Annotated in this window: 98 protein-coding genes, 2 tRNA genes and 1 rRNA gene (1 of these 101 cut by a window edge); 45 read left to right on the top strand and 56 right to left on the bottom strand. The window is 66.9% G+C overall.

The genetic code is table 11. From position 1 onward, the window contains the following. Positions 1–23 precede the first annotated feature (23 nt). Positions 24–145, top strand: a 5S ribosomal RNA gene (gene rrf, locus AC6I6X_RS21660). Positions 146–431: 286 nt separating this feature from the next. After that, a tRNA-Cys gene (locus tag AC6I6X_RS21655) sits at positions 432–507 on the top strand. A 104-nt stretch (positions 508–611) separates the two neighbouring features. Here AC6I6X_RS21655 and AC6I6X_RS21650 read toward each other — a convergent pair. The 6 genes from AC6I6X_RS21650 to AC6I6X_RS21625 all read right to left on the bottom strand — a co-directional run bounded on the left by AC6I6X_RS21650 (position 612) and on the right by AC6I6X_RS21625 (position 3,943). Then, positions 612–875, bottom strand: a complete 264-nt coding sequence (locus AC6I6X_RS21650) for a DUF8150 family protein (protein ID WP_497932647.1) — start codon at positions 873–875, stop codon at positions 612–614. Next, positions 853–1,455: a hypothetical protein gene (locus AC6I6X_RS21645; RefSeq protein WP_497932646.1), complete on the bottom strand. Its 603-nt coding sequence runs from the start codon at positions 1,453–1,455 to the stop codon at positions 853–855. The genes AC6I6X_RS21650 and AC6I6X_RS21645 overlap by 23 nt, the downstream gene beginning before the upstream one ends. 148 nt (positions 1,456–1,603) lie before the next feature. After that, on the bottom strand, positions 1,604–2,404 hold the full coding sequence (locus AC6I6X_RS21640; protein WP_497932645.1) for an SWIM zinc finger family protein: 801 nt from the start codon (positions 2,402–2,404) through the stop codon (positions 1,604–1,606). A gap of 464 nt (positions 2,405–2,868) precedes the next feature. Then, positions 2,869–2,942: transfer RNA gene (locus AC6I6X_RS21635), tRNA-Lys, on the bottom strand. Between the two features lie 106 nt (positions 2,943–3,048). After that, complete coding sequence (locus AC6I6X_RS21630; protein WP_497932644.1) at positions 3,049–3,744, bottom strand: DUF7119 family protein; 696 nt, start codon at positions 3,742–3,744, stop codon at positions 3,049–3,051. A 58-nt stretch (positions 3,745–3,802) separates the two neighbouring features. Beyond that, positions 3,803–3,943 (bottom strand): DUF8595 family protein, encoded by a 141-nt coding sequence (locus tag AC6I6X_RS21625; RefSeq protein ID WP_497932643.1) that lies wholly within the window; start codon positions 3,941–3,943, stop codon positions 3,803–3,805. 404 nt (positions 3,944–4,347) lie between these two features. Between AC6I6X_RS21625 and AC6I6X_RS21620 the strand changes: the two genes are divergently transcribed. The 10 genes from AC6I6X_RS21620 to AC6I6X_RS21575 all read left to right on the top strand — a co-directional run bounded on the left by AC6I6X_RS21620 (position 4,348) and on the right by AC6I6X_RS21575 (position 11,018). Beyond that, positions 4,348–4,842 carry a DUF892 family protein gene (locus AC6I6X_RS21620; RefSeq protein ID WP_497932642.1) on the top strand — a complete coding sequence of 165 codons (495 nt, stop codon included), beginning with the start codon at positions 4,348–4,350 and terminating at the stop codon, positions 4,840–4,842. Beyond that, positions 4,839–4,964 carry a hypothetical protein gene (locus AC6I6X_RS21615; RefSeq protein ID WP_497932641.1) on the top strand — a complete coding sequence of 42 codons (126 nt, stop codon included), beginning with the start codon at positions 4,839–4,841 and terminating at the stop codon, positions 4,962–4,964. Before AC6I6X_RS21620 ends, AC6I6X_RS21615 begins: the two co-directional genes overlap by 4 nt. Positions 4,965–5,153: 189 nt before the next feature. Next, positions 5,154–6,614 (top strand): sodium-dependent transporter, encoded by a 1,461-nt coding sequence (locus tag AC6I6X_RS21610; RefSeq protein WP_497932640.1) that lies wholly within the window; start codon positions 5,154–5,156, stop codon positions 6,612–6,614. Further along, on the top strand, positions 6,614–6,934 hold the full coding sequence (locus AC6I6X_RS21605; RefSeq protein ID WP_497932639.1) for a DUF8026 family protein: 321 nt from the start codon (positions 6,614–6,616) through the stop codon (positions 6,932–6,934). Before AC6I6X_RS21610 ends, AC6I6X_RS21605 begins: the two co-directional genes overlap by 1 nt. A 45-nt stretch (positions 6,935–6,979) precedes the next feature. Continuing rightward, entirely contained in the window at positions 6,980–7,459 is a 480-nt protein-coding gene (rimI, locus tag AC6I6X_RS21600) for a ribosomal protein S18-alanine N-acetyltransferase (RefSeq protein WP_497932638.1), read from the top strand. Positions 7,460–7,653: 194 nt separating this feature from the next. Next, positions 7,654–8,082 carry a DUF5810 domain-containing protein gene (locus AC6I6X_RS21595; protein WP_497932637.1) on the top strand — a complete coding sequence of 143 codons (429 nt, stop codon included), beginning with the start codon at positions 7,654–7,656 and terminating at the stop codon, positions 8,080–8,082. 25 nt (positions 8,083–8,107) lie between these two features. Continuing rightward, entirely contained in the window at positions 8,108–8,527 is a 420-nt protein-coding gene (locus AC6I6X_RS21590) for a DUF5809 family protein (protein ID WP_497932636.1), read from the top strand. Positions 8,528–8,590: 63 nt separating this feature from the next. After that, the gene (locus AC6I6X_RS21585; protein WP_497932635.1) at positions 8,591–9,847 is read left to right on the top strand and encodes a cation:proton antiporter; all 1,257 of its coding nucleotides are present in this window, start codon (positions 8,591–8,593) and stop codon (positions 9,845–9,847) included. A 104-nt stretch (positions 9,848–9,951) separates the two neighbouring features. Beyond that, on the top strand, positions 9,952–10,563 hold the full coding sequence (locus tag AC6I6X_RS21580) for an NUDIX hydrolase (RefSeq protein ID WP_497932634.1): 612 nt from the start codon (positions 9,952–9,954) through the stop codon (positions 10,561–10,563). An 86-nt stretch (positions 10,564–10,649) separates the two neighbouring features. Beyond that, complete coding sequence (locus AC6I6X_RS21575) at positions 10,650–11,018, top strand: rhodanese-like domain-containing protein (RefSeq protein WP_497932633.1); 369 nt, start codon at positions 10,650–10,652, stop codon at positions 11,016–11,018. 129 nt (positions 11,019–11,147) lie between these two features. On the opposite strand, the gene yciH is transcribed toward AC6I6X_RS21575, so the two are convergent. The 6 genes from yciH to AC6I6X_RS21545 form a co-directional block, all read right to left on the bottom strand. Further along, complete coding sequence (yciH, locus tag AC6I6X_RS21570) at positions 11,148–11,441, bottom strand: stress response translation initiation inhibitor YciH (RefSeq protein ID WP_098725285.1); 294 nt, start codon at positions 11,439–11,441, stop codon at positions 11,148–11,150. A gap of 95 nt (positions 11,442–11,536) precedes the next feature. Further along, positions 11,537–13,792 (bottom strand): transglutaminase TgpA family protein, encoded by a 2,256-nt coding sequence (locus tag AC6I6X_RS21565; RefSeq protein ID WP_497932632.1) that lies wholly within the window; start codon positions 13,790–13,792, stop codon positions 11,537–11,539. Next, positions 13,789–14,859: a DUF58 domain-containing protein gene (locus tag AC6I6X_RS21560; RefSeq protein WP_497932631.1), complete on the bottom strand. Its 1,071-nt coding sequence runs from the start codon at positions 14,857–14,859 to the stop codon at positions 13,789–13,791. The genes AC6I6X_RS21565 and AC6I6X_RS21560 overlap by 4 nt, the downstream gene beginning before the upstream one ends. After that, entirely contained in the window at positions 14,856–15,836 is a 981-nt protein-coding gene (locus tag AC6I6X_RS21555; RefSeq protein WP_497932630.1) for an AAA family ATPase, read from the bottom strand. The genes AC6I6X_RS21560 and AC6I6X_RS21555 overlap by 4 nt, the downstream gene beginning before the upstream one ends. A gap of 195 nt (positions 15,837–16,031) precedes the next feature. Then, positions 16,032–16,226: a cold-shock protein gene (locus AC6I6X_RS21550; RefSeq protein WP_250140794.1), complete on the bottom strand. Its 195-nt coding sequence runs from the start codon at positions 16,224–16,226 to the stop codon at positions 16,032–16,034. Between the two features lie 125 nt (positions 16,227–16,351). Then, positions 16,352–16,594: a DUF7573 domain-containing protein gene (locus AC6I6X_RS21545; RefSeq protein ID WP_497932629.1), complete on the bottom strand. Its 243-nt coding sequence runs from the start codon at positions 16,592–16,594 to the stop codon at positions 16,352–16,354. Positions 16,595–16,806: 212 nt separating this feature from the next. On the opposite strand from AC6I6X_RS21545, the gene AC6I6X_RS21540 reads away from it, so the two are divergent. Further along, on the top strand, positions 16,807–17,001 hold the full coding sequence (locus tag AC6I6X_RS21540; protein WP_497932627.1) for a DUF8024 family protein: 195 nt from the start codon (positions 16,807–16,809) through the stop codon (positions 16,999–17,001). 26 nt (positions 17,002–17,027) lie between these two features. Here the strand turns inward: AC6I6X_RS21540 and AC6I6X_RS21535 are convergent, their stop codons facing one another. The 5 genes from AC6I6X_RS21535 to AC6I6X_RS21515 all read right to left on the bottom strand — a co-directional run bounded on the left by AC6I6X_RS21535 (position 17,028) and on the right by AC6I6X_RS21515 (position 23,280). Continuing rightward, positions 17,028–18,095: a 5,10-methylenetetrahydromethanopterin reductase gene (locus tag AC6I6X_RS21535; protein ID WP_497932626.1), complete on the bottom strand. Its 1,068-nt coding sequence runs from the start codon at positions 18,093–18,095 to the stop codon at positions 17,028–17,030. Then, entirely contained in the window at positions 18,092–18,862 is a 771-nt protein-coding gene (locus tag AC6I6X_RS21530; protein WP_497932625.1) for a coenzyme F420-0:L-glutamate ligase, read from the bottom strand. Before AC6I6X_RS21530 ends, AC6I6X_RS21535 begins: the two co-directional genes overlap by 4 nt. Before the next feature lie 62 nt (positions 18,863–18,924). Then, positions 18,925–20,625, bottom strand: a complete 1,701-nt coding sequence (locus AC6I6X_RS21525; protein ID WP_497932624.1) for a hydantoinase B/oxoprolinase family protein — start codon at positions 20,623–20,625, stop codon at positions 18,925–18,927. Further along, complete coding sequence (locus AC6I6X_RS21520; protein WP_497932623.1) at positions 20,622–22,655, bottom strand: hydantoinase/oxoprolinase family protein; 2,034 nt, start codon at positions 22,653–22,655, stop codon at positions 20,622–20,624. Before AC6I6X_RS21520 ends, AC6I6X_RS21525 begins: the two co-directional genes overlap by 4 nt. 61 nt (positions 22,656–22,716) lie before the next feature. Then, a complete protein-coding gene (locus AC6I6X_RS21515) occupies positions 22,717–23,280 on the bottom strand; it encodes a metallophosphoesterase family protein (RefSeq protein WP_497932622.1) in 564 nt (187 codons plus the stop codon). A 61-nt stretch (positions 23,281–23,341) separates the two neighbouring features. Here AC6I6X_RS21515 and AC6I6X_RS21510 point away from each other — a divergent pair, with 61 nt between their 5' ends. Beyond that, positions 23,342–24,721, top strand: coding sequence for an eIF2B alpha/beta/delta subunit family protein (locus AC6I6X_RS21510; protein WP_497932621.1), 1,380 nt, complete (start codon positions 23,342–23,344; stop codon positions 24,719–24,721). A gap of 133 nt (positions 24,722–24,854) precedes the next feature. Continuing rightward, positions 24,855–25,784, top strand: a complete 930-nt coding sequence (gene ddh / locus AC6I6X_RS21505) for a D-2-hydroxyacid dehydrogenase (RefSeq protein ID WP_497932620.1) — start codon at positions 24,855–24,857, stop codon at positions 25,782–25,784. Between the two features lie 265 nt (positions 25,785–26,049). Here the strand turns inward: ddh and engB are convergent, their stop codons facing one another. Next, positions 26,050–26,667: a GTP-binding protein EngB gene (engB, locus tag AC6I6X_RS21500; RefSeq protein ID WP_497932619.1), complete on the bottom strand. Its 618-nt coding sequence runs from the start codon at positions 26,665–26,667 to the stop codon at positions 26,050–26,052. A 190-nt stretch (positions 26,668–26,857) separates the two neighbouring features. Next, complete coding sequence (locus AC6I6X_RS21495; RefSeq protein ID WP_497932618.1) at positions 26,858–27,328, bottom strand: DUF7994 family protein; 471 nt, start codon at positions 27,326–27,328, stop codon at positions 26,858–26,860. Positions 27,329–27,465: 137 nt separating this feature from the next. Between AC6I6X_RS21495 and AC6I6X_RS21490 the strand changes: the two genes are divergently transcribed. Further along, positions 27,466–28,758, top strand: a complete 1,293-nt coding sequence (locus AC6I6X_RS21490) for a TIGR00341 family protein (protein WP_497932617.1) — start codon at positions 27,466–27,468, stop codon at positions 28,756–28,758. Between the two features lie 14 nt (positions 28,759–28,772). Here the strand turns inward: AC6I6X_RS21490 and AC6I6X_RS21485 are convergent, their stop codons facing one another. Both AC6I6X_RS21485 and AC6I6X_RS21480 read right to left on the bottom strand, forming a co-directional pair. Then, positions 28,773–29,081: a hypothetical protein gene (locus AC6I6X_RS21485; RefSeq protein WP_497932616.1), complete on the bottom strand. Its 309-nt coding sequence runs from the start codon at positions 29,079–29,081 to the stop codon at positions 28,773–28,775. A gap of 52 nt (positions 29,082–29,133) precedes the next feature. After that, the gene (locus tag AC6I6X_RS21480) at positions 29,134–30,117 is read right to left on the bottom strand and encodes an NOG1 family protein (protein WP_497932615.1); all 984 of its coding nucleotides are present in this window, start codon (positions 30,115–30,117) and stop codon (positions 29,134–29,136) included. Positions 30,118–30,287: 170 nt separating this feature from the next. Between AC6I6X_RS21480 and AC6I6X_RS21475 the strand changes: the two genes are divergently transcribed. After that, positions 30,288–30,689 (top strand): DUF5518 domain-containing protein, encoded by a 402-nt coding sequence (locus AC6I6X_RS21475; RefSeq protein ID WP_497932614.1) that lies wholly within the window; start codon positions 30,288–30,290, stop codon positions 30,687–30,689. A gap of 106 nt (positions 30,690–30,795) precedes the next feature. Here AC6I6X_RS21475 and AC6I6X_RS21470 read toward each other — a convergent pair whose 3' ends face one another. The 14 genes from AC6I6X_RS21470 to AC6I6X_RS21405 form a co-directional block, all read right to left on the bottom strand. Continuing rightward, on the bottom strand, positions 30,796–31,143 hold the full coding sequence (locus AC6I6X_RS21470; protein WP_497932613.1) for a four-helix bundle copper-binding protein: 348 nt from the start codon (positions 31,141–31,143) through the stop codon (positions 30,796–30,798). A 92-nt stretch (positions 31,144–31,235) separates the two neighbouring features. Then, the gene (locus AC6I6X_RS21465) at positions 31,236–32,387 is read right to left on the bottom strand and encodes an AAA family ATPase (RefSeq protein ID WP_497932612.1); all 1,152 of its coding nucleotides are present in this window, start codon (positions 32,385–32,387) and stop codon (positions 31,236–31,238) included. 115 nt (positions 32,388–32,502) lie between these two features. Further along, positions 32,503–33,939, bottom strand: a complete 1,437-nt coding sequence (locus AC6I6X_RS21460; protein WP_497932611.1) for a DUF7519 family protein — start codon at positions 33,937–33,939, stop codon at positions 32,503–32,505. After that, positions 33,939–35,378, bottom strand: a complete 1,440-nt coding sequence (locus AC6I6X_RS21455; protein WP_497932610.1) for a DUF58 domain-containing protein — start codon at positions 35,376–35,378, stop codon at positions 33,939–33,941. The genes AC6I6X_RS21460 and AC6I6X_RS21455 overlap by 1 nt, the downstream gene beginning before the upstream one ends. Further along, on the bottom strand, positions 35,371–36,225 hold the full coding sequence (locus tag AC6I6X_RS21450) for a DUF7269 family protein (protein ID WP_497932609.1): 855 nt from the start codon (positions 36,223–36,225) through the stop codon (positions 35,371–35,373). Before AC6I6X_RS21450 ends, AC6I6X_RS21455 begins: the two co-directional genes overlap by 8 nt. Then, entirely contained in the window at positions 36,222–38,423 is a 2,202-nt protein-coding gene (locus AC6I6X_RS21445; protein ID WP_497932608.1) for a DUF4129 domain-containing protein, read from the bottom strand. The genes AC6I6X_RS21450 and AC6I6X_RS21445 overlap by 4 nt, the downstream gene beginning before the upstream one ends. A gap of 201 nt (positions 38,424–38,624) precedes the next feature. Beyond that, positions 38,625–38,909 (bottom strand): phosphoribosyl-ATP diphosphatase, encoded by a 285-nt coding sequence (hisE, locus tag AC6I6X_RS21440; RefSeq protein ID WP_497932607.1) that lies wholly within the window; start codon positions 38,907–38,909, stop codon positions 38,625–38,627. Beyond that, positions 38,910–39,377, bottom strand: coding sequence for a bifunctional nuclease family protein (locus AC6I6X_RS21435; protein WP_497932606.1), 468 nt, complete (start codon positions 39,375–39,377; stop codon positions 38,910–38,912). It abuts the gene before it with no gap. Positions 39,378–39,516: 139 nt separating this feature from the next. Next, on the bottom strand, positions 39,517–40,134 hold the full coding sequence (gene pdxT / locus AC6I6X_RS21430; RefSeq protein ID WP_497932605.1) for a pyridoxal 5'-phosphate synthase glutaminase subunit PdxT: 618 nt from the start codon (positions 40,132–40,134) through the stop codon (positions 39,517–39,519). 73 nt (positions 40,135–40,207) lie between these two features. Continuing rightward, positions 40,208–41,248: an SDR family oxidoreductase gene (locus AC6I6X_RS21425; protein ID WP_497932604.1), complete on the bottom strand. Its 1,041-nt coding sequence runs from the start codon at positions 41,246–41,248 to the stop codon at positions 40,208–40,210. A 2-nt stretch (positions 41,249–41,250) separates the two neighbouring features. Beyond that, positions 41,251–42,759, bottom strand: coding sequence for a vitamin K epoxide reductase family protein (locus AC6I6X_RS21420; protein WP_497932603.1), 1,509 nt, complete (start codon positions 42,757–42,759; stop codon positions 41,251–41,253). After that, positions 42,756–44,696: a glycoside hydrolase family 15 protein gene (locus AC6I6X_RS21415; protein ID WP_497932602.1), complete on the bottom strand. Its 1,941-nt coding sequence runs from the start codon at positions 44,694–44,696 to the stop codon at positions 42,756–42,758. Before AC6I6X_RS21415 ends, AC6I6X_RS21420 begins: the two co-directional genes overlap by 4 nt. 76 nt (positions 44,697–44,772) lie before the next feature. Beyond that, on the bottom strand, positions 44,773–45,156 hold the full coding sequence (locus AC6I6X_RS21410) for an SPW repeat domain-containing protein (protein WP_497932601.1): 384 nt from the start codon (positions 45,154–45,156) through the stop codon (positions 44,773–44,775). A 72-nt stretch (positions 45,157–45,228) separates the two neighbouring features. Next, complete coding sequence (locus tag AC6I6X_RS21405; protein WP_497932600.1) at positions 45,229–45,582, bottom strand: four-helix bundle copper-binding protein; 354 nt, start codon at positions 45,580–45,582, stop codon at positions 45,229–45,231. Between the two features lie 295 nt (positions 45,583–45,877). Between AC6I6X_RS21405 and AC6I6X_RS21400 the strand changes: the two genes are divergently transcribed. Both AC6I6X_RS21400 and AC6I6X_RS21395 read left to right on the top strand, forming a co-directional pair. Further along, on the top strand, positions 45,878–46,189 hold the full coding sequence (locus AC6I6X_RS21400) for a hypothetical protein (protein ID WP_497932599.1): 312 nt from the start codon (positions 45,878–45,880) through the stop codon (positions 46,187–46,189). Next, positions 46,186–46,767 carry a winged helix-turn-helix domain-containing protein gene (locus AC6I6X_RS21395; protein ID WP_497932598.1) on the top strand — a complete coding sequence of 194 codons (582 nt, stop codon included), beginning with the start codon at positions 46,186–46,188 and terminating at the stop codon, positions 46,765–46,767. Before AC6I6X_RS21400 ends, AC6I6X_RS21395 begins: the two co-directional genes overlap by 4 nt. Positions 46,768–46,840: 73 nt before the next feature. On the opposite strand, the gene AC6I6X_RS21390 is transcribed toward AC6I6X_RS21395, so the two are convergent. Beyond that, positions 46,841–47,002 carry a preprotein translocase subunit Sec61beta gene (locus AC6I6X_RS21390; protein ID WP_497932597.1) on the bottom strand — a complete coding sequence of 54 codons (162 nt, stop codon included), beginning with the start codon at positions 47,000–47,002 and terminating at the stop codon, positions 46,841–46,843. Between the two features lie 192 nt (positions 47,003–47,194). Between AC6I6X_RS21390 and AC6I6X_RS21385 the strand changes: the two genes are divergently transcribed. Then, positions 47,195–48,109, top strand: a complete 915-nt coding sequence (locus tag AC6I6X_RS21385; protein ID WP_497932596.1) for a formyltransferase family protein — start codon at positions 47,195–47,197, stop codon at positions 48,107–48,109. A gap of 299 nt (positions 48,110–48,408) precedes the next feature. Continuing rightward, the gene (locus tag AC6I6X_RS21380; RefSeq protein ID WP_497932595.1) at positions 48,409–49,425 is read left to right on the top strand and encodes a CARDB domain-containing protein; all 1,017 of its coding nucleotides are present in this window, start codon (positions 48,409–48,411) and stop codon (positions 49,423–49,425) included. Positions 49,426–49,568: 143 nt separating this feature from the next. Here AC6I6X_RS21380 and AC6I6X_RS21375 read toward each other — a convergent pair whose 3' ends face one another. After that, entirely contained in the window at positions 49,569–50,213 is a 645-nt protein-coding gene (locus AC6I6X_RS21375) for a universal stress protein (RefSeq protein WP_497932594.1), read from the bottom strand. Between the two features lie 208 nt (positions 50,214–50,421). On the opposite strand from AC6I6X_RS21375, the gene AC6I6X_RS21370 reads away from it, so the two are divergent. Both AC6I6X_RS21370 and AC6I6X_RS21365 read left to right on the top strand, forming a co-directional pair. Next, on the top strand, positions 50,422–50,691 hold the full coding sequence (locus AC6I6X_RS21370; RefSeq protein ID WP_497932593.1) for a thioredoxin family protein: 270 nt from the start codon (positions 50,422–50,424) through the stop codon (positions 50,689–50,691). A 213-nt stretch (positions 50,692–50,904) separates the two neighbouring features. Next, positions 50,905–51,072 carry a DUF7556 family protein gene (locus tag AC6I6X_RS21365; RefSeq protein ID WP_497932592.1) on the top strand — a complete coding sequence of 56 codons (168 nt, stop codon included), beginning with the start codon at positions 50,905–50,907 and terminating at the stop codon, positions 51,070–51,072. Positions 51,073–51,243: 171 nt separating this feature from the next. Here AC6I6X_RS21365 and npdG read toward each other — a convergent pair whose 3' ends face one another. The 3 genes from npdG to AC6I6X_RS21350 all read right to left on the bottom strand — a co-directional run bounded on the left by npdG (position 51,244) and on the right by AC6I6X_RS21350 (position 53,627). After that, positions 51,244–51,912, bottom strand: coding sequence for an NADPH-dependent F420 reductase (gene npdG, locus AC6I6X_RS21360; RefSeq protein ID WP_497932591.1), 669 nt, complete (start codon positions 51,910–51,912; stop codon positions 51,244–51,246). Positions 51,913–52,010: 98 nt separating this feature from the next. Further along, positions 52,011–52,997 carry a hypothetical protein gene (locus AC6I6X_RS21355; RefSeq protein ID WP_497932590.1) on the bottom strand — a complete coding sequence of 329 codons (987 nt, stop codon included), beginning with the start codon at positions 52,995–52,997 and terminating at the stop codon, positions 52,011–52,013. 372 nt (positions 52,998–53,369) lie between these two features. Next, the gene (locus tag AC6I6X_RS21350; protein ID WP_497932589.1) at positions 53,370–53,627 is read right to left on the bottom strand and encodes a hypothetical protein; all 258 of its coding nucleotides are present in this window, start codon (positions 53,625–53,627) and stop codon (positions 53,370–53,372) included. Between the two features lie 229 nt (positions 53,628–53,856). Here AC6I6X_RS21350 and AC6I6X_RS21345 point away from each other — a divergent pair, with 229 nt between their 5' ends. Next, positions 53,857–54,696 carry a glycerophosphodiester phosphodiesterase gene (locus AC6I6X_RS21345; protein ID WP_497932588.1) on the top strand — a complete coding sequence of 280 codons (840 nt, stop codon included), beginning with the start codon at positions 53,857–53,859 and terminating at the stop codon, positions 54,694–54,696. 230 nt (positions 54,697–54,926) lie between these two features. Here the strand turns inward: AC6I6X_RS21345 and AC6I6X_RS21340 are convergent, their stop codons facing one another. Next, complete coding sequence (locus tag AC6I6X_RS21340; protein WP_497932587.1) at positions 54,927–56,495, bottom strand: FAD-dependent oxidoreductase; 1,569 nt, start codon at positions 56,493–56,495, stop codon at positions 54,927–54,929. A 124-nt stretch (positions 56,496–56,619) separates the two neighbouring features. After that, positions 56,620–56,904, bottom strand: a complete 285-nt coding sequence (locus AC6I6X_RS21335; protein WP_497932586.1) for a hypothetical protein — start codon at positions 56,902–56,904, stop codon at positions 56,620–56,622. A gap of 129 nt (positions 56,905–57,033) precedes the next feature. On the opposite strand from AC6I6X_RS21335, the gene AC6I6X_RS21330 reads away from it, so the two are divergent. After that, positions 57,034–57,423: a hypothetical protein gene (locus AC6I6X_RS21330; RefSeq protein WP_497932584.1), complete on the top strand. Its 390-nt coding sequence runs from the start codon at positions 57,034–57,036 to the stop codon at positions 57,421–57,423. A gap of 23 nt (positions 57,424–57,446) precedes the next feature. On the opposite strand, the gene AC6I6X_RS21325 is transcribed toward AC6I6X_RS21330, so the two are convergent. Beyond that, positions 57,447–58,322 carry a TIGR01548 family HAD-type hydrolase gene (locus tag AC6I6X_RS21325; RefSeq protein WP_497932583.1) on the bottom strand — a complete coding sequence of 292 codons (876 nt, stop codon included), beginning with the start codon at positions 58,320–58,322 and terminating at the stop codon, positions 57,447–57,449. A 233-nt stretch (positions 58,323–58,555) separates the two neighbouring features. On the opposite strand from AC6I6X_RS21325, the gene AC6I6X_RS21320 reads away from it, so the two are divergent. Next, complete coding sequence (locus AC6I6X_RS21320) at positions 58,556–60,157, top strand: multicopper oxidase family protein (protein ID WP_497932582.1); 1,602 nt, start codon at positions 58,556–58,558, stop codon at positions 60,155–60,157. A 14-nt stretch (positions 60,158–60,171) separates the two neighbouring features. Here AC6I6X_RS21320 and AC6I6X_RS21315 read toward each other — a convergent pair whose 3' ends face one another. After that, positions 60,172–60,732: a DUF3267 domain-containing protein gene (locus AC6I6X_RS21315; RefSeq protein WP_497932581.1), complete on the bottom strand. Its 561-nt coding sequence runs from the start codon at positions 60,730–60,732 to the stop codon at positions 60,172–60,174. Between the two features lie 77 nt (positions 60,733–60,809). Beyond that, positions 60,810–61,229, bottom strand: coding sequence for a UPF0146 family protein (locus tag AC6I6X_RS21310; RefSeq protein ID WP_497932580.1), 420 nt, complete (start codon positions 61,227–61,229; stop codon positions 60,810–60,812). A 39-nt stretch (positions 61,230–61,268) separates the two neighbouring features. Between AC6I6X_RS21310 and AC6I6X_RS21305 the strand changes: the two genes are divergently transcribed. Next, complete coding sequence (locus AC6I6X_RS21305) at positions 61,269–61,790, top strand: archaemetzincin family Zn-dependent metalloprotease (protein WP_497932579.1); 522 nt, start codon at positions 61,269–61,271, stop codon at positions 61,788–61,790. 63 nt (positions 61,791–61,853) lie between these two features. On the opposite strand, the gene AC6I6X_RS21300 is transcribed toward AC6I6X_RS21305, so the two are convergent. From AC6I6X_RS21300 to AC6I6X_RS21280, 5 genes are all read right to left on the bottom strand, one after another. Beyond that, positions 61,854–63,668: a ribosome biogenesis/translation initiation ATPase RLI gene (locus AC6I6X_RS21300; RefSeq protein ID WP_497932578.1), complete on the bottom strand. Its 1,815-nt coding sequence runs from the start codon at positions 63,666–63,668 to the stop codon at positions 61,854–61,856. A 1-nt stretch (position 63,669) separates the two neighbouring features. Next, positions 63,670–63,987: an EMC6-like membrane protein gene (locus tag AC6I6X_RS21295; RefSeq protein WP_497932575.1), complete on the bottom strand. Its 318-nt coding sequence runs from the start codon at positions 63,985–63,987 to the stop codon at positions 63,670–63,672. Between the two features lie 277 nt (positions 63,988–64,264). Next, complete coding sequence (locus AC6I6X_RS21290; protein WP_497932574.1) at positions 64,265–66,850, bottom strand: vWA domain-containing protein; 2,586 nt, start codon at positions 66,848–66,850, stop codon at positions 64,265–64,267. Positions 66,851–67,183: 333 nt separating this feature from the next. Further along, entirely contained in the window at positions 67,184–68,086 is a 903-nt protein-coding gene (locus AC6I6X_RS21285) for a hypothetical protein (protein ID WP_497932573.1), read from the bottom strand. Positions 68,087–68,089: 3 nt separating this feature from the next. Continuing rightward, positions 68,090–68,677 carry a DUF7344 domain-containing protein gene (locus AC6I6X_RS21280; RefSeq protein ID WP_497932572.1) on the bottom strand — a complete coding sequence of 196 codons (588 nt, stop codon included), beginning with the start codon at positions 68,675–68,677 and terminating at the stop codon, positions 68,090–68,092. Between the two features lie 273 nt (positions 68,678–68,950). Here AC6I6X_RS21280 and AC6I6X_RS21275 point away from each other — a divergent pair, with 273 nt between their 5' ends. The 7 genes from AC6I6X_RS21275 to AC6I6X_RS21245 all read left to right on the top strand — a co-directional run bounded on the left by AC6I6X_RS21275 (position 68,951) and on the right by AC6I6X_RS21245 (position 76,110). Beyond that, on the top strand, positions 68,951–69,529 hold the full coding sequence (locus tag AC6I6X_RS21275; protein ID WP_497932571.1) for a hypothetical protein: 579 nt from the start codon (positions 68,951–68,953) through the stop codon (positions 69,527–69,529). 134 nt (positions 69,530–69,663) lie between these two features. Next, positions 69,664–70,794: a CARDB domain-containing protein gene (locus tag AC6I6X_RS21270; protein ID WP_497932570.1), complete on the top strand. Its 1,131-nt coding sequence runs from the start codon at positions 69,664–69,666 to the stop codon at positions 70,792–70,794. A 63-nt stretch (positions 70,795–70,857) separates the two neighbouring features. Next, positions 70,858–72,033 (top strand): signal peptidase I, encoded by a 1,176-nt coding sequence (locus AC6I6X_RS21265; RefSeq protein WP_497932569.1) that lies wholly within the window; start codon positions 70,858–70,860, stop codon positions 72,031–72,033. 195 nt (positions 72,034–72,228) lie between these two features. Continuing rightward, positions 72,229–73,416, top strand: coding sequence for a DUF5305 domain-containing protein (locus AC6I6X_RS21260; protein ID WP_497932568.1), 1,188 nt, complete (start codon positions 72,229–72,231; stop codon positions 73,414–73,416). Between the two features lie 105 nt (positions 73,417–73,521). Then, the gene (locus AC6I6X_RS21255; RefSeq protein ID WP_497932567.1) at positions 73,522–75,180 is read left to right on the top strand and encodes a long-chain-fatty-acid--CoA ligase; all 1,659 of its coding nucleotides are present in this window, start codon (positions 73,522–73,524) and stop codon (positions 75,178–75,180) included. A gap of 183 nt (positions 75,181–75,363) precedes the next feature. Continuing rightward, positions 75,364–75,657, top strand: a complete 294-nt coding sequence (locus tag AC6I6X_RS21250; protein ID WP_250140728.1) for a MarR family transcriptional regulator — start codon at positions 75,364–75,366, stop codon at positions 75,655–75,657. 48 nt (positions 75,658–75,705) lie between these two features. After that, positions 75,706–76,110 carry a hypothetical protein gene (locus AC6I6X_RS21245; protein WP_497932566.1) on the top strand — a complete coding sequence of 135 codons (405 nt, stop codon included), beginning with the start codon at positions 75,706–75,708 and terminating at the stop codon, positions 76,108–76,110. A 76-nt stretch (positions 76,111–76,186) separates the two neighbouring features. Here AC6I6X_RS21245 and AC6I6X_RS21240 read toward each other — a convergent pair whose 3' ends face one another. Beyond that, a complete protein-coding gene (locus AC6I6X_RS21240; RefSeq protein WP_497932565.1) occupies positions 76,187–77,107 on the bottom strand; it encodes an NAD+ synthase in 921 nt (306 codons plus the stop codon). A 173-nt stretch (positions 77,108–77,280) separates the two neighbouring features. Then, positions 77,281–77,889, bottom strand: a complete 609-nt coding sequence (locus AC6I6X_RS21235) for a hypothetical protein (RefSeq protein ID WP_497932564.1) — start codon at positions 77,887–77,889, stop codon at positions 77,281–77,283. Between the two features lie 166 nt (positions 77,890–78,055). Here AC6I6X_RS21235 and AC6I6X_RS21230 point away from each other — a divergent pair, with 166 nt between their 5' ends. From AC6I6X_RS21230 to AC6I6X_RS21215, 4 genes are all read left to right on the top strand, one after another. Further along, on the top strand, positions 78,056–78,781 hold the full coding sequence (locus AC6I6X_RS21230) for a bacteriorhodopsin (protein WP_497932563.1): 726 nt from the start codon (positions 78,056–78,058) through the stop codon (positions 78,779–78,781). A 222-nt stretch (positions 78,782–79,003) separates the two neighbouring features. Next, the gene (locus tag AC6I6X_RS21225; protein ID WP_497932562.1) at positions 79,004–79,879 is read left to right on the top strand and encodes a bacteriorhodopsin; all 876 of its coding nucleotides are present in this window, start codon (positions 79,004–79,006) and stop codon (positions 79,877–79,879) included. Between the two features lie 164 nt (positions 79,880–80,043). After that, positions 80,044–80,826: a lycopene cyclase domain-containing protein gene (locus tag AC6I6X_RS21220; protein WP_497932561.1), complete on the top strand. Its 783-nt coding sequence runs from the start codon at positions 80,044–80,046 to the stop codon at positions 80,824–80,826. After that, positions 80,816–81,880, top strand: coding sequence for a Brp/Blh family beta-carotene 15,15'-dioxygenase (locus AC6I6X_RS21215; RefSeq protein ID WP_497932560.1), 1,065 nt, complete (start codon positions 80,816–80,818; stop codon positions 81,878–81,880). The genes AC6I6X_RS21220 and AC6I6X_RS21215 overlap by 11 nt, the downstream gene beginning before the upstream one ends. A 37-nt stretch (positions 81,881–81,917) precedes the next feature. Here AC6I6X_RS21215 and AC6I6X_RS21210 read toward each other — a convergent pair whose 3' ends face one another. Further along, positions 81,918–83,798, bottom strand: coding sequence for a PINc/VapC family ATPase (locus AC6I6X_RS21210; protein WP_497932559.1), 1,881 nt, complete (start codon positions 83,796–83,798; stop codon positions 81,918–81,920). Between the two features lie 153 nt (positions 83,799–83,951). Here AC6I6X_RS21210 and AC6I6X_RS21205 point away from each other — a divergent pair, with 153 nt between their 5' ends. Both AC6I6X_RS21205 and AC6I6X_RS21200 read left to right on the top strand, forming a co-directional pair. Then, complete coding sequence (locus AC6I6X_RS21205; protein ID WP_497932558.1) at positions 83,952–85,601, top strand: protoglobin domain-containing protein; 1,650 nt, start codon at positions 83,952–83,954, stop codon at positions 85,599–85,601. A gap of 89 nt (positions 85,602–85,690) precedes the next feature. Next, positions 85,691–86,785: a M20 family metallopeptidase gene (locus tag AC6I6X_RS21200; protein WP_497932557.1), complete on the top strand. Its 1,095-nt coding sequence runs from the start codon at positions 85,691–85,693 to the stop codon at positions 86,783–86,785. 7 nt (positions 86,786–86,792) lie between these two features. On the opposite strand, the gene AC6I6X_RS21195 is transcribed toward AC6I6X_RS21200, so the two are convergent. Together AC6I6X_RS21195 and AC6I6X_RS21190 are read right to left on the bottom strand one after the other, a co-directional pair. Next, positions 86,793–87,077: a zinc ribbon domain-containing protein gene (locus tag AC6I6X_RS21195; RefSeq protein WP_497932556.1), complete on the bottom strand. Its 285-nt coding sequence runs from the start codon at positions 87,075–87,077 to the stop codon at positions 86,793–86,795. A gap of 60 nt (positions 87,078–87,137) precedes the next feature. Further along, the gene (locus AC6I6X_RS21190) at positions 87,138–87,494 is read right to left on the bottom strand and encodes a hypothetical protein (RefSeq protein ID WP_497932554.1); all 357 of its coding nucleotides are present in this window, start codon (positions 87,492–87,494) and stop codon (positions 87,138–87,140) included. A gap of 220 nt (positions 87,495–87,714) precedes the next feature. On the opposite strand from AC6I6X_RS21190, the gene AC6I6X_RS21185 reads away from it, so the two are divergent. Next, positions 87,715–89,286 (top strand): carboxypeptidase M32, encoded by a 1,572-nt coding sequence (locus tag AC6I6X_RS21185; RefSeq protein ID WP_497932553.1) that lies wholly within the window; start codon positions 87,715–87,717, stop codon positions 89,284–89,286. Positions 89,287–89,373: 87 nt separating this feature from the next. Beyond that, a complete protein-coding gene (locus AC6I6X_RS21180) occupies positions 89,374–90,900 on the top strand; it encodes a carboxypeptidase M32 (protein WP_497932552.1) in 1,527 nt (508 codons plus the stop codon). On the opposite strand, the gene AC6I6X_RS21175 is transcribed toward AC6I6X_RS21180, so the two are convergent. Next, positions 90,901–92,049, bottom strand: coding sequence for a site-2 protease family protein (locus AC6I6X_RS21175; protein ID WP_497932551.1), 1,149 nt, complete (start codon positions 92,047–92,049; stop codon positions 90,901–90,903). 118 nt (positions 92,050–92,167) lie between these two features. Here AC6I6X_RS21175 and AC6I6X_RS21170 point away from each other — a divergent pair, with 118 nt between their 5' ends. From AC6I6X_RS21170 to AC6I6X_RS21160, 3 genes are all read left to right on the top strand, one after another. Next, a complete protein-coding gene (locus AC6I6X_RS21170; RefSeq protein WP_497932550.1) occupies positions 92,168–92,914 on the top strand; it encodes an SDR family oxidoreductase in 747 nt (248 codons plus the stop codon). A 139-nt stretch (positions 92,915–93,053) separates the two neighbouring features. After that, positions 93,054–93,683: a hypothetical protein gene (locus tag AC6I6X_RS21165; protein ID WP_497932549.1), complete on the top strand. Its 630-nt coding sequence runs from the start codon at positions 93,054–93,056 to the stop codon at positions 93,681–93,683. 62 nt (positions 93,684–93,745) lie between these two features. Beyond that, positions 93,746–94,615 carry the 5' portion of an ABC transporter substrate-binding protein gene (locus AC6I6X_RS21160; protein ID WP_497932548.1) on the top strand. 120 nt of this gene lie beyond the right edge of the window, so 870 of the gene's 990 nt are visible here — the first part of the coding sequence; the start codon lies at positions 93,746–93,748; its stop codon lies off the right edge, out of view.

The following is a 94,615-nucleotide window of genomic DNA, read 5'->3' as shown; positions in this document are numbered from 1 at the left end:
GGTTCGATTCCGTGAGTCGGCGTTAAGGCGGCCACAGCGGCGGGGTTCCTCCCGTACCCATCCCGAACACGGAAGATAAGCCCGCCTGCGTTTCGGTGAGTACTGGAGTGGGAGACCCTCTGGGAAATTCGATTCGCCGCCACCACTCATACGTTACTCTGAGCCTCGCACAGCGACAGCTGTGTGGGGCTTTTTGCATGTCCAGCGTACCGAAACCGGCGTGCCGACGATTCAACTCCGCGAGTCGGTACCAGGTAGCTACAGCAGCGGCAGTCTCTCGAATTCGATCGCTTCCGATCGAACGGCGCCGTTCTCTCCGGTCCGTCTCGCTATCGTAGGGCGGAGTGGCTCGCCGCCGGCGATCGGATCACACAGCTACCCTCGCGCCGTACCGCTATGCTTAAACGAACGCAGTGACAACGTTGTACTGCGCCAAGGTGGCAGAGTCCGGCCGAACGCAGCGGCCTGCAGAGCCGCCCATCGCCGGTTCAAATCCGGCCCTTGGCTTTCACACGGTATCTTAAAGCCCAGGACGACTACGTCTTGGAAACTCCTCTTATTTCGAGACGCTGTGTATGGTTTCTGAGATGAATTTCCTGCGAGGAGATCGTCTATTTCGAATTGGCGTCGGACTCGTTGCTCGCGTCGAGGATTTCCGCCGCTACGTCTTTCACGTGCTGTTGGTGAGAAGCCGAGGTTCGTACGCTCTGAGCTGCATCGAGTTGGTCGTTGACGACGGCGTTCTGCTGTGGTCCCCACGTTTCGGGAGGCTCAGACTTGATGTATTCGACCCAGCGCTTGATGCCTTCGATGCGCCGCTCGCGGTCGCGGCCGTGCTTCGCGTCGAGGTCCTCACGCGCGTTTGAGTCGCTCATACTCGTCTTCGACGCCGAGTCGCGTTACCCACTCTTCGAGGCGGGGCATACTAAGACTTTCCTCGAAGAGTGTGTAGAGGTGGACCGCATCCTCGACGTCCTTCTGTGCACCGAGGTAGAGTTTGTACGCGATCTGGAGCTCTAACGGGCCTATCGGAACCGTCTCCCCACCGATTCGGGCCGTGATAGCGTTTTCGAGGGACGCGCAGTCGAACTCGTCGCGTGCGAACTTGACTTCGAGGTGCGGCGTGACCTGATCCGACGGCGCGACCCAGATGTTATCCCCGTTGTCGAGCATCTCGTACATCGATGTGAGTGGCATTGCCGGTCCCCAGAACCCTTTTTTGTCGAGCGTTTCTGCGAGTTCGGTTGCAGTCTCCTCGTCGATCTGTTCGATGAGGACATCGACGTCTTCGGTAGAGCGCGCCCGACCAGCGAGTATGGAGACGTACCCCGCGATGTAGACGTGCTTAATGTCAAATTGACAGATGATCTTGGAGAACCTGATCGCCAGCTCGTCGAGTTGGTTCGGTTCACGTTCGACGACGAGTGTTCCGTTTCGTAGCTCGATACCGCCCATAGAGGTTCGTTTGCGGGTGGGCGCATAAATCGTCGGGAGTCGATGGTCAACTCCCAAATCCGACTTCGATTCCAGTAGTTGGTGTCCTGCTCTAGGGATCGTTCGATACAGAGTGACCGAATCTTTTCTCGGGTGAGGGGCTTGACCGTCATCGTCGCTCTTTGAGATCGTCGATCGCTCGGTAGAACTGCTCGGTGTTAGCTGGATGCTCCGATGTCGCTCGGTTTTCTAGCACACCGATGTACTTCTCGAACTCGTCCTGGTCAGGATCGGCCGCAAGCACGCACTCGACGTATCCGTTGAGGGCGGACTGCAAGGTTTTGGCGTAGTGGCCGTACGCGGCGTCGATGCGGTCTTCGTTATCGTCGACGCCCTCGAACAGCGCGCGATAGACGGTCGCAGCTTCTAGGTAGCGCTCGTGCTCGTGGTACTGCTCAGCCAACTCAAAGAGATGCGAGAAGTCGACGGCGTCGGTGACGACCGGATGGGCCTGTGTCTGCTGGTCGAACAGTTGCTCGATTTCGTCGCGATACTCTTCGATAGATTTGCCGGTGTCACCAAAGCGCGCGAGGAACTGATCACGGAGATCCGGATGTTCGGCGAGTACGTCGCGTAGGAATACTCGGAGATCGTCGGTCGAGACGTTTTGGAGTACTGACTCCACACGTTCGCTCTCGTCTCGGGGTGTGTCGGCGGCGACGTCCAATAACACCGCGATAACGTGTTTGCATTCGCCAGCGCCATCGTAGGGACACGTACACCGGGCGTAAATGGTCTTTTCTCCCCGTTCGACGGTTACGTCGTATTGAGACGATCCCTGCACGACGGCGGTGACCACCTCGTCGAATCGTTCGATTCGCCGGATGTGTCCCTCGTCGCGGTACTTCTGCCCCCGGTCGAACACGGGATCAGCACACCGATTTCGGATAGTCTTTTCGTCGATGTTCATTCGTCGAGGAGTATTATGGACCTGAGGTCGTTTTGTTCCCTCGTCGTGTGGATGGCCTCCACCACCGTCAACCGCCGTCCCCGTATCAGTAGTGCCGCGCTCTTGGATTGACCCGTATCTGGGCTTGAGGTACGGCTACCCCCGAAATTAATTTCATCTCAACCCTTATACTATATAAAACACTGTCTTAACTCGGATCCTTGGCTTTTTCGAGTGGCAATTCGCCGTGAGTCGATGCGACGCCCAGAAATGCTCGCTACGCTGTGCCTTTCTGGTCTCCTTCAGATCGCTCGTGGCCGTTTTGACACTCACGAGTTCGTTCGCGGCAAAAGCGGGCCGGGCGCGATTTGAACACACGGTCGATCGCTTCCTCGCTCACTCCCTTCGCGAGACTGCGCTCTCCCTGCGGTCAAATCCCGACGTTCCGTTGCCTGTCGCTCACGGACTTGTTCGCGACAGGAAAGCGGGCCGGGCGCGATTTGAACACGCGACCGTCTGGTTAAAAGCCAGACGCTCTGCCAGACTGAGCTACCGGCCCTGCGATTCGTACTATCGGTGAGTAGGGGTTAAACGTTTCTTTCTCCGTTGCCCGCGAGTGTCCGTGACAGCGACGGATGTCGGTACGTGCCGTGCCCCTGGGAGGCTCACTGGAAGTACTCGTCGAGCGCCTCTGTGACGATCTCGCCGGGTTCGACGCCGTCGATCGAGGCGCGCCGCCGGAGATCGCGGTAGCGCTCCGGCGAGAGCGTGACCTCGAGTCGCCCGAGTTGCACGCCGTGGTCGGCGAGTGCTCGCCCGATCGGCGTCCCGTCGTTGACGGCGCTGGCGACGCTCCGGACGTCCCGGACCGTGAGGTCGCCGTCGAGGGCCGCCCAGGCGAGCAGGAGGCGCGCTTCGCCGCCCACGCGGGCGATGTGTTTGGCGGCGGTCGGCGCGATCTGGCCGAGTGCGACCTGTTTCCGGACCGATCGCGGCAGGTCGTGGACCCGGGCCCACTTGCGGATGAACGAAACGGAGGCGTCTCCGCCGGCGCGTTCGGCGGCGGCCTTGTAGGAACCCTCGCCACGGACGAGTGCGGCCGAGGCGGCGGCCCCGCGGAGCATGTAGAGGTGATCGTCGGCGGTATCGTCGGCGGCGAACTGGCGGACGGTCTCGGCGGCGTCCGCGACGCTGTCGGGATCGGTGGGATCGAACTGGACGGCCTCCCGGGCGTGCGGACCGGTGACCGATTCGTCGCCCCGGATGACGGGTGCGCCGACCGGTGATTCGCGGTCCGTCGGGATCGATCGATCGGGTTCGTCGCGGTCGGTAGATCGATCACCGGAGCGGTTGTCGGTCATGGTCGTTCAGTACGTGTCTCGGAGGCAAAAGAGTCGCTCTCGTGGCGAATATCTCGGCTCACTCGTCGCGCTGTTCGGCGAGATGCTCCCAGATCTCCGTGCAACCGGCCCCTTCCTCGACGTCGTCGAGGTGGGCGTCGTCGCGCTCGGTCTCGTCCTGTCCGGCGGCCAGCGGCTCGCATTCGGCTGCGTCAGTCATCGGTCGCTGTTCGGTCGGCGAGCGCATAAGTGACGCTTCGCCCGCAAGGGATACCCCTGCTCGGTCGTAGGGGTGAGTGATGCCGCTATCTCGGACGGCCGGGGATGCCGAGGTTCCAGCAGAACGGCCCCGTGCGGGTCAGCCGTAGTTCGGACCTCAGGGACGGTGTGAGACGGACGATCGGCCCGGCAAAAACGGCCGGTAAGTGGGGCGACCGAACGCCCGCTCCCGGCCGTCGTCGTGTCGGCGTTCGTAGAGACGGAGGCGAAATTGGCCCCCTTGCGCCGGCGATTGCGCCACGCTGTGGCTCCGGCGCGCTCGGATCGGATCGCGTGCGGCGTGACCTGCCGTCGCAGGCTCGCGACTTTTTCTGGCGACGCGTGAACGAGGCTCGTGGTCACAACATGAGCATGGATACGATCCAGGACCTGTTCGAGCACGGCCTCGAGGACCTCTATCACGCCGAGCACCAGCTCCTCGACGCGCTCGAGGACCTCGAGTCGAACACCGAACGAGACGAGATCGCCGCTGCGTTCGCCGAACACCGCGAGGAGACCCAGGGGCACATCGATCGCCTCGAGGAGGTGTTCGAGATGTTCGGCGAGCCACCCGAGAAAGAGGAGTGTGAGGGAATCGAGGGGCTCGTCGAGGAGTACGAGGAGTTCACCGAGGAAGATCCGTCCCAGGAGGTGCTCGACTACCACAACATGGCGGCGGCCGAGAAGACCGAGCACTACGAGATCGCGGCCTACGGCAACCTGATCCCGCTCGCGGACCAGCTCGGAATGGACGAGGCGGCCGACGTCCTTGAAGAGAACCTCCGGGAAGAGCAAGAGGCCCTCGACGAACTGAAGGAGCTCACCGAACAGTTCGAGATGGACGCGATCCCCGCGGAGTGATCCCGGCGGCCGACTCCAGCGACGACGCGGAAGACCCCGATACCCAGTACGGCGGCACCGAAGACCAGGAGCCGACGACGTCGATCGCCGACGGAGACGACGGGAACGCGGACGAGGAGTGAGGCACCGTCGACGACGAGAACGCGCTGAAGCGCGAGCTGTCGATCGACTCCCGGCCGATCGCTTTCGTCCGGCGGTTCGAGCGCCGTCGTCGATTTTGTGGTCGGAAATCGGTCATTACTGCTGTGTTTCATGATGGCAGGTAACACATATATAGGTCCCTGCAGGTGGTGTGGCCGATGTGAGTCGATATGGCTGACGTACCAACGAAAACGGCACGGGCGGAGTGGGGCACCCGGTTCGGGTTCCTGATGGCCATGATCGGTGCGATGGTGGGTGCCGGGAACATCTGGCGGTTCCCGTACGTGATGGGGAACAACGGGGGCGGCGCGTTCGTCCTCGCGTTCCTCACGTTGCTGTTCGTCCTCGCAGTTCCCGGACTGATGGCCGAAGTCGCGCTCGGTCGGTACACGAACAAGGGCGTCATCGGGGCCTTCCGCGACGTCGTCGGTCGCGGCGGCATGGTCGGTCTCGGCGTCGTCGTCTTGCTGGTGAACATCGCACTGATGTCGTACTACTCGCCGGTGATCGCGTGGACCCTGTACTACGCGGTCCACTCGCTGCTGTTCACCTTCACCGCGGCCGGCTTCGAGGCCGAACCGTTCATGAACAGCCTCTTCGGCAACGCGGCGCTGATGATCGGTCTGCACACGATCGTGATGGGGTCGATCGCCGCGGTGCTCGGACTCGGTATTCGCCGCGGCGTCGAACGGATCGTCGTCTACGCCGTGCCGGCGCTCGTATTCGCGCTCCTCGTCATGGTGATCCGCGGCCTGACGTTAGACGGCGCGGCCGACGGCCTCGCCTTCGCGTTCACGATCGACTGGGCGTACCTGACCTACAGCCAGACCTGGATCGCCGCGCTCGGGCAGGCGCTGTTCTCGACCGGTCTCGGTTGGGGGATCGCGCTGACGATCGGCAGCTACCTGCGCGAGTACGACGACGTCCCGCTCGGCGGCGGCGTCTTCACGGCGATCGGCGAGTCGAGCGTCGGTATCCTCGCGGCGCTGGCCATCTTCCCGATCGTCTTCGCCGTCGGCGTCGAACCCGACGCCGGTGCCGGGCTGGCGTTCGTCTCGCTGGTTCAGGTCTTCCCGGAGATTCCGTTCGGCGGCTTCGTCGGCATCCTGTTTTTCGTCGGCTTCTTCCTCGCGACGTTCACCTCGGGCCTGCTGATCACCGAAGTGAGCGTCACGACGATCTCCGAGGAGACGCGGCTCAGTCGGACGCAGACGGTGCTCGGCGTCTGCGGCGGGATCTGGCTGCTCGGCCTTCCGAGCGCGTACTCCGTGGAGGTGCTGGACTACCTCGACTTCGTCTTCGGCAACTGGGGGCTACCGCTGGCGACGCTCATGATTCTCGGCGTCATCGGCTGGGTGATGGGTCCCGAGCGACTCCGCCTGCTCACGGTCAACCGAAACGCCGGCGTCCACGTCGGCCGCTGGTGGAACCCCGTCATCAAGTACGTGATCCCCGCCGTGATGATTTTCATCATGGCCTACTTCGCGTGGGAGAACCGCGGCACCCCCGAACTGTACGGCGGCATCGCGGTGATCGTGCTGTTCCCGATCATCGGCTACGCGATCATGTCCGTCGTCGAGGGCAGACGCGGCCAACCAGAGACCGCGGAAGTCCCCGGAGGTGACGACTGATGGCGGCGCTCTCGGCCGAGGTGATCGGGATGCTCGCGTTCACCCTGCTGGCGTTCTACGGCGTCGCGGGGTGGGCGCTCGTGCGGACCCTGCGCCAGGAAGGCGAGAAGGTCGAAATCCTCGAACACCAGGACCGGATGGACACCTACTCGCCCGAGGCGCTCGCCGAACTCCGCGAGTGGGTCGAGGAGAACCCCGACGATCCGCTGGTCGACGACGCACGCAGTCAGTACAACGAGTGCGTCGAGGTGCTCAGGCAGACCGATCGACACTTCTACGACTGGTCGGACGCCGAAATCGAGCGACTGGAGACGGTCTGAGTCGCGACGCGTAGTTCTTTTATCGCTCGGTGTGTACCTTCGCCCGTGACACTCCCCGCGTCGGGTTCGAACGGGAACGAGGGCCTGTCGATCCGGCCCGCGGAACGCGCAGACCTCCTCGCAGTCGTGCGCATCGAGAACGCCTCGTTCTCCCAACCCTGGCCGTACGACGCGTTCGAACGGTTTCTCGGCGAACCTGGCTTTCTCGTGGCGATCCGCGACGGTCGCGTCGCCGGCTACGTCGTCGCGGACGTGACCGAGAACTTCGGCCGCGACCTGGGCCACGTCAAGGACATCGCCGTCCATCCCGCCCATCGTGGCTCGGGAATCGGCTCGGCGCTCCTCTCGCGATCGATCGGCGTCCTCGCGGCCCAGGGCGCCGGCACGGTCAAACTCGAGGTCCGGGAGTCCAACGAGGGTGCGAAACGCCTCTACCGGGAGTTCGGCTTCGAACCGCTCCGGCGGGTGCCGGGCTACTACGACAACGAGGAGGACGCGATCGTGATGCTCCGGAAACTGGACTGATACGGATTGCTGTACCGATGTACCGGCGCAACCGCGATCCGGGCGGCGGTTGCGCCGGAAATGACTTACAGTAAACCGTATGACGCCCGATCGGCCGTCCCGCATCGATCGGGTTCGTCGATCCAGGTCGGCGGCGATCGATTTCCGCGATTCGGGACGGGGAGGTTTTACAGCGCGCGCACGTACCCGCGGGTATGGGATACGCCTGCCCGGTCTGCGACGCCGAACAGGCCGACGCGGAACACCTCGCGAACCACCTCGCGGTCACCGCCGCGCTCGGCCGGGCGGACCACCGTGACTGGCTCGCGGAACACGCCCCCGACTGGGCCGACCGCGGCCCCGAGGACCTCGGCGCGATCGTCAGCGAGTACGCTCCCGAGATCGAGACGCCCGAATTCGAGTCGGGCCACGGCCACGAGCCGACGTTCGAGGACGAACTCGCCCGGCAGAGCCGTGGCCCCGGACGCGGCGCGCTGACGAGCGAGGCCGAGGGCGTCCTCGAGGAGGCCCGGGAACTGACCCGACGGATGCAGGCGGGGGACGCCGAGTCCGACGACCCCGACGGAACGGACGGCGAACCGGACCCGGAGTCGGAGACCGGAAACGGAAACGAAAACGCGTAACTCCCCGTCGGCCGACCGGTCGCGTATGGACACGGTGGGAACGCTCAGTTTCGAGTCGGCCGCCGAGGCGCGCGATCGGTACGAGTCGATCGGCCCCGCGGCGCAGACGGTCGTTCGCGAGGTCGCGAAGGCCATGGAATTCGATCGCGAGGAGTACGACGAGCGCGTCACCGGCGCGGTCGTCGAGACGGCCCGGGACGCGCTCTTCGCGAGTCTGCTCGAAGTCCGGGTCGGCTCCCGCGAGGAGTACGACGACTGGCGCGAGACGTACGACGGCGAGGTGACCGAGGTCGGTAACGAGAACGTCGATCGCGTCGTCTGGCACGCCGGCCCCGACGGAGCTGCGGTCGCGGCGACGTTCCAGAACGAGACGGACGCGGCGATCGCGACGTTGCGCCGGCAGGCGTTCGGGCGGCTCTATCGCGACCTTTTCGAGGATTCGTGAGGACGTGACCCCTCGGCGGGTGCCGCTCGACGCTATTTATCACTGGCTCCTGTAGGGCCGGCTATGGTCGAAGCCGTCGGCATCGATCTCCTCAACCTCCTCCTGGTGCTGACGCTCGCGTGGCTCTTCGGGCTCGCGGTCGAGCGAGTCGGCTATCCGGCGCTGATGGGCGAACTCCTCGCGGGGATCGTCTTCGGGCCGGCGGTGCTCGGGGTGTTACACGGTGGCGAAGCGATCGACGTGCTCGCGGAACTGGGCGTCTTCTTGCTGATGCTCTACGTCGGCATGGAGGTCGACCTCCACGACCTGTTCGAACTCGGCCCGCAGTCGCTGATGGTGGCGTTCGGCGGTTTCGTCGTCCCCTTCGGACTCGGCTATCTGGTCGGCGGGGTCATCGGGGCGACGACCGGGCAGTCGCTGTTCGTCGGCATCGCGATGGCGGCGACGTCGCTGGCGACGAAATCGCGGATCCTGGTCGACCTGGATATCCTCGATACGCGCATCGCGGGCGTCCTCCTCGGCGGCGCACTCCTGTCGGACGTGGGCGTGATGGTCGTGTTCGCCGGCATCATGAGCTTCATCGAAACGGGTGACGTGACCATCGTGGGCCTCGGACTGGTGGCGGGGAAGGCGTTGCTGTTCTTCGCGGTCGCGCTGGCGATCGGCGATCGTTTCTTGCCGTACCTCTGGGGACGACTCCAGGTGTGGATGGAACGCCACGAGTTCGTCGACAAGACCTCCGCGTTCACGATCGCGCTCGTGGTCGCGCTCGTCTTCGCCTTCTTCGCGGCGCTCGCGGATCTGCACATGATCATCGGCGGGTTCGTCGCCGGGCTGTTCCTGCGACAGGCGGAACTCGAACGGGACATCTACGAGCACATGTACGACGTCATCTACGACCTGGCGATGGGCTTTTTCGCGCCGATCTTCTTCGTCTCCGTCGCCTTCGAACTGACGCTCGACGTGTTCACGCAGCGGCTGGACTTGCTCGTGCTCGTCCTCGTGGTCGCCTTCGTCGGCAAGATCGTCGGCAGCTGGCTGTTCGCCCTCCCGACGAAACTCTCCTCGAAGGAGGGGCTCGTGATCGGCTTCGGGATGAACGGCCGCGGGACCGTCGAGATCGTTATCGTCACGGTCGCGCTGTCGGCCGGCATCATCGGCCAGGAACTGTTCTCGGTGCTCGTCTTCATGGCCATCTTCACCACGACGCTCGTCCCGCCGACCGTCAAGTGGGGCGTCGACTGGCTCCGGCGGGCGGACGAACTGGTCTCGACGGACGGAATCCTCCTCGACACCGACTCGGACCCCGGCGACTCCTGATCGCCGGTCGACCGCGCCACCGATCGCTCGGCGGCCGACGCCGTCGGTCCTCGGGATCGCCCGAAGCGGCACCTATTACAGTCGCGGCCGAGAGACTTCATCCGATGACCGTACCCGACGACTGGGACCTCCGCGAGGAGGTTCTCGAGTACGAGACGCCCTGGTACGACGGGGGGTACGACCTGCTCGAACAGCCCGACGGCACCGAGAAACGCTACTACTGGGCCGACCTCCCGCCCGCGGTGGTCGTGGTGGCCCGGATCGACGCCGACGTGCTGGCCGGGACGATCGGCGACGAGGTAGGAGAGAGAACCGGCGACGAGACCGGGAGCGCGGACGGCGACCGCCTGCTCTTCGTCGAACAGTTCCGGCCGACAATCCGCGAGACCCACCTCGAACTCCCCGCCGGAATCGTCGAGGACGGCGAGTCCTACACGACGGCGGCCGCGCGCGAACTCGAGGAGGAGACCGGCTTTCGCCCCTCGAGCACCGCGCTCCTCCAGGAGTTCGCCGTCGCGACCGGCGTCCTCCGGCACGATCGCGGCGTCGTCTACGCGGAGGGGCTCGAGCCCGGCAAGCGCGAACTCGACACCAACGAGTTCCTCTCGGTGACGACGGTGCCGGTCGCCGACGCGCTCGATCGGGCCCGCGAGCAACCGGCCAACGACTCGACGCTGACGGCGCTGTTGCTGGCCAAAGAGGAGGGCCTGCTCTAACCCGCGCCGGGTCCGATCCGGTCGGCGGCGATCGGCCCCGATATCCACCCGTGGGCTTATTCTTTCGGGGTTCGAACGGGGACCTGATGGATGGCGAAATCTCCCCGTCGGAGGTCAAGGAACTCCTCGAGGACGACGCGGACGTACGGATCGTCGACATCCGCGACGAACGAAGCTTTCGGTACAGCCGCATTCCCGACAGCGAGAACGTCCCGTTCGACGAACTCTCGCGCCGGATCGAGGACCTCGAGGGCGCCGACCACATCGTCACCGTCTGTCCCCACGGCAAGGCGAGCGTCCAGGCGGCCAGGCTGATCGGGTCCTACGAGGGTACCGCCGACGCTCGCGTCGAGAGCATGGAAGGCGGCCTGGAGAAGTACGGCATGCAGTTCGGTCTCGTCGGCGACGAGGACGCCGAGGCCGAGTCGACCCCGGACGCGGAGTCGCCGTTCTAGCGCGGGACTGTCCGGTTCGATCGACGAGCGACCGGCTTCGAGGGCGTCGATCGGCGGAAAAACGGGCGTCGGTCGCGGCGTGATGCGTGGCGGCCGTGGTTCGGAAGTCGTCTCAGATCATCGCGGGCATCAGGCGACGTTGAAGCCGCGGTCCCGAAGGAACTCTTCGATGCGGCCCGTGTGGTTGCCCTGCAGTTCGATGTGGTCGTCCTCGACGGTCCCACCACAGGCGAACTTGGACTTGAGATCCGACGAGAGACTGTCGAGATCGACGTCCTTCGGATCGAATCCTTCGACGATCGTTACCTCTTTCCCGTATCTGCGCTCGTCAATGCGGATGTTGAGCTGTTGTTGGCCCTTGGCCACGTCCTCGCAGACGCAGAGTTCCTCGGGCAGCCCGCACGTCGAGCAGACTTCCGACATTACGTTCGCCCGTACGAAATGAGCATATTAAACACTATCGGGACCCAGGCGCCGTCGCGTGGTTCTTTTTCAGTGTGAGGTGAATGAACCGGTCCTCACCGATCGCCCAGCACCGGGAGTCGATCGCGAACGAGGTCGTCGACGATCGCGATCGCCGCGTCCGCCGTCTCGCGATCGACGCCCTCGCCGTAGGTCGCCCGCTCGTACGCCCCGACGACCCGTTCCGTGCGGGGATCGAGGTCGTCGTACTCGCGCCGGAGCGCAGCCGCGTATTGCCGGCGCGACTCCGATCGGCGACGCGGCCGGTACTGGTGTGCGAGGAGTCGGTCGAGTCGGCGGTACGCGATCCGGGCGTCCTCGTCCGGGTCGTCCCGCCGCCGCTGCCAGATGAGCTGGAGCCCTCGCCGTGCCCGGGTCGTCGCCCTGGTCCGATGAGCGCCGGCTGCCATTCCGACGAGCACGATCATCCCGAGCGCGGCCGTCTCGCGCGTGATCGGGACCGAAACGGTCGCGTCGTCGTCGTCATCTGTTCCGTCGGCCCCGTCGGTGCCGGGGTCATCCGGCGGATCGGTTCCGTTGGTGTCGTTGGGGGTCGTCCCGTTGGTGTCGTTGGGATCGGTCTCGTTCTCGTCGGGCGTCTCGTTCGTGTCGTCCCGGGGGTCGTCGGGGGTCGACTCGTCCTCGTCGTCGTCGATCTGGACGTCCTCGCTGGCGTCGGTGTCGACGTTCTCCTGCCCGTCCTCGCGGGCCTGCTGGAGGCGATCGGTGTGGGCCTCCTCCCGGGCGTCGCCCGGGGTCGGATCGAACGCGACCCAGCCGTGGTCGGGGAAGTAGACCTCGACCCACGCGTGGGCGTCCAGTCCGCGAACGACGTAGGTGTCGTCGTCGACCTGCTGGCCGGTCGTGTAGCCGGTGACGTACCGGGCCGGAATGCCCTCGGTCCGGAGCATCTGGACCATCGTGGTCGCGAAGTAGACGCAGTAGCCCTCGTCCATCTCGAACAGGAACTCGTCGGCGACGTTGCCCTCGGGCCGATCGACCTCGAGTGAGTAGTTCTTCGAGGATCGCAGGTGCGACTCGATCGCGACGGCCTTGTCGTAGGGGGTCTCTGCGTCGCCGGTCACCTCGGCGGTCTGCTGTTCGAACTGGCTCGACGTGCTCTCCGGAAGTTGCAGGTAGTCGGACGCCTGGTCCGGGTAGTCCGTTCCGGCGGTCCGTAGCGTCGCCGGATCGCGCTCGACCGCGGCGCTCTGGACGACGTAGCTGTCGCCCTCGCGCAACTGTTCTTCGGGGCGGGGCTGGCCGTGGACGGAGACCGTCGTGGACCGGGCGATTTCGCCCTCGATCGCGACCGGCTTCGGGGCGGTTGGCATGACGCCGAGGGCCGTCTCGGCGGTGACGCGTTGCGTGACGCTTTCGTACTCGCCGGGCGGCGTCCCGAGGTCCCCGTCGTATCCCCTGTCGTGGCCGGTCCTGACCCACTCGTCGCCGGTGAACCGGTCGTAGACCCCCGTTCGCCAGTAGGACGGCTGTTCGGAGGTGACCGTGAACCGGACCTCCGGCGAGAGTTCCACGTCGCCGCCGATCGCGGACTGTTGGCTGGCGGAGTCGAGCGTTCCCTCGAGCGTGCCGGCACTGCTCTGGCCGCTAAACGCCGGGCTGGTCGCTTCCCCCGGTACGAACGTGACCGTCAGCGAGAGGACGACGATCACCGCGACCAGCACCGCGAACAGGTCCGCCTGGGCGATCGAGCCACCCCGACGTTCGAGTTCGCCGAAACCGATCGCGCCGACGGCCCCGAGGGTCCCGAGCAGGACGACGGGCGTCGCGGCGTCCCCGGTCAGCACCAGAAAGAGCAGGGCGAAGCCGCCGGGGACGACGCTCAGGTCGTACCGGCCCCGGAGCGCGAGGTACCAGGAAAGGAAGACGGGACCCGGCGCGTACACGAGCGCCCAGACGTCGGCGGCGACCATCCGGAGCAGGGGGAGGCCGGTCGCCAGCGCGGCGACGTCGGTGAGCAGTTCGTCTAGCTCCGAAAGCACGGTCCCGATCTCGACGCCGGCCGTCGAGAAGTAGAACCAGAAGCCAACGAGGGCGACGACCGCCGTGGCCCCGATCGCGGTCCGGGGCCGGATCGTTTCGGCGAGGACCGTCGCGGCGACCAGCATCACCACGACGAGCAGGAGGAGCGTCTCGGTGCCGCCCACGACGCGGGTCACGTCCCGCAACACGCTCACGTACGACGCCGTCAGCACCAGGAGACAGCCGAGCGCCAGCACCCGGAACGTTCCGGCGTCGATCGCCCCCTCGGCGTCCAGTTCGATCGTCCGATCGCGGGCGTCGGTACTCATGCGGTCACCCCCGACGAGGAATCGTCGTCCGTGCGTCTCCGGTCCGTCGGTTCGGTTCGCGCTCGTTCGTTCCGGTTCCCGTCCCCGCCGTTACGGCCGCGGAGCCGATCGAACGGAATCGCGTGGTCGTCGACGATGACCCGCGTCCCGTTCGCGTCGGCCTGGACGAGCACGTCGGCGGTCGCACGCGTTCCCTCGTCGAGTTCGCCCGCCTCGACGACGGCGAGTAGGCGGAGGAGGTCGTAGTGGTGCTCCTGTCCCGATCCCGGCGGGTGCGCTTCCGCCGGCAGCGTGACGCCGACGTCGACGCCCGCTTCGAGCAGGTAGGTCGAAACGCTCGCGGCCGCGGTCGCCAGGTCGTCGACCCGCGTCGGGGTACACTCGGCCGCGACGATCGCCGACCCGGCGGCGTCGTTCTCGACGTACTCCGTGACGACCAGTTGGTCGTCGGGGCGCTTGGCCGCCGACTTCCAGTGGACGTCCCGCAGGGAGTCGCCGCGCTGGTACTCCCGCAGGTGGTCGAACTCCTCGCGATCGGGCCGCGTCGCCACGTCGGCGAGCAGGTGCAGGTCTCGACCGGCCCCGCCCCGGAGGTCGCGGATGGGCGGATAGACCAGGACCGACGCCGTCTCCTCGTACTCGAACCGGCGTTCGACGAGGCCGAAGAGGTCGACGATGTAGATCGTCAGGGGCCCGACCCGGTGGTCGCCGCGCTCCTCGAGTCGGACCTCGTAGCTGAACTCGCTCTCCCCGTCGAGGGTCGTCGCCGCGACCGATCCGGTCGCGGTCAGACTGTCGTCGACGGCGTCGCGGACGGTCGCCGACACGGCTCGCTCCGTCTCGATCGTCGTCTCGACCGTCCGGGTTTCGCCGACGAACCCCTCGGCGACGCCGCCCCGCCTGACGCGCGGCCGATCCGCCAGCGCGGTCGTGAGCAGGCCCGCGACCAGCACGACGATCAGCGGCGTGACGACGGCGTTCAGCGCGCGGGGCCCGTACTGCCATCCCATCGCGATCGACCCGACGGTGACGACGACGACCGCCCAGCCACGGCGCGTGAGCCTCATGGGACGGGGACGTGCTCGAGCGCGTCCGCGACGACGCCGGGTCCGTCCCGGTCGCGGCTGTTCGTCTTGATCCGGTGGGCGAGGACGAGCGGTGCCTCGGTCGCGACGTCGTCCGGGATGACGTAGTCTCGCCCGTCGGTGACGGCGCGGGCCTGGGCGGCGCGCAACAGCGAAATCGTCCCGCGGGGACTGACGCCGATGTGGGCGTTCTCGCGGGTGTACCCGACCAGGTCCGTCGCGTACTCCCGGACCGGGTCGTTCACCCGGATCCCCGCGACCGTCTCGCGTGCGCGGACGATCGTCTCGAGGTCGGCCACCGGTTCGAGCGAGTCGATCGGGTGGTGACCGACCGTCCGGCCGAGCATCTCGGCCTCCTCGTCGGGGTCCGGGTAGCCGAGCGTGAGTTTCTTCATGAACCGATCGAGTTCGGCGAAGGGCAGGTCGTAGGTCCGGTTCGGTTCGACGGCGTTCTGGGTCGCGATGACGACGAAGGGGTCGGGTAGCGGTCGGGTGTCGCCGTCGACCGTCACCTGCATCTCCTCCATCGCTTCGAGCAGGGCGGCCTGGGTCTTGGGCGGGGCCCGGTTGATCTCGTCGCCGAGGACGATGTTGGCGAAGACCGGTCCCTCGTTGAACTCGAACTCGCGGGTCTTCTGGTTGAATACGTTGACGCCCGTGACGTCAGTCGGGAGCAGGTCGGGGGTAAACTGGACCCGCTGGAACGTACAGTCGATCGACGTCGCGATCGATCTGGCGAGCATCGTCTTCCCGACGCCGGGGACGTCGTCGAGCAGGACGTGGCCGCGGCCGAGGATGGCGGTGACGACGTGTTCGATCGCCTCGTCGTGGCCGACGATCACGCGGGAGACGTTGGCCTCGATTTCGGTACAGAGATCGGCGACGGTCGATACCGGGAGGGCGTCGTGTTCGGGAGTTGCCATACCGCTCGTGTTCGGAGGTGGCGTGGAATCGGTCATAGCTGAATCAGGCGGGGAACTCGGCGGCGCTGCTGTTGGTACGGAGTGAGCGTTGCCGACCCATATGCTTTGTGTCGTTTCGAGTGACTGTTCGCACGCCTAACGGGTGGTCACGTGACAGCGGTTCCGGCCGACTCGCGAGTGCCGCGGCTCGTCGGTTCGACGATCGGAAAACGATACCCCCTTCGGACCGGCCTAGAGCCGTTCGACGTTCTCCGCGCGCGGCCCCTTCTCGGCCTCGACGATGTCGAACTCCAGTTCCTGACCCTCCTCCAGGTCGGGCCCGCCGACGTCTTCCATGTGGAAGAACACGTCCTCGTCCGCGTCCTCGGTCTCGATGAATCCGTAACCGCCAGTGTCGTTGAAGAATGCGACCGTACCTTTCGCCATTGCAGGCCTATAGAACCACCTCGAAGATATAAATGTTCGGGAGAATACCGTCGATCGGCCCCGAGAAGCGCACCGTTACCGCCAGCAGCCGGCGATTACCGGATCCGAGTGGGAACGCGGGTCGGTCACCAGTCCTTGCACTCGGGGCAGACGAACGCCCCGTCGTCGCGCCAGACCCGATCGGCCGCGCGATCGCAGCGCGCGCAGGTGTACTCGCCCCAGGCGTAGGTCGACAGCGGCGTACCGGCGCGATCGGCAGTCGCGTCGTCGCCGCTCGCGTCCGTGTCGCGGGCCCGATCGTCCGTCTCGTCGGTCTCCGCTTCGGCCCCCGACGAGGTAAACTCCGAGAGCGTCGCGTCGTCGGTCATGCTCGACGGTACGGACAGCGGCGGCTTAGAGGCACCGACCACCGTCGCGGCCCGGTTCGCGCCACGATCGGGTATCGATCGACGCCACAATCCGGTATCGATCACCGCCGAGACGCCCACCACCGATCGCACTGATCGACGAGCGCCCACCGCCGCAGTCGGGGCTGGCACGGACCGGCACGGCCAAGTAGCACCGGTAACAACCCCTGGACATGGACACCGTCACACCGCTGAACGTCATCGTGGACAACATCGTCGAGATGGTCGAACTCTTCAGCGACGTCGCGATGGGCGACGGCCTCGCACCGCTTCTCGTCCTGATGGGAACGCTGCTGATCGTCTTTTCGGTCGCCGTCTTCGGTGCGCTCACGCTGGGCGCCGTCGGCAGTCTCTTCACCTCGAGCTAGTCCGGATCGAACGGTTGCGCCGATTCTCACGCCTGCGTTGCGCTCGCCAGCGCTTCGCTCGCCATTTCGATCGCGTCCTCGAGATCCGGTCCGAGCGGCGAACCGACGACGATGCCGTCGACGTATTCGAGCGCGGCCGCGAACCGATCGGCGACCTGGTCGGTCGTCCCCGCGATGCAGAAGGCGTCGATCATCGACGGCGTCACGCGGCCGAACGCCTCGTTCAGTTCTCCCGCCTCGAGCGCCTCGCTGACCGCGCTCGCGGCCTCGCGATCGATGTCGTGGCGATCGAGCACCGGCTCGGCCGCGCCGCCGACGATGAACGCGACCGGCGGGCGGGCGGCCTCGCGAGCGGCGGCCTCGTCGCCGGCGACGCTCGTGCTCGCGAAGGCGAGCGACTCGAAAGAGTCCTCTCGCGGGTCGCTCCGTTCTCCGCTCGACCGTTCCGAGACGCCTCGCGCCTCGCGTTCGGCAGGTCGCTCCGCCAGCCCCTGCTCGATCTGTCCCGCGGCCCACTCCAGGTCCCGCGGGTGAGCGGCGTTGACCAGCACGCCGTCGGCGTGTTTCGCGCTCATGCGGAGCATATGCGGCCCCTGTGCGCCGACGTATACCGGGATCTCGGTGGGATCGAGGTTGAGCGAGGCGTCCCGCGCCGTGAACGTTCCCTCGTGGGTGACGGTCTCGCCCGCCCAAAGGTCGCGCGCGAGGTCGAACGTCTCGAGGACCCGCCGGAGCGGGCTATCGCGCTCGACCCCGAGGGTCGCGAGCGAGGACCGATCGCCCGCGCCGACGCCGAACACCGCGCGGCCGTCGCTCACCTCGTCGATCGTCGCCGTCTGCGCGGCGAGTTTGACGGGGTGGGTCTCGTAGGGGTTGACGACGCCGGGTCCCAGCCGGATGTCCGCCGTCGCGTCGGCCATCCGCGAGAGGGTGACGAACGGATCGCGGTTGAAGTAGTGACTGCTCGTAAAGGCGACGTCGAACCCCTCGTCCTCGGCCAGCGCCGCGAGCGAGGCGATCCGATCGGGCGGGTGTTCGGGAGTGAGTTCGACGCCCCAGGTCGGACTCTCGTTGCCCGGATGCGACCCGGTCATGGCTCGAACCTCCACTCGCGGAGCGCCTGCCGGACGAGGTCGTCTTCGACGTCCCGGAAGAGTTCGTCGCTCCCGTCGAGGTCGCCGAAGTCCCAGCCCCGGACGGCGACGGCGGGCGTTCCGCCCGCGCCCTCGCCGGTGACGAGGTTCGCCGCCGCCGCGAGTTCGTCGACGACGGACTGGACGGTGACGCCGAGTTCGTGGCCGTCGCGGTCGCGTTCGCCGCGCCAGTCGCGGCTCGCGGGCATCCCCGCCCAGCCGATCGCGACGCCGCGCTGACCGTGGCGGAAGGGCCGCCCGCAGGTGTCCGTGACGATCACCGCGACGTCCTCGTGGCCGCGCGCTTCGAGTCCGGCCCGAATCCGTTCGGCGCTCTCGGCCGGCTTCTTCGGCAGGAGGAGAACGTCGTGGTCGGGCACGTTCGAGCGATCGATCCCCGCGTTGACGGCGATGTGGCCGAAGCGGGTCTCGGTGAGCAGGAAGGGACGGTCGATCAGCACCTCGGTGCTCTCTTCTAAGACCGCCTGGGCGAACCGCGGGTCCTTCTCCTCGCCGGCCACGTCCTCGATCCGGCGAGCGATCTCCTTCGCGCGCGAACTGACGGGGTAGTCCTCGAGGTCCGCCGTCCGCCCCTCGGCCTTCGAGACGATCGTGCTCGCGACGGTGAGCACGTCGCCGGGGTCGAGGGTGACCCGATCGGCGACGAGGTCGGCGATGTCGTCGCCGGGACGGATCTCGGGCAGGTCCGTCACTGGCTCCAGTTCCATACCGGAAGGAGGGAAAGCGGCGTGAAAAACGCACCGTCACCGGACAATCGAGCCAGCGACGGTCACGGCTGGTCGTCCCGTTCGGTCACCGTGCCGGCCTCGCGATCGGCCTCGATCGCCGCCGGAGCGCGATCGTCGGGATCGCCGTGTCCGCCCCCGCCGGGCGTTCGGACCGTCACCGTCGTCCCCGCCTCGACGTCGACGGTCGTCTTCGCGGGGACCCGCTCGCCGTCGATCAGGTTCTCGCCGGTCGCGCCGTCTGCGCCGCCGGCGACGCCCTTCGGGGCGTGGCGACGGCGCTCCGTGAGCAGCGAGACGGTCGCGTCGGTCTCGACGGTGACCGATCGCTCCAGCCCCAGGCCGCCGCGGAACTCGCCCGCCCCGCCGCTGTTCGGCCGGAAGGCGTAGCGCTCGACGCGGAGGGGGTACTCGGTTTCGATCGACTCGACGGGGGTGTTGAGCGTGTTCGTCATGCCGACCTGGACGCCGTCCATCCCGTCCCGATCGGCCCGGGCGCCGAACCCGCCGCCGATCGTCTCGTAGTAGGTGAACGACCCGTCCCGCGCGCCGATGGTCAGGTTGTTCATCGTCCCCTGGCCCTGTGCCGGGACGCGATCCGGCGCGGCCTCGGCGAGGGCGGTAAAGACCACGTCCGTGACGCGCTGGCTGGTCTCGACGTTGCCGCCGACGACGGCCGCGGGCGGGTCGGGATTCAGGAGCGACCCCTCGGGCGCGTGGACGCTCACGGGATCGTAACAGCCCTGGTTCGGCGGGATCTCGGGGTCCGTGAGACAGCGCACGACGAAGTAGACCGCGCTCTTGGCCACGGCCAGCGGCGCGTTGAGGTTGCCCACGACCTGGTCGTCGGTGCCGGAAAAGTCGACCGCGATCCGCGCGCCGTCGATCGTCACCGCGACCGAAATCTCGACGTCCTCCTCCGTGACGCCGTCGCCCTCGAGGACGTCGACCGCCTCGTAGGTGCCGTCCGGGAGCGCACCGATCTCGGCCTCGATCCGCTCGCGGGAGTAGTCGATCACGGCGTCGAAGCCCGAGAGCGCGGTCTCGCGGCCGTGTTCGTCGAACAGCGCGGCGAGTCGGGCCTCGGCGCGCTCGTTCGCCGCCCGCTGTGCGCGGAGGTCGGCGCGGCGCTCGCGCGGGTTCCGGACGTTCGCCAGCACGAGCGATCGGACGTCGTCCCGGACCGCGCCGTCCTCGACGAGTCGGATCGGCGGCAGTCGCAGTCCCTCCTGGTAGATCTCCCGTGCGCCGGCCGGCATGCTCCCCGGGGCCATCCCCCCGACGTCGGCGTGATGGGCGCGGGAGACGGCGTAGCCGACGATCTCACGGTCGGCGACGTCGTCGCTTCCGTTGCCACGGTTCCGGCCGTCGGTTCCGTCGCCGCGGTCGCGTCCGGGCGCGATCGGCGAGACCATCGTCACGTCCGGCAGGTGGGTCCCGCCCGTGAAGGGGTCGTTGAGCACGAAGACGTCCCCCGGTTTCGGATCGCGCTCCCGCACGGCGTCGACGGCGGCGGGCATCGCGCCGAGGTGGACCGGGATGTGTTCGGCCTGGGCGATCAGCCGGCCCCTCGAATCGAACAGCGCGGTCGAGCAATCCCGGCGCTCCTTGATGTTCGGCGAGTACGCGCCGCGGATCAGGGTCTGGCCCATCTCCTCGGCGACGCTCTCTAGCTGGTTGCGGAGCACTTCCAGCGTTACCGGGTCGATTCGCGAGTCGGACCCGTCGGTCGACGGCCCGCTCATCGCTTCCCCTCCGCTCGTGACATCGCGAGCGTTCCGTCCGCGAGAATCTCGCCGTCCCAGGTCGGCGGGACCACGGTCGTGCTCTCCGGCTGTTCGAGAATCGCCGGTCCGGACAGCGTCGTGCCCGCTTCGAGCCGATCGCGATCGTAGACCGCCGTCTCCTGCGGTCCGGTGCCGGGAAAGTGCGCGACGCGACTCCCGAGGCGCGCGTCGCCCGCGCCGTCGTGGCGGACGATCGGCTCGGTACCGGGGACGGTCGCCGTCGCGCGCAGGGTGACAACCTCGATCGCCTCGTCCATCGCGTAGCCATAGGCCCGCTCGTGGGCGTCGTGGAACCGATCCGCGATCGCCGCCCGATCGACCCCATCCTCGACCGGAACGGTGAGTTCGAAGCTCTGTCCGGCGTACCGGCAGTCGGCCGCGCGCTCGACCCGCGCCCGATCGAGAGCGGAGGCGTCCGCGAGCACGTCGGCGACGAGGTCGTCGGAGACCGACTCGAGGCGGTCCACGTCCGCGGTTTCGAGGGCCTCGCCGACGGTTCGGGCGGCGTCGTGGCTCTCGTCGGCCGCGAGCAACCCGAACGCGGAGAGGACGCCGCCGGGCCGCGGGACGACGACCCGATCGACCTCGAGTGCCGCCGCGAGTGCGGCGGCGTGCATCGGTCCTGCGCCGCCGAAGGCCACGAGCGCGAACGCCCGCGGGTCGTGGCCCCGTTCGACGGTGACCGATCGGATCGTCCGGGTCATCGTCGCGTTGGCCACCCGGTAGACGCCGCGGGCCGCCTCGAGCGCACCGTCGAGGCCGGCCTCGTCGGCCAGCCGATCGAGCGCGTCGTGGGCCGCCGCGACGTCGAGGGTCAGTTCGCCGCCCAGCGCGGTCTCGGGGCCGATGAATCCCAGCACGACGGTGGCGTCCGTGACGGTGGGTTCGGTCCCGCCGCGGCCGTAACAGGCCGGTCCGGGGTCCGCACCCGCCGATCGCGGGCCGACCCGGAGCGCGCCGCCGGCGTCGATCCACGCGATCGAGCCGCCGCCCGCGCCGACGGTGTTGACGTCGACCATCGGCGTCCGGATCGGCAGCCCGTCGATCTCGGCGTCGGTCGTCCGTTCGGCCCGCCCGCCCCGGACGAGGCTCACGTCGCTCGACGTGCCGCCCATGTCGAAGGTGACCAGGCCGTCGACGTCGGGGTCGTCGACGGTCGCCGCGGCGCCGACGACGCCAGCCGCGGGACCGGACAGCACCGTCGTGACGGCGTGCTCGCGCACCGTCTCGGCGTCGGCGATGCCGCCGTTCGCCTGCATGATCCGCGGTGCCGGAATCCCCGCGTCCGCGGCCTCGTCGACCAGTCGCCCGACGTAGCGATCGATCGTCGGTCGGACGTAGGCGTCGACGGCCGTCGTCGACGTGCGCTCGAACTCGCGAAACTCCGCGAGCACCTCGTGCGAGACCGAGACGGGACCGTCGAGTTCGTCGCGGAGCGTCTCGGCGACGATCGCCTCGTTCGCGGGATCGGCGTAGGCGTGGAGCAGGCAAACGGCGACGGCCTCGACGTCGCGCTCGCGCAGGGTCGCCGCGAGGTCCCGTACCGCCTCCGGATCGACCGGCCGCTCGACGCCGGCGGTCGTCGTCCGTTCGTCTATCTCGAACCGCCGTTCGCGAGGGATCAGCGGGTCGGGCCGTTCGGCGTCCAGGTCGTAGAGGGACGGCCGGTCCTGGCGGGCGATCGCGAGGACGTCCCGGAATCCCTCGGTGGTGACGAGCGCCGTCCTCGCGCCGTCGCGCTCGAGCAGGGCGTTGACCGAGACGGTCGTCGCGTGGGCGAAGTCGTCGATCGCGGCCGGTTCGATGCCGGCGCGGTCACAGGCCTTCTCGATCCCGTCGAGCACCCCGACGTGCTGGTCGCCAGTGGTCGGCACCTTCGCGGTGTGAAGCCGATCGTCGACCGAGAGGGCCACGTCGGTGAACGTCCCCCCGACGTCGACGCCGATCCGGACCGCGTCGCCTGCCGTTTCGCGCTGGTCACTGGTCATCGATGTCCTCCCATTCGTTTCGGATCTTCGTCGCGGACTCGTGTTGTATCTTCGTCGGCATTCACGTCGCCTCGTTTCGCTCGGTCCGCCGATCGACGTCGAGACGTCCCCCGTCGACGGTCACGACGAGCATCGTCGCCCGATCGGCCGGACTCGCACCGGTCGCACTGCCCGGGTTGAGCACGCGAACGGCGTCGCCGGACGCAGTCCGACTGTCCGTCGAGCGTCCCTCGTCGCCGTCGACCGTCGTGTCGACCACCTCGTGAGTGTGACCGGCGACGGCGACTGGCGTGGTAGACGGCCCCGTCTCCGCGCGGGCCGTGTCGATCACCCGATCGCGCCACCCGGCCGGCGAGCCAGTGCCGTGGGTGACGACGAACGTCACGCCGTCGACGTCGACTGTCACCGTGTTCGGGAGGTCGAGCGTCGCGGGGTCCGTGTTCCCGCGGACGGCCGTCAGGTTGCCCTCCGCGAGGTCGACGACCCGATCGTAGCTCTCGGTCGAGTCGAAATCCCCCGCGTGGATCGTGTGATCGGCGCGGCGAATCTCGTCGGCGACCCAGTCCGGGATCGCCGGTGCCCGCGTCGGTACGTGGGTGTCGGCGAGGATAGCGATGCGAGCCATGTGCGGGCGTTTGACGCCCAGTCCCGAAAGCGATTCCCTCTCCGCACCCGTGGCCACGCGTATGAGCGATCCAGCGGGAACGGACGCCGGCGACGGAGCGGACGGGAACGCCGACGACGCGACCCACGTCGTCACCGCGTTCCTCCGGCACCGCGGAGCGGTCCTCCTCCTGCGCCGCAGCGACGCCGTCGGCACCTACCGGGGCCAGTGGGGCGGCGTCTCCGGCTTCGCGGAGGGCGACCCCGACGAACAGGTTCGCGTCGAGATCCGCGAGGAGACGGGGCTCGGCCCGGACGCGGTCTCGCTCGTCCGATCGGGTCGGCCCGTCGAGTTCGAAGATTCGGACCTCGGGCGGACGTGGGTGGTCCACCCGTACCTGTTCGATTCCGGGCGACGAGAGATCGAGTCGAGCGAGGAACACGATGCGTACGAGTGGGTCTCGCCGACAGCGATGATCGATCCCGCCGCCGACCGCGAGACGGTGCCGAAACTGTGGACGGCCTACGAGCGGGTGGCACCGACGGTCCGGTCGGTCGCTGCCGACGACCAACACGGCGCCGCGTTCCTCTCGATCCGGGCGCTCGAGGTGCTTCGCGATCGGGCAGGGCTGCTCGTCGACGAGCGATCGGAGTTCGGGGCGGACCCCGAGGGCGAGTGGGCCGAACTCGCCGAACTCGCCCGGCGACTGCTCGAAGCCCGGCCGTCGATGGCCGTACTCAGGAATCGGGTGAACCGGGCGATGGCCGAGTCGGGGGACGATGCCGAGTCGTCGGGCGCGCCCGCCGTGCTCGACGTGACGCTCGCGGGGATCGATCGCGCCCTCGCGGCCGACGACGACGCGGCGGCGACGGCGGCCGATCGCATCGAGGGATCGGTCGCGACCCTCTCGCGATCCGGGACGGTCCTCGACGCGCTCCGGGACGGCGCCCCGTCACGGGTGTTCGTCGCCGAATCCCGTCCCGCGGGAGAGGGCGTCGACGTGGCCGAGGCGCTCGCCGACGACTGTCCCGTTACCCTCCACACTGACGCGGCCGTCGCTCACGTCATCGACCGCGAGGAGCCCGATCGGGTCGTCGTCGGCGCGGACGCGATCCTCCCCGACGGCTCCGTGGTGAACAAGACCGGGACCCGGACGCTCGCGATCGCGGCCGATCGGGCGGGGATCCCGGTCTCCGTCGTCGCCGCCACGGACAAGGTCTCGACCCGCGAGGAGGTGAACCTGGAGTCGGGCGATCGATCGGCGGTGTACGACGGCCCGGCCGCGATCGACGTCCTGAACCCGACGTTCGACGTGACGCCGGCCGACTGCGTGACCGAGTTCGTGACCGAACGCGGGGTCCTCGATCCCGGCGAGGTCGGGGCGATCGCCGAGGAGTTGCGCGAACTCGAGACGTGGCAGTCGGACGGTGAAGCGACAGACGCAAACCCCTCCACGCGCTAACGTCTGGCGGCGGCAGTGACGAGGAGTTACCCCCACCGAGCCCCGTGTGACGAGGGTTTTTCCCGAGCCGCCATCCTCAATCCGAAGTCCGTTCGTGCAAACCTTGAATTTACCCTCGTCCGTACCGGCCGGTATGCAGATCGACCTCGATCGACTGGGCGTCCACGACTCCGTCGACGCAGTGTTCCCACCCGCCGAACTGGCCGACTTCCTCGCCGATCTCCCGTTCGACGTCGGCGTCGTCGGCGACGACGACATCGACGCCTGCGACGCGATCGTCACGCTCGAACACCGGGACGCGTTCCTGGATCTCGACTGGGTTCACTCGATCCAGGCGGGCGTCGATCGGTTCCCGGAAGACGAGTTCGAGGCCGACGACGTGGTGCTCACCAACAGCACGGGGATCCACGATCGGACGATCGGCGAAACGGTCGCGGGTTACCTGCTGGCCTTCGCCCGCCGACTCCACGATCACGTCGCCGACCAGGGGGACCGCCGGTGGGAGCGACCCGCGTGGGACGAGGCGTTCACCCTCCCCGGAACGACCGCCTGCGTCGTCGGAACGGGCACCCTCGGAGGCGGCGTCGCGGACGTGCTCGGCGCGCTCGGCGTCCGAATCACGGGGGTTCGCCGCTCGGCCGAACCCGTGCCGGGGTTCGAGGAGGTCTACGCGACCGACGACCTGCACGAGGCGATCGCAGACGCCGATTTCGTGATCGTCACCGTCCCGCTGACCGACGAAACCTACCACCTCTTCGGGGCCGAGGAGTTCGCGACGATGCGCGAGGACGCCTACTTCGTCAACGTCGCTCGCGGGTCGGTCGTCGACGAACCGGCGCTGATCGACGCGCTCGAAGACGACGCCCTCGCCGGGGCCGCGCTGGACGTCTTCGAGACCGAACCGCTCCCCGAGGACTCCCCGCTGTGGGGGATGGACGAGGTAATCGTCACGCCCCACTGTGCGGCCTACACGCGGGACTACTTCCGCGACGTCGGCGAGATCGTCCGCGAGAACGTCGATCGATTCGACAGCGGCGACGAACTCCGGAATCGGGTCGTCTGAACCCACCGAAATACACAGCCGATCGGCCGGGAGCGCGGCCCGAACGATCGTGAGGGACGCGCGATCCGGGGAAGGGCAGGCCGAACACGGGAGATCCTCCCGCGAGCGCCGCGACTGCGGCGCGAGCGGGCCGACGACTGATGTGGAGGCCCCGGAGGGCCGGAACGGAGGGAGGAGTGCTTTTGATCAACCTTTTGCCGAGCGTCGGGGCGACTGCGCCGGCTATCCGGCGCAGTCGCCTCAGAGCGCAGAGCAAAAGGTTGGTTTAGAAGAACTTGAACAGATCGTCCCGCTGCTGTTCGTGCAGGTGTTCCCGGACGGCCTCGTTCAGCGGCTCGATCCGGCCGTTCTTGGCGGTGATCGGTGCGATCGTCTCCTGCCACTGTTTCCACGGCGGGTAGAGGCCGAGCCGATCGCAGAGGTCGTTCAGCCGCTCGTCCCTGTCGTCGACCTTGTCCATCTTGTTGACCGCGACGACGACCGGGATATCGAAATCCCGCAGGAAGTGAAACATCTCGACGTCGTACGGAATTTCGTCGGGGCCGGAGTGGCGATCGATGATGTCGATTACGCTCTTCCCGTCGACGACGAGGATTCCCACGAGGATGTTCTCGGCGTACTCCTCGAGGTAGCGGACGATGTTCGTCTTGATCTCCTCGCGGTAGTCCTCGTCGACGCCGCTCATGAACCCGAAGCCGGGGAGGTCGGTGATGACGAAGTCCTCCGGGGCCCAGTCGTAGTGGTTCGGTTTGCGGGTGACGCCCGGCTTCCCGCCGGTGTCGAAGCTGTGGCCCGTGAGTTCGCGCATGAGCGTGGACTTGCCGACGTTCGAGCGGCCGACGAGGACCACCTCGGCGTCGCGATCGGGGCGGGTGTCGAACATACGTCTGGATAGGTACGAGGCGGGTTATAAGCACCGTGACGCGACGAGACCGGTACGGATCGCTGTACCGGGGCACCCGCAGACGGGTCGCGGTTGCGCCGGAACCCACGGACAGCCGTCCGTAGGGACGGGCCGGTCTGCACCGTCGTTGGTTCGGGACCCCGATCGCGAGCGATCGGTGCCGAGAGGGTCAGACGAGGGCGGCGACGAGGACGCCGACCCCGATCGACGCGGCCGCGAGGAGGACGACGCCGACGAGGCGGTGCAGTGAGGGGGACCGATCGGGATCGACGGGGCGGTCGTCGCGGGCGGTCTGGAGACCGAGCCAGGCGAGCGACGCACCGCCGACGGCCATGGTGGCGGCGAGGAACTGAGAACTCGTCGTGCCGGCGGTGGCGGCGGTCCGGAACCCGAGCACGGCGACGGCGCTCGCGACCGTCACGTGGGCGGCCCCGAGCAGGACGTGCCGGGGGACGGACACCGGTCCGATCGGTACCTCGTCCGCGAGTCCGCTGGCGATCGACAGGACGGCGCCGAGGAACAGTCCCGAACAGAGGACGAGGACGATCGGATCGGCGAGAGCGGTGAGTCCGAAGGCGGCGAGGAACGCGGTGACGAGGGCGAGCAGGAACGTACCGAACCACGGGGCGGGACGGTTCATCGTGGCGCGTGGTATCACGACTCGATCAAAGAAGCTACCGTCGATTCGCCGGACGTGATCACGGATGGCCCTCCGGATCGGCTCGTTGCGTGGGAAAGTACCCCAAGTTAAAGCCCCGGGATGCGTCAGTGTCGCACGTGCGGCTCGTACAGTTGACGATTCCAACGGGAAAGCGCCAGACGATCCTCGACACGCTCGACGATCGGGGGATCGATTACGTCGTCACTGACGAGGAGAGCAGCCGGGAATACACGGCAGTAGCCTACTTTCCCTTGCCGTCGGCGGCCGTCGAACCCATCCTCGACGAGATTCACGAGGCCGGGATCGACGAGGACGCGTACACGGTCGTCGTCGACGCGGAGACGGTCGTCTCCCGCCGGTTTTCCGAATTGAAAGCGGAGTACGAGGACGGCGACGTCGAATCCGAACGGATCTCCCGGCAGGAGTTGCAGGCCGAGGCGGACGGACTGACGCCGACGTTCGAGATTTACGCGACGATGACGATCATCAGTGCGGTCGTGGCGACGGCGGGACTCCTCCTCGACTCGCCCGCGGTCGTCGTCGGGTCGATGGTGATCGCACCGCTGATCGGGCCGGCGCTGGGTGCGAGCGTCGGTTCGGTGATCGACGACGAGGAACTGTTCGTCGAGAGCGTCACCTACCAGATCGTCGGGATCGTGCTCGCGATCGCGGCGGCGGCGGTCTTCGCCTGGATCGTCAAGATGACGAACGTCGTCCCGCCCGGACTCGACATCACGGCCGTCGACGAGATCTCCGAGCGGCTCGCGCCGGACCTGCTGTCGCTCGTGATCGCGCTCGGGGCCGGCGTCGCGGGGATCGTGAGTATCGCGACGAGCATCTCCGTCGCGCTCGTCGGCGTGATGATCGCGGCGGCGCTGATTCCGCCCGCTGCCGCGGCGGGGGTCGCCATCGCGTGGGGCCAGCCCTCGGCCGCGATCGGATCGACGGTGCTCGTGCTGGTCAACGCCCTCTCCGTGAACCTCGCCGGCCTCCTGACGCTGTGGTACGTCGGCTACCGGCCGGACAACCTGTTCGCGCTCAGCGAGACCGAATCGCGCGTCCGCAGACGGATCGTCGGACTCGCGGTAATCGTGCTCGTCTTCGCGGTGTTTCTCGGGGCGATCACCTACACCTCCTGGGAGGCCGGGAACTTCGAACAGAACGCCCGCGAAGAGGTCGAACTAACCCTCGAAGAGGCGGAGTACGAGCAGTTCCAGTTGCTCGACCTCGAGGTCGTCATGGACGACGACTATCCGTTCCGCGGGCCACAGCGGGTCGTCGTCACAATCGGCGGCCCGCCGGGTGCGTCGGCACCGGACCTCGCCGACACGATCCACGAGCGGGTCAATCGCCACGCCGACGACCCGGTCGACGTCCAGGTCCGGTACGTCCAGGTCGTCGAGCGGTGATCGGTCAGAATCGCTTACCGGTCCCGGATCCGATCGAGCACCGGGACGCGGCTCGATTCGTGGTTCGACTCGCCGTCCGCCGGCGCGTCCTCGCTCGCTCCGCCGTCGCCGCCGAGTCGCCGGCGAATCCACGTTCGCGGCCCGCCGATCCGGTTGATGAGGTAGGTCGGGAAGTAGAGCGTGGCGACGCCGAGCGCGAGGAAACCGATCCCGGCGACGTAGTTCCCCGAGCGAAGGAACCCGATGCCGACGACGAAGATCGGCCCCGAGATCGCAAAGCCCGCCGCCGTCTGGAGCATCCAGAAGATGCCGGGCCCCCTCATCCCGATCGCGCCTCCAGTTCCGATTGCGATGCGAGTCGTCGTGGATCCATCGTCACTCTTCGAAGGGTAATTCGGGTTCGTAGTCGATCGCCTCGACGGCCGCGTCGAGGACGGCCGTGACGTTCTCGCCGGTCTCGACGCTCATAGCGTGGTCGGCGTCGGGATCGTCCGTCCAGCGGTCGCGTCGATCGACCTTGTTCGCGACCGTCAGCACGGGGACGTCCGCGAACTGGGCGGCGATCGAGTCGCGCAGTTCGAGTTGCGAGTCGAGCGGGTAGCCACACTCGCCGCTGGGGTCGAGCATGACGAGCATGCAGTCGCCGAGGTGCTCGATGGCGCTGACCGCCTGGGTTTCGATCTCGTTGCGCTCTTCCGGGGGCCGATCGAGCAGGCCGGGCGTGTCGACGATCTGGTAGCGGATGTGATCCCGTTCAAAGTGTCCGACGCCGATCCCTTTCGTAGTGAACGGGTAGGAGGCGGTCTCGCCGCGGGCGCTCGTGACGTCGTTGACGAACGAGGACTTGCCGACGTTCGGGTAGCCCGCGACGACGATCGTCGGTTCGTCGGGGTTGATCTCCGGCAGGTCCCGCAGGTCGTTGCGCGACTCGTTGATGTACAGCAGTTCGTCGTCGATCTGCTCGACGATGTCCGCGAGGCGGGCGAAGGCCTGCTTGCGGTGCTTTCGCGCGGTGTCCACGTCGGTCTTGCGCAGGCGGGGCTGGTACTCCTCGTGGATCTCGCGGGCCTTCCGGCTGGCCCACATCACCTCCGAGAGGCTCTGGCGAAGCCTGTCGACGTCGACGATCGCGTCGGCGAGTTCGTAGTAGAACGGGTGGACGTCGTCGCCGTACTCGAAGTCCGGCCACGCCGTGACCACGTTCTCCAAGTTGTCCGAGATGATGTTCGCCGCCGTCTGGAGCATCGACTGCTGGGCCTCGAGGCCGCCCTTGGCCCTGCCGGACCGCGCCGCCCGCGAAAACGCCTTGTCGATCAACTCTTCCGACGTGGGCGTCGTCGGAAGGTCTTCGAAAATCATGCCCGGACCTAGACGGTGCGTTCTTAAAAGGTCGTTCGTTACGCGGCGGTCGCTCTCGGTCGTTCCCGGGGATCGCCGACCGCGATCGATCGCGCGTCCCGAGACGATCCGTCACCGCCTCGGAGAATGTCCGCCGACAGTTTATCTGCGGTCCCCGCGTACAGACGGGTATGACCGACTGGCGTGCCGTCATCATCGGCTTCCTCGTCGCGACGGTGCTCGGAATCGTCGGCCTCGCAGCGCCGGGAATCGGCCAGCTTGGCGCGGGCCTGATCGGCGGGTTCGTCGCCGGCTATCTAGCGGGCGGCGGCCTCGGAAGCGGCTTCTGGCACGGCCTGCTCGCGGGTGCGCTCGGCGGCATTCTCGGCGGCCTCCTCGTCGCCCTCGTCGTCGCGCTCGCGGGATGGGGATTCGGACCAGCCGGCGGAATCATGGGCGGGTTCGCCGGATTCGGCATCTTCGCGATGGCCGTGATGATCTCGCTGATCATGGCCCTCGAGAGCGCCGTCGCGGGTGCGCTCGGCGGCGTACTCAACTCCGGGACGCCCGATCGGTCCGCCCAACGGTACTAGCACCGGCGACGGACGGTAGCAAGTCGCCGACCGCGACCGAGCCTGCCGACGCGCTCGTCACTGCGTCGGCCGTATCCGGCAGCGAAGTTTTCGTCTCGATCGCGGTTCAGGCCGAAGCCATCTCCCGACAGCTCTCGGCACACTCCGGGAGAACCTCTGCGCAGGCCTGACAGTGGTCGTGGTCGTGCTGTGCACACTCCTCGGCGCACTCCTCGCAGAGGTCCGCACAGATCTCGGCCAGGTCGCCGTGGTAGCCGGAGTTGCGAGCCATGAATCGCGCGTGCATCGAGGCGACGTCCGCCACGTCCCGGCAGAGCCGAATACAGCGAGCCATCTCCTCGCCCTCGTCGACGCAGGCGTCCGCACACCACTCACACACCTGCGCGGCCTCGAGGCAGTTGTCGATACACTCCTGCATCTGCGCGTCCGCGTGTTCGATCTGTTGTAGTGCCATCGGGTGTACCGACAGTCGAGAGCGGAATCAACCTGTCCCGAGAAACTGCAAGCCCTCGCGGTGCCGACAGTCTCGACCGGACTCGCGATCGATCACCGCGGCGACTCGTCGGACCCGCTCGGCGGACGTCGGTCCGATCCATCGCCGTCGATCGACCCGCTCGCGGTCGCGTCATCCGTATTCGCCGGAGTCCCGTCGGGCGATCGGGCCGGTGCGGCCGACTCCCCGTCGTCGTGAATCGTGGCTGACTCGGCAGCGTCGTCGCTCGCCCCCGGCGAGACCGCCGGCACGCCGACGACGTTCAGCGCGCGGCGAACGACGTCGCGGCCCTCGACGCCCTCGACGGTGGCCTCGGTCGAGAGCACGACCCGGTGGGCCATCGTCGGGAGTGCGAGGCGCTTGACGTCGTCCGGGACGACGTACGTCCGGCCGTCGATCACGGCGGCCGCCCGGGCGGCTTCGAAAACGCGCTGGACGCCCCGCGGCGAGACGCCGATCTCGGTGCGCTGATCCTCCCGCGTCGCCCGCGCGAGGTCGATGATGTACCGGCGCAGTTTCCGATCGACCGTGACGTCCTCGGTCAGATCCTGCAGGACGCGAATCGTCCCCGGCGTCACGATCGGATCGACGCTGGGCGCGAGCGAGCGCCGATTCGCGCGGCGCTCGAGCAGTCCCATCTCGCCCTCGACGTCGGGATAGCCCAGCGAGGTCTTGACGCTGAAGCGATCGCGCTGGGCCTCCGGCAGTCGGAACGTACCCTCCTGCTCGATCGGGTTCTGCGTCGCGATGACGACGAACGGCGTCGGCAGGTCGTAGGTCGTCCCGTCGACGCTGACCTGGCGCTCCTCCATCGCCTCGAGCAGCGCGGCCTGCGTCTTGGGCGGTGCGCGGTTGATCTCGTCGGCCAGCACGACGTTCGCGAACACCGGTCCCCTGGCGAACTCGAACTCGCCGGCGTGCTCGTCGTAGATCGTCGACCCGGTCACGTCCGCGGGGAGCAGGTCGGGCGTGAACTGGATGCGCGTAAACTCGAGCCCCATCGACTCGGCGACGACCCTGGCCGTCACCGTCTTGCCCGTGCCCGGAACGTCCTCCAGCAGGACGTGACCGCGGGCGAGGACGGCCGACAGCAGTGCGTGGAGCACGGACCGATCGAGGACGGCCGCCTCCTCGATCCGTTCGACGACGGCCCGGACCGCATCGGCGGCCTCGTCGGCCGTGACGTTCGACGGCGTCTCGTCCATACTCGACAGTCACGCTATACGTTTAAGAAGCTCCTGTCTGCTGCGATTCAGGTCGGGTATCGGTTCCCGAAATCGGAGCGATCGCGAATGCCGATCTCCTGGGTTCGGGTCCGGTTCATCCCCGTACTGGAAGCAACAGGACGATCGCACCGAGGACGACCACGGCCACGGCACCGGTGCTCCCGACCCCGGCGAACGCGCCGCTGCGAAGCGTCTCGAGGCCGATCGCGACGAGTATCGCGACGACTCCGACGCCGATCGCGAGCACCCCGTGGAACAGTTCGAGTCGGCGCGTCTCGGGGATGTGACCGAGTTCGGCGGTCACGCCGAGGCCGAACGTCGAGACGTCCCAGACGATCGCCGCGCCGGCGATACAGCCGAACACGAGCGCGGGGTGGCCCCGGCCGAGCCCGATCGCGGCGATCACCAGGCCGGCGGCCGCGATCGCCGGCCCGCCGGCGCGGTCCGGGAGGACGCCGAGCCAGACGGCGACCACGCCACCGCCCACGACGACGACGAACACGATCGGGCCGACGCCGACGGTCAGGGCGGCGAGTGCCGCCACGACCGGCCTGAAGATCAGCGTGAGGATCGCGATCGGTGCCAGCAACGCGATGGCGACGCCGACGGTGATCGCGGCGCTTCGTCGGGTGGTGTCGGCGCTGAACCGGCGCGTGAGGCCCCGGAGCAACACGGCCGTCAGGCCCGCGAGCAGGCTCCCGATGGCGATTGCGACGGCCGGACCGAGCACGTACCACGACGAGAGCGCGGCGATCGCCGGGCCGACGAGCGGCCCGCTCAGCGGGGTCGCGGAGAGCGTCCCGCCGAGACCGAGGCCGATCAGGACGACGAGGACGATCGGCGTTCCGAGGACCACGACGAGCAGGGTCCGCCGCACCGTCGCGAGGCGACGTTCCATCGCGGCCCGGCGATCGCGGCGGGTCAACTGCAGGACCGGGAGCCACCGGAGTCCGAGCAGGACGGCACCCGCCGTCCCCCCGAGGACGAGCAGGAACCCGCCGATCGACAGCAGGGGAGCGGTCTCGCCGACCAGCAGGTTCAGGGCCCAGCGGCCGACGACGCCGACGGCGACGACCGCGAGCAGGACGATCGCCGCGAACAGCATCGCGGCGTAGGAAAGCGCCGTTCCCTCGACGCTTCGTTTTACCCCGTCGCTGCCCACGTCCGCCCAGGCGGCGCCGATCCCGAGCAGCGCGAGCGCGAAGCCGCTCACCGCGACCCCCTCCCGTGTCACCAGCGGTGCGACGACGATCAGCAGTACCGTCGCCGAGCCGAACGTCACGAGCAGGGCGTGGCCGACGAATAGCTGGACGAAGCCCGTCCGATCGCGTTCGAGGATACCGAACCCGGCGACCGCCATTCCGACGACGAGCGCGAGCGTGGTCACGAGCGAGGGCTCATCGAGCACCAGGCCGGCGACGCCGACGAGCGCCACGATCACGAGGGTCGCGAGCCACAGGCTCGCCGCCCGCGCCCGGCCCTCGTCGCCGATCGCGGACGGCCGATCGAGTCGAGGCCCGGCGAGCGACATCAGTCGTCACCTCCAGCGCTCGGGTCGCCGACCGGGCCGGTCGTGGGGCCGCCGTCACGTCCACTTCCACCGCCACTGCCGCCGGTCCCTGCACCCGGTCGACCGGCGAGTTTCGCGTCGGCGGCGAAGGCCTGCTCGATGATCAGCGGCAACGGCGTCCCGCGTCGCCAGTCGAACGTGCGGGCGCCGGCCGCCTGACACCGGGCGAGCCGCGTTCGTCGGCGGATCTGTGCGTGCTGGCCGCTGGCCGTGTTTTCGGGGACGATGTCGGGAGAGAGTACGACGGTGGGCAGGCCCGCTCCCCGCCAGGTCTCGGCGCCGCCGATCGGGACGGCGTCCAGCAACGGCGAGAACAGCGCGACCTGTGCGTTCGCCGGCGCGAGATCGATCAGTTTGCGGTGTTGCTCGGCGGCCCGGTCCGCTTCGTAGCGCTCCGATCCCGTCATCGACTCGCCCGGGTTGCGCTCGCGAATCTCTTTCGGCGTCGTCGCGTCGGTCGCCAGCCGGAACGACTCGAGCGCTCGCGATCGCAGTTCGCGTCCACGCTGGGGCTCGAGCCAGACCAGTCCGGCGGGGCCGTCCCCTTCGAGGCCGACGATCGCGACACCGACCTCGTTACCGTGTGCGAGCAGGTCGGAGAGCGCCCGCGTCGCCGCGTACGCCGCGAGTTCGACGCCGGTCGGCCGCCCCCGTCCGGCTACGACGTGGTTCGGACTCCGGGCGTCGACGACGAGGATCACCGTCGCGGCGACCTGCTGTTCGTAGTTGACCGTCGCGAGTTCGCCCCGTTTCGCGTACTGGCGCCAGTTGATCCGGCTCGCCGGATCGTCCGGCTGGTGTTCCCGCGAGGAGTGGAACGCGACGCCCTCGCCTGGCCGATCGGCCGTTAGCTGGCCGATACGCGTTCGCCCCGTCTCCTCGATCGGCGGCGCGTCGGCGTCGAGCCGACAGACGAGCGTGCCGTCGCCTGCGGGTTCGGGAGCCGTCGTCGTGACCGCGCTCGCGCCGAGGCCGCGAACCCGGACGTGCGGGGCGTCGAACGCGTAGTCGCCGCGTCGGGCGACCACGACGTACTCGATCTCGATCGTCTCACCAGGCTCGAGGGTCGTCCCCGCGCGCGGCGAGCCGTCGAGGACCGCGAGGTCCCGCGGAACGCCGTCGACGATCCGGAGGTCCGGGAGCGTCCGCTCGCTCTCGTTCGTCACCGACAGCGTCACGGTGACCGGTCGGCCGGGCGGGGCGGGCGTCGGCGTCACCGATCGGCTGAGTGCGAGGTCGTCCTCGTCGGGCGGGCGGACGCGCGAGAGCGCGCCGGCGGCCACGTAGGCCAGCGGGATGACACCGCCCAGCAGCAGGACGCCGTTCCCGTCGACCAGCCCGGCGACCACGAGCGCGATCGTGGCCGCGACGGCCCCCCGCCACCGTCGCTGTCTACGCATCGTTCACCTCCGGGTCGTCCCGGGCCGGATCGTCCCGACGATCGGCCGTCCCGTCTCCCCGTCCGGGGGAGTCAGTCGCCCGATCCTCTCGACGCCGACGGGATGGCCCCGGCCCGCGAGCGATCGCGTCCGGATCGACGGCGCGCTGTAACTCGCCGTCGGCCCCCCGTCGCAACTCCTCGAGACGGGGCTGTAAGACCGGGATCGATCGCGGCGCGGTCTGGCCCGGCACCGACGGCAGGGCCTCGTCGGCGGCCTCGGCGACGGCGGCCATCGCCCGCCGGGTTCGGCGGCGAACGACGCGCTCCGGGAACAGCCACGCGCGCAGCCGATCGCGGAACGGGCGCGGCGGCGGTTCCACGTCGGACGACAGGACGCTCGCGGCGACCCGATCGTCGGTCCAGCCCCCCGCGTCGATCGCCGCCCGGGCGTCCGCCCGGGTTCGGCCGCCCTGGACGAGCGCGTCGCACAGGGTTTCCCGGAGGACGGGCCGCACGACGGCGAGCCCGTCGTCGACGGTCTCTGCCTCGCGAGCGGTCTTGCCCGCTCGCTCGACGACCCTGGCGAGGCCGTCGCTCGAGAGCGGCGGCTCCCGGTCGGTGCGCTCGGGGGCCGGCGTCGCGAACCGATCGTCCTCGGCCCACGGAACGGCGGGGCCGGCCCCGCTCGCGTCGGGCGTCCCGCGGATCTTCCAGAGGCCGACCGCGAGCGCGACGAGCGCGAGCAGGACCACGCCGCCCGTGGCACCGTCAGACCCCGTCTGCCGGCTCGCGAGCCCGATCGCGATGCCGACGGCGACGAACGCCAAGCCGACGAGCGCGACGAGTACCGTCCGGAGTCGGCTCACGGGCGATCACCGCCTGTCCCGTCCGTTTCCGGGGACGAGCGATCGGAGGCCGGTTTCGATTCGCTTTCCGGTTCCTCCTCCGGTTTCGATCGCTCGTCGGGCCGACCCCGGCCCCCATCCGTCGTCGCCGTGTTCTGCGTCAACGCCGATGCGGCCTCGGCGGCGCGCTCGCGAACCCGCTCGGACAGCGGCCGCTCGCCGTACTCGACCTCGCGGAAGAGCGTCGTCAGTTCGCGAACCGGCTCGCGCGGGTAGCCGGCCTCGACGGCCGCGCGTTCGATCTCGCCGGGGGTCCGCGTCCGCCACTGGCCGGGTGCGACTTGCCGGGCGAAGGCCCGCCAGAGTTCCCGGAACGAGGGCTGGCCCCCGTCGTCGGCCGTCTCGCCGGTCGGCGTCGCAACCTCGTCGGCGCCCCGGGGTGCGGTCGTCGACGGGTCGTCCTCGCGGCTCGATCGCAGTCGGACGACGGCGACGGCCACGGCGAGCATCGCGGCCGCGACGAGGGCGCCCGGTACGTCACCGACCGCGTAACCGCCGGCAAGCAGTGGCACGGCTCCGACGGCGACGAGGGCGCCGATCGGGTGTTTCCGGACCCACTCCGTGACGCGGCCGATCGCGGCGACCCCGCGCGCCGGGAGCGATCGGAGCCAGTCGGCCAACCTCGCACCGAGTGCGGCGGCCGATCGCGGCAGGGACGCGACCCACGTTCGCACGGCACCGATCGCGTCTCGGAGGCGATCGACCGCCGTCTCGAGGATCCCGACCAGCGCGAGCGCGCGATCGACGACCCACGCGCTGACGTCGCGCGCGCGGTCGCGAACCGCCGGGGAGTCCACGTCGGGAGCCCCGTTGCGACCCGCGACGGCACCGAGTCCGATCGCGGCGACGACCGCGAGCGCGACGAATCCCGCGATCGGGCCGTAGAACGCCTCGACGACGAGGACGACGGTCAGTCCGGCGGCGAGGCCGACGACGGCGATCGGACCGCGGACACCGTGCGTTCTGTACGTGATGGCCGCGGCCCCTGCCATGACGAGCGACAGCAGGAGGGCGACGCCGCCGTACGCCCCGAGCAGCGTCACGGTCGCGGTCTGGTCCGTCGTGCTGACCGTGACCGTCGTCGTCGGATCCAGCGGCAACTCGACGGCCAGCAGCCCGTCCTCGTCGGTCGTCCCGCGCCGCTCGCCGTCGATCGTGACGGTGGCGTTCGGAACTGGTTCCCCGGCGATTTCGGCCGCGACGTGGCCGTCGCTCCCCGGAACCGGTGCGAGGCCGCCGGGCACCAGTGTCGCCTCCAGCAGCAGAACGTCGATCGTCGTCGTGCCCGCGAAGTCCCCGCGTTCGACCCGGACGTCGACCTGCTCGGTGCCGTCGTCGGGGACGGTGATCGTGGCGGTACCGTCGGCGGCCGTCTCTGTCACCTGCTCGCCGTCGACGGCGACGCTCGCCTCCCGCATCGGTTCGCCCTCGATCGCCGCCCGGATCTCGATCGGATCGCCGGGATAGGGATCGTCGGCGACGGTGATCGCGACGTCGCCGTCGATTTCGTACTCGACGGTGCTGTTCGACTCGTCGCTCTGGGCGGTCCCCGTCGCTCCCAGCGCGAACGGTTCCGATGTCGTAACTGCGCTGGCCGCCGAACCCGCAGACGAGACCGCCGGACCGACGGCCCGACAGTTCGGGTCGCCCTCCGCGCCGACGTGGACGACCAGTTGCTCGACGTAGGGGACCTCGCCGCTCACCCGGCCCCGATCGTCCGTCTCGCCGATCGATCGGTCGTTGAACCGGACCGGGACGTCGGTCAGCGGTTCGCCCTGGTAGCTGATCGTCGCCGTGACGTCGCGGCCCGGTACCGGGTCCCGGTCGAGCGCGACCGTACACGCGTCGAGGGTTCGATCGCCGCCCGGATCGATCGTCGTATCGCGGTCGTCGGGTTCGAGGTCGAACCACTCGAGCAGTTCGGTCCAGTCGAAGGAGATGTCCGGGCCGTCGCCGCCCTCGTCCGACCCGGAACCGGGATCGACGTCGGCGTCGGGGTCGCCCTCCCCCTCGGATTCCGGGGGCGACGCGCCGTCGGCGCCGAAGCCCGGCGCGAAAAACGACGCGAAGACGAGTGCGAGTGCCGCGAGCACGACGAACGAGACCTGGCGGTAGTCGAATCGATCGCCGCTCGACTCGTCCGTAGAATCGGCTGACACGTGCGTTCACCTCGTCGTTCGAATCGGCCCCACGACCTGTCGTTCGTTCAATGGGTATGTATCACCGCTCCCCGACCAAGAAACTACCCCGTCGATCCGGCCGCCGGGACGAGGACGGCACGCGTCGATCCCCCGCTCTCCCCCGTCGAGGGTGCGTGGCGGGCCCCGTCGCCGTCCGCTCGACGGTGGGGCCCGGTCCGCTCACCGGCGGGCCCTGAGTTCCGCCTCGAGGTCGTCGAGATCCATGTCCTTCATCGAGAGCAACACGAGCAGGTGATAGACGATGTCGGCGGCCTCGTAGGCCACCTCCTCGTGGTCGTCGTCTTTCGCGGCGAGGACGAGTTCGGTCGTCTCCTCGCCGAGTTTCTCGAGCACCGCGTTCTCCCCCTTCTCGTGGGTGAACAGCGACGCGGTGTAGGAGCCCTCGGGCAGCGTCTCCTTGCGATCCTCGATGACGGCAAACAACTCCTCGAATATGTCCTCCATCTACATGTCACCGGATACGTTGCGGATGTCTTCGAGTTGCTCGAACTTTTCGCTGTCGTCTCGGCCGTCCTGGAAGACGTCTTCGGTCACCTCGATCGACGCGTTCGTCCGGGCGGCAAGCGCCAGCGAGTCGCTGGGCCGGGCGTCGATGACGGTCTCGCCCCGCGGCGTCTCGACGTGGAGGTCGGCGATGTAGGTGCCGCCCTGGCCGTCGTCGCGGCGTTCGATCTCGCTGACGACGACCCGGTCGACTCGGCTCCCGAGTTCCTCCATCACGTCGAGCAGGAGGTCGTGGGTCAGCGGGCGACCGATGTCGTCGGCCTCGAGGCCCCGCGCGATGCTGGTCGCCTCGTCGAACCCGATGAAGATCGGCACGACGTCCTCCTCGCCGTCGACGGCGAGGACGACCACTGGTACCGGTCCCTGGGGCGTCCCCGCGACGCGAATCGCGTCGATGGATGCCTTCATACCCCCACGGATGTTGGCGAGCATGAAAAACCTGCCCGACAGCGAGTGCATGCATCGGCGATCCGCGCCCGATCGATCGGCCGACCCGATCCTGGACGGACCCACCCTCGAGATCGATCGGGGACCGTCAGTCAGGCGGTCAGCGTGACTCCGCGTCCGCCGGCACCGACGCGTCGTCGTTCTCGAAGAAGGCGAGGCCGTGGATCCGGCTGTCGGGCGTGAGTTCGGGGTGGAAGGCGGTCCCGACGATCGGTCCGTCTCGGACGGCGACCGGCCGATCGTCCCACGTCGCGAGCACCTCGCACTCGCCGACCGCGTCGATCGCCGGAGCGCGGATGAACACCGCCGGGTACGGCTCGTCGAGGCCCGCGACGGAAAGCGGGGCCTCGAAGCTGTCCTTCTGGCGGCCGAAAGCGTTGCGCTCGACGCTCGCGTCGAGCAAGCCGAGTTCGTCGACCCGATCGTCGTTCGCGTCGCTCGAGGCGACGATCAGGCCGGCACACGTCGCGAGGAGCGGCTTCCCCGCGGCGACGTGGTCCCGAATCTCGGGGGCGATTCCCTCGCTGTGAACCAGCCGCGAGATGGTCGTCGATTCGCCGCCGGGCATCGCGAGCAGGTCGCAGTCGGGGACGATGCCCGATTCGCAGATCTCGTGAACCGTGACCTCGCGGCCGTGTGCCCGCCCCGCCCGTTCGATGGCGTTCGCGTGTTCCGTCACGTCGCCCTGGACGGCGACGACGCCCGCAACCAGTGTCATGCGACCCGCTATGGACGGGCCGTTCAACTATGTTACGAGGTTTCGCGCGTGGCTCGACCGGATCCCGTCGGCCTCACCCGGGATCGGCCGACGTGGCCCGGCGACCGAGAATCGTGCCGACGATCGCGGCCGCGAAGCCGGCGAGTAGCCCCAGCGTCCGCCGGTTGGTACTCACCCAGAGCTGGTAACTCCGATCGCGCGCTCGCTCGTCGAACGGCCCGCGAGCGCCGACGTCGCCGGCCACCGGCTCGTACAGGTTGTGCTCTCGATCGGGATCGACCGGCTCGTCGGTTTGCTGCGCGTCGTACCCGCCGCGGGCGAGATAGTCGTCGAGTCGCCGGGGCACGAGCCGATTGCCGAGGATCGCTTTCAGCGTCGGCCAGCCGACCCACAGTTCGTCCCGGCCGTGGTCGACGGTCCAGACGATCGCGCGGGCGGCGACCTCGGGCTGGTAGATCGGCGGGACCGGCTGCGGCTTCCGGGGCAACCGGCTCTTCGTCCACTCGAACTGCGGGGTATTCATCGCGGGCATCTGCACCATCGAGAGCTGCACGTCGCAGTCGTCGTGGATGAGTTCCGTCCGCACGGACTCGGTGTACCCCTGGATCGCGTGCTTCGCGCCGCAGTAGGCCGACTGGAGCGGGATGCCGCGGTACGCCAGCGCCGAGCCGACCTGGACGACCGTCCCCTCGTCGCGCGGGCGCATCCGATCGAGCGCGGCCTGCGTGCCGTAGACGTAGCCAAGGTACGTGACCTCGGTGACGCGATGGTACTCCTCGTCCGTCATCTCCGCGGCCGGCGAGAACACCGACACCATCGCGTTGTTCACCCAGACGTCGATCGGGCCGAACGCGTCCGCAACGGTCTCGGCTGCCACCTCGACTTGCTCGGGGTCGGCGACGTCCGTCGGGACGGCGATCGCCTCGCCGCCGGCCGCCTCGACGTCCGCTTTGGCGGCCTCGAGACCCTCCTCGCCTCGCGCGAGGAGGCCGATCTTCGCGCCGCGATCGGCGAACGCGCGAGCGGTGGCTCGACCGACGCCGGCCGACGCGCCCGTGACGACGACGACCTCGGCGTCGGCGGATTCGGTTTTGGAAGCGGTAGGTTCGGCCATCGTTAGCTACCGAGGGGGTTCAGTCGTTCGATCGTCTCGACGGTCGCGTAGCGCTCCCAGCCGCCGTACTGATCCGCGATCGGGCCGCGCGGGACGCTGAGGAGCACGACGAGTACCCCGGCGACGGCGGCGTTGATCGCGGCGATCGTCGGGACCCCGGCGAACAGCCACGGGGCGACGACGATCCACGCCGCGAGCGGGACGTTCAGGAACCGGATCGAGCGGGCGGGTTCGGCGGTCGCGATCACGGTGAACGAGACGATCAGCGAGCCGACGAGGTGGCTGCTGTCGGCCATGAGCCCCGACGTCCCGAAGACGGTCGGGGAGAGCATGAGCCAGACCCCGAGTGTCATCGCGGCCAGTAGCGTCCACGGGATCGAGACGCCCCAGAACGGCTCGCGAATCGGGGAGTCGTCGATCGCACGCGGGGCGCTCCCGTCGACGCCGGACTCGTCCTCGGGAATCGTCCCGCCCATCCAGAAGGCTGTCCAGAGGCTGTCACCCCGGCGCATCAGTCGGACGAGGAACTGCCCCATCGCGACGACTTCGTCGACCGTCAGCGAGATCATCCACAGCATGCCGAACGCCGAGAGGAGACAGAGCGTACACCACGTCCCGACCGTGATCGGCTGCATGATGACCAGCAGGACCTGGACGAACCCCAGCGGGATCACGACGACGCCGAAGAAGGCGACCATCCACGGCATCGTGCGCCAGCGCCGCCGATCGCCCATGAATCCCATCAGCGCCTCGATCGAGTAGGCGACCGCGCCGAGACCGGCGTCCGAAACCGGGAACGCCGCCGACACCTTCGACGTGAGGATCTCCTCGGTCCCCGTGCCGTACAGCGGATCCCAGGCGCTGCTAATGTACTCCAGCTGGAACGCGGCCATGTACCACGAGGCGAAGAAGCCGACGATCCCGAGGGCGATCAGCGGGGCTCGCTGTGCGCCCGTCGAGGGGTTGTACGACCAGCCCGGGGGGACGGCCGGCCCGTCCATCTCCGAGCGCATCACGATGATGATCGAGAACGTCATCACCATGATACCGACGAGGGTGTTGTTGGCGTAGGCCGCCGCCGTCGGCGCCCAGAACGCGATCGGCGAGAACACCAGCCACAGACCGACGAACCCGTTAGCGTAGTTGGCGTAGCCGCTCTCCCGGTAGATCGTGAGACCGGCCAGCGCGATCAGGACGACGCCGCTGATCACGCCGTTCCACCGCATCAGCGCACTCTCGTAGCCCAGCGTCGGCGTACTCGCGATCAGCCAGAGGCCAAGCGAGATGATCGCGTACTGGGGCCAGATTTCCTCCGTCGGATGTTCGAGCATCATGTCGCCCGGCCGCATCGACCCGTTGGCCCCGTTTCCGTCGCCGTCTTCACCGTCGGTCGACGTCTCGACTCGATCGTCGCTCTCCTCGCCGGGATCCGCGTTCGCGTCTCGGATTCGCCCGTCGGTCGTGACGGCGGTCGGTTCGTCGGTCGAGTCGTCGCGTCGTTCGTCGTTCATTGTCCCGATGTCTCTCCGTCAGTGTCGCTGTCGTTCGACTGGCGAACGATCGCCCTGTTCGAAATAGCGTCTTCGAGCGACTCGTCGCGGCCGAGCGGTGCCGGCGATACCGAACTCGAGCCATCCGCGTGGCCGAGGTAGAGCGCGCTGTTGAGGAGCCCGATGTGACTGTACGCCTGCGGGAAATTGCCCCGCTGGTCGCCGCTCTCGGGATCGATCGCCTCGGCCAGCAGTCCGAGCGAACTGGTCTCCTCGAGGAGGCGATCGAATCGCTCGGTTGCCTCGGCGACCCGTCCCGAGAGCGCGAGCGCGGAGACGAGCCAGAACGAGCAGACGACGAACGGACTCGCCTCGCCGGGGAGCCCGTCGTCGCCCTCGTAGCGTCGGACGAGGCCGTCGTCGGCTTCCAGTCGATCGATCGTCGCGTCGATCGTGCGCTGTACGCGATCGTCCTCGGGCGGAAGGAAGCCGACGACCGGAACGAGCAGGTTCGCCGCGTCGAGCGTCTCCTCGTCGTCGAACGCCCGTACGAAACTGTTCGCGCGCTCGCTGTAGCCCCGCTCGAGGATCGCGTCGCGGACCTCGCGCCGGCACGTCCGCCAGCGATCGAGCGGCGCCGACGCGTCGTCGCCGGCGGCTTCGGCGATCTCGATCCCCCGATCCAGCGCCGTCCAGCACAGTACCTTCGAGTAGACGAACTGCTCGTAGTCGGAGCGGACCTCCCAGATGCCGGCGTCGGGCTCGTCCCACCCCTCGCAGACGTAGTCGATGAGATCCCGCATCACCGCCCAGTCGTCGGCCGTCACCGGTTCGCCGTAGCGGACGCTTTCGTATATCGCGAGGATCAATTCGCCGTAGACGTCGAGCTGGTGCTGGTTCTTTGCCGCGTTCCCGATGCGAACGGGTGTCGACCCGCCGTACCCGCTGAGGTGATCGAGGACCCGTTCGTCGGGGACTTCCTCGCTGTGGAGGCCGTAGACCGGTGGCACCGCCTCGGGTTCGTGTCTACGACAGTGATCGAGGCAGAGTTCGAAGTACGATCGCGCCTCTGCCAGGTGGCCCAGTTCGGCCAGCGCTCGAACGGTGAAGGCCGCGTCCCGGATCCAGTTGAACCGGTAATCCCAGTTGCGGACGCCGCCGATGTCCTCGGGTAGCGAGGTCGTCGGGGCCGCACACACCGCGCCCGTCTCGCGGTGGATGAGGAGTTTGAGCACGAGCGACGAGCGCGTCGCGAGGTCGTGCCAGGGTCCGCCGACGGGACAGTGCTCCCCGTCGCAGTCGTGGGTCCACTCGCGCCAGTACTCGACGGTGTCCCGGAGCGTCTCCCGGTGGCGCGGTGGTTCGAGGGGGACTGCATCGCCGTACCCCAGCACGAGCCAGCGCGTTTCGTCGGCCGCGAGCGTCACCGTCGCGCTCGCCCCGGTGCCGTCGGCCGAGGGCTCGATCGGAACGTCGCTCGAGAGGACGACCCGATCGTCGTCGCCGATCGCGACGACGCCGTCGCCCGCCGCGGCGTCGGTCGTCGGTTCGACGGCGGGGACGTCCCGCGCGTAGTCGAATCGCGGTTCGAACCGGACGTCGAGATCGATCGAGCCGTCATCACAGTCCAGTTTCCGGTAGATCGCGGGCGGCTGGTCGTCCGCCCCGATCGCCTCGGCGACGGGCACGAAGTCGGTCAGCGTCGCACTGCCGCCTGCGGTCTGGAACGTCGTCTCGAGGACGTTGGTGCGATCGCGGTACCGCTGGACGGACTCGAACGACTGGGTGGGCCGAACGGCGAACCGGCCGCCGCGATCGGCGTCCAGCACGGCGGCGAAGACGCTCGGCGATTCGACGTGCGGGAGCGGACACCAGTCGATCGAGCCGTCGCGGCCGACGAGCGCGACCGTGTTTCCGTCGCCGATCGCGCCGTACTCCTCGAGTCTGGTGTAGTCCATGGTCACGTTTGGTCCCGGATCGGTTCGGCCGCGGCTCGCTTCCCCATCGTCGGACGGGTTTCCCGTATTTGCTCCATTACCGTCCCTCTTCGGCAGTCGTACGAAGGGCCGGTTCGGTGGGGGCGAGCGTCGCCACGTAGGCGTTGTAGCCGGCGAGGCTCGCGACGAGGGTGCCCGCGACGACGTCGTTCCACAGCGCCACCCCCTCGATGCCGAGCGCGAACGGCGCGACGACGAGCCAGAGTCCCAGGACCGCGGCGATTCCCGACCCGATCGCGCTTGCGGGCCGCCGCCTGACCGCTCTGGCGTAGTTGGTGCCGGCCGCGAGGACGATCACGGCACCGACGACCGCGTCGTTCCACCTGCCGATCGCCGGTGCGTCGACGACGATCGGTGCGACGACCAGCCAGCAACCGATCGCGACGTTGCCGGCGGCGGCCACTCTCGTGATCGCATTCATGATATCGAGGTTCCACGCGCGTCGATCGCGAGCGGGTGACGATCGGACTCACGAATCGCGATCCCGACGCTCTCAGGCCGACGCCATGTTGCGGCAGGTCTCCGCACACTCCCGGAGGACGTCCGCACAGACCTGACAGTGCTCGTGATCGTGTTGCTCGCACTCGTCGGCGCACTCCTCGCAGGCGTCGGCGGTGATCCCGGCCAGGTCGGAACTGTAGCCGGAATTGCGGGCCATGAATCGCGCGTGCATCTCCGCCAGGTCGGCGACGTCGCGACAGAGGCGCAGACACTCGGCCATCTCCTCGCCCTCGTCGGCGCACTCGTCGGCACACCACTCGCAGGCCTGTACACACTCGAAACAGCTGTCGATGCACTCCTGCATCTCCTCGTTTTCGCTGACGTGGTCGATCTGAGTTAGTGCCATCGCGGTCGATCGGTGGGCGTCGATCCGTTTTGTTAGCCGCTCCCCACGACGCGCCGACCGATCGGTGAGGGACGATACTCGCGGCGGGCGCGGCGGCCCGGCCGATCGGTGAGGACGGCGTTACGACGGATTACCGCCGGTTGGCGGGTCCGGTTCGCCGGCGAGCGATCGGCTGGACCGCGACCGACTCGACGCGGTCGACTCCCGAAATCACGGAGCCGAGTCGCTCCTTCGCCACTGCACCCGTGCAATTACAGGCCCCAGGTTAACGGCTCCCGGACCTGTAGCCCGCGCCATGGCCCACTCCGCCGTCCACCTCCTCGGCGTCTCCTTCGCGATCGTCTCCAGTACCGGGGCCGGGGTGTTCGCGCTCCTCTCCTGGGGGATTTTCCGGAACTCGCCGTTTGGAACCGCGATCGGCCTCCTCTCGCTCGGGATGGTCGCGCTGACGCTCTACCACACCACGTTGCTCGTCACGGGGCCGGAGCCGCTGGCGCTCCACGTGCTCCGGAGCGCGGCGAACACGATCGTCGCGATCTTCATCGGATTGCTGATACTTCGCCACCGCCAGCTTCTCCGAAATCGATCGCGGGGTGAGCCGTCGTGAACGGATTGACCCCTTTCGCCGGCTACAACCTGGCGATCGGGATCGTCGTCGCGCTCGAACTCCTGTACTTCCTCTCGCTGGAGGCGTCGACGACGGCGTATCGCCGGTTCGTGCTCGTCACCGCCGCTGGACTGGTGCTTGCCGTGATCGGCGGGCCGGTCGCCGAACTGGTCGCGCCGTCGCTGGTCCACTGGGTCCACGGGACCGCCGCGTTGCTGGTCGTCTTCGGCCTCTACGACCCCGTCGCGAACGAGGTGCGGACGACGGAGTGGGACCGAGCGTTACTGAACGAACCGTCCAGTATCCGTCGGCCGGCCGGCTGGATGACGCCGATGGACGACGAGATCCTCGGCGCGTTTTACGGCACCGATCTCGCACTGACACCGTCGATCGTGGCCTTCAACACCGGGTTCAGCCGAAAAGAGGTGAATCGCCGCCTGATCGAACTGGAGACGCACGGCCTCCTCGAGAAGGTCGAACGGGGGAAGTATCGGTTGACGAGGCGCGGCGAGCGGTACCTTCGCGGCCAACTTCGGGCCGGTCCGGCGTCGGCGGACGCCACCGGTGTTCGCGGGTAATCGAGTTACGGAACGCGGCGGACGCTCCGCTGTCGTGCGTCGCGATCGATCGGTGAGAAGGGGCGCGTCGACGTTACGCGATGAAGGTCAACAGCTGGACCAGCACGCCCAGCATGACGCCGAACGCGATGACCGTCTTCGGATCGATACGGATGGCGTTCGAGTCCTCGGAGTCGAAGTACCGGACGAGTCCGGCACTGGACATCAGCCCACCGGTGTTCTGTCCTTTGTCCATACGCGTTCCTATGGGCCCCCGAAACTAAGTCTTTCGTCGTGTCGTCGGCGTTCGTTCGCGGCGCCGAGCGAGCGGCACCGAGTCGCGTACCGCCGTTTTTCAGAATCGTTACGAAATCGCAGGGTAGCGCATGTTAGCGCCGTGCTACGAGAAGGGAGACGGATCTCATCGAGACAGTAACTAAGGGTGGACGTGCGAGACGAAGCATTCATGCGGAACACCGGACCGACGAGAGTCGGATTTCTCACCGATCCTCACCTCTATTACTGGCAAGCGCGCGCTATCGAGCGATTACGGCGCGAACTCGATATCGACGTCTCGATCGTCGTGAGCGATTCCTGCGACACCGATTCCGCCGGCGAATTCACGAATCCAACGGACCTCGTCGGACTGGACGCGGTGAAAAAGGTGTACGACACCGTGGCCGAGGAGAGCGCGTGGACGCTCGTTATGGCGGAGCAAACCATCGCAAAGATGCTCGGCGACGAACGGAGGCTCTGGCAACTGGTCAGCGTCGAGGACGTCGACTGTTTCGACGACGCCGAGCACGTCCGCTGCGACCCGCGAACCGAGAACGGCTGGACCGAATTTCCCGACGACGTCGTGACGCGCGTTGCGGAGAGTTGCGACGTCGTCGTCCGCTTCGGCTTCGGCCTCATCCGAGGGAGTATCCTGACCGCGCCGGAACACGGCGTTCTGAGCTTCCACCCCAGCGACATCCGATCGTACCGCGGGATGGGTCCGCCACCCGCGTTTTACGACGATCGGACCACGATGGGGTCGACGTTACAGCGGTTGAACGAGACGATCGACGGCGGACGAATCGTCGCGTACGACGAGGTGTATATCGGTGATTGTTACACGTTATGGGACGTCTTTGATCGGATCGCGCGGCTCCAGATTCGCCTCTTGACCGACGGAATCGAACGGTTACGCGATTCGTCGGCCGGACTCGAAACCGTCCCCGAGGAGGAGTTAGGCGAGTACCATCCGTTGAGTCGACGACGCGATCTGGACTTTTCGGGAAAAATTCTGCTGAAGAACCTCTCCGGCCGGGCCCGCCGCCGATTCAGAAGGTGGAACAGGCGGTCCCGGACGGAACGCTGATCGAGCGGCGCGACGTTTTCGACCGGTTCTCGACGGAACGACCGAGAAGCCTGTACGATCGACCGTCTGTCAGCGCTCGATCGACCGTCAAGCGCCGCAGTCGCGTCTCATCGCACCTGCGATGTGCACGACCACGACGCCGTAACCGATTCCAACGTGAGTTGACGAGTAGGGGATCTCTGCTGACTGAAACCGGGATATAACAATACCCGGGCGCTGAATCTACCCGGTCACGACGAACGATGACGGATTCCCCTCTTACTCCTCCGGCCGGTTCGTTGACGGCTGTCGCCGCTGGAATGATCGCTATACTCGTAATCGGCGCAACCGTCGGGACCGGGATAGTCGGCGTGGCCGCCGCCCAGCAGAACGATCGGACGGGCGAGTACGCTGTCGTACAGGGCGACGAGTGCATTCCCATCGAACCCTTCGGACAGGGCCACCAGTCGGCAGAAGAACTGTACGACTACCGGACGCCGAACACGTCTCCGAGCGCACCCACGTACAGCTCCTACGGAACGAGCGACTTCCAGGAGGACGATACGAGTGTCCTCTTCTTGTACGAGGGACGCGACGGACTCAGCCTCGTCCTGATTCACGACCGACTCGACGGAAACACGTCGGGCGGTTCGGCGACGATGCACGTCGACGGCCTGCCGGAAGACGGTGAGTGGACCGTCGAGGACGATAGCTACGACGGGACGGAGGATACGTTCGATCGTCGCGGATCGACGAGTCGCCTCTCCTGGGCCTGGACCGAAGGCCGAACCGACGGTGCCGTGTTCACCGGCGGTCTCGACGACGGCTTCGAGATCGAAATCGATCCCGCATTCAACGACGAGGCGGACCTCCAGATCTACGACGGAGAGATCACCGACTGGAAGGTTCTCTCCGGTCCCGATCACGACAGCGAAGCGACGTCGCTGGATCTGGACCGACCGATCACGATCCACGCCGGCGGCTGTGGCTCGACGACGGTGACGGAACTCGACGCCCCCGGGACGGTGTCGCCCGGCGAGTCGACGACTATCGAGGCGACGGTCACGAACGAGGGCGTCCAGGAAACGACGTCGACCGTTCCGGTGACTGTCGACGGTGAGTCGATCGATCGGATCGACGTGTCGCTGGCACCAGGCGAGTCCACCACCGTAGAGACGACCGTCGAATTCGACGAGACGGGAACGCACACCGTCGGCATCGCCGACGCGGAGACCGACGTGAACGTCGGGGGCGGCGAACCGGCGGCCGGTTTCGGCATCGTCGCCGCAGTCGTGGCCGGCCTGCTCGCGGCTGTCATCGCGCTCAGACGGCGCTGAACGGTCTCCAGCGCTCGACCGCGACCCGGATCGATCGGTGAGACGAGAGACGTCGTATCCTTCATTATCGAGTCCGTCGAACGATCACCGACGAGCCGTGATCGACCCGGTACTCGTCGACGACGAGGCTCGATCGGGGCCCGTCAGGACTCGGTGACGTCGGCGATCCGCGTCCGCCCGGTCGGTCGCGAGATGTGGACGTTGAACGCCCGGTCGTCGGTTTCGGCGTGGACGATCCAGTAACCGCCCATCTCGTGGGGGTCGTCGCCGATCTCGAGGTCGGCGGCGTCGATTCCCTCGTCCGACTCGAGCGCCGTCCGGGCGGCGTCGATCGCCGCGTCGGCGCTCCCGACTGGTTCTTCGTCCTCCTCGGCGCGCGTGACCAGGACGGAGCAGTCCGCGTTGCGCACCACGTGTTCGGTTACGCTTCCCAGCAGGAGTCGATCGATTCCCTTGCGGCCGTGGGTCCCCATCACGACGACGTCGATCGCGTTGACGTCGGCGTACGTGAGGATCCGTTCGCGGGGATCTCCCTCTTCGATCGTCGTGACGACCTCGAGGTCGTCGGGGGCTCGTTCGGCGACGGCGTCGGTTAGTTCGCGGCCGTGTTCGCGCATCGATTCGGAGACCTGACTCTCGGAGAGGCTCCACGGCGTCTTCTCGTCGACGTCGACGGCGAACAGGACGTGAAGCGTCGCGTCGAACTGGTCGGCGATCTCGATCGCCTGTTCGACCGCTCGCGATGCGGGTTCGCTCCCGTCGGTGGGCACCAGTACGTTTCGATACATGGTCGAGCGTTCGACTGGCACCCATAAATTCGTGGGGCTAATGACCGGTTCCCGAGAACGAACTGGCCGGACCGGCGGCCCCGAACCCGATTCGCGGGTAACAGGGCCGAGGACCGCCGTCGTGGTGCGCTCGGCCGATCGGGTGCGTGTCACGTTCGGTCGACTGGGAAACCCTTATGCGCGCTGCCTTGGAACTAGCGGTGAACCGATGACTGTCACACTCAAGGATTTCTACGCGGACTGGTGTGGCCCCTGCAAGACCCAGGATCCGATCCTCGAGGAACTCGAGGAGGACTGGGAGGGGCGATTCGAGGTCGAGAAGATCAACGTCGACGAACAGCAGGACGTGGCCAACGAGTACCAGGTACGCTCGCTCCCGACGCTCATCATCGAGAACGACGACGGGATCGTCGAGCGCTTCGTCGGCGTCACCCAGCGCGAGGACATCGAGGACGCGCTCGAATCGGCCGGCGCGTAAGGACGACCCGTATCGCTCGTTTTACAGCGCGTTCGCGTCGTAGCCGCGCCTGTCCCGATCGCGCGGCGGCCGCCACGCGCCCGTTACGACACGTCCAATTGACTATCGATATCTGCTAATATCTATAGTAATATACGGAATTCCCCTACACTTTCAACCAGTAATTGCGGATATTCCAGAACATTCATAGTGTGGCTCTGCGTTCACTCGGGTATGAAGCCCGACCTGCAGTCGTTCGGGGCTGAGGGCGAACCGGACGTCGTCGCGGCGATCGACGAGATCGACGGCCGACCGCACCTCGTCATCGCCGACATCACGCGAGACGACGTCTGGATGACGGTACCGGAAGCCGAAGCGCTCTCGGCCGACGAGTGGCGATAACGCCCTCTCCCACGGGTTCGGGGACCCCCGATCGCGGTTCGTTTTGATCCGGGCCGACCCGATTCGACCGGTCCGGGTTCGGGTCCCGGCGGATTCGACTGCCAGGCCACGCAGTCGTCGCAAGTAGTGCGCGGCGTGGCGCGTCGATTCCGGCGCGTCAGCGGTCGATCGCTACACCCACTTTACACCGACGTCGTGCATGTCCTCGTTGTACTTCGCGATGTTGATGACCAGCGGCGTGACGCTCTCGACCTCGGCGGCGTTGGCCAGCGGGCCGACGTCCAGGGCCCGCAGTCCCTCGATCTCGTTCGCGAGGTCGAGTACGCGCTGTTTCGCGCCCTCGTCGTCGGCGACGACGAGCGTGTCGAGGTCGAAGTCGTTGTCGAGGTCCGACAGCGCGTCGGCCGCGAGGTTGTGGAAGGCCCCGACGACAGGCACCGCGTCGGGCGCGCGCTGGGCGACGAGTTTGGTGACGCTTCCGGCCCCGGGCGGGTGGTAGTGGAGGCCGTCTTCGTCGCCCTGCATCCCGACTGCGGGCGTGACGAGGATCGTGTCCTCGTCGAGACTGTCGGCGACCGCCTCGACCGTGTCCCCGGCGTAGTACGGCGGGACCGAGAGGACGACGACGTCCGCCCGATCCGCCGCCATCTCGTTCGCAAAGCCCTTGACGGACGCGTCGACGCCCCGCTCCGCGAGTTCGTCCTCGTAGGACGCGACCGCGTCGCGAGCCTTCTCGGGATCGCGCGACCCGATGAGGATCTCGTGGTCCGTATCGCGCGCGAAGCGCAGCGCGAGCCCTTCGCCGATGTCGCCGGTTCCGCCGAGTAGTGCGATTCGCATACCCCTCTCTGGGCACGGCATCCGAATAAAATGGTGGGGGTTCGGTCGATCTCGCCGGAATCGCGGGGTCGCGCGTGGCGGGTTCGCGATCGGCCCCGTCAGTCGCGTCCCGCGTCGTCGCCCGCTCCGATCCGCCAGGCGTCGTCCGGCGAGGAGATGGTCCCGTCCGCACAGATCACCCACGGGATGACGCGACAGGTCCGGCAGAGCCGATCGGCGGGGACGGAGAGTCGCGCGGTGTCCGACGCGCCCGCGAGGTCGGTCACGTCGAGGAGTACGTCGGCCTGAGTCAACCACCAGACGACCCGATCGAGGTCCCCGTCTGGATCGGTCACGTCGAGTTCGAACGTGGCGGTCTCGCCGCTCGCGTACGATCGCTCGCCCGGTTCCGGGTCGTACGCGTCGATCGTCGGGGACGCGTTCCCGTCGTCGGTCACCTCGACCGTCCACCGGGCCGTATAGGTTTCCTCGCCGTCGGTGGGAACGACGGCCGCGGCCACGTCGTGCGTGCCGGGCGACTCGAACGCTTCCCGCCAGTAGTGGTACCCGGTCTCGGCGTCGTAGGCCGCCTGCCAGGGGCCCCCGATCGGGGTCCCTACGCGGTCGCCGTCGACCCACCAAACGGTCGTTCGCATGGGGTCCGACCGGTCGAGACCGGCCTCGAACAGCACCTCGGTTCCCGGCTGGACGGCGAGGTCGCGATCGGGTCGCCGGTCGGAGAGCGGCGTCGCGCCGGTCACGCTCACGGTGCGTTCGGCCCCGTCACCCGCGACGTCGACTCGAATCGGGACCTCGGTATCCATCGGGACCGGGTACGTGTAGAACTCCTGCGTGAGCGTCGTCGTCTCGCCGGCGTCGACCGTCGTCCGCACGCGACCGATGCGTTCGAAATCGTCCCCGACGAGTAGGTCGACGTCGGTCCGGACGTCGCTCGTCCCGCCGTTCTCGACGGCGGCGGTCACCTCGAGGAGATCCCCCGCGCCGACGGGTGCGTTCGTCTCGACGATGCTCACGTCGAGTGCGACGTCCTCACCGGTTCCCGCGTCGGTCTCGGCGCCGTCGTCCCGTTCCTGTTCGGCAGTCACGGGGATGTCGGTTCCTGTCGAGAGAAATACAGCTCCGGTCGATACGCCGGTCAGCATCCGGCGTCGCGTTGGTCCGCTCATCGCGGCCATCTACCCCGCGACGATGATATAAAGGCGCGCTACCGTTGCGGCCGAAAGCCGCCGTTTCGATCGGGCTCCCGTCCCCGTGTTCGGAGGCACGTTCAGTAGGGACTCCCTGGAACGGTTTCACTACGCGGGACTGTCCACTCGTCGTCCGCGCCGATCGAACGGGTGCTTGCGATCGCGGCCGATCGGACTGGGGGACGGGGTCATACGGTCTGCTGTAAGTCGTTCCCGGTGCAACCGCGACCGCCCTGCGGTTGCACCGGGAAACCGTTATAGCAGACCGTATCAGGGCGCGTCGTCGTCCTCGGGATTCATCGCCGCGCCGAGTCCGCCGTCGTAGGCGTCGCGATTCTCGACCTCGCGGATGCGCTGGTCGAGTCGCTCTTCGAGGGCCCGCTGGCGCTCCTCGTCGACCTCGGGACCGTTCCGGAGCGCCTGGAGGTCCTCGCGAGCGGTCCGCAACACCGACAGCGCCTCCGTCGTTTCGAGATCGGTCGCGCGATCGAGGCTCCGTTCGACGTCTTCGAGCGTGGTTCCGGTCACGGACGCGGCTTCGGGACCGATCGGCGTGAACCCTGGCCCGTCACTCGTCGGGTCCGGGCCCGATCCCGGCGGCGGATCGAATCCGTACCACCTTCCCGTCTCGAGGCCCCGAAACCGGTATGGACCTCTCGCTCGTCGACCTCGCGCCGAGCGGCGCGCGCTGGAGCGCTCCAGGTGCCGTGCCGCCGAGAGACACAGCACCCATTATGCCGACCCTCGTCCTCTGGGTATGACCACTCCCGCCATCATCGCCCACCGGGCCTACGCGGGCGTCGCCCCCGAAAACACGATCGGGGCGGCCGTTCGCGCGGCCGATCGGGCCGAGACCGCCATGCTCGAGATCGACGTCCAGCCCGCGGCCTGCGGCACCCCGATCGTGATCCACGACGAGCGCGTCGACGGGACTCGCGACGGCAGGCCGCTCACCGACGCCTCGGGGCTGGTCCGGGAGACCGATCTCGAGACGCTCCGGGAGGCCCGAGTGCTCGGCACGGACGAGACGGTCCCGACGCTCGCGGCGCTTCTCGAAGCGCTTCCCGCCACGATCGGGGTCAACGTCGAGTTGAAGAACCCGGGAACAACCGACCTCCGGTTCGCCGAGGCGCTCGCCCCCGACGACCGCGACGATCGTCGCGCGGTCTGGGCGCCGTTCGTCGATCGTGTCGTCGAGGTCTGCGACGGCTTCGTCGGCGAGATCCTCTTTTCCTCGTTCTGCGAGGGTGCGATCGCCGCCGTCCGCGACGTCGGCCCCGACTACGCCGCCGCGGCGCTCGTCTGGGACGACCTCGAGGCCGGGTTCGAGATCGCCCGCCGCTACGATTGCGAGGCGATCCACCCGCCGCGGAACGCGATCGCCGGAACGCCGCTCGCGTCGACCGCGTACGCGGGGTTCGACGCTGGCGATCCCGATATCGACGTGGTCGAGCGCGCCCACGACGAGGGCCGAGCCGTCAACGTCTGGACGATCGCGACCTGGACGCAGTTCGACCAACTCGCGGCCGCGGGGGTCGACGGAATCGTCGCCGAGTACCCGGGTCTGGGCGATCGATCGGCCGATCGCGGCGGCTGATGCGCCGTGCGTGCTGGACTGTCCTTCGAGGTGCGACGGCTTCAGCGGGAGTTCACCCCGCTCGTCCGTTCGCATGAACTCCCGGTTCCGGTCGGGCCGGGCGAGCAGTCGCTCCCGGAGCAGGTCGCCGTCTTCCGTTCTCGGCCGGTCATCCGGACTACTGTACGTCAGCTCTGGTGCAACCGCGATCGTCCGTCGGCTGCACCGGGAACTCGGTACAGCAGACCGTCTCAGTCCTCCTGCCCGTGCTGGGACGGCAGATCCGCTCGCGACGGCTTCCGGGAGAGTCCCTCGTTCGCCGGCCCCTCGAGTAGTTCGCCGTCGGGACCGAACCGCGAGCCGTGGCACGGACAGTCCCAGCTACACTCGCCGTCGTTCCACTCGACCAGACAGTACATGTGGGGACAGACGGCCGAGACGGCGTGCAGATCGCCGTCGTCGTCGCGTGCACAGGCGATCGGCGTCCCGCTCTCGCGAAACACGCGGCCCTCGCCGGGGTCGAGCGTCGATCGGTCGGGAGTTAGCAGCGCCCGCGCCCAGTCGGTGAGGAACTCGCTCGCGGCGTCGGCGTTCTCGGTGACGGTCTCGCCGAAGGAGGGCTTCGGCGTGAACCGGAGCGGATCGAACAGGTCCAGCGCCGCCGGGCTCTCCCTGGCGATTTCGGCGGCGAGCAGTCGGCCCGCGGTGACGCCGTTGGTCATCCCCCAGCCGCGAAAGCCGGTCGCGACGAAGACGTTCTCGGTGCCCGCGCCGGCGCGACCGATAAAGGGCACCCTGTCCGCCGGCCGGTAGTCCTGGGTCGACCACCGGTAGGCAATCTCGTCGACCGGGAACCGGTCGCGCGCCCAGCGGGCGAGCCTTCGGTACCGATCGGCCGTCGAGCCTCCCTGTCCGGTCTTGTGGTTCTCGCCGCCGACGAGCAGGAGCGTCTCGTCGCCCCGGTGGGTCCGGACCGACCGGTAGGGGTCGCCGGGCCGGTAGTACATCCCCTCGGGTGGCTCCCCGTCGAGGCGGACGCCGAGCACGTAGGAGCGCTTCGGGTACATCCGCGCGAAGTAGCCCGCCCGATCGAGGATCGGGAATCCGGTCGCGACGACGACCCGCCGCGCCGTCACCGTCGCGCCGTCCGTCCGGACGCGACAGGGGGTGCCCGGCTCGACGTCCGTGACCTCGGTCTCCTCGAACACGTCCGCGTCGTCGTCCGATCGGAGTTCGTCCGCGATCGCGAGCAGGTAGCTCCGGGGGTCGAACCACGCCTGATCGTCGAACCTGACGGCGGCGGCCGCGCGCTCGAACGGCGGCACCGACGTGACGTAACTAGCGTCGATCCCCGCGCCGCGGGCGGCGTCGGCCTCGCGTTCGATTTCGTCTGGGCTGTCGCCGTAGAGATACGAGGGTTGGCGCTCGAACCCGCAGTCGATCCCGAGGTCGTCGATCCGGCGCTCGACCGCGTCGATCGACTCCTCCTGGGCGGTCGCGTACCGGCTGGCCTGTCGGCGGCCGAACTCCCGGCGCAGGTGGTCGTAGATCAGTCCGTGCTGGCTCGTCAGCTTCGCCGTCGATTTGCCCGTCACCCCAGTCGCGACCCGATCCCGCTCGACCACGGCGACCGACTGGCCGCGGTCGCGCAGTTCGATCGCCGTCGAGAGGCCGGCGATGCCGGCCCCGATCACGCAGACGTCGACGGTCCGATCGTCGTCGAGCGGTTCGGCCGGTGGGTCGTCCTCGCGTGTAGTCGCGAGCCAGACCGAAATCGGTTCGCCGGGCAGGTCGTCGCGGCGGGGGAACTCCTCGCGCATCGGTCCACCCCGCTACACCGCCGACGGCGAAAAAACGAGGGGCGGATGCTGACGGGTGTTCGCCCGGTCCGTCGCGCCCGCTCGTCGAGTGGTCGACGCGCGCAGCCGATCCCGGTCCCGATCGCTACGACCACTCGCCGTCCAGCGCCGCCGCGATCGATTCGAGGTCGTCCTTCCGGAAGGGGCGATCGGCCCGGTCCGGATCGTCCGCGTCCGGCAGGCCGATCGACCGGCGAATCCCCGATCGCATCCGCGATTTGGGCGGTATCGGATCGGTCTCGACGTCGGCGTTTAGGGCCTCACAGATCGCGGCGAGGGCTTCCTTGGTGAACGCCGTCGATTCCCGGCGTTCGTATCGCCCCACGGCCTGCCGAATCTCGTTCCGGAGGTCGTCGACGGTTCGTGCCATACGCGCAGTACCGCCCGCCCCGTCGTGTAGATTTCGATTGGGTGACGAATCCTCCGGACCGGTGCGTGTCGATTCTGACGCCGATCCTCGTCGATAGATACAGTACCGATCGCGAATAATCGACCGACGATGTCAGGGTCGGTCGACACCAGACGCGCGTTCTTGCGCCGGGCGGCCGCCGTCGGATCGATCGCTGGGGTCGCCGGCTGCACGGCGATCGGCGCAGTCGAGGCGACTCTCGTCGTCGAGAACACGGGACCGCGGGACGAACGCACGGAGTACTACGTCGATCGGGGCGAGACGGCGACCGACCCGAAAACCGTCGAACTGGGTCCGATGCGGGAGTACACCGACACAGTACAGATCGAACGTACCGATTCGATCGTCGTTTCCAAGGGCGATCTGGGCTTCGAACTCGCGTTGAGCGACTACGTCTGCCGAAATCCGGTCGTCACGATCGATACCGGATTCGGAATGCTCGGCGTGTCGGGCGAGTGTTTCGATACCAGTCCGCAGTAGGTGCGTCGCTCCCGTCCCGCCGTTCACTCTTCGAACAGGTCGGGGACCTCGTTGACGGAGTCGAGGACCGCCGCCGCACCTTCGGCCTCGTACTTCCGGCGACCCTCCTCGCCGGTCAGCCCGCCGGTGAGCACGCCGATCCCGTGGTACGTTCGATCGGAGTCTGCCTCGCTCGCGTTCACGGCGGTCCGAACGTCGTCCAGGGTGTCCCCGACGAACGCCACGCTGTCGGCCTCGAACCGCTCCGCGAGGGTGACCAGTGCCCGCGGGTGTGGTTTCCCCTCCTCCCAGTCGTCCATCGTAAAGCGGTGCTCGACGGGAATCTCGTCGTCCAGGCCGACGCGATCGAGGGCGATCTCCGCTTCGGGTTCGGGGCGGCCGGTCAGGATCCCGACGTCGTAGTTCGCGAGCAGGGTTTCGCGCGCCTCGTCCTCGAGGAGGACCGGTTCGTCGTGGATGAACCCGCGCGTCTCGAGGTCCGGTTCGCCACCCTCGATTCCACGGTAGAGATCGGCTCCGAGGTAGAGCTGCTGGAAGACGTCGCGGAGCCGATCGGTGTCCCAGCGCTCCGTGACGCGCTGGGTGGCCCGCGCGCCGATCGCGTCCCGGATAACGGTCTCGGCGGCGTTCACACCGCCGCCCTCGGCGGCGATGTCGGCGGTGAAGTCGCCGATCGAGTCGCGGTACCCCTCGTTCGTCGCGAGAACGTACAGGGCGGCGGCGTAGGTGAGCTCCCAGTCGTTGTTGAATCCGCCCGCGTCCTTGAACCGCTGGATATCGGGCTTGCGGATCGTCCGGTCGTAGACGTGCTCGATCGAGTCGACGATCGCCCGCCGGTAGGAGTCGGCGACGTCGACGAGCACGCCGTCGACGTCTAGCACGACGGCGTCTGCGTTCATACCCGCCCCAACGGCTCGCCGAAAATAAAGGCGGTCGGATTCGGATCGCGAGGACGGGACGCCGAACCACGGTCATCAGCGGAACCGTCTCGGCCGATCGGAAACCGACTCACCGACGCATCGCGTTCACGATCGATGTTCCGGCCTCGTGGTCGCGGTCCCCGGACGTGCTTCGAGGAGCACGTGCGCTGGCATGTCCCTCTTTTTTCACGGTCGTCGTGGGACGCTCCACGATGGACGACAACGATCGAACCGTCCCGCGACGGCGGGTGTTGCGCGTCGGCGGCGCGACGCTGGTCGGAATCGCTGGACTCGCGAACGGAATCGGATCGGCGAATCGTAAGCGGGCCGCACAGGAAGACGACGGCGGGCCACGAGCCGAAACGCTGGTCGCCTCGGACGGACGGGCCGACGTCGGACCGGACGACAGCCTCGAGACGTGGCTGTACGACGAGCAGATTCCCGGTCCGGAACTCCGCGTGAGCGAGGGCGAAACGCTCCGCGTCTCGCTCGAGAATGGATTGCCCGAGGAGACGACGATTCACTGGCACGGCGTTCCCGTCCCGAATCCGATGGACGGCGTTCCGGACGTCACGCAAGAGCCCGTCTCGTCCGGCGAGACGTTCGAGTACGAGTACGAGGCGTCGCCGGCGGGAACGTACGTCTACCACAGCCACGTCGGGTTGCAACTCGACAGGGGTCTCTACGGACCGCTGATCATCGAATCGGAATCGCCACACGTCGAGTACGATCGCGAGTACACCCTGCAGATCGACGATTACCTCGCGGAGGAGCCGGCGCTCGACTCGATCGAAGCACCGCCGGGCGGCGGCGACGGGATGGGTCCCGACGGCGGACCGGGCGGAGACGGCGATGGTCTAGGTCCCGACGGTGGACCGGGCGGAGATGGCGATGGCACGGGTCCCGGTAGAGGCGGCGATGGTATGGGTCCCGGTGGAGACGGTGGCCCTGGCGACGGTATGGGCCCTGGCGGTAACGGCGATGGAATGGGTCCCGGCGACGGAATGGGTCGCGATAGTCAGATACAGAGCCGGCGCCCGCCGTACGAGGGACTGCTCGTCAACGGCCGTCTCCCCTCGGATCCGCCAGTGTTCGACGTCGAAGAGGGCGATCGCGTTCGTCTCCGGTTCATCAACCCCAGCAGCGCGACGACCTATCGCGTCGGCGTCGGCGGCCACTCGCTGGTCGTGACGCACGCCGACGGCCGCCCGGTCGAACCGGTGGACGTCGACTCGTTCGTCATGAGTATGGGCGAACGCTACGACGCGATCGTCGAGGCCGACTCCCCCGGCGAGTGGGCGATCGTCGCGGAACCCGTCGTCGGCACCGAGGACCCCGCGGAGGCGAGACTCAGGTACGGGGGCGCGTCCGACGACGAGGACGTCGAACGGCCGCAGTTCGACGGGCAGGAACTCGAGTACGGCGCCCTCCAGGCGCTCGAACCGCTGGACCTCGACGGGGATCCCGATCGGACGTTCGACCTCACGCTGTCGGGCGGGATGATGGGCGGCTCTGACTTCGACGCGTGGACCATCGACGGCGAGACGTACCCGGACGCCGATCCGCTCGAAATTAGCGAGGGCGAGCACGTTCGAGTCCGGATGACAAATCGAAGCCCGGCGATCCACCCGATGCACCTCCACGGCCACTTCTTCCAGGTGGGCGACGCGGTCAAGGACACCGTTCTCGTCGCGCCACACGGCGATCAGGTAACGTTCGACTTCCTGGCGGACAACCCCGGCGACTGGCTGTTCCACTGTCACAACGTCTATCACCTGGAGCGGGGGATGGCTCGCGTGTTCGAATACGAGTGAGACGCGCCGACGCGTCAGAACGCGCCGATCCCGACGACCCACGAGGCCAGCAACAGCAGTCCCGCTGCGTAGATGAGATCGGCCCACAGTCGCGAGAGCAGGTTCACGACGTAGATCACGACGACGACCGGAATCCCGAGCAGGACGACCGGCGACCCGCGCCACTCCGCCCGCGATCGGCTCCAGAGAGTATTCGCGTCGCCCGTACTCGGGAACGAGTGCATCCCGATGCTGATTCCCAGCCAGAACAGCACGAGCCCTGTCGTCCCGGCCGCCGACGGCTCGACTCCGTCGCCGCCGTTCGCGGCGATCGCCGTCGCCAGCCCGAGAAACAGGGCGAACGCGACGATCGTGTTGACGAGAAACGGGGCGACGCTGATCGCGAACGTCTCCCGGTATCGCTCGGGTTCGAGGTGCTGGACGTAGCCAGCCGGCGACCCCAGCCGAAAGTACGCCACGTCGAGGACGGGGACGCCGACGTAGTCACACGCCTTCTTGTGGGCGAACTCGTGGACGACGACGCCGGGGAACGTGAGCAACTGGACGAAGAATCCGACGAACGCGAGTCCGAGCATGCGCCCAGACTCGTCCAATAGTTGAAAAGTGTTTCTCCGCGGTCAGTTCGAGGACGCGATCGGATGGGTACTGACATTCAGTGGCCACTACATCCGTCGCCGATCGTTCGCGCGACGTATAGCGTCCCCTCCCGGATCGTCCGCCGCTCGACCGGGACGGCAGGCTGGTCGCCGCCCAGCGTCGTGAACAGGAAGTCGGCGTCGGCCGCGCGGGCGACGTCGAGCGCGGGCCGGTGCAGTTCCGGCGGCAGGTTCCGCGCGTAGACGGCGTCCGCGTCGGCGTAGACCGATCGATCGGGGTCGACCACGTCGTCGCGGACGAATCGCACGCCGTCGGGGACCTCGCGATCGTAGACGTCCGTTGCGGTGACGGCAATCCCCCGTTGGACGAGCGCCGCTGCGAGGTCGGTTCGGCGGCCGATTCCGACCTCGACGACCCGCTCGTAGTCGCACAGGTAATCGCGCATTGGCTGGGGATCGCGGCGAGAGTGGGACACGGCGGGACGTTTATGCTGTCCGCGGCCTAAACCCTTGCCATGCTCGTCGATATCGTGCCGGTCGGCAGCGTCCCCGCGCGAGTCAAGCGGGTCGCCTCCTCGGCGCTGCGATCGGTCTACGACTGCGACGTGACGATCAACGAGTCGCAGTCGGTCCCCAACGGTGCGTACGACTCCGGCCGGAACCAGTACTGTGCGGAGACGTTCATCCAGCTCGCCGAGCGCGTCGGCCGCGGCGAGAAGAACATCGCGATCACGCCCCACGACCTCTTCTACCGGCGGCGCAACTACGTCTTCGGCCTCGCCTACCTCGACGGGAGCGGCAGCGTCGTCTCGACCTACCGCCTCCAGACCTCCAGCGACGGCGGCTTCTCGAACAAGAGCGCGAACGACATCTTCGAGGATCGGGTCCAGAAGGAGATCGTCCACGAGATCGGCCACACCTACGGCCTCGAACACTGCGACAACAACCGCTGCGTGATGAACTTCTCTCCGACGGTCCGCGAAGTCGACATCAAAGAGCAGTCGCTGTGTGGCAGCTGTCAGCGGCTGATCGGCTGAGGCCGGCGCAGTGATCGATCGATCTCGATCGCCGAAACTCTCGATGCGGCGTCCGAACCCGGCTCAGGGCGCGTAGTAGTACTCGCCCTCGGACTTCTGTTCCTTGTCGAGTTGCGAGTCGGGCTTGTTGATCCGCGGCCGGGAGGTGCGCTCGTCCCGGCGGAACGTAACCTCGAGGTTCGCGAGGAACTCGTTCATGCCGTCGCGCATGGACCGTGGGGCGCTGGCGCGGCCGTTGACTGCGGGTTCGCCGTCGAAGACCATCAGGCGATCGGCCAGCAGGTCGATCGTGTAGATGTCGTGGTCGATGACCATGACGGTCGCGTCCTGCTGTTCGGCGTACCGGCGGATCGCGCTGGTCGCCTGGACCCGCTGTTCGACGTCGAGGTGGGCGGAGGGCTCGTCGAGCAGGTAGAGATCGGCCGAATCGGAGAGACAGGCCGCGATCGCGACCCGCTGGCGCTCCCCGCCGGAGAGATCGGAGAGGTTCTGCTCCATGATCCGCTCGAGCTGGAGCGGCTGGGCGATCTCGGTGTTCCAGTAGGAGGAGCCGAACTGGTCGGTGATCGAGGAGAGGAAGGCGTCGACCCGCATGTGCTGGTCGATCGTGACGTACTGGGGCTTGTACGAGATGTCGAGGTCGAGATCAGCGTCGCCCGCCGTCGGCTCTAGATCGCCGGTCAACAGCTTCGCGAACGTCGACTTCCCGATCCCGTTGGGGCCGACGATGCCCAGCACTTCGTTCTCGCGGATCTCGCCGCCCTCGACGTCGAGGGTGAACTCGCCGTCGCCGTAGCTCTTCGTGAGGTCGGGATACTCGACGAGGACGTCGCCCCGGCTCTCGCTCCGCGGGGCGTGCTCCTCGAACTCGATCGGGTCCGGCCGGATCCGCATGTTCTCGTTGTCGAGGTAGCCACCGAGGTACTCGTTGATCCCGTTGCGGACCGACTTGGGCGCCGTGATGACACCGTACGCGCCGGGTTCACCGTAGGCGACGTGGAGCGTGTCCGCGAGCAGGTCGAGGATCGCGAGGTCGTGCTCGACGACGAGCATCGATCGGTTCTCCTCCTCGGCGAGTTCGCGGATCAGCCGCGCCGCGGTGACCCGCTGGCCGATGTCGAGGTAGGGCGTGATCTCGTCGAGGAAGTAGAAGTCCGTATCCCGCGCGAGCGTCGCCGCCAGCGCGACGCGCTGGAGTTCCCCGCCGGAGAGGTCGTCGATCGACTGGTCCATGACGGGCTCGATCGAGAGCCGTTCGACCAGGTCGTCCAGCGCGTCGCGCTCGTTCGTCCGCTCGAGCAACTCGCGAGTGTTGCCGTCGAACTGCTCGGGGATCTGGTCGACGTACTGGGGCTTGCGGGCGACGGTGACCTCGCCGTCGCGGACGTCGGCGATGTAGTCCTGCAGTTCCGTGCCGCGGTAGGCCTCGAGCACCTCGTCCCACCCGGGCGACTCCTTGTGGCGACCGAGGTTGGGTTCGAGTTCGCCCGCGAGGATGCGGACGGCGGTCGTCTTCCCGATCCCGTTCGGTCCGAGGATCCCCGTGACCTGTCCCTCCTGGGGTGCGGGAAGGCCGTAGAGCGAGAACGCGTTCTCGCCGTAGCGGTGCGCGGGGTCGTCCTGCAGTTCTTGGGGCAGGTTGATGATCTCGATCGCGTCGAACGGGCACTTCTCGACGCAGATGCCACAGCTCTCGCCGAGACAGATTTCCTCGGAGATGTGGACCTGGTCGGGCTGGCCCTGGGCGGCCTCCTCGCCCCGGAGCGTGATACACTCCTTGCCCGTCCGGTTCGGCGGGCAGTAGTTCTTGCACTCGTAGCTACACCGATCGGGCTGGCACCGATCGAGGTCTACGACGGCGATGCTGTCGTCGGCCATGTTAGCCCCCTGCCCCCGCGCTGAGCAGGATGCCCCACGTCACGAACCACATCGAGAACGTCATGAACGTCACGAAGAGGTAGTGTTTCGGGCCGACTTCGTCCTCGTCGTAGATCCCTGACGCATTGAGCACCGGTAGCTGTACCAGGATCGCACCCGCGACGAGCAGTACTGCCCGCGTGTCCGTCGCCGCGTCGCTGGAGACCCCGATCCAGGTCGCGGAGACGAGGGCTGCGCCGACGCCGAGCAGCGCGGCGAGTGCCGTCACGCTGATCGAGCGAATGTGCTCGCGTCGGTCGCTGATCGATTCGGTCGACATGGGGGAGACTCTGTTTTCGGGGGTGAAAAGGGGTTCGGGTTCTCGATCGACAGATCGCTCGATTTCGAATATATCCGTTCGCTGACCGTCAGTATCAGTTCGGATGAACGTTACCGTGTACGGCTCGCCACTGGAATCGGTGGTCGCGAGTGTGACTGAGACCCATCTCTTCCCCAGCGTAATCGCTGGGTGCCACCTGATACACGATATCGCCACTTCGGCAGGCGCTTTCAGCACCCTCGAACGGCCGACACTGATTGCGGGCGGCCGCTGCCGTTCAGTCGCTTATCTCCACGGTCTGCTCGGACACGCTGATCGCGTATCCGCTCGTAGTCTCCCGCTCGTTCGTGACGGTGATACCGATCTGGATGTCTTCGTCGACTCGGACTTCGTCTTTGGCGATCGTCTCGAAGATCTCACGGAGGGCAGTGGAATTATCGGCTTTGTAGAACTCTCCTCCGGTATCTTCGGCCCATGTCTCGAGTTTCCCCTCTGGGATCGAGGTATCTTTCGGCCCGGTGAGTCCGACAGTGTAGAGCGTGACGTTGAGATCTTTGGCCTCTTGGACCTGCGTATTCATGTACGAGTCGCCGCCGGGGTCGTTTTGCCCGTCACTCAGCAGTACCGTAATTCGATCTTGACCCGACTTTCCGTTGACTCTGTAGTCGTTGAGGGCTTGCTCGAGACCGTGACCCATGCTCGTTCCGCCGCTCGCCCTGCCGACAACGTCCGCTTTGGTCAAGTTGAGGTCCGAGTCGAGGTGGTGGAGCACGTTGCCGTTTTGGTTAAATTCGTAAACGCCCGCGCGATCTCCATTCGACTCGTTCATTAGGTCGATGAAGTCTTTAGTCGCGTCGACTCGGTCCCTGCTCGGATCGTTGCCCGGATGCTTGTATAGCCCGATAGGAGTGCTGCACCCGTACCGTTTACAAACGACGCGGATTTCCTGCCAGTTATCGGGGTCGGCGTAGTCGTTGAATCCAAGCCGTTTGACATCCCCGGTGCTGGTGTTTCTAACTTCTATATCGAGAACGGAATCCTCGTTCCGGAAGGGCTGGTCGACGGGAATCGATTCCCAGTCGTCGCCCTCTATTGTTTCCTGGTCAACCTTGTACTTGTGCGGCCCCATCGATCCTGATCGATCGAGCACGAACGTCGCGTCGATCGGCGGTCTCGTCTCCCCGTACTCGAACAACTGGTTTTCGTCGGCGGCCGAAAGCGGCGTGTCAGTCCGCAATGACCGATCGAAGTTGATCTCGACGTTGTCACCGATTCCCGCGTCCCTTCCGGCGACGATCGCGCCGTCGATCGTCGTTCCGTCAGCGATTTCGATGTCGGCACCCGGCGCGTAGACGACGCCCTGGAAGTCGCCGTCGATCGTTATCTCCGAGTCGCTCGAGGCGTAAATCCAGAGGGCGTTCGCTCGGTCGTCGGGTCGTATCTCGACGTCCGAGAGAGTGACGTCGCCGTCGACGTAGATGCTCGTTTGATTGTCGCCTTTCACCTCGACGTTCGTGAGATCGAAGTCTCCGTCCACGCCGATGTGAACGTTTCCGCTGGAGGAATCGGCGGTCCCGATCGAGCCAGCTCCGTCGTACAGGCCCGCGGTGACGGTCCCGCTGGCCGTCGGGTTCCCGTCGAGGTAGTTCGTCCGGACGTCGTCGATCTCGGTGTCGATATCGTCGATATCGCTGTAGGAACTCAAGAGCTCCGTCGCGAGCGCGTTCTTGTGTGCGTCCAGCCAGTAGGCGTCGTTCGACTCGTCGAATTTCTTCCCCTGCGGACCCGGATCGACGGTGACGCCGTATCCGATCGCGGAGATTTCCGGATTGCCGTCGGAACCGAGTTCGCCGTTGACGACCGGTATTCCCGCGATCGATGCGTGGTTGTGGAGATCGTACGTGTCGTAATTCGCCAGGAAGAGGTCCTCGCTTTCATTGATTCCGGTCTGGTGATTATCGTACCCGGTCACCTCGAGGTCCTGTTTGAAGTCGTCGGACGTCCCCTCGATGTACAGTCCGCCGTACACCGTCGGCTCGATGTCCACGAGGTTCGCAAGCGGCGTCTGCCCGCCGACGGTCGCGACGACCGTGACCGTTTCTCCCGATTCGTCGTGACAGACGATGTTCTCATCGACGTTACCTGGGTTGGCGCAGTCCGCCGAGACCTCGCTCTCGTCGGTCGCGTTGAACTCGTCTTTCAGGAATTCGTACCAGCCGTAATGATAGGACGTGTCGGAAACCTCGACGGTCACGTAATTCACATAGTCGATGTCCTTCCCGAACGATCGGAACGACTCCGTGCTGGTCTGTTGGACCGCGTGTTCGCCGGTATCGACGGTCCCGTCGACCGTCACCGGTGAAATATCGATTCGTCCCACCTGTTCGTCGTTGACGCTCTCCGTATAGTACCTGAGATCCGGGTTCGAGATGGCCGTCGTTCGATCGCCGTTCACCCGCCAGATACCGCCGGCCTGATACGCGAATTCGTTTCCGCCCTCGTCGACCGTCACGAGGGTACGTAACTCGATCGGCCGGCTCGTGTTACTCACGTACCCGTCCGAGACCGTCACCCTGAGTTCCCCACCGCTCACGATCTCGTTCTCCATCTGTTCGTCGAAATAGACGGATCCCGAGGTGTCGTTTTGCATCCCGGCTGTCGTGAGATCCTTGTCGAACTGTTTCAGCGTCTGTTCGCTCTGCTCCCCGTACGTTTGCGACTCGATCGCGCCGAACATCGCCGACCCCACGACGAACACGAGAATCGCCCCGATGAGCACCATCCCGAACAACAAGGTGATGCCGACGATCGGGCTCGCGCCCCGATCGGTGTCGTCACCGTTTCCCCGCCAGTTCTGCCACATCCTTCCTCGTGATACTGTGCTAATATCATAAAAATACAATGGTTATGGGGATAATTGTATCCTCTGCGTTGGCTTCAAGCAGCATTTGAGTTTCGGTCACCGAATTTCTGCTCGGACGGGTGCACCCATCGATACCGATCAGCGCGCTAGATACCGTCTCGCTGATCTGGCGAATGCGTTCCCTCCGACCGCTAATGGTTTCCGTTGGTGTGGGAAGATTCTGTTTTCGGACGTGAATAGGGGTTGGATTGGTCCCGAAGGAACTCCGGAATCGATCGCTCAACGAACGTGGAACTGTGCAATCGATGTCGCATTCCTTGTGTCTGAAACCGTTCAGGTGTTCTCCGTGACGAAGAACTCCCCGATTCCGGTGTCGTCAGCGTTTGCCCTGTCAAACGTCGCTTCGAACGGGCCATCGCTGTCGAAGGTTTCGAAGTTCGTGACGGTAAGTTTGATTTCGTTACCAGCCTGGTCTTTAGTATTTCCTTGGCCACTTTCGTACGTAATCACTCCATCTTCGACGCTAACGATTTCTCCGTTCCCGGATTCGACAGCGACATCATCAGTTCTGACACTCGTATAGTCAATCGAATCCGGATTCGCCTCACTTAAATCGATGATGACATTTTCTTTAGTTTTGAGATCGCTGCTGGGTGTGAACGTGACCGTTTGAACTTGCTGACCAGGTCCAGTGTTTTCGACGACGCTACTGACGTTCACTGAACTAAATCCGGTACCGGGATCTGTGTTCCCACCGCCGTTTCCGCCTCCGTTCCCGCTTCCGGTACAGCTGTACTGGAAGGTGGTACTGAAACTGACGCTCTCGATTCGGAGCGTCGAACCGAACGCGTCAGCGTCGACGGACACCGTAGCTTCGCCGTTGCCGCCGCTGTCACACGTCAACTCTAAACCCGTCGTCTGTCCCCGGTCAAGGCTTCCAGTAAAGCCATTACTAATTTCGAGCGCCCCTTTGGGGTCGTCGATCGTCACGGCCGTATCTAGCGTATCGTAATCTTCGTTAGCGTTGTTGGTGATATTGATTACGACGACGTCGTTCTGCTTGTCCGGGGTCTCACCGGTCGCTTCGATCCCGAGGAGTGCACTCGAACCCTCCACGACGCCGACGCTTACGGACCGATCACCGGCAAGCGTGGTGTACCCGAATGCGGGTCCGCCGAGAGCTATCAGTCCAAAAAGAATTAGCACACCCCCGAGGACCGCGAATATTCGTGGCATACGCTACGGCGGTTTCTCCATCTCACCGAGTCGCATCCGCCGGTTCTGTACCACATGCACGATCGCCGAAACAGCAAACAACGCAATCATGATCGTTGCCCAGCCGAGTTCAGGCACCGTCTCCGTCGGGATCCACTCGAGCCAGAGCCCGGCCATCACGACCGTCGCGACGGCGGTGAGCCCGAGATAATATGTACTCCACGGGATCGAGTCCTCGGGGACCACGTCGAGGTAGATCTCCAGTTCGGAGACGTTCTCGGTGAGTTCGATCGTCCGATCGTCGAACTCCACCATATCCGCGCGATCGAGCGTGGGTAGGTGCGTCTGCTGCAACGACGTGTAGACGCGCTTACGCTCGGCGGAGGTCAGCTCCGCGACTTCTTTGTCGAGTTCCCAGGCGGCGACGTGTTCCGCGAGGTCCCCGAGTTCGACGGGCTCGTCCTCGCGCTTGCAGTAGTGAATGGCGTACCGACGGCGCTGATTGCTGAGGAGGGAGAAGACTTCGCCGCGATCGATGCCGGTGTCGTCGCTCCGTGCGTCGGCCGCGACGCCATCGGTGGACCCGTCGCTACTGTGTTGTGCCGTCGCCATGCGACTGTTAGGGATATCGGATTTTACGGTCGACCGATACATAACGCTTATTGCCAACGTGGCTGGGAGACACTCTCACGATCGCGATTTCAGGCGCTGCTATCCGGCAGTCCGTCCGTTCACGGTCGGCTTGAAGCCGGGTATCGGTCACCGTTCAGCCGTTCTGGCGACTCAATACAAAGGGGGTGGCTTCACAGGGTGTGAGTAAGAACCGGCCGCCGATCGTAATCGACGCCTACGATCGTCGGTCCGGATCACACGGAGAATCCAACAATGAGACTGAATCGACGTAATGTGTTAGTCGGACTGGGTACGATTGTCGCGGGCGGCGGAGCCGCGCTTGGAACGGGTGCGTTTAGTCAAGTGCAAGCCAATCGGACAGTTTCTGTCGGGGTAGCTGATGGTGATTCTAGTGCTTTGCTTGGACTGGCTCCAGGTAACAGTGAGTTTGTGACCACTGACGGGGACGACACACTTGAAATCACGCTGCCTGATGTCAACTCCGATGCTACGACGACAATTGATGTCGCGTTTACCATCACGAACAACAGTGGTAGTGTGAATGAGACAATGCAAGTTTGGGGAGAAGCGGATAACGGCAGTGCTGCTGAAGTTGGTGAGGATGGAATCGTTCAATTTAATGTCGGTGGTAGCGGCAGTACCGATAATAACCTCTCAGGAGGAGGAGATATTCTTGTAGAAAGCGGTGGGACAAATCCTGGAAACCTTGAACTCACAGATAATGGGGATTCAGTTAATGTTGAGTTAGTTATTGATACAAGTAAAGATTCGTCTATTTCTGCTAAAGATCTACTTAGTAGTGTAACGTTCTATGCTGACGGGGAGAATTAGGGGTATTAATACTAACAATAATATCTATCTTGAATATTTATATATTTCCATGTTTCGATGCGGATATATCTGAGATCGCCGACAGTAAATATATACAGATAGTGATAGTTTTCAGTAGGAATTATAACGCTATTATGCCATCCACCAAACTCCTGTTCACCGCAGCGGCAATCTGCTTTCTTTTCGCGATCGCAGTCCCAACTGCAGCAATCTCGGTAGGTGAGGATCAGATAACCGACGACGTTGCGCTCGAGTCCACATCTCCCTACGCCACGATCGACGACGGCGAACTTGCACTCGACTTCGCGGCGCTCAACGATAGATCGCGGTCCGAGTTCGACGCCGTCTTCTCGATCGCCGTCACCGACGATTCCGTCGAACGAGTCTGGATCTCGAACGATATAGACGCCGTAACCTTCTACCAGGACGGCGATCGCAACGACGAACTCGACGAGTCGAACCCGATCGAGCCGTCGGCCGGCGAGACGACGAACGTCGGGGTCGCGATCGATACCCACGGTGACGTGCCCGCGAGCGAGACGTTCACCGTCCACGTCGAGTACGCGGATGACGACGCCGACGCGGACGTCGAACTCGTCGACGTCGCCTACTCCGACGCCGAACTCAATGTCGGCGAGGCGTTAACGGCGAACGCGACCTACCGAAATTACGGTGACGATCGCGGCTCGACGATTGCCAGACTCGTCGTCGACGGGGTCGTGGTCGATCGGCAGGCCGTCCACGTCGGTCCGGGAGATTCCGAGACGGTCACCTTCGAACGGACAATGGATCGATCCGGCACGTTCGAGGTTGGCGTCGACGATCGGAAACCCGACTCGATCACGGTCTGGCCGCCCGGCGAACCGGCGCCGGATTTCGCCGTGACCGAGGCCACACTCGAGGCCGACACCATACCCCGTGGCGAGTCGGCCGTGGTCACGGCCACGATCGAAAATACCGGGAACGCGTCGGGGGAAACGACCGCCGAACTCGCCGTCGGCGGCGCCGTCGTCGACATGCAGCTCGTCGAGCTCGACCCCGGCGAGGTGACGACGGTGACGTTCGAGCGCCAGTTCGACGAACCGGGTGAGTACGCGATCGCGGTCAGCGGCGTCGACGCGAGACCTCTCACCGTCACCGAGCGGGAGCCGATCGCGGTCCTGAACCGGCAGTTCCACTCTCCGTCGGCGGCGGCCGTCACGCCGGCAGCCGTCCTCGGACTCCTGTTCGCCGTGACCGGCGTCCGTCGGCGAGAGCTTTTATGACGTCCCCGTCCGGAGAATCCGATCGAACAGTCACTCGACCATGATCGTCCGCGGAGCGTATAGATGACGGGCTCGCTGCTCAGTCGAGCGCTGACCGTGGTCGTCGCGTTCGGCCTCGTCCTGCTGGTCCTCGGGCAACTCCTCGGCCAGCCGATCCTGCTCGGCTACGTCGCGACGGGGAGCATGGAACCGACGATGGACGCCGGCGACGGCTTCGTCGCGATCCCGAGCGCCGTGGCCGACTCGCCGAGCGAGGGCGACGTCGTGGTGTTCAACGACCGCGACCTTCACGACGGTGGCCTGACGACCCACCGGATCGTCGACGAGACGGACGAGGGGTACGTCACGAAGGGGGATGCGAACCCGTTCACCGACCAGGACGGCGGCGAGCCACCGGTCAACGAGGGACAGATCGTCGCCGTCGCCTGGCAAGTAAACGGCGAGGTCGTGACGATCCCGTATCTCGGGGCGGCGATCATGGGCGTCCAGGGTGCGATGGAGTCGGGGTACGATCTCCTCGCCGCCTCGCTCGGCGTGACGATGGCGTTCGAGGCCGAGAACGCTGGGGCGATCCTGATCGCGCTCGGCATCGCGATGCTCGGTTTCGGGCTCCTCGTGGAGCGCGTCGGTCCGCATCGACGCGAGACGACCCGATCGACCGCCCGGGAGAACGTCTACGCGTTCTGGTCCACGATCGGACTCGTGCTGCTGGTCCTCGTGACGCTCGCGACGGCCGCGATGGTGATCCCGTCCGGCACCTACGAGTACGGGCTCGTGAGTACGGAGGAGCCGACCGACGATCCCCAGGTTCTCGCCCCGGGTACGTCGACCGACCTGCCCCGCACCGTGGACAACGCGGGCTACGTTCCGATCGTCGTCGTCCACGAGGCCGCGAGCAGCGGCGTCGACGCGGAGCCCGACCGGCAGGTCGTCGGTCCGCGGACCACCGGCGAGACCACCATCTCGCTGTCGGCCCCCGAGCGGACCGGCGAGTACACGCGTCACGTGGGGGAACACCGGTACCTCGCCGTCCTCCCGCCGTCGATGCTCGTGTGGCTCCACGGGGTCCACCCGCTGGCTGCGATCACTGCCGTCAACGGAGTGATCGTCGGGAGCACCGTCGTGGCGGTGCTCGTCCTGTTCGGCAGCGGCGACTTCCGGATCCGCCGACCCGGTGGGCACGTCCCGTTCTGGACCCGGATCCAGCGAAAGCTCCGGCGGTCGCGACGCGACGACTGATTCGGTCTACTGTACCGATTTCCCGGTGCAACCACGACTGCCCTGTAGTTGCACCGGAACTGACTTCCAGTAGTCCGTGTGAAGGCTCTGGGCCACTATCGTTATGATTGTTGGTTCCCTGATCATAGATATGAACTGTTCCGTCGTCCGACCGATCGGCTCGGACACGGTTCGAGTCTGGGGACCGGGAGAGCGGTGGGGGCCGCTCCGTGGGGGGGTGCCGCCGTGATCGGGAACCCGCGGCTGAACCTGCTGATCGCAAAGCACGGACGATCGCTCGCGATCGCGCTCGCCGTCGTGGGCGTGCTCGCGGTCGTCGCGACCGGCTGGGTCGTCGCGACCCCGTCGACGTTGACGACGACCCAGCAGGTGAACCAGGAGACCGTCTCGACGGAGACGACCACCAGCGCCGTCGTCGTCGAGGACGGCCTCTGGGAGTCGGGGACGACGATCGAGGACAGTTCGGTCTACACGTTCGCCGCGACGCCGAACCTGACGATCACGCCGCGAACCGCAGTCGCGTCCAGCGAGGCGTCGGTGATCCACGAGGTGCGGATCAGACACGAGGCGGCACGTGACGGGTCGGTCTTCTGGGACGAGACCGTCCGCCAGTCCCGGACCGACGCGTCCGTCGTCGACGGCGTCGCGACCTCGGAGACGACGATCGCGGTCGACGACGTCCGCGATCAGCGCGCGGAACTCGAGGACGACCTCGTCGACGTCGGCTCGATCACGACCTCCATCGAAGTCGTCGTCGAGTACGATACGGGAACGTACGCCGACGAACAGGTCCTGTCGAGTTCGATTCGGATGACCGAGGACGCCTACTGGCTCGATGAGCCACTGGCGGACTCGACCGACCACTCCGAGACGGCCACGATCGAGGTCCAGGAGTCGCCGAACGCGCCGGCGATCGGCGTCCTGTTGCTGGTCGCGGTCCTCTCGTTCGGCGGCGCCGCGTTCGTCCACACCCGCGACCGGATCGACGTCGACGCCGCCCGACGGGCCGTCTACGAACGGCGCTACGCGGAGTGGATCTCGCGGGGATCGATCCCGCTGTGGGTCGGTGACTACCACGTCGAACTCGACACGCTCGAGGACGTCGTCGACGTCGCGATCGATACCAACGAACGCGTCGTCCACGACCGGCAACGCGATCTGTTCGCGGTCGTCAACGGGAACGTGGTCTACTACTACTCCGATCGCGGCCAGTGGGAGGGGACCGCCTGGCCGAAGATGGAGTTCGGCGACCGGTCGTCGTCGGTCACCGGCGATTCCGGGGCCACTCCCATCTCGACGTCCCGCGACGGTGAGACAGCGGTCGGGCCGCCCGACGAGGACCTTCCGGATCCCGATAGCGACGACGCGTGGAAGCAACTCTAGCGAGAGAGACGGCCGATCGGGTTCGCAAGCCGCACGTGACTGCGAAATCGTGGGGCGTGAGCGGTAAACCGAAATGTGTATCATGGACGTTTCTGAAGGATCCGTATGGAAACGCCACTCGTCGTGACCGACTTCCTCGACCAGGCGCGGAGCTACTACGCCGACGAGACGGCTATCGTCGGCGCCGACGGCGATCGGTTCACCTACGCCGAGTTCGGGGACCAGGTCGATCGGTTCGCCGCGGCCCTCCAGGACCGGGGCATCGAGAAGGGCGATCGGGTCGCGGTGCTCGATCCGAACACGCACTACCACCTCGTGGCGGCCTACGGCGCGATGCAGATCGGGGCGATCTTCACGCCGCTGAACTACCGGCTCACGCCGGACGACTACGAGTACATCCTCGCGGACGCCGGCGTGGACGCGATCTACGCCGATTACGAGTACGCCGAGAAGATCGAGGCGATCCGCGACGACGTGCCGACTGAAACGTTCATCACGAACGACGTCGACGCGGTCGAAGGTGGTGAGGCCGGCGAAGCCGGGCGATCCTCGTCGGATTCGTCCGACGTAGAGTGGGAGGCGTTCGACGACGTGCTCGCGGACGCCGGACCCGAGTTCGATCGGCCCGAGATGGCCGAGAACGAGATCATCACGATCAACTACACCTCGGGGACGACGGGCGATCCGAAGGGGGTCTGTCGCACCCACCGGACGGAGACGCTCCACGCCTACCTGATGTCGATCTACCACGAGATCACCGACGACGACGTCTACCTGTGGACGCTACCGATGTTCCACGTCAACGGCTGGGGACACATTTACGCGGTGACCGGGATGGGCGCGACCCACGTCTGTACGCGCGGGGTCAACGCCGACGACGTCGTCTCGACGATCCGCGAGGAGGACGTCTCCTTCCTCTGTGCCGCACCGGCGGTGCTCAACCAGTTGATCGACTACTACGAGAACGAGGGCGAACCCGCGATGAGCGGCGACAACCGGGTCCGGGTGACGACCGCGGGGAGCGCGCCGCCGGAGGCGACCATCCGGGCCGTCGAGGACGAGTTCGGCTGGTACCTCAAACACCTCTACGGGGCGACCGAGACCGGGCCGCTCATCACCATCTCGGACGCGAAACGGCTCATCGACGACGAGAACCGCTTCGAGATCAAGAAGCGCCAGGGGATGGGCGTGCTCGGGACCGACGTCCGCGTCGTCGACGAGGACGGCAACGACGTTCCCCAGGACGACCAGACCCTGGGCGAGGTCGTCGTCCGCGGCAACCAGGTGATGGACCGCTACTGGAACAAGCCCGAGGAGACGGAGGAAGCGTTCTCCGATCGGCTCGAGGGCTACTACCACATGGGCGACCTCGCGACCGTCGACGAGAACGGGATGATCGCGCTGCGCGATCGCAAGAAGGACATCATCATCTCCGGCGGGGAGAACATCTCGAGCATCGAACTCGAGGACACGCTGTTCGACCACGACGCGGTCGCGGACGCGGCGGTGATCCCGGCCCCGAGTGAGGAGTGGGGCGAGACGCCAAAGGCGTTCGTCGTGCCGTCGAACGGCGACCCCGACGATCCGCCGGTGTCGGCCGACGAACTGACGGCGTTCACGCGCGATCGACTCGCGAGCTACAAGGTCGTCCGCCGGATCGAGTACGTCGAGGAACTGCCGAAGACGGCGACCGGCAAGACTCAGAAGTACGAACTGCGCCAGCGGGAGTGGGCCGACGAGGACCGGATGATCGGCGAGGGGTGATCGGATTCGCCGCGGGGGATTCGCGTCCCCGATGCCGACTGACTGGACAGTCAAACGGACGCTATAACGGTGTATATCGCCCTCTCAGTACATTTTTCGAGGATAGTCGTGTAGAACTGTATTTCGGATTCCCCACCCTGTAAGGCTCAACTTTTATACTGCTGGGTGCTTTCGAATCGTAATATGGCAGAGACCGACGGGGAGGAAATCGAAGACTTGCCACCGAGCGCGAAACTGGTCTTCAAGGTTCTCGAGTACGACGGGCCGCTGACGCAGAAACAGATCGTTCAAGAATCGATGCTCTCGGCACGGACTGTCCGATACGCCCTCGAGCGCCTGGAAGAGATCGGAATCGTCGACGAGGACATCTACTTTGCGGACGCCCGCCAGAGCCTCTACCGGATCGAGGAACAGGTCGCGGCCGACGGCAACGGCGTCGAGGAATCCCCGAAGAAAGACGCCTGCTGCGCCGAATAACGTCGCCCAAACGGCAGGATTATTTTCCCACGGTTACCGTCCCCGTGCATGGACAAGGAAACGGTCCCGCAGTGGGGATGGCTGTTACTCGGGCTGTTCGCCGCGTCGGTCGTCGCGCAACTGATCAACGTGTTCGTGCTCCCCTTTCCGGAGGAGTACCAGGCGATCACGATCATCGCTGCCATGTCGCCGGTCCTGATCTACGTCGGCGTCTGGTACGACGAGGACCGCAACCACTACTGGGAGAACTCGCGGGAACACATCGCTGGCGACGTGCTCTTCGTGGTCAGCGGTGCGGCGATCGGGTCGGCTATCGCTCTCGTCGTGATCGTCGACCTCGGAGTGGGACGTTTCGTACAGGACATCGTCGGGATGGCAGCCGGGTTCTTGCTCTCGTGGGGGCTGTTCTGGTGGCGCAACCCGGACGTCTATCGGACGGAAGCCGATCGGTAGCGCCTGCCTCCATCCTGCGACTCGGCACCGATCGGGTCCGGGCGATCGTTCGTCACTCGCGTCGGAGAGTGTGCGCCTACTCGATCGAGTCGTCGTCTCGATCGACAACCTCCGGCGTCGGCGGCACCGTCCGCTTGTGTTCGGTCGCGGCGGATAGCGCCGCGATGTTGCGGGCGGTTTCGCGATCGATTCCGACCGCGTCTGCGGCCTCGTCGATCGACGTCCCCTCGTCGACGAACCGACGCAACAGGGGGTCGATGACGTCGTAGCTCGCCCCGAGTTCCGCCGCGTCGGTCTGGTCCACCCAGAAGCCGGCGGCCGGGTCCTTGCTGACGATCCGTCGCGGCACGCCGAGCCGGTTCGCGAGCGCCCGGACCTCCGTCTTGTACAGGTCGCCGATCGGGTAGGCGTCGGCCGCGCCGTCGCCGTACTTGGTGAAGTAGCCCAGCAACAGTTCCGACCGATTCGCGGTGCCGAGCACCAGGCGGGACCGACGGTTCGCCGCGTAGTACGCACAACACATCCGCAGTCGCGCGACGAGGTTCCCGATCGCGCGGTTGCGCTCGTTGGGCCGATCGCGGGATCGATCGTCGGCCGATGCCTCCGGTTCGAGGTGGCTCGCGGCCGTCTCCTCGAACGACTCGAGCAGCGGCCGTAACTGGATCAGTTCGAACTCGATTCCGAGCCCCTCGGCGATCGTCCGGGCGTCGCTCACGCCGGCCCCGTCGGCCTTGTGACAGGGAAGTCCGAGTCCGAGCACCCGATCGCTGCCGAGCGCCTCGACGGCGAGGACCGTTGTGACCGTCGAGTCGATGCCGCCGCTCATCGGGACGACGACGCCCGTCGCGTTCGCATCCGAGACGATTTCACGGATGGCCGAGCGGGTCGACTGGCGAACTGCCTCCAGTCCGACCACACTCGTGATAAACGACCCGGGTTGGGCGCCCTCTCCGGCGACGACACGTCGGCGATCGGTCGAAACTACGTCGGCCATCATGGATCCGTTATCACAACCATTTCACGCTCTAACGAAACATACGTCTCGTATAAGTGCGTTCTCCTTAAACAACTATAGGTGGTATTGGTTCTGGTGAAACGATCGACGATCGACGTCTTGACTTCCGGGTCGAGAGGCGATGCGTGCTCGACTGCTCGATCCGATCCGCGTTTTCAGACCGACTCCGGTGAGAGATACCGGCTGAGCAAGTAGACGACGCCGGAACTGATCGCCGCTGCCGTGCCGACTGCGATCACGGGGACCGAGACGCCACTCTGTCCGTACGGGTTTCGCGGAGCGGAGTCGATAACCGCCTGGAACGTCTCTCCTCCCGCGTGGCCGAGCAGGAAGAATCCGACCGTGAGCACGATAGCGAACCCACCGGTCGCCAGTCCGAACATCGATGCGACGTCCTCGACGTTCAGTAACGTGTGTGCTTCCGCCTCGGATAACTGCGGTTCACGGCTCCGACGCACGATCGCTACCGCGACGAGACACGCCGCGGTTCCGAGTTCGATTCCGCCGGCGTACACGCCGACCCAGAGGACGAGCGGCGACGCCCACAGGGGGTCACCGCCCGGGAAGGCGGCCCGGACCGCGGACGGATAGGTGGCGGAGATCGGGACGACGAGTGCGAGCGAGAGTAACAGGATGCTCTGGTAAACGAGTTTCTGGGGAATCCGGCGCTTGATCAGCGCGTATCGTTCCACTCGAAGTCGTTCGTACGTCGACTCGCCGAGGAGTGCGTCCGCGATCGGGTCGTCCGGGTCAGTCGAGTTCATCGGTTCGAGAGCGTGATCGGCCGTCGGTTCAGGTGGGCGAACACAGGGCGTGGAAATATACACTCCGGTTTCGGGCTCAGCGTTAGAATTCCGGACATACACGGCCGTTTGGGTGTTATCTTCGTTAGGCTGTATCGGTATATTTTGCGGGCCGCTACGATCGCCTATGACCGCAACAGTCGGTCCAGAATCCCTGTGGCTGTGGATCGGAACGATCGGAATGACCCTCGGAACCCTGTACTTCATCGGTCGTGGGCGCGGCGTTCGCGACCCGAAGATGCAGGAGTTCTACATCATCACGATCTTCATCACGACGATCGCCGCGGCGATGTACTTCGCGATGGCGACGGGCTTTGGCGTCACCGAAGTCATGGTCGGCGACGAGGCGCTCACGATTTACTGGGCGCGGTACGCCGACTGGCTCTTCACGACGCCGCTCCTGTTGCTCGACCTCGCGCTCCTGGCCGGCGCGAACCGTAACACGATCGCGACGCTGATCGGCCTCGACGTCTTCATGATCGGGACCGGCGCGATCGCGACGTTCTCGGCGACCCCCGGCACCCGGATCGCGTGGTGGGCTATCAGCACCGGCGCCCTGCTCGCCCTGCTGTACGTCCTCGTCGGGACCCTCTCGCAGAACGCGCGCGACCGGTCTCCGGAGGTCGCGTCGCTGTTCGGCACCCTTCGCAACCTGGTCATCGTGCTGTGGCTGCTGTACCCGGTGGTCTGGATCCTCGGCACCGAAGGGACGTTCGGCATTCTCCCGCTGTACTGGGAGACGGCCGCGTTCATGGTGCTCGACCTCTCGGCGAAAGTCGGCTTCGGCGTGGTCCTGCTCCGGAGCCGCTCCGTCCTGGAGCGGGCCGTCACGCCGACGGCTGCGCCGGCCTGAGGGCGCGACAGCGAAGACTTCGGACCGCCGGGTCGCGACGCTCGATTCCGAGCCGACCCGCGACCGATTTTGTTCGGCGCAGTCGAACGCGAGTGACCGACGGGTAGCGCCCGCGATCGGCACGCGAGTCCGCATCGGCCGCCGTTTCGGTCACTGTCTGTGAGTATCCGGATCACCACGGACACTCGTTTATGTGTCGCGAAAGTGAAGTGACCCTCGTCCATGCAACCAGCGATCGGCCTCGGTTTCCGCGCCTGCAACGCCGTCCTCCAAACCGGTGCGACGGATCAGGAACTGTTCGAGTACGTCTTCGGAGGCGACAACACCCTCCTCGCGCTGTCGTTCGTCGTCAACATCGCCCTCGCCGGACTCACGATCATCGGGATCGCCTATCTCGGACGGAACCTCGCCGACCCGCGATCGAAGGCGATCGCGACCGCGCTGATGCTGATCTCGGTCGTCTCGATCTCGAGTTACACCGGGCTCACGTCGGGGCTGACGCTGGGCGTCGTCGAGATGCCGACGGGTCACCCGGCGGCGGGTGCGACGACGGTCGGCGCGGACGGCGTCCTGGTGATGTGGGGCCGGTACCTCACGTGGACCTTCTCCACGCCGTTCATCCTAATCGTGCTCGGGATGATCGCCGGGTCGAACTGGACGAAGATCCTCACGACCTGCTCGTTTACGATCGCGATGTGCGTCACCGGCCTGGCGGCCGCCCTGACGACGTCCTCGCTGGTGCTTCGCTGGTGGTGGTTCGTGCTGTCGTCGACCTTCTTCCTGGTGATCGTGTACGTCATCCTCGTCGACTGGACCGCCGAAGCCGAGCGGACGGGAACGTCGGACCTGTTCCGGACGCTCAAACTCCTCACCGTCGTCGGCTGGTTCGGCTATCCGGTCCTCTGGGCGCTCGGCGTCGAAGGGGTCGCGATTCTGGACGTCGCGATCACCTCGTGGGGCTACAGCATCCTCGACATCGTCACGAAGTACGTCGTGACGTTCCTCACCATGTTCTACGTCGTCGACGAACCGGAGTCGATCACCGGCGGCGCGGACTACGGTGCCTCCCTTCCCCGGGTCGAGCCATCGGACGACTGACCGAACCGGGACCGCTTCGGCCCGGCGCTCGCGTCGGCACCGACGCGTCGCCTGGCGCCCCGATCGGGCCTAACTAGTTCGGATTCGGGGTTTTGCCGGTGGGGGCTCTACCACAACCAAGGACCCGCTCCTGCGGAGAACCGGCGATACACGCCGACACGCTCATGACCGTTCCACTCACGTACTTCGGTGCTCACCTGGTGTTTGTCCTCCCCCCGCTTCTGATACTGGGCTGGCTCGCGCACCGACGCGATCGCGCCTGGTGGGGCGCCCGGCCGCTCTCCGGACTCGGAATCATGATCGCTCTCGCCATCGTCTACACGACGCCGTTGACGAATCACCTGATCCCCGAAGGCGTCTGGTGGTACGGCGAGGGTGCCGTCGTCGCGACCGTCTGGCACACCCCGATCGAGGAGTACCTCTTCTTCGTCCTCCAGCCGATACTGACCGCGCTCTGGCTGTTCCAGGTACCGGCGACCGCCGATCGGTCGCTGGCGATCCCCCTCACACATCGGCTCGTTGGCATCGCAGGCGGCCTCTCGATCGCCGGCGTCGGCTGGTTGTTGACCGGCGACACCTCGACGTACTACCTCGGGTGGCTGCTGCTCTGGGCCGGCCCGATCCTCGCCATCCAGTGGGGGTTCGGCCTCACGTACCTCTGGACCGTCCGCCGGCCGCTGGCGGTCGCCATCGCCGTCCCGACGATCTACCTCTGGATCGTCGATCGCATCGCGATCGAACTCGGCATCTGGGTTATTTCGGACGCGCACACGATCGGGTACGCGCCGCTGGGACTCCCGATCGAGGAGGCGCTGTTCTTTCTCGTGACCAACGCGTTCATCGTTCAGGGACTCGTCATGTACGTGTGGCTGCTCGACCAGGTGCACGAACTCCCGTCCCTCGACGGGGTGACGAACCGACTGGCCGCGTCCTCCGATGAGCGGTGATACGGTCCCTCACAGCGGTAGTCTACGAGCAGGTGCCGCGGGCCGCCGACGGGCGGCTCGCCTGAGCCTCGGCTTCGGTCTGCTTTCGCTCGTCGTCGCCATCTCGGTCACGGCTCTCGCCGGTTCGCCGCCGCTTGCCTACCAGTACGTTCCGCTGGCGCTCAGCGTCGTCGTCCTCGGGCTTCCCCACGGGGCCGTCGACCACCTCGTGTTGCCGCGGGCGCGGGGCGACCCCGTCACCCCCCGTTCGCTCGGGTTCGTCGGCCTTCTCTACCTGCTCGTCGGCACCGCCTACGCAGTCGTCTGGTTTCTCGCCCCCGTCGGCGCCTTCGTCCTGTTCATCCTCGTCACGCTCGTCCACTGGGGCCAGGGCGACGTCTACGCCCTGCTCGCGCTCGTCGGCGTCGACCATCTCGAGACGCGGGCCAGCCGACTGCTCGCCCTCGTCGTCCGGGGCGGACTCCCGATGCTCGTCCCGCTGATCGCGTTCCCGGCCCAGTACGCCTTCGTCGCCGAGACGCTCGTCGGACTGTTCGATCCGGATGCGACGGCCGCGCTCGAACCGGTCTTCTCCCCGCCGGTGCGGGCGGCCGTCGCGATCGGCTTCGGTGCGCTGGTCGCGCTCGCGTTGCTCCTCGGCTTCGTCCGGTCGGAACCGGACGGCCGCGGGCCGTGGCTGGTCGACCTGACCGAGACGCTCGGACTCCTCGCCTACTTCGCGGTCGTGCCGCCGATCCTCGCGATCGGCCTCTACTTCTGTTTCTGGCACTCGCTCCGGCACATCCTTCGAACGATGCTCGTCGATCCCGTCGCCGCTACGGCGCTCGAACGGGGGGCGATCGGCACCGCCTCTCGTCGCTTCGCCCGTGACGCGGCCCCGCTGACCGCGGGCGGTCTGCTCGTGCTCGTCGGTATCGGACTCGCCGTTCCACGGACGCCCGCAACCGTCCCCGACGTCCTCGCGCTCTATCTGGTGACGATCGCCGTGCTGACGCTCCCGCACGTCGTCGTCGTCACGGTGCTCGATCGCGAACAGCGGCTCTGGACGCCGTAGGCGAGATCGAAAAGGCCGCTCGCTCGCGGTACAGTCTCTACGAGGGCACGACCGTAATCGGCTCCGTCCGATCGATCGCTTGCTCCAGTTCGTCCGCGATCGCGCTCCCTCTCGAGACCTGAATTTCGCCGCCGCGGCTCACCGTCGCGGTGAAGAGGTAGTCGCCGCCGGCCTGGACCTCGACGGTCTCGCCGTGGTTGCCGTCGATGGGGATGACGATGTGGCGGGAGGTGATTTCGGGCTGGACCATCTGGCCGGCTTGGCCTCCGCCGCCACCGCGGCCGCCGCTCGCGCCGCCGCCAGCACCGCCAGCGCCCGCGCCGTAGTTCGGGTTCTCGTCGTGGGTCCGGACGTCGATGTCGATCCCCAGCCGGTTCTCGATGTCGGTGATCCGACCGCCACCCTTGCCGATCACGCTGGAGATGTCGTCCTCCTCGACGTAGACGACGGCCTTGTCCTGGCTCTTGAGCTGGACGTCGACGTAGCCCCGCGCGACCGATCGGATCTCGCGTTCGATCTCCTGTTTGGCGATGCGATCGACGCCTGACTCCGCGCCGGGGCCGCCCTCCTCGTCTTTCAGCGGGACGGTGACGACCTGGCGGTTGAACGTGTAGATCTCGTACTCGGGGTCGCCGGTCTGGAAGTCCGTGACGAGGATGACGGGCCGGGCGAGGTCCTCCTCGGTGAGCCCCGCGGGGACCTTGACCTCGGTCTTGACGTCGTACACCTTCGCGATCTCGCCGGTCTCGACGTAGACGACGGTGTCGACGATCTGGGGGATCATCCCCAGTTCGACGCGGCCGATGAGGCGCTGGAGGGCGTCGATCGGCCGCGTCGCGTGGACGACGCCGATCATGCCCACGCCCGCCAGGCGCATGTCCGCGAAGACCTCGAAGTCGTTGGTCTTGCGGACCTCGTCGTAGATCGTGTAGTCGGGCCGGACCATCAGCAGGGCGTCGGCCGTCTTCTCCATCTCGCCGCCCAGTTCGGTGTACTGGGTGATCTCGGGGCCGACCTGCAGGTCGCGCGGTTTCTCCATCGTCTTGACCGCGTACTCGTGGTCGTTGAGGTACCGCGCGACCGCCTGGGCGAGCGTCGACTTCCCGGCACCGGGTGAGCCCGAGATGAGGACGCCGCGCTGGCGCTCGAGGAGTCGCTCCTTGAGTTCGTCGGCGTGCTCGTAGTCCTCGATGTCGGTCTGGGCGATCGGCCGCACTGCGGTAATCTCGATGCCGTCGGCAAAGGGCGGGCGGCCGATCGCGATCCGGTAGTCCCGGAACTGGACGATCTTCATGCCCGGTTCCGAGAGTTCGATGAAGCCGCCGGGGGCCTCCTTCGCGCCGTCGACGATTTCCCGGGCCCACTCGTCCATCGTCGTCTCGTCGGTCGGTTCGTCGGCGATCGGTTCGTAGCGCATCTCGCCGAGTTCGCCGCGCTTGGCCATCGGAACCGTGTCCGTCTTGAGGTGGACGCTCATCGTCTGGTCGTCGAAGAACTCCTCGACGGTCAGCGTGCCCACTTTTCGGGTCTCGGGAGAGATGTGCTCGACGTCGAGGCCCTTCGCCCGGGCGACCTCGGCCTGGACGACGTCGCTGGTGATGAACGTGGCCTCGAGATCCTCGGCGATGTCGCGGATGAGCGCGTCGATCTCGCCCTCGGAGGCGTGGCCGCGCTCGATCGCGCTGGGCCGATCGCCGACGTACTCGAGGTCGACGACGCCCTCGTCGGCCAGGTCGGCGAGCCGCTGAAGCTCTTCGAGGCCGTCCCAGCCGGTCTCGATCCCGTCGTTGGCCTGCGCTTCGAGTTCCGCGACGACGGCTTCCGGCACCGAAATCGTCGCTCCCTCGAACTGCCCGTCTTCGATCGTCGCCGAGACGCGGCCGTCGATGACCACGCTCGTGTCCGGCACGACGTGCATACCCGAACTCGGGCACGTACGCCCATAAGGGTGTTCCACCGGCACATCGTCCGCTCGGTCGACGACCGACTCGACTGGTATCGATTTTCGTGACGTTCCAGCGTCGCGGGAAGTCACGCCGACGCTTAAAGGACGGGCCGAACACGTTCTCGCATGAACCCAGCGGAGTCGTTCGGTCGCGGTGGACTGAACCCGTATCTCGACGTCGACGACCTCGTCGACGACATCGGACTCGACGAGGACGAGATCGCCTGGCGAAAGGATTTCATCGGTTTCGACGACGCCGACGAGCGCCGGCTCTCGGCCCTCGAACCGCTGTTGCGAGCGAACCGGGAGCAGATCGCCGACGACTTCTACGAGAACCTCCTGAAGTACGAGGAGACCCGCGAGGTCATCGATCGATCGCCGAAGGGGGTCGAGGCCCTCAAACGGACGCAGCAGGCCTACCTCGTCTCGCTCGCGACCGGCGACTACGACCGGGCGTACTTCAAGAACCGGGCCCGGATCGGCAAACTCCACGAACTGCTCGACATGCCCCTGAAACACTACGTCGGGCAGTACGGCGTCTACTACGACCTCATCATGTCGCGGCTCAACGAGCGCGTCCAGGACCGGGTCGTCGACGCCGTCGAGGAGTGGGCCGAGGAACGCGACGCCGAGCGAGACGACGGCGGGTTCGGCCGCCTCGCCGGTGCGCTCGGTCTCGGCGGCGACAACGACGAGAACGACGGCCTCGACGAGTCATTCGAGGAGACGGTCCGGTCGGCGATCGACGACGGGATGATGGACGTCCTCTCGCTGCTGCGGATCATCAACCTCGACCTGCAGGTCGCGACCGATACGTACGTCGACTCCTACGCCCAGCGACTCGAGGACGCGATCGAACGTCGCGAACGGCTGGCTCGCGAGGTCGAGGCCGACGTGCAGGAACCGATCGGCGAACTGCACGAGGCGAGCGCGGTCGTCGCACGGCGCGCCGAGGCGATCAGCACGCACGCGGCGAGTCAGGCCGACTCGATCGATCGGGCGGCGACCGACGTGGGCGAGGTGAGCGCGGCCGTCGAGGAGGTCGCGAGCGTCGCCGACGAGGTCCACGACGAGAGCCAGCGTACCGAATCACTCGCCGCCGACGGGGTCGACGCGGCCGACGAGGCGCTCGCGGAACTCGAGGCGATCGAAACGGCGGTCGACGACGTCTCGACGGCGGTCTCGTCGCTCGAGGGGCGCACCGACGAGATCGACGAGGTCGTCGAGCGACTGGACGACCTCGCCACGCGAACGACGCTCCTCTCGAAAAACGCGATGATCGAGGCGTCCCGTGGCTCGGGCGAGTCCGAGGCGACCGGCGCGCTCGAAGTCATCGCGAACGAGGTCGGCTCGTTCGCCGAGCAGACCCAGTCCGACCTCGAGGCGATCGAATCGGCCGTCGAAGCCGTCAGGGCCGACGCCGCGGCCACGATCGAGACGACCGACGAGACGGTCGAACGGGTCGAAACCGGCGCGGAGCGGATTCGCGACACGGTCGACTCGCTCGAGGCGATTCACGAGTCGGCCCGGTCGACCGCGGCCGGCATGGACGACGTGGCGGCGGCGACGGACCAGCAAGCACACAGCATCGAGTCGATCGCCGACTCGATCGACGACCTCTCGGAGGCCGCCGATCGGGTCGCCGACGCGGCCGAGTCGGTCGCCGCGGCCAGCCAGGAACAGACCGCCAGCCTGCGGGACGTCGGCGAGAGCGTCGACCGACTGACGAGCGACGGCGAACCCGATCGAGCGCCGGTGTACGAGCAGGTCCAGTGAGTCGGTCGTCAGTCGCGGTCCGCGGATACCGCCCTGGGTGGGCCGGCGTCGCCGGTAGGCTGAACCCGCTGGGCCCGGAAGACTGCGGCATGACGATCGTCGATCTGACGCGTGACCTCGTCGCGATCCCGAGCCACGAGGACGAGACGGCCGCTGGCGATCACATCGAGGACTGGCTCCGCCGCGAAACCGACGCGGCGGTCCGGCGCGACGAGGTCGGCAACGTGATCGCGCGCAAGGGACGCGGCGAGGAGACGCTGGCGCTGGTCGGGCACCACGACGTCGTCGCGCCGGCGGACTCGCAGGTAGCGGATAGCGGTGACGAGGGTCCCGACGCCGCGTACGTCGTCGAGGAACGCGACGGCAGGCTCTACGGGCGCGGCGCGGCGGACATGAAGGGTGCCGTCGCCGCAGCCATGATCGCCTTCGAGGCGGCCGACCCGGCCGGCGAACTCGTCTTCGCGAGTTTCGTCGGCGAGGAGGTCGGCGGCGTCGGCGCGCGCCACGCGATCGAACGGGGGTTCGCGCCCGACTACGCGATCGTCGGCGAAGGGTCGACGGGCTACTCCGCACCGGGCGTGACCGACGTCGCGGTCGCGCACAAGGGCCGTCGGGGAAGCACGATCACCGCGAGCGGCGAGTCGGCCCACGCGAGCGAGGCCGAGGCCGGCGAGAACGCGATCTATCGCGCGACGGACGCCGTGGATCTGGTTCGCGAACTCGAACCCCCGTCGATCGAGGTCGCCGGCGAGACGCTCGCGGGAAGCGTCGTCGTCACCGAAATCGAGGGTGGATCCGGCTGGAACGTCGTCCCCGATCGCTGTGCGATCACGGTCGACGAACGCACGGTGCCGGGCGAACGCGCCCGGATCGACCGGGTCGAGGACCTCCCGGGCGTCGAGTGGACCGTCGACCAGGACCTGCCGCCGATGCACTGTGAGGACGAGGCGTTCGCCGAGACGGTTCGCGACGCAGCCGACGCCGCCCAGGCCGGTACACCGGAACTCGTGACGAAACCGCACGCGACGGACGCCGGCTGGCTCGCCCGGGCCGGGACCGAGCCCGTCGTCTGCGGGCCGTCGGAACCCGGCGAGGCCCACACCGACGACGAGAGCGTCTCGATCGACGTCCTCGAGCGCTGTACCGAGATCTATCGGCGGGCGGCCGAGGGCTGGCTCCGGTGACCGTCCCTCACTCGGGTCTCGAGTCGTCGCTGGAGTCGGGCGCGCCCTCGCCGGTCGTCTCACCGGATCCGGTGGCGTCGGTCCCAGCCTCGCGCTCGCCGTTCTCGTCCGCGTCCGATCGCGGCTCGCGCTTCGCCACGTTCTCGCTTCCACACTGCGGGCACTCCCCCTGTTCCGTGTAGAACCGGTTCCCGCAGTCCCTGCAGCCGTACGGTGCCTCCTCGGCTGCCGTCTCTTTCGCTTCCTGGGTGAACTGGCCGACCTTTCGCCCGAGGTCCTCGAAGAATCCCATCGGGCTAGCTTGGTCGTCCAGACGGGTAACGGTACGGGACGGACCTCGTGATGACGCCGGTCAGACGCCGGGCACGCCGACCGCCTCGAACCCGGTCACCCCGATCGCGGCGAGGGCGTAGAGGACGATCAGAACGGTGACCCACGCGACGAGACCGATCATCGCGGCGGCGGTCCACTCGCCCGGATACCGGAAATTGATCACGGCCACGTACGCGAGCAGGGCGAGCAACGGTCCCAGCAAGGGGATCCAGCCGACGACGAAGCCGACGACCGCCCAGACGATCGCTCCGATCAGGGCGGTGACGATGGCGTGATCGTAGTCGCCGGCGCCGACGATCGCTCGCGCGCCGACGTAGATGCCGAGCGCGCCGATGAGCAGGCTGACGAGGAAGACGATGATCGATGCGACTACCATATCCGAACGCACGACAGTGCGAGCGAACAGGGCACGGCTTGCACGTTCTACGCGGGTTTCACGGGTTCGCTCTCTCACCGCCTCCGCGGTCCGGCGTCGGAACGGTTGCGCGAGCAGACACTACGCTCTTCCGACAGGACCGGTGACCGATCCGCGGCGTCACGGCAGAGTGAGAGGGAGACCACGAGGTTGAAACCGCTGCCACAGCAAGTACGTTTCAATGGCGACAGATCAGTCCCCACAGGAGACGGATGGCACATACGAACAGTTCGAAGAGCGAGTCACTCGCATCTCGAACGTCGGCAACGCCGCCGGCATCCTCCGGTGGGACCAGGAAGTCGTGATGCCCGACGAGGGGACGCCCGCCCGAGCACAGCAGCTCTCGACGCTGTCCTCGATCAGCCACGACCTCCTGACCGCCGAGGAGACGGGGGACCTGCTCGACGAACTGGAGGGGAGCGACCTCGACGAGGAGCAGGCCGCGGTCGTCCGCGAGGTCCGCCGACAGTACGATCGCGAGACGAGCGTCCCCGGCGAACTCGTCGCGGAGATCTCCGAGACGACCGCCAACGCCCACCCCAAGTGGAAGGCGGCCAAGGAGAACGACGACTTCGAGGCGTTCGCGCCGACCCTCGAGAAACTGGTCGAACTCAAGCGCGAATATGCGAACCACATCGATCCCGACGCAGACCCCTACGCCGTGCTCTTCGCCGAGTACGAGCCGTATCTCGACCTCGAGACGGCCGAACGGGTGCTCGAACGGCTTCGGGACGAACTCGTCCCGCTGATCGACGCGATCGACGACGGCGACGCGGATCTGGCGACCGACGCCTTCGCCGGTGCGTTCGAGGACGACGACCAGGAAGCCCTGGCGCGCGACGTGCTCGACTCGCTCGGCTACGACTGGGATCGCGGCCGCCTCGACACTGCGCCGCACCCGTTCTCCTCCGGCACCCAGTTCGACGCCCGCGTGACGACCCGGTTCGAGGAGGACGACCTGCTCGGGTCGATCACCTCCACGATCCACGAGTTCGGCCACGCCAACTACACGCTCGGGCTCCCCGACGAGGAGTACGGCACCCCGCTCGGCGAGGCCCGCGACCTCTCGGTCCACGAGTCGCAGTCGCGGCTCTGGGAGAACCACGTCGGCCGATCGCGGCCGTTCTGGGAGCACTTCCTGCCGATCGCCCGCGAGCGCTTTCCCTCCCTCGAGGACGTCACGCCCGAAGCGGCCTACGAGGCCGCCAACCAGGTCTACGACGACAACCTCATCCGGGTCGAGGCGGACGAACTCACCTACCACCTCCACATCGTTATCCGGTTCGAGATCGAGCGCGACCTCATCTCGGGCAACCTCGACGTCGAGGACGTACCGGAGGTCTGGAACGACAAGTACGAGGAGTACCTCGGTGTCCGCCCCGAGACCGACGCCGAAGGCTGTCTGCAGGACATCCACTGGTCCCACGGGAGCTTCGGATACTTCCCGACCTACTCGCTGGGCTCCGTGCTCGCGGCGCAACTGTACGCCGCGGCCGAAGAGGAACTGGAGAGCGAGGCGCGTAGCGCCTCGGAACAGCCGAGCGGCGACGAGCCGCGAGGCGACCTCGACGATCGCATCCGCGCGGGCGAGTTCGACGACCTGAACGGCTGGCTCCGCGAGAACGTCCACCAGCACGGCAAGCAGTACACGACGCCCGACCTGATCGAACGGGCCACCGGCGAGGAATTCACGGCGGACTACTTCCTCGAGTACGTCGAGTCGAAGTACGGCGATCTGTACGACCTCGAGTAATCCGCTGCTGCCGACGTTTTCCGATCGATTCGAGTCGCTCGCCCCTACCACAGGATTTAGTATCGCTTCTCTCCTTCGAACCGAAACATGTCAACCGCTGACGAGGGACACGACACCGAGCGTGCGCCCGACGCGTACCGCGACCTCCTCGAGCGCTCCGAGAAGCTGACGAACCTCCGGATGGCGTCGATGACGCTGGGCTGGGACCAGCGCGTGATGATGCCCGAGGGCGGGACGCCGGCCCGCGCGGGCCAGCTCTCGACGATTTCGGGTGTGAGTCACGATCTGCTCGTCGACGACGACGTGGGAGCGTGGGTGACCGAACTCGATTCCGCGGATCTGACCGACGAACAGGCCGCCGTCGTCCGGGAACTCCGACGGGAGTACGAACGGTCCGCGGAGGTGCCGTCGGAGCTGGTCGAACGACTCGCCGCCCACCAGGCCGAAGCCCAGCAGATATGGCAGGAAGCGAAGGCCGAGGACGACTTCGACCGCTTCGCGCCCGCGCTCGAGGAACTGGCCGACATCCACCGCGAGCGGGCGGCGGCGATCGACCCCAACGCGAACCCCTATCGCGTGCTCTACGAGGACAGCCAGCCGTACCTGCCCCTCGAGACCGTCGAGGGCGTCTTCGACGAACTGCGCGATCGGCTGGTTCCGCTGATCGACGCGATCGAACGGGAGGGGCGGAACCTGCCGTCGGTGTTCACGGACCCCGAGCACACCTACGACGAGGACGAGCAGATGGCCCTCTCGGAGGACGTCGTCGACCTGCTGGGCTACCCCGACGAGCGCGGCCGCCTCGACACCGCGGCCCATCCGTTCATGGCCGGCAACCAGTTCGACGCCCGGATCACCACCCGATTCAGGGAGGACGATCCGATCGACGCGCTGATGGCGACGATCCACGAGTTCGGCCACGCGACCTACCAGCTCGGCCTCCCGAAGGCGGAGTACGGCAATCCCCTCGGCGAATCGCGGTCCTCGGGCGTCCACGAATCCCAGTCGCGGTTCTGGGAGAACCACGTCGGCCGCTCCCGGCCGTTCTGGGAGCTGTTCCTGCCGCGGGTGAAAGAGCGGTTCCCGCATCTGGAGGACGTTACCGTCGACGAGGCGTACGCCGCAGTCAATCGGATCTATCCCGAGAACCGCATCCGGGTCGAGGCGGACGAACTCACGTACCACCTCCACATCATCCTCCGGTGTGAGATCGGTCGTGCGTTCGTCGAGGGCGACCTCGAGGTTTCGGAGATTCCCGAGGTCTGGAACGAGAAGATGGTGGAGTACCTCGGCGTTCGCCCCGAGACCGACGCGGAGGGCTGTCTGCAGGATACCCACTGGTCCGCGAGGTTCGCGGCCTTCCACGGCTACACCGTCGGTAGCGTCCTGGCCGCACAGCTAGACGCCGCGATCAGGGAGGATCTGGACGTCGACGGCCTCGTCCGCGAGGGGGAGTTCGAGCCGATCTGGGAGTGGATGACCGAGCACGTCCACCGGCACGGTCAGCGCTACCCGACGGAGGAACTGATCGAGGTCGCGACCGGGGAACCGCTTACCGCCGACTACTTCCTCGAGTACGTCGAGTCGAAGTACGGCGATCTGTACGACCTCTGATCACATCGGCACGCGTTCGAACGGCCCGGGCGCGCCGAGTTCCCGGCGGAGCTGCATGACGTCTCCCAGGCCGCGACGGGAGACGGTGCCGATCGGATCGCCCTCCTCGACGACCACGACCAGCGGCGCCCGGCCCATCGACACCAGGACGTCGAAGGCGGGTGCGCTTGGCTCGACCGTCGTCACGTCTTCCCTCGCGATCTCGCGGACCGTCGTCGTTCCGAACGCCGCGCGGTCGACCCGGCCCACGTCCGACAGCGTCACGAAGCCGACGAGGTCGCCCTCGTCGACGACCACGTACTCGCTGTGTCGCTCTCGAAACATCTTGCTCGCGAACTCGTCGACCGTGGCGTCCGCGGGGACCGATCGGACCGGCGCGTCCATCACGTCGGCCGCGATCACGTCCGTGAGGAGTTCGTCGAGCACGACCGTCCGTGACTCGGTGGTCGCCGCGCCGTACACGAACAGCGCGACGAGCACGAGCACGGGATTCCAGCCGAGGATGCCGACGACGGCGAACAGCAGCGCGAAGATCGTCCCGACGCGGGCGGCGATCTGTGTCGCCCGGACGTACGGTCGTCTCCGGGAGAGCAGCGCCCGCAGAACGCGTCCGCCGTCCATCGGGAACGCCGGGATCATGTTGAAGATCGCGAGGACGACGTTGATGACCGCGAGCCAGCCGACGACGAAGACGACGATCGGCAGTCCGCCCGGGACGACCTGCAGGAGGCCAGCGAAGCCGACGCCGAGCAGGACGCTCGTGATCGGCCCCGCGACGGCGATCCAGAACTCGCGGTTCCACTCTCTGGGGATCGACTCGAGGGCGGCCAGGCCGCCGAAGATCCAGAGCGTGATCGACTCCGTGCCGATGTCGTAACGGCGAGCGGCGTAGGCGTGGCCGAGTTCGTGGACCGCGACGCTGAAGAACAACCCGAGGGCGCCCGCGACGCCGATCAGCCACGGGGTCACGCCCTCCTCCAGCGGTGCCGGATCGAGGGTCGCCGGCGCGAGATCGTCGATGAGCGAGACGTAGATCCCGATCTGACCGTTCGCGGCGATCAGCCAGACGAGGATCGGAAGGAACACCAGCAGCGAGACGTTGATCCGGATCGGAATCCCCCAGACCGTCGTCAAATGAAAATTTCGCATGTGCTCACGCGAGGTGCGGGGGCTACTTCAGTGTCGGGTTCGCGGCGGGCGATGCAAACGCACCGCTGGCGAAGCGGCGAAACACCGACGGTCCTGGGCCCCACATAGTGGGGTAACCATGACGGCCGAAGACCAACTCGACGATCAGGTAGCGATCGTTACGGGAGCGAGCGCAGGCATCGGCGCGGCGACCTGCCGCGCACTGGCGGCCGAGGGCGCGAACGTCGTGCTCGCGGCCCGCAGCGAGGATCGACTCGCGGAACTCGCGGACGAACTCGAGACGAGCCACGGCGTCGAGACGCTGGTCGTTCCGACAAACGTCCGCGAGGAAGACGACGTCGACGCGCTGATCGACGAAACCGTCGCGACGTTCGGCGGGATCGACGTGCTGGTGAACAACGCCGGCCTCTCTCGCGGGAGCGACGTCGCCGATCTGACGACCGAGGAGTACGAGACGATGCAGGAGACCAACGTCGACGGCGTCTTCTACGCGACGCGGGCGGCGATTCCCCACGTTCGCGAACGCGGGGGTCACCTGATCTTCGTCGGGAGTTTCGCCGGCCAGTACCCGCGATCGTTCAACCCCGTCTACGCCGCCTCGAAGTGGTGGGTTCGGGGCTTCGCCAAGAGCGTCGCCGCCCAGGTCGGCGACGACGACGTCGGCGTCACGGTCGTCAATCCGTCCGAGGTTCGAACGGAGTTCGAGACGACGGACGGGACGACGTTCGCGGAGGCCTTCGACCCGGACGAGGCGACCGAACCCGGGGAACTCGCGGACGCGATCGTCTTCGCCGCCTCGCGCGAGGGGGCCAGCGTGAGCGAACTCGACCTCTACCGGCGGGACAAGTTCACGGACACCTTTTGAGCGCTCCCGATCGGTTTTCTGGGGCCGTGCCCGATCGCGCCTGATTGCGACTCGCGCGACCGGCCCCGACGCCGCGGTATAAAACGGGGCTGAACATGCCACCTGTGGACTCACCCGCACCGAGTGTCACCGTTCGCGTATGCGAGTCTCCGTTCCGGGCTTCGACGGCCTGTACTTCGACACCGACGCGGAATCACCTGCCGTGAACGTCGCTCTGACCGCCGCGGGACGACGTGCGCCGAAACCGCAGGGCTACGCGGTCCAGTTGCTTCCGTACCTCTGGTCGTTCGACCTCGACCTGCGGGAGGTACCGACCGACCATCCGGTCCAGTACCTCCACCCCGAGGGGGCCCGGAGTCTCGGCGAACTGTCGGCCGATCGGACAGTCCGTCAGGTCGGGTCCGAACTCGAGTCCGTCCTGCGGTTCGTCTGGGCGGTCAACCAGGAGGTCGAGTCGGCGACGAATCAGCTGGTCGGCCGCAAACCGGACCACGACGGCGTCGTCATCGAGATCGACGACGGGACCGTCACCGCCGACGGCGAGGAACTCGAGACCGACGAGTTCGACGTCGAGGAACCCGCGTCCGGTCCCGGTACCGCCGCCGGCGTCGGTTCCCGATCGGTGACCGAGATCGACATCGCGGACGGAGCGCCCGATGCGGAGTCGGACGCCGACAGCGAGTCGGACGCCGACGAGTTCGCAATCGACGACGAATCGGACGCCGACGGGAGCGACGAGGACGACTCCGGCCCGGCGGACGACTTCTGACGCCTGCCCCGTGGATCGCCCGCGAAGCCGCTCTTTTTGGTCTCGCCGCCCCTATCACCGGTATGCGAATCGTTACGACGCTCCCCTCGGCGACCGAACTCGTCGCCGCGCTCGGCATCGAACCCGTCGGCGTCTCTCACGAGTGTGATTACCCGCCGGGCGTCGAATCGCTCCCCTCGGTCACCCGATCGCGGATCGAGACCGACGCCTCGAGCGCCGAGATCGATCGGCAGGTCCTCGAAACCGCCGAAACCGAGAGCGACGTCTACGACGTCGACGTCGAGACCCTCGACGACCTCGATCCGGAACTGATCGTCACGCAGGGGATGTGCGACGTCTGTGCGGTCGACGAGGCTGTCGTCGCGGACGCGGTAGCGGAACTCGACGCCGATCCAGAGGCCCTCACGACCGACCCCCACAGCGTCGCGGACGTCCTCGACGACCTCGATCGGATCGGCCGGGTGACCGGCCGCGAAGCACACGCCCGAGAGGCCAGACTGGAACTCGAGGCCCGAATCGACGCCGTCCGAGAGCGAACGGCCGGTCTCGACGACGACGATCGGCCGCGGGTGGCGATCTTCGACTGGACTGACCCCGTCATGGTCGCGGGCCACTGGACGGCCGAACTCGTCGCCTGGGCCGGCGGCGAGTACGGGCTGGCCGGTGTCGGCGAGCCGTCGCGGCCTCGTGACTGGGCGCTCATCCGCGAGTACGACCCAGAACTCGTGATCGTCGCGCCCTGCGGGTTCGGGCTGGAGCAGATCGCCGCGAACCGATCCGATCTCGCCGATCGCGAGGGCTGGGACGATCTCACCGCTGTGCAGAACGATCGGGTCTGGGCGCTCGACGGCCACCACTACCTCAACCGGCCCGGCCCGCGGCTCGTGGACACGCTCGAGGCGATCGCAGGGATCGTCCAGCCCGATCGGTTC

The sequence above is a fragment of the Halosolutus sp. YCN4 genome, assembly GCF_059736495.1.
Note: the sequence above shows the minus strand (reverse complement) of the source record. Positions and strands in the feature narration are given on the sequence as shown.

Excerpts from the sequence above, each read along its gene's own strand:
- AC6I6X_RS21190 (WP_497932554.1), bottom strand. The coding sequence starts at position 87,494 with ATGGTAGTCGCATCGATCATCGTCTTCCTCGTCAGCCTGCTCATCGGC.
- AC6I6X_RS21370 (WP_497932593.1), top strand. The coding sequence starts at position 50,422 with ATGACTGTCACACTCAAGGATTTCTACGCGGACTGGTGTGGCCCCTGC.
- AC6I6X_RS21565 (WP_497932632.1), bottom strand. The coding sequence starts at position 13,792 with ATGAGTACCGACGCCCGCGATCGGACGATCGAACTGGACGCCGAGGGG.
- AC6I6X_RS21455 (WP_497932610.1), bottom strand. The coding sequence starts at position 35,378 with ATGCGTAGACAGCGACGGTGGCGGGGGGCCGTCGCGGCCACGATCGCG.
- AC6I6X_RS21365 (WP_497932592.1), top strand. The coding sequence starts at position 50,905 with ATGAAGCCCGACCTGCAGTCGTTCGGGGCTGAGGGCGAACCGGACGTC.
- AC6I6X_RS21530 (WP_497932625.1), bottom strand. The coding sequence starts at position 18,862 with ATGGAACTGGAGCCAGTGACGGACCTGCCCGAGATCCGTCCCGGCGAC.
- AC6I6X_RS21425 (WP_497932604.1), bottom strand. The coding sequence starts at position 41,248 with ATGGCCGAACCTACCGCTTCCAAAACCGAATCCGCCGACGCCGAGGTC.
- AC6I6X_RS21525 (WP_497932624.1), bottom strand. The coding sequence starts at position 20,625 with ATGAGCGGGCCGTCGACCGACGGGTCCGACTCGCGAATCGACCCGGTA.
- AC6I6X_RS21270 (WP_497932570.1), top strand. The coding sequence starts at position 69,664 with ATGCCATCCACCAAACTCCTGTTCACCGCAGCGGCAATCTGCTTTCTT.
- AC6I6X_RS21645 (WP_497932646.1), bottom strand. The coding sequence starts at position 1,455 with ATGGGCGGTATCGAGCTACGAAACGGAACACTCGTCGTCGAACGTGAA.
- AC6I6X_RS21585 (WP_497932635.1), top strand. The coding sequence starts at position 8,591 with ATGGTCGAAGCCGTCGGCATCGATCTCCTCAACCTCCTCCTGGTGCTG.
- ddh (WP_497932620.1), top strand. The coding sequence starts at position 24,855 with ATGCAGATCGACCTCGATCGACTGGGCGTCCACGACTCCGTCGACGCA.
- AC6I6X_RS21465 (WP_497932612.1), bottom strand. The coding sequence starts at position 32,387 with ATGGACGAGACGCCGTCGAACGTCACGGCCGACGAGGCCGCCGATGCG.
- AC6I6X_RS21640 (WP_497932645.1), bottom strand. The coding sequence starts at position 2,404 with ATGAACATCGACGAAAAGACTATCCGAAATCGGTGTGCTGATCCCGTG.
- AC6I6X_RS21245 (WP_497932566.1), top strand. The coding sequence starts at position 75,706 with ATGGACAAGGAAACGGTCCCGCAGTGGGGATGGCTGTTACTCGGGCTG.
- hisE (WP_497932607.1), bottom strand. The coding sequence starts at position 38,909 with ATGGAGGACATATTCGAGGAGTTGTTTGCCGTCATCGAGGATCGCAAG.
- AC6I6X_RS21390 (WP_497932597.1), bottom strand. The coding sequence starts at position 47,002 with ATGGACAAAGGACAGAACACCGGTGGGCTGATGTCCAGTGCCGGACTC.
- AC6I6X_RS21315 (WP_497932581.1), bottom strand. The coding sequence starts at position 60,732 with ATGCTCGGACTCGCGTTCGTCGGATTCTTCGTCCAGTTGCTCACGTTC.
- AC6I6X_RS21460 (WP_497932611.1), bottom strand. The coding sequence starts at position 33,939 with ATGTCGCTCGCCGGGCCTCGACTCGATCGGCCGTCCGCGATCGGCGAC.
- AC6I6X_RS21595 (WP_497932637.1), top strand. The coding sequence starts at position 7,654 with ATGGGATACGCCTGCCCGGTCTGCGACGCCGAACAGGCCGACGCGGAA.
- AC6I6X_RS21240 (WP_497932565.1), bottom strand. The coding sequence starts at position 77,107 with ATGATGGCCGACGTAGTTTCGACCGATCGCCGACGTGTCGTCGCCGGA.
- AC6I6X_RS21220 (WP_497932561.1), top strand. The coding sequence starts at position 80,044 with ATGACCGTTCCACTCACGTACTTCGGTGCTCACCTGGTGTTTGTCCTC.
- AC6I6X_RS21590 (WP_497932636.1), top strand. The coding sequence starts at position 8,108 with ATGGACACGGTGGGAACGCTCAGTTTCGAGTCGGCCGCCGAGGCGCGC.
- AC6I6X_RS21320 (WP_497932582.1), top strand. The coding sequence starts at position 58,556 with ATGGACGACAACGATCGAACCGTCCCGCGACGGCGGGTGTTGCGCGTC.
- AC6I6X_RS21540 (WP_497932627.1), top strand. The coding sequence starts at position 16,807 with ATGGACACCGTCACACCGCTGAACGTCATCGTGGACAACATCGTCGAG.
- AC6I6X_RS21345 (WP_497932588.1), top strand. The coding sequence starts at position 53,857 with ATGACCACTCCCGCCATCATCGCCCACCGGGCCTACGCGGGCGTCGCC.
- AC6I6X_RS21580 (WP_497932634.1), top strand. The coding sequence starts at position 9,952 with ATGACCGTACCCGACGACTGGGACCTCCGCGAGGAGGTTCTCGAGTAC.
- AC6I6X_RS21620 (WP_497932642.1), top strand. The coding sequence starts at position 4,348 with ATGAGCATGGATACGATCCAGGACCTGTTCGAGCACGGCCTCGAGGAC.
- AC6I6X_RS21300 (WP_497932578.1), bottom strand. The coding sequence starts at position 63,668 with ATGGCCGACGACAGCATCGCCGTCGTAGACCTCGATCGGTGCCAGCCC.
- engB (WP_497932619.1), bottom strand. The coding sequence starts at position 26,667 with ATGTTCGACACCCGCCCCGATCGCGACGCCGAGGTGGTCCTCGTCGGC.
- AC6I6X_RS21560 (WP_497932631.1), bottom strand. The coding sequence starts at position 14,859 with ATGAGGCTCACGCGCCGTGGCTGGGCGGTCGTCGTCGTCACCGTCGGG.
- AC6I6X_RS21265 (WP_497932569.1), top strand. The coding sequence starts at position 70,858 with ATGACGGGCTCGCTGCTCAGTCGAGCGCTGACCGTGGTCGTCGCGTTC.
- AC6I6X_RS21290 (WP_497932574.1), bottom strand. The coding sequence starts at position 66,850 with ATGTGGCAGAACTGGCGGGGAAACGGTGACGACACCGATCGGGGCGCG.
- AC6I6X_RS21250 (WP_250140728.1), top strand. The coding sequence starts at position 75,364 with ATGGCAGAGACCGACGGGGAGGAAATCGAAGACTTGCCACCGAGCGCG.
- AC6I6X_RS21210 (WP_497932559.1), bottom strand. The coding sequence starts at position 83,798 with ATGCACGTCGTGCCGGACACGAGCGTGGTCATCGACGGCCGCGTCTCG.
- AC6I6X_RS21415 (WP_497932602.1), bottom strand. The coding sequence starts at position 44,696 with ATGGACTACACCAGACTCGAGGAGTACGGCGCGATCGGCGACGGAAAC.
- AC6I6X_RS21650 (WP_497932647.1), bottom strand. The coding sequence starts at position 875 with ATGAGCGACTCAAACGCGCGTGAGGACCTCGACGCGAAGCACGGCCGC.
- AC6I6X_RS21330 (WP_497932584.1), top strand. The coding sequence starts at position 57,034 with ATGTCAGGGTCGGTCGACACCAGACGCGCGTTCTTGCGCCGGGCGGCC.
- AC6I6X_RS21610 (WP_497932640.1), top strand. The coding sequence starts at position 5,154 with ATGGCTGACGTACCAACGAAAACGGCACGGGCGGAGTGGGGCACCCGG.
- AC6I6X_RS21550 (WP_250140794.1), bottom strand. The coding sequence starts at position 16,226 with ATGGCGAAAGGTACGGTCGCATTCTTCAACGACACTGGCGGTTACGGA.
- AC6I6X_RS21495 (WP_497932618.1), bottom strand. The coding sequence starts at position 27,328 with ATGAACCGTCCCGCCCCGTGGTTCGGTACGTTCCTGCTCGCCCTCGTC.
- AC6I6X_RS21485 (WP_497932616.1), bottom strand. The coding sequence starts at position 29,081 with ATGAGGGGGCCCGGCATCTTCTGGATGCTCCAGACGGCGGCGGGCTTT.
- AC6I6X_RS21285 (WP_497932573.1), bottom strand. The coding sequence starts at position 68,086 with ATGCCACGAATATTCGCGGTCCTCGGGGGTGTGCTAATTCTTTTTGGA.
- AC6I6X_RS21325 (WP_497932583.1), bottom strand. The coding sequence starts at position 58,322 with ATGAACGCAGACGCCGTCGTGCTAGACGTCGACGGCGTGCTCGTCGAC.
- AC6I6X_RS21535 (WP_497932626.1), bottom strand. The coding sequence starts at position 18,095 with ATGACCGGGTCGCATCCGGGCAACGAGAGTCCGACCTGGGGCGTCGAA.
- AC6I6X_RS21280 (WP_497932572.1), bottom strand. The coding sequence starts at position 68,677 with ATGGCGACGGCACAACACAGTAGCGACGGGTCCACCGATGGCGTCGCG.
- AC6I6X_RS21475 (WP_497932614.1), top strand. The coding sequence starts at position 30,288 with ATGACCGACTGGCGTGCCGTCATCATCGGCTTCCTCGTCGCGACGGTG.
- AC6I6X_RS21195 (WP_497932556.1), bottom strand. The coding sequence starts at position 87,077 with ATGGGATTCTTCGAGGACCTCGGGCGAAAGGTCGGCCAGTTCACCCAG.
- AC6I6X_RS21520 (WP_497932623.1), bottom strand. The coding sequence starts at position 22,655 with ATGACCAGTGACCAGCGCGAAACGGCAGGCGACGCGGTCCGGATCGGC.
- AC6I6X_RS21225 (WP_497932562.1), top strand. The coding sequence starts at position 79,004 with ATGCAACCAGCGATCGGCCTCGGTTTCCGCGCCTGCAACGCCGTCCTC.
- AC6I6X_RS21230 (WP_497932563.1), top strand. The coding sequence starts at position 78,056 with ATGACCGCAACAGTCGGTCCAGAATCCCTGTGGCTGTGGATCGGAACG.
- AC6I6X_RS21175 (WP_497932551.1), bottom strand. The coding sequence starts at position 92,049 with ATGCGAAATTTTCATTTGACGACGGTCTGGGGGATTCCGATCCGGATC.
- AC6I6X_RS21575 (WP_497932633.1), top strand. The coding sequence starts at position 10,650 with ATGGATGGCGAAATCTCCCCGTCGGAGGTCAAGGAACTCCTCGAGGAC.
- AC6I6X_RS21470 (WP_497932613.1), bottom strand. The coding sequence starts at position 31,143 with ATGGCACTACAACAGATCGAACACGCGGACGCGCAGATGCAGGAGTGT.
- AC6I6X_RS21555 (WP_497932630.1), bottom strand. The coding sequence starts at position 15,836 with ATGACCGATTCCACGCCACCTCCGAACACGAGCGGTATGGCAACTCCC.
- AC6I6X_RS21180 (WP_497932552.1), top strand. The coding sequence starts at position 89,374 with ATGTCAACCGCTGACGAGGGACACGACACCGAGCGTGCGCCCGACGCG.
- AC6I6X_RS21405 (WP_497932600.1), bottom strand. The coding sequence starts at position 45,582 with ATGGCACTAACTCAGATCGACCACGTCAGCGAAAACGAGGAGATGCAG.
- AC6I6X_RS21435 (WP_497932606.1), bottom strand. The coding sequence starts at position 39,377 with ATGAAGGCATCCATCGACGCGATTCGCGTCGCGGGGACGCCCCAGGGA.
- AC6I6X_RS21170 (WP_497932550.1), top strand. The coding sequence starts at position 92,168 with ATGACGGCCGAAGACCAACTCGACGATCAGGTAGCGATCGTTACGGGA.
- pdxT (WP_497932605.1), bottom strand. The coding sequence starts at position 40,134 with ATGACACTGGTTGCGGGCGTCGTCGCCGTCCAGGGCGACGTGACGGAA.
- AC6I6X_RS21255 (WP_497932567.1), top strand. The coding sequence starts at position 73,522 with ATGGAAACGCCACTCGTCGTGACCGACTTCCTCGACCAGGCGCGGAGC.
- npdG (WP_497932591.1), bottom strand. The coding sequence starts at position 51,912 with ATGCGAATCGCACTACTCGGCGGAACCGGCGACATCGGCGAAGGGCTC.
- AC6I6X_RS21215 (WP_497932560.1), top strand. The coding sequence starts at position 80,816 with ATGAGCGGTGATACGGTCCCTCACAGCGGTAGTCTACGAGCAGGTGCC.
- AC6I6X_RS21185 (WP_497932553.1), top strand. The coding sequence starts at position 87,715 with ATGGCGACAGATCAGTCCCCACAGGAGACGGATGGCACATACGAACAG.
- yciH (WP_098725285.1), bottom strand. The coding sequence starts at position 11,441 with ATGTCGGAAGTCTGCTCGACGTGCGGGCTGCCCGAGGAACTCTGCGTC.
- AC6I6X_RS21605 (WP_497932639.1), top strand. The coding sequence starts at position 6,614 with ATGGCGGCGCTCTCGGCCGAGGTGATCGGGATGCTCGCGTTCACCCTG.
- AC6I6X_RS21630 (WP_497932644.1), bottom strand. The coding sequence starts at position 3,744 with ATGACCGACAACCGCTCCGGTGATCGATCTACCGACCGCGACGAACCC.
- AC6I6X_RS21510 (WP_497932621.1), top strand. The coding sequence starts at position 23,342 with ATGAGCGATCCAGCGGGAACGGACGCCGGCGACGGAGCGGACGGGAAC.
- AC6I6X_RS21205 (WP_497932558.1), top strand. The coding sequence starts at position 83,952 with ATGAACCCAGCGGAGTCGTTCGGTCGCGGTGGACTGAACCCGTATCTC.
- AC6I6X_RS21480 (WP_497932615.1), bottom strand. The coding sequence starts at position 30,117 with ATGATTTTCGAAGACCTTCCGACGACGCCCACGTCGGAAGAGTTGATC.
- AC6I6X_RS21420 (WP_497932603.1), bottom strand. The coding sequence starts at position 42,759 with ATGAACGACGAACGACGCGACGACTCGACCGACGAACCGACCGCCGTC.
- AC6I6X_RS21545 (WP_497932629.1), bottom strand. The coding sequence starts at position 16,594 with ATGACCGACGACGCGACGCTCTCGGAGTTTACCTCGTCGGGGGCCGAA.
- AC6I6X_RS21200 (WP_497932557.1), top strand. The coding sequence starts at position 85,691 with ATGACGATCGTCGATCTGACGCGTGACCTCGTCGCGATCCCGAGCCAC.
- AC6I6X_RS21375 (WP_497932594.1), bottom strand. The coding sequence starts at position 50,213 with ATGTATCGAAACGTACTGGTGCCCACCGACGGGAGCGAACCCGCATCG.
- AC6I6X_RS21340 (WP_497932587.1), bottom strand. The coding sequence starts at position 56,495 with ATGCGCGAGGAGTTCCCCCGCCGCGACGACCTGCCCGGCGAACCGATT.
- AC6I6X_RS21515 (WP_497932622.1), bottom strand. The coding sequence starts at position 23,280 with ATGGCTCGCATCGCTATCCTCGCCGACACCCACGTACCGACGCGGGCA.
- AC6I6X_RS21305 (WP_497932579.1), top strand. The coding sequence starts at position 61,269 with ATGCTCGTCGATATCGTGCCGGTCGGCAGCGTCCCCGCGCGAGTCAAG.
- AC6I6X_RS21410 (WP_497932601.1), bottom strand. The coding sequence starts at position 45,156 with ATGAATGCGATCACGAGAGTGGCCGCCGCCGGCAACGTCGCGATCGGT.
- AC6I6X_RS21625 (WP_497932643.1), bottom strand. The coding sequence starts at position 3,943 with ATGACTGACGCAGCCGAATGCGAGCCGCTGGCCGCCGGACAGGACGAG.
- AC6I6X_RS21380 (WP_497932595.1), top strand. The coding sequence starts at position 48,409 with ATGATCGCTATACTCGTAATCGGCGCAACCGTCGGGACCGGGATAGTC.
- AC6I6X_RS21400 (WP_497932599.1), top strand. The coding sequence starts at position 45,878 with ATGGCCCACTCCGCCGTCCACCTCCTCGGCGTCTCCTTCGCGATCGTC.
- AC6I6X_RS21335 (WP_497932586.1), bottom strand. The coding sequence starts at position 56,904 with ATGGCACGAACCGTCGACGACCTCCGGAACGAGATTCGGCAGGCCGTG.
- AC6I6X_RS21295 (WP_497932575.1), bottom strand. The coding sequence starts at position 63,987 with ATGTCGACCGAATCGATCAGCGACCGACGCGAGCACATTCGCTCGATC.
- AC6I6X_RS21165 (WP_497932549.1), top strand. The coding sequence starts at position 93,054 with ATGCGAGTCTCCGTTCCGGGCTTCGACGGCCTGTACTTCGACACCGAC.
- AC6I6X_RS21275 (WP_497932571.1), top strand. The coding sequence starts at position 68,951 with ATGAGACTGAATCGACGTAATGTGTTAGTCGGACTGGGTACGATTGTC.
- AC6I6X_RS21235 (WP_497932564.1), bottom strand. The coding sequence starts at position 77,889 with ATGAACTCGACTGACCCGGACGACCCGATCGCGGACGCACTCCTCGGC.